The organism is Sinorhizobium fredii USDA 205, from assembly GCF_001461695.1.
GTDB lineage: Bacteria > Pseudomonadota > Alphaproteobacteria > Rhizobiales > Rhizobiaceae > Sinorhizobium > Sinorhizobium fredii.
The window spans coordinates 1-109,661 of the sequence record NZ_AUTC01000199.1 but is presented as its reverse complement, the minus strand read 5'-3'; the positions used below and the strand labels follow the sequence as shown (position 1 = coordinate 109,661).

120 protein-coding genes, 1 tRNA gene and 3 pseudogenes (1 of these 124 running past the window's edge) are annotated in these 109,661 nt (G+C 62.1%); 37 read left to right on the top strand and 87 right to left on the bottom strand.

Annotated elements, in window-relative coordinates:
* From N181_RS29345 to cysG, 5 genes are all read right to left on the bottom strand, one after another.
* A protein-coding gene (locus N181_RS29345) for a ferredoxin--NADP reductase (protein WP_037393477.1) crosses the window boundary here: on the bottom strand, positions 1 to 254 show its 5' portion. 559 nt of this gene lie to the left of the window's left edge; only the first 254 of its 813 coding nucleotides appear in the window; it begins with the start codon at positions 252 to 254; its stop codon lies off the left edge, out of view.
* Positions 255 to 401: 147 nt separating this feature from the next.
* Positions 402 to 899, bottom strand: a complete 498-nt coding sequence (locus N181_RS29340; protein ID WP_014328169.1) for a DUF934 domain-containing protein — start codon at positions 897 to 899, stop codon at positions 402 to 404.
* Positions 900 to 925: 26 nt separating this feature from the next.
* On the bottom strand, positions 926 to 2,596 hold the full coding sequence (locus N181_RS29335) for a nitrite/sulfite reductase (RefSeq protein WP_014328168.1): 1,671 nt from the start codon (positions 2,594 to 2,596) through the stop codon (positions 926 to 928).
* A 14-nt stretch (positions 2,597 to 2,610) separates the two neighbouring features.
* On the bottom strand, positions 2,611 to 2,928 hold the full coding sequence (locus tag N181_RS29330) for a DUF2849 domain-containing protein (RefSeq protein WP_014328167.1): 318 nt from the start codon (positions 2,926 to 2,928) through the stop codon (positions 2,611 to 2,613).
* Positions 2,929 to 2,938: 10 nt separating this feature from the next.
* Positions 2,939 to 4,399 (bottom strand): siroheme synthase CysG, encoded by a 1,461-nt coding sequence (gene cysG / locus N181_RS29325; RefSeq protein WP_060564113.1) that lies wholly within the window; start codon positions 4,397 to 4,399, stop codon positions 2,939 to 2,941.
* 228 nt (positions 4,400 to 4,627) lie between these two features.
* Between cysG and N181_RS29320 the strand changes: the two genes are divergently transcribed.
* On the top strand, positions 4,628 to 5,215 hold the full coding sequence (locus N181_RS29320; RefSeq protein WP_014328165.1) for a deaminase: 588 nt from the start codon (positions 4,628 to 4,630) through the stop codon (positions 5,213 to 5,215).
* 5 nt (positions 5,216 to 5,220) lie between these two features.
* Positions 5,221 to 6,054 carry a nucleoside triphosphate pyrophosphohydrolase gene (gene mazG, locus N181_RS29315; protein ID WP_014328164.1) on the top strand — a complete coding sequence of 278 codons (834 nt, stop codon included), beginning with the start codon at positions 5,221 to 5,223 and terminating at the stop codon, positions 6,052 to 6,054.
* A gap of 24 nt (positions 6,055 to 6,078) precedes the next feature.
* Here the strand turns inward: mazG and hflX are convergent, their stop codons facing one another.
* From hflX to dusB, 8 genes and pseudogenes are all read right to left on the bottom strand, one after another.
* Positions 6,079 to 7,401 (bottom strand): GTPase HflX, encoded by a 1,323-nt coding sequence (gene hflX / locus N181_RS29310; RefSeq protein ID WP_014328163.1) that lies wholly within the window; start codon positions 7,399 to 7,401, stop codon positions 6,079 to 6,081.
* A gap of 81 nt (positions 7,402 to 7,482) precedes the next feature.
* Positions 7,483 to 7,725: an RNA chaperone Hfq gene (hfq, locus tag N181_RS29305; RefSeq protein ID WP_003535434.1), complete on the bottom strand. Its 243-nt coding sequence runs from the start codon at positions 7,723 to 7,725 to the stop codon at positions 7,483 to 7,485.
* A gap of 107 nt (positions 7,726 to 7,832) precedes the next feature.
* Complete coding sequence (locus N181_RS29300) at positions 7,833 to 8,696, bottom strand: D-amino-acid transaminase (protein ID WP_014328162.1); 864 nt, start codon at positions 8,694 to 8,696, stop codon at positions 7,833 to 7,835.
* Positions 8,697 to 8,710: 14 nt separating this feature from the next.
* A complete protein-coding gene (gene ntrX, locus N181_RS29295) occupies positions 8,711 to 10,075 on the bottom strand; it encodes a two-component system response regulator NtrX (protein ID WP_014328161.1) in 1,365 nt (454 codons plus the stop codon).
* Positions 10,065 to 12,381: pseudogene (locus tag N181_RS29290) on the bottom strand (sensor histidine kinase NtrY-like). Before N181_RS29290 ends, ntrX begins: the two are co-directional and overlap by 11 nt.
* A gap of 163 nt (positions 12,382 to 12,544) precedes the next feature.
* On the bottom strand, positions 12,545 to 13,999 hold the full coding sequence (gene ntrC, locus N181_RS29285; protein ID WP_012707855.1) for a nitrogen regulation protein NR(I): 1,455 nt from the start codon (positions 13,997 to 13,999) through the stop codon (positions 12,545 to 12,547).
* Positions 13,996 to 15,150 (bottom strand): two-component system sensor histidine kinase NtrB, encoded by a 1,155-nt coding sequence (locus N181_RS29280; RefSeq protein WP_037393483.1) that lies wholly within the window; start codon positions 15,148 to 15,150, stop codon positions 13,996 to 13,998. The genes ntrC and N181_RS29280 overlap by 4 nt, the downstream gene beginning before the upstream one ends.
* Positions 15,147 to 16,175 carry a tRNA dihydrouridine synthase DusB gene (dusB, locus tag N181_RS29275; RefSeq protein ID WP_080579998.1) on the bottom strand — a complete coding sequence of 343 codons (1,029 nt, stop codon included), beginning with the start codon at positions 16,173 to 16,175 and terminating at the stop codon, positions 15,147 to 15,149. Before dusB ends, N181_RS29280 begins: the two co-directional genes overlap by 4 nt.
* A 229-nt stretch (positions 16,176 to 16,404) precedes the next feature.
* Here dusB and N181_RS29270 point away from each other — a divergent pair, with 229 nt between their 5' ends.
* Together N181_RS29270 and N181_RS29265 are read left to right on the top strand one after the other, a co-directional pair.
* A complete protein-coding gene (locus N181_RS29270) occupies positions 16,405 to 17,619 on the top strand; it encodes a bifunctional 2-C-methyl-D-erythritol 4-phosphate cytidylyltransferase/2-C-methyl-D-erythritol 2,4-cyclodiphosphate synthase (protein ID WP_037393490.1) in 1,215 nt (404 codons plus the stop codon).
* Positions 17,619 to 18,116 (top strand): CinA family protein, encoded by a 498-nt coding sequence (locus N181_RS29265; RefSeq protein WP_037393487.1) that lies wholly within the window; start codon positions 17,619 to 17,621, stop codon positions 18,114 to 18,116. The genes N181_RS29270 and N181_RS29265 overlap by 1 nt, the downstream gene beginning before the upstream one ends.
* On the opposite strand, the gene N181_RS29260 is transcribed toward N181_RS29265, so the two are convergent.
* The 18 genes from N181_RS29260 to tpiA all read right to left on the bottom strand — a co-directional run bounded on the left by N181_RS29260 (position 18,104) and on the right by tpiA (position 35,811).
* On the bottom strand, positions 18,104 to 18,553 hold the full coding sequence (locus N181_RS29260) for a type II toxin-antitoxin system RatA family toxin (protein ID WP_037393488.1): 450 nt from the start codon (positions 18,551 to 18,553) through the stop codon (positions 18,104 to 18,106). The two genes, N181_RS29265 and N181_RS29260, sit on opposite strands and share 13 nt — an antisense overlap.
* A 93-nt stretch (positions 18,554 to 18,646) precedes the next feature.
* Positions 18,647 to 19,846, bottom strand: coding sequence for an NAD-dependent formate dehydrogenase (locus N181_RS29255; protein ID WP_060564112.1), 1,200 nt, complete (start codon positions 19,844 to 19,846; stop codon positions 18,647 to 18,649).
* Between the two features lie 249 nt (positions 19,847 to 20,095).
* Positions 20,096 to 20,683, bottom strand: a complete 588-nt coding sequence (locus tag N181_RS29250) for a P-loop NTPase family protein (RefSeq protein WP_048655345.1) — start codon at positions 20,681 to 20,683, stop codon at positions 20,096 to 20,098.
* 103 nt (positions 20,684 to 20,786) lie between these two features.
* Positions 20,787 to 21,758: a lipoyl synthase gene (gene lipA / locus N181_RS29245; RefSeq protein ID WP_014328152.1), complete on the bottom strand. Its 972-nt coding sequence runs from the start codon at positions 21,756 to 21,758 to the stop codon at positions 20,787 to 20,789.
* Between the two features lie 132 nt (positions 21,759 to 21,890).
* Complete coding sequence (locus tag N181_RS29240; protein WP_014328151.1) at positions 21,891 to 22,142, bottom strand: GlsB/YeaQ/YmgE family stress response membrane protein; 252 nt, start codon at positions 22,140 to 22,142, stop codon at positions 21,891 to 21,893.
* A 75-nt stretch (positions 22,143 to 22,217) separates the two neighbouring features.
* A complete protein-coding gene (lpdA, locus tag N181_RS29235; RefSeq protein WP_014328150.1) occupies positions 22,218 to 23,663 on the bottom strand; it encodes a dihydrolipoyl dehydrogenase in 1,446 nt (481 codons plus the stop codon).
* A gap of 18 nt (positions 23,664 to 23,681) precedes the next feature.
* The gene (locus tag N181_RS29230; protein WP_037400491.1) at positions 23,682 to 24,263 is read right to left on the bottom strand and encodes a GNAT family N-acetyltransferase; all 582 of its coding nucleotides are present in this window, start codon (positions 24,261 to 24,263) and stop codon (positions 23,682 to 23,684) included.
* A 2-nt stretch (positions 24,264 to 24,265) separates the two neighbouring features.
* Entirely contained in the window at positions 24,266 to 24,907 is a 642-nt protein-coding gene (locus N181_RS29225) for an SGNH/GDSL hydrolase family protein (RefSeq protein ID WP_014328148.1), read from the bottom strand.
* Between the two features lie 57 nt (positions 24,908 to 24,964).
* On the bottom strand, positions 24,965 to 26,293 hold the full coding sequence (locus tag N181_RS29220; RefSeq protein WP_014328147.1) for a pyruvate dehydrogenase complex dihydrolipoamide acetyltransferase: 1,329 nt from the start codon (positions 26,291 to 26,293) through the stop codon (positions 24,965 to 24,967).
* Between the two features lie 14 nt (positions 26,294 to 26,307).
* Entirely contained in the window at positions 26,308 to 27,675 is a 1,368-nt protein-coding gene (locus tag N181_RS29215) for a pyruvate dehydrogenase complex E1 component subunit beta (protein WP_014328146.1), read from the bottom strand.
* Positions 27,676 to 27,692: 17 nt separating this feature from the next.
* Positions 27,693 to 28,739, bottom strand: coding sequence for a pyruvate dehydrogenase (acetyl-transferring) E1 component subunit alpha (pdhA, locus tag N181_RS29210; protein WP_014328145.1), 1,047 nt, complete (start codon positions 28,737 to 28,739; stop codon positions 27,693 to 27,695).
* 137 nt (positions 28,740 to 28,876) lie between these two features.
* Entirely contained in the window at positions 28,877 to 29,197 is a 321-nt protein-coding gene (locus N181_RS29205) for an FtsB family cell division protein (protein ID WP_014328144.1), read from the bottom strand.
* A 142-nt stretch (positions 29,198 to 29,339) separates the two neighbouring features.
* Complete coding sequence (gene eno / locus N181_RS29200) at positions 29,340 to 30,614, bottom strand: phosphopyruvate hydratase (RefSeq protein ID WP_014328143.1); 1,275 nt, start codon at positions 30,612 to 30,614, stop codon at positions 29,340 to 29,342.
* Positions 30,615 to 30,744: 130 nt separating this feature from the next.
* Positions 30,745 to 31,584: a 3-deoxy-8-phosphooctulonate synthase gene (gene kdsA, locus N181_RS29195; protein ID WP_014328142.1), complete on the bottom strand. Its 840-nt coding sequence runs from the start codon at positions 31,582 to 31,584 to the stop codon at positions 30,745 to 30,747.
* A gap of 2 nt (positions 31,585 to 31,586) precedes the next feature.
* Positions 31,587 to 32,474, bottom strand: a complete 888-nt coding sequence (locus N181_RS29190) for a VOC family protein (protein WP_060564111.1) — start codon at positions 32,472 to 32,474, stop codon at positions 31,587 to 31,589.
* A gap of 178 nt (positions 32,475 to 32,652) precedes the next feature.
* Entirely contained in the window at positions 32,653 to 34,290 is a 1,638-nt protein-coding gene (locus N181_RS29185; RefSeq protein ID WP_162267723.1) for a CTP synthase, read from the bottom strand.
* A 139-nt stretch (positions 34,291 to 34,429) separates the two neighbouring features.
* Entirely contained in the window at positions 34,430 to 34,906 is a 477-nt protein-coding gene (gene secG, locus N181_RS29180; RefSeq protein ID WP_037400469.1) for a preprotein translocase subunit SecG, read from the bottom strand.
* A 134-nt stretch (positions 34,907 to 35,040) separates the two neighbouring features.
* Positions 35,041 to 35,811, bottom strand: coding sequence for a triose-phosphate isomerase (gene tpiA, locus N181_RS29175; RefSeq protein WP_037400467.1), 771 nt, complete (start codon positions 35,809 to 35,811; stop codon positions 35,041 to 35,043).
* 241 nt (positions 35,812 to 36,052) lie between these two features.
* Between tpiA and N181_RS29170 the strand changes: the two genes are divergently transcribed.
* Both N181_RS29170 and N181_RS29165 read left to right on the top strand, forming a co-directional pair.
* Complete coding sequence (locus tag N181_RS29170) at positions 36,053 to 36,679, top strand: cytochrome b (protein ID WP_037400463.1); 627 nt, start codon at positions 36,053 to 36,055, stop codon at positions 36,677 to 36,679.
* On the top strand, positions 36,676 to 37,266 hold the full coding sequence (locus N181_RS29165; protein WP_060564106.1) for a YceI family protein: 591 nt from the start codon (positions 36,676 to 36,678) through the stop codon (positions 37,264 to 37,266). The genes N181_RS29170 and N181_RS29165 overlap by 4 nt, the downstream gene beginning before the upstream one ends.
* 6 nt (positions 37,267 to 37,272) lie before the next feature.
* Here the strand turns inward: N181_RS29165 and N181_RS29160 are convergent, their stop codons facing one another.
* Both N181_RS29160 and N181_RS29155 read right to left on the bottom strand, forming a co-directional pair.
* Positions 37,273 to 38,595, bottom strand: a complete 1,323-nt coding sequence (locus N181_RS29160) for an FAD-binding oxidoreductase (RefSeq protein ID WP_037400460.1) — start codon at positions 38,593 to 38,595, stop codon at positions 37,273 to 37,275.
* 29 nt (positions 38,596 to 38,624) lie between these two features.
* The gene (locus N181_RS29155) at positions 38,625 to 39,545 is read right to left on the bottom strand and encodes an alpha/beta hydrolase (protein WP_162267722.1); all 921 of its coding nucleotides are present in this window, start codon (positions 39,543 to 39,545) and stop codon (positions 38,625 to 38,627) included.
* A gap of 211 nt (positions 39,546 to 39,756) precedes the next feature.
* Here N181_RS29155 and parE point away from each other — a divergent pair, with 211 nt between their 5' ends.
* Complete coding sequence (gene parE, locus N181_RS29150; RefSeq protein ID WP_037400485.1) at positions 39,757 to 41,820, top strand: DNA topoisomerase IV subunit B; 2,064 nt, start codon at positions 39,757 to 39,759, stop codon at positions 41,818 to 41,820.
* A gap of 90 nt (positions 41,821 to 41,910) precedes the next feature.
* Here the strand turns inward: parE and N181_RS29145 are convergent, their stop codons facing one another.
* A complete protein-coding gene (locus N181_RS29145; protein WP_037400458.1) occupies positions 41,911 to 42,381 on the bottom strand; it encodes a GNAT family N-acetyltransferase in 471 nt (156 codons plus the stop codon).
* Positions 42,382 to 42,603: 222 nt separating this feature from the next.
* Between N181_RS29145 and N181_RS29140 the strand changes: the two genes are divergently transcribed.
* Positions 42,604 to 43,035 carry a hypothetical protein gene (locus tag N181_RS29140; protein WP_037400454.1) on the top strand — a complete coding sequence of 144 codons (432 nt, stop codon included), beginning with the start codon at positions 42,604 to 42,606 and terminating at the stop codon, positions 43,033 to 43,035.
* Positions 43,036 to 43,043: 8 nt separating this feature from the next.
* On the opposite strand, the pseudogene N181_RS29135 reads toward N181_RS29140, so the two are convergent.
* A pseudogene (locus N181_RS29135) lies at positions 43,044 to 44,164 on the bottom strand (DUF2336 domain-containing protein).
* A 72-nt stretch (positions 44,165 to 44,236) separates the two neighbouring features.
* Between N181_RS29135 and N181_RS29130 the strand changes: the two are divergent.
* Positions 44,237 to 44,950 carry an aldolase/citrate lyase family protein gene (locus tag N181_RS29130; protein ID WP_037400433.1) on the top strand — a complete coding sequence of 238 codons (714 nt, stop codon included), beginning with the start codon at positions 44,237 to 44,239 and terminating at the stop codon, positions 44,948 to 44,950.
* A gap of 14 nt (positions 44,951 to 44,964) precedes the next feature.
* On the opposite strand, the gene N181_RS29125 is transcribed toward N181_RS29130, so the two are convergent.
* Positions 44,965 to 45,567 (bottom strand): flavin reductase family protein, encoded by a 603-nt coding sequence (locus N181_RS29125; protein ID WP_014328128.1) that lies wholly within the window; start codon positions 45,565 to 45,567, stop codon positions 44,965 to 44,967.
* The gene (locus tag N181_RS29120) at positions 45,567 to 46,151 is read right to left on the bottom strand and encodes a nitroreductase family protein (RefSeq protein WP_014328127.1); all 585 of its coding nucleotides are present in this window, start codon (positions 46,149 to 46,151) and stop codon (positions 45,567 to 45,569) included. Before N181_RS29120 ends, N181_RS29125 begins: the two co-directional genes overlap by 1 nt.
* 100 nt (positions 46,152 to 46,251) lie before the next feature.
* Here N181_RS29120 and N181_RS29115 point away from each other — a divergent pair, with 100 nt between their 5' ends.
* Complete coding sequence (locus N181_RS29115) at positions 46,252 to 47,253, top strand: hypothetical protein (RefSeq protein ID WP_037400430.1); 1,002 nt, start codon at positions 46,252 to 46,254, stop codon at positions 47,251 to 47,253.
* Positions 47,254 to 47,374: 121 nt separating this feature from the next.
* On the opposite strand, the pseudogene N181_RS29110 reads toward N181_RS29115, so the two are convergent.
* From N181_RS29110 to N181_RS29085, 6 genes and pseudogenes are all read right to left on the bottom strand, one after another.
* Positions 47,375 to 49,456: pseudogene (locus N181_RS29110) on the bottom strand (bifunctional diguanylate cyclase/phosphodiesterase).
* A 238-nt stretch (positions 49,457 to 49,694) separates the two neighbouring features.
* Complete coding sequence (thrS, locus tag N181_RS29105) at positions 49,695 to 51,680, bottom strand: threonine--tRNA ligase (protein ID WP_037400427.1); 1,986 nt, start codon at positions 51,678 to 51,680, stop codon at positions 49,695 to 49,697.
* A 119-nt stretch (positions 51,681 to 51,799) separates the two neighbouring features.
* Complete coding sequence (locus N181_RS29100; RefSeq protein WP_037400423.1) at positions 51,800 to 52,339, bottom strand: DUF1697 domain-containing protein; 540 nt, start codon at positions 52,337 to 52,339, stop codon at positions 51,800 to 51,802.
* 13 nt (positions 52,340 to 52,352) lie between these two features.
* The gene (locus N181_RS29095; protein WP_174839365.1) at positions 52,353 to 52,781 is read right to left on the bottom strand and encodes a DUF2267 domain-containing protein; all 429 of its coding nucleotides are present in this window, start codon (positions 52,779 to 52,781) and stop codon (positions 52,353 to 52,355) included.
* Positions 52,778 to 53,155 (bottom strand): membrane protein insertion efficiency factor YidD, encoded by a 378-nt coding sequence (gene yidD, locus N181_RS29090; RefSeq protein WP_014328121.1) that lies wholly within the window; start codon positions 53,153 to 53,155, stop codon positions 52,778 to 52,780. Before yidD ends, N181_RS29095 begins: the two co-directional genes overlap by 4 nt.
* A 3-nt stretch (positions 53,156 to 53,158) precedes the next feature.
* Positions 53,159 to 53,605, bottom strand: coding sequence for an iron-sulfur cluster assembly scaffold protein (locus N181_RS29085; RefSeq protein WP_014328120.1), 447 nt, complete (start codon positions 53,603 to 53,605; stop codon positions 53,159 to 53,161).
* A 339-nt stretch (positions 53,606 to 53,944) separates the two neighbouring features.
* Here N181_RS29085 and folE point away from each other — a divergent pair, with 339 nt between their 5' ends.
* The 3 genes from folE (at position 53,945) to N181_RS29070 (ending at position 56,396) form a co-directional block, all read left to right on the top strand.
* On the top strand, positions 53,945 to 54,562 hold the full coding sequence (gene folE / locus N181_RS29080; protein WP_014328119.1) for a GTP cyclohydrolase I FolE: 618 nt from the start codon (positions 53,945 to 53,947) through the stop codon (positions 54,560 to 54,562).
* 112 nt (positions 54,563 to 54,674) lie between these two features.
* On the top strand, positions 54,675 to 55,127 hold the full coding sequence (gene hisI / locus N181_RS29075; protein ID WP_037400419.1) for a phosphoribosyl-AMP cyclohydrolase: 453 nt from the start codon (positions 54,675 to 54,677) through the stop codon (positions 55,125 to 55,127).
* Positions 55,128 to 55,433: 306 nt separating this feature from the next.
* On the top strand, positions 55,434 to 56,396 hold the full coding sequence (locus N181_RS29070; protein WP_014328117.1) for a patatin-like phospholipase family protein: 963 nt from the start codon (positions 55,434 to 55,436) through the stop codon (positions 56,394 to 56,396).
* 217 nt (positions 56,397 to 56,613) lie between these two features.
* On the opposite strand, the gene N181_RS29065 is transcribed toward N181_RS29070, so the two are convergent.
* Positions 56,614 to 57,042, bottom strand: a complete 429-nt coding sequence (locus tag N181_RS29065) for a CBS domain-containing protein (RefSeq protein ID WP_014328116.1) — start codon at positions 57,040 to 57,042, stop codon at positions 56,614 to 56,616.
* Positions 57,043 to 57,554: 512 nt separating this feature from the next.
* Here N181_RS29065 and N181_RS29060 point away from each other — a divergent pair.
* Positions 57,555 to 59,297, top strand: coding sequence for an adenylate/guanylate cyclase domain-containing protein (locus N181_RS29060; RefSeq protein ID WP_014328115.1), 1,743 nt, complete (start codon positions 57,555 to 57,557; stop codon positions 59,295 to 59,297).
* Between the two features lie 117 nt (positions 59,298 to 59,414).
* Here N181_RS29060 and N181_RS29055 read toward each other — a convergent pair whose 3' ends face one another.
* Entirely contained in the window at positions 59,415 to 60,140 is a 726-nt protein-coding gene (locus N181_RS29055; protein WP_014328114.1) for a rhomboid family intramembrane serine protease, read from the bottom strand.
* Positions 60,141 to 60,485: 345 nt separating this feature from the next.
* On the opposite strand from N181_RS29055, the gene N181_RS29050 reads away from it, so the two are divergent.
* From N181_RS29050 to N181_RS33530, 6 genes are all read left to right on the top strand, one after another.
* Positions 60,486 to 61,106 carry a PAS domain-containing protein gene (locus tag N181_RS29050; RefSeq protein WP_080577809.1) on the top strand — a complete coding sequence of 207 codons (621 nt, stop codon included), beginning with the start codon at positions 60,486 to 60,488 and terminating at the stop codon, positions 61,104 to 61,106.
* A 92-nt stretch (positions 61,107 to 61,198) separates the two neighbouring features.
* Positions 61,199 to 61,810 carry a PilZ domain-containing protein gene (locus N181_RS29045; RefSeq protein ID WP_037401785.1) on the top strand — a complete coding sequence of 204 codons (612 nt, stop codon included), beginning with the start codon at positions 61,199 to 61,201 and terminating at the stop codon, positions 61,808 to 61,810.
* A gap of 522 nt (positions 61,811 to 62,332) precedes the next feature.
* Complete coding sequence (locus N181_RS29040; protein ID WP_014328111.1) at positions 62,333 to 62,941, top strand: transglutaminase-like cysteine peptidase; 609 nt, start codon at positions 62,333 to 62,335, stop codon at positions 62,939 to 62,941.
* Between the two features lie 263 nt (positions 62,942 to 63,204).
* A complete protein-coding gene (locus tag N181_RS29035) occupies positions 63,205 to 63,933 on the top strand; it encodes a hypothetical protein (RefSeq protein ID WP_037401782.1) in 729 nt (242 codons plus the stop codon).
* A 179-nt stretch (positions 63,934 to 64,112) separates the two neighbouring features.
* Positions 64,113 to 65,630, top strand: coding sequence for a D-alanyl-D-alanine carboxypeptidase (locus N181_RS29030; protein ID WP_037401796.1), 1,518 nt, complete (start codon positions 64,113 to 64,115; stop codon positions 65,628 to 65,630).
* Between the two features lie 71 nt (positions 65,631 to 65,701).
* Positions 65,702 to 65,971 carry a hypothetical protein gene (locus tag N181_RS33530; protein WP_014328108.1) on the top strand — a complete coding sequence of 90 codons (270 nt, stop codon included), beginning with the start codon at positions 65,702 to 65,704 and terminating at the stop codon, positions 65,969 to 65,971.
* Positions 65,972 to 66,002: 31 nt separating this feature from the next.
* Here N181_RS33530 and N181_RS29020 read toward each other — a convergent pair whose 3' ends face one another.
* The 3 genes from N181_RS29020 to N181_RS29010 form a co-directional block, all read right to left on the bottom strand.
* Entirely contained in the window at positions 66,003 to 66,440 is a 438-nt protein-coding gene (locus tag N181_RS29020; RefSeq protein ID WP_014328107.1) for a DUF1489 family protein, read from the bottom strand.
* Positions 66,441 to 66,516: 76 nt separating this feature from the next.
* Positions 66,517 to 67,917 (bottom strand): L-serine ammonia-lyase, encoded by a 1,401-nt coding sequence (locus tag N181_RS29015; protein ID WP_014328106.1) that lies wholly within the window; start codon positions 67,915 to 67,917, stop codon positions 66,517 to 66,519.
* Between the two features lie 273 nt (positions 67,918 to 68,190).
* Positions 68,191 to 69,051, bottom strand: a complete 861-nt coding sequence (locus tag N181_RS29010) for an alpha/beta fold hydrolase (protein ID WP_014328105.1) — start codon at positions 69,049 to 69,051, stop codon at positions 68,191 to 68,193.
* A gap of 371 nt (positions 69,052 to 69,422) precedes the next feature.
* On the opposite strand from N181_RS29010, the gene N181_RS29005 reads away from it, so the two are divergent.
* The 3 genes from N181_RS29005 (at position 69,423) to N181_RS28995 (ending at position 71,752) form a co-directional block, all read left to right on the top strand.
* Positions 69,423 to 70,112 carry a DUF599 domain-containing protein gene (locus N181_RS29005; RefSeq protein WP_014328104.1) on the top strand — a complete coding sequence of 230 codons (690 nt, stop codon included), beginning with the start codon at positions 69,423 to 69,425 and terminating at the stop codon, positions 70,110 to 70,112.
* 149 nt (positions 70,113 to 70,261) lie between these two features.
* Positions 70,262 to 71,275 (top strand): heparan-alpha-glucosaminide N-acetyltransferase, encoded by a 1,014-nt coding sequence (locus N181_RS29000; protein ID WP_048655344.1) that lies wholly within the window; start codon positions 70,262 to 70,264, stop codon positions 71,273 to 71,275.
* Between the two features lie 3 nt (positions 71,276 to 71,278).
* On the top strand, positions 71,279 to 71,752 hold the full coding sequence (locus tag N181_RS28995; RefSeq protein ID WP_014328102.1) for a methyltransferase family protein: 474 nt from the start codon (positions 71,279 to 71,281) through the stop codon (positions 71,750 to 71,752).
* Between the two features lie 65 nt (positions 71,753 to 71,817).
* Here the strand turns inward: N181_RS28995 and N181_RS28990 are convergent, their stop codons facing one another.
* Positions 71,818 to 72,213, bottom strand: coding sequence for a MerR family transcriptional regulator (locus N181_RS28990; RefSeq protein WP_014328101.1), 396 nt, complete (start codon positions 72,211 to 72,213; stop codon positions 71,818 to 71,820).
* A 58-nt stretch (positions 72,214 to 72,271) separates the two neighbouring features.
* Positions 72,272 to 73,693, bottom strand: a complete 1,422-nt coding sequence (gene mgtE, locus N181_RS28985) for a magnesium transporter (protein ID WP_014328100.1) — start codon at positions 73,691 to 73,693, stop codon at positions 72,272 to 72,274.
* A 210-nt stretch (positions 73,694 to 73,903) separates the two neighbouring features.
* Here mgtE and N181_RS28980 point away from each other — a divergent pair, with 210 nt between their 5' ends.
* From N181_RS28980 to N181_RS28970, 3 genes are all read left to right on the top strand, one after another.
* Positions 73,904 to 74,395 (top strand): peptide deformylase, encoded by a 492-nt coding sequence (locus N181_RS28980; protein ID WP_014328099.1) that lies wholly within the window; start codon positions 73,904 to 73,906, stop codon positions 74,393 to 74,395.
* A gap of 129 nt (positions 74,396 to 74,524) precedes the next feature.
* Positions 74,525 to 74,782 carry a hypothetical protein gene (locus N181_RS28975; RefSeq protein WP_014328098.1) on the top strand — a complete coding sequence of 86 codons (258 nt, stop codon included), beginning with the start codon at positions 74,525 to 74,527 and terminating at the stop codon, positions 74,780 to 74,782.
* A 63-nt stretch (positions 74,783 to 74,845) separates the two neighbouring features.
* Entirely contained in the window at positions 74,846 to 75,214 is a 369-nt protein-coding gene (locus N181_RS28970) for a hypothetical protein (protein WP_014328097.1), read from the top strand.
* Between the two features lie 158 nt (positions 75,215 to 75,372).
* Here N181_RS28970 and N181_RS28965 read toward each other — a convergent pair whose 3' ends face one another.
* From N181_RS28965 to N181_RS28950, 4 genes are all read right to left on the bottom strand, one after another.
* Positions 75,373 to 76,938 carry a SpoVR family protein gene (locus N181_RS28965; protein WP_060564102.1) on the bottom strand — a complete coding sequence of 522 codons (1,566 nt, stop codon included), beginning with the start codon at positions 76,936 to 76,938 and terminating at the stop codon, positions 75,373 to 75,375.
* Positions 76,935 to 78,251 carry a YeaH/YhbH family protein gene (locus tag N181_RS28960; protein WP_014328095.1) on the bottom strand — a complete coding sequence of 439 codons (1,317 nt, stop codon included), beginning with the start codon at positions 78,249 to 78,251 and terminating at the stop codon, positions 76,935 to 76,937. Before N181_RS28960 ends, N181_RS28965 begins: the two co-directional genes overlap by 4 nt.
* Before the next feature lie 25 nt (positions 78,252 to 78,276).
* Positions 78,277 to 80,226: a PrkA family serine protein kinase gene (locus N181_RS28955; protein ID WP_014328094.1), complete on the bottom strand. Its 1,950-nt coding sequence runs from the start codon at positions 80,224 to 80,226 to the stop codon at positions 78,277 to 78,279.
* Between the two features lie 534 nt (positions 80,227 to 80,760).
* A tRNA-Leu gene (locus N181_RS28950) sits at positions 80,761 to 80,845 on the bottom strand.
* A gap of 195 nt (positions 80,846 to 81,040) precedes the next feature.
* On the opposite strand from N181_RS28950, the gene lipB reads away from it, so the two are divergent.
* Complete coding sequence (gene lipB / locus N181_RS28945) at positions 81,041 to 81,766, top strand: lipoyl(octanoyl) transferase LipB (protein WP_014328093.1); 726 nt, start codon at positions 81,041 to 81,043, stop codon at positions 81,764 to 81,766.
* 11 nt (positions 81,767 to 81,777) lie between these two features.
* On the opposite strand, the gene N181_RS28940 is transcribed toward lipB, so the two are convergent.
* The gene (locus tag N181_RS28940) at positions 81,778 to 82,665 is read right to left on the bottom strand and encodes a DMT family transporter (RefSeq protein WP_037401773.1); all 888 of its coding nucleotides are present in this window, start codon (positions 82,663 to 82,665) and stop codon (positions 81,778 to 81,780) included.
* A gap of 286 nt (positions 82,666 to 82,951) precedes the next feature.
* Here N181_RS28940 and N181_RS28935 point away from each other — a divergent pair, with 286 nt between their 5' ends.
* The 5 genes from N181_RS28935 to fghA all read left to right on the top strand — a co-directional run bounded on the left by N181_RS28935 (position 82,952) and on the right by fghA (position 86,621).
* On the top strand, positions 82,952 to 83,347 hold the full coding sequence (locus N181_RS28935; RefSeq protein ID WP_014328091.1) for a helix-turn-helix domain-containing protein: 396 nt from the start codon (positions 82,952 to 82,954) through the stop codon (positions 83,345 to 83,347).
* A gap of 94 nt (positions 83,348 to 83,441) precedes the next feature.
* Positions 83,442 to 84,569 (top strand): S-(hydroxymethyl)glutathione dehydrogenase/class III alcohol dehydrogenase, encoded by a 1,128-nt coding sequence (locus N181_RS28930; RefSeq protein ID WP_014328090.1) that lies wholly within the window; start codon positions 83,442 to 83,444, stop codon positions 84,567 to 84,569.
* Between the two features lie 71 nt (positions 84,570 to 84,640).
* A complete protein-coding gene (locus N181_RS28925; protein ID WP_037401731.1) occupies positions 84,641 to 85,081 on the top strand; it encodes a YaiI/YqxD family protein in 441 nt (146 codons plus the stop codon).
* Positions 85,082 to 85,110: 29 nt separating this feature from the next.
* A complete protein-coding gene (locus tag N181_RS28920) occupies positions 85,111 to 85,791 on the top strand; it encodes a DUF1345 domain-containing protein (protein ID WP_014328088.1) in 681 nt (226 codons plus the stop codon).
* Positions 85,788 to 86,621, top strand: a complete 834-nt coding sequence (fghA, locus tag N181_RS28915) for an S-formylglutathione hydrolase (protein ID WP_060564100.1) — start codon at positions 85,788 to 85,790, stop codon at positions 86,619 to 86,621. Before N181_RS28920 ends, fghA begins: the two co-directional genes overlap by 4 nt.
* Before the next feature lie 13 nt (positions 86,622 to 86,634).
* On the opposite strand, the gene N181_RS28910 is transcribed toward fghA, so the two are convergent.
* Complete coding sequence (locus N181_RS28910; protein ID WP_037401734.1) at positions 86,635 to 86,946, bottom strand: DUF1883 domain-containing protein; 312 nt, start codon at positions 86,944 to 86,946, stop codon at positions 86,635 to 86,637.
* A gap of 182 nt (positions 86,947 to 87,128) precedes the next feature.
* On the opposite strand from N181_RS28910, the gene N181_RS28905 reads away from it, so the two are divergent.
* Genes N181_RS28905 through N181_RS28895 form a run of 3 tightly spaced genes read left to right on the top strand, consistent with a single transcriptional unit; the run spans position 87,129 to position 89,561 of the window.
* The gene (locus N181_RS28905) at positions 87,129 to 88,121 is read left to right on the top strand and encodes an RluA family pseudouridine synthase (protein ID WP_037401737.1); all 993 of its coding nucleotides are present in this window, start codon (positions 87,129 to 87,131) and stop codon (positions 88,119 to 88,121) included.
* Positions 88,121 to 88,786 (top strand): HAD-IA family hydrolase, encoded by a 666-nt coding sequence (locus tag N181_RS28900; protein WP_037401739.1) that lies wholly within the window; start codon positions 88,121 to 88,123, stop codon positions 88,784 to 88,786. The genes N181_RS28905 and N181_RS28900 overlap by 1 nt, the downstream gene beginning before the upstream one ends.
* Entirely contained in the window at positions 88,779 to 89,561 is a 783-nt protein-coding gene (locus N181_RS28895) for an ATP12 family chaperone protein (RefSeq protein WP_037401742.1), read from the top strand. Before N181_RS28900 ends, N181_RS28895 begins: the two co-directional genes overlap by 8 nt.
* Positions 89,562 to 89,598: 37 nt before the next feature.
* Here the strand turns inward: N181_RS28895 and sugE are convergent, their stop codons facing one another.
* The 3 genes from sugE to N181_RS28880 form a co-directional block, all read right to left on the bottom strand.
* Positions 89,599 to 89,913 carry a quaternary ammonium compound efflux SMR transporter SugE gene (sugE, locus tag N181_RS28890; protein ID WP_014328083.1) on the bottom strand — a complete coding sequence of 105 codons (315 nt, stop codon included), beginning with the start codon at positions 89,911 to 89,913 and terminating at the stop codon, positions 89,599 to 89,601.
* Between the two features lie 157 nt (positions 89,914 to 90,070).
* Positions 90,071 to 91,381 carry a replication-associated recombination protein A gene (locus N181_RS28885; RefSeq protein ID WP_037401745.1) on the bottom strand — a complete coding sequence of 437 codons (1,311 nt, stop codon included), beginning with the start codon at positions 91,379 to 91,381 and terminating at the stop codon, positions 90,071 to 90,073.
* Positions 91,378 to 92,775, bottom strand: a complete 1,398-nt coding sequence (locus N181_RS28880; RefSeq protein ID WP_014328081.1) for a DegQ family serine endoprotease — start codon at positions 92,773 to 92,775, stop codon at positions 91,378 to 91,380. Before N181_RS28880 ends, N181_RS28885 begins: the two co-directional genes overlap by 4 nt.
* 275 nt (positions 92,776 to 93,050) lie before the next feature.
* Here N181_RS28880 and msrP point away from each other — a divergent pair, with 275 nt between their 5' ends.
* Both msrP and msrQ read left to right on the top strand, forming a co-directional pair.
* Positions 93,051 to 93,989, top strand: a complete 939-nt coding sequence (gene msrP, locus N181_RS28875; RefSeq protein ID WP_037401748.1) for a protein-methionine-sulfoxide reductase catalytic subunit MsrP — start codon at positions 93,051 to 93,053, stop codon at positions 93,987 to 93,989.
* A gap of 2 nt (positions 93,990 to 93,991) precedes the next feature.
* Positions 93,992 to 94,654, top strand: a complete 663-nt coding sequence (gene msrQ / locus N181_RS28870; protein WP_014328079.1) for a protein-methionine-sulfoxide reductase heme-binding subunit MsrQ — start codon at positions 93,992 to 93,994, stop codon at positions 94,652 to 94,654.
* Positions 94,655 to 94,697: 43 nt separating this feature from the next.
* Here msrQ and rplQ read toward each other — a convergent pair whose 3' ends face one another.
* The 28 genes from rplQ to N181_RS32635 form a co-directional block, all read right to left on the bottom strand.
* The gene (gene rplQ / locus N181_RS28865; protein ID WP_014328078.1) at positions 94,698 to 95,123 is read right to left on the bottom strand and encodes a 50S ribosomal protein L17; all 426 of its coding nucleotides are present in this window, start codon (positions 95,121 to 95,123) and stop codon (positions 94,698 to 94,700) included.
* Between the two features lie 44 nt (positions 95,124 to 95,167).
* The gene (locus tag N181_RS28860; RefSeq protein ID WP_012707773.1) at positions 95,168 to 96,178 is read right to left on the bottom strand and encodes a DNA-directed RNA polymerase subunit alpha; all 1,011 of its coding nucleotides are present in this window, start codon (positions 96,176 to 96,178) and stop codon (positions 95,168 to 95,170) included.
* Positions 96,179 to 96,281: 103 nt separating this feature from the next.
* Positions 96,282 to 96,671 carry a 30S ribosomal protein S11 gene (rpsK, locus tag N181_RS28855; RefSeq protein ID WP_003536496.1) on the bottom strand — a complete coding sequence of 130 codons (390 nt, stop codon included), beginning with the start codon at positions 96,669 to 96,671 and terminating at the stop codon, positions 96,282 to 96,284.
* A 226-nt stretch (positions 96,672 to 96,897) separates the two neighbouring features.
* Positions 96,898 to 97,266: a 30S ribosomal protein S13 gene (gene rpsM / locus N181_RS28850; protein WP_014328076.1), complete on the bottom strand. Its 369-nt coding sequence runs from the start codon at positions 97,264 to 97,266 to the stop codon at positions 96,898 to 96,900.
* 232 nt (positions 97,267 to 97,498) lie between these two features.
* Positions 97,499 to 98,077: an adenylate kinase gene (locus N181_RS28845; RefSeq protein WP_014328075.1), complete on the bottom strand. Its 579-nt coding sequence runs from the start codon at positions 98,075 to 98,077 to the stop codon at positions 97,499 to 97,501.
* Entirely contained in the window at positions 98,074 to 99,414 is a 1,341-nt protein-coding gene (gene secY, locus N181_RS28840; protein ID WP_014328074.1) for a preprotein translocase subunit SecY, read from the bottom strand. The genes N181_RS28845 and secY overlap by 4 nt, the downstream gene beginning before the upstream one ends.
* A gap of 237 nt (positions 99,415 to 99,651) precedes the next feature.
* Positions 99,652 to 100,125 carry a 50S ribosomal protein L15 gene (gene rplO, locus N181_RS28835; RefSeq protein WP_014328073.1) on the bottom strand — a complete coding sequence of 158 codons (474 nt, stop codon included), beginning with the start codon at positions 100,123 to 100,125 and terminating at the stop codon, positions 99,652 to 99,654.
* A 13-nt stretch (positions 100,126 to 100,138) separates the two neighbouring features.
* Complete coding sequence (gene rpmD / locus N181_RS28830; RefSeq protein ID WP_003536508.1) at positions 100,139 to 100,342, bottom strand: 50S ribosomal protein L30; 204 nt, start codon at positions 100,340 to 100,342, stop codon at positions 100,139 to 100,141.
* A 12-nt stretch (positions 100,343 to 100,354) separates the two neighbouring features.
* Complete coding sequence (rpsE, locus tag N181_RS28825; RefSeq protein ID WP_014328072.1) at positions 100,355 to 100,924, bottom strand: 30S ribosomal protein S5; 570 nt, start codon at positions 100,922 to 100,924, stop codon at positions 100,355 to 100,357.
* A gap of 127 nt (positions 100,925 to 101,051) precedes the next feature.
* Positions 101,052 to 101,414, bottom strand: a complete 363-nt coding sequence (gene rplR, locus N181_RS28820; protein WP_014328071.1) for a 50S ribosomal protein L18 — start codon at positions 101,412 to 101,414, stop codon at positions 101,052 to 101,054.
* Positions 101,415 to 101,426: 12 nt separating this feature from the next.
* The gene (gene rplF / locus N181_RS28815) at positions 101,427 to 101,960 is read right to left on the bottom strand and encodes a 50S ribosomal protein L6 (protein ID WP_012707766.1); all 534 of its coding nucleotides are present in this window, start codon (positions 101,958 to 101,960) and stop codon (positions 101,427 to 101,429) included.
* Between the two features lie 40 nt (positions 101,961 to 102,000).
* Positions 102,001 to 102,399 (bottom strand): 30S ribosomal protein S8, encoded by a 399-nt coding sequence (gene rpsH / locus N181_RS28810; protein WP_012707765.1) that lies wholly within the window; start codon positions 102,397 to 102,399, stop codon positions 102,001 to 102,003.
* Between the two features lie 12 nt (positions 102,400 to 102,411).
* Complete coding sequence (gene rpsN / locus N181_RS28805; RefSeq protein ID WP_014328070.1) at positions 102,412 to 102,717, bottom strand: 30S ribosomal protein S14; 306 nt, start codon at positions 102,715 to 102,717, stop codon at positions 102,412 to 102,414.
* A gap of 34 nt (positions 102,718 to 102,751) precedes the next feature.
* Positions 102,752 to 103,309 (bottom strand): 50S ribosomal protein L5, encoded by a 558-nt coding sequence (rplE, locus tag N181_RS28800; protein ID WP_014328069.1) that lies wholly within the window; start codon positions 103,307 to 103,309, stop codon positions 102,752 to 102,754.
* The gene (rplX, locus tag N181_RS28795; RefSeq protein WP_012707762.1) at positions 103,302 to 103,613 is read right to left on the bottom strand and encodes a 50S ribosomal protein L24; all 312 of its coding nucleotides are present in this window, start codon (positions 103,611 to 103,613) and stop codon (positions 103,302 to 103,304) included. The genes rplE and rplX overlap by 8 nt, the downstream gene beginning before the upstream one ends.
* A 14-nt stretch (positions 103,614 to 103,627) precedes the next feature.
* The gene (gene rplN, locus N181_RS28790; RefSeq protein WP_012707761.1) at positions 103,628 to 103,996 is read right to left on the bottom strand and encodes a 50S ribosomal protein L14; all 369 of its coding nucleotides are present in this window, start codon (positions 103,994 to 103,996) and stop codon (positions 103,628 to 103,630) included.
* 178 nt (positions 103,997 to 104,174) lie between these two features.
* Positions 104,175 to 104,411, bottom strand: a complete 237-nt coding sequence (gene rpsQ / locus N181_RS28785) for a 30S ribosomal protein S17 (protein ID WP_014328068.1) — start codon at positions 104,409 to 104,411, stop codon at positions 104,175 to 104,177.
* A gap of 12 nt (positions 104,412 to 104,423) precedes the next feature.
* Positions 104,424 to 104,624: a 50S ribosomal protein L29 gene (rpmC, locus tag N181_RS28780; protein ID WP_011975176.1), complete on the bottom strand. Its 201-nt coding sequence runs from the start codon at positions 104,622 to 104,624 to the stop codon at positions 104,424 to 104,426.
* A 12-nt stretch (positions 104,625 to 104,636) separates the two neighbouring features.
* The gene (rplP, locus tag N181_RS28775) at positions 104,637 to 105,050 is read right to left on the bottom strand and encodes a 50S ribosomal protein L16 (protein WP_003536531.1); all 414 of its coding nucleotides are present in this window, start codon (positions 105,048 to 105,050) and stop codon (positions 104,637 to 104,639) included.
* A 38-nt stretch (positions 105,051 to 105,088) separates the two neighbouring features.
* On the bottom strand, positions 105,089 to 105,802 hold the full coding sequence (gene rpsC, locus N181_RS28770; RefSeq protein WP_014328067.1) for a 30S ribosomal protein S3: 714 nt from the start codon (positions 105,800 to 105,802) through the stop codon (positions 105,089 to 105,091).
* Positions 105,802 to 106,191 (bottom strand): 50S ribosomal protein L22, encoded by a 390-nt coding sequence (gene rplV / locus N181_RS28765; protein WP_012707758.1) that lies wholly within the window; start codon positions 106,189 to 106,191, stop codon positions 105,802 to 105,804. Before rplV ends, rpsC begins: the two co-directional genes overlap by 1 nt.
* Positions 106,192 to 106,193: 2 nt before the next feature.
* Positions 106,194 to 106,472, bottom strand: coding sequence for a 30S ribosomal protein S19 (rpsS, locus tag N181_RS28760; protein WP_002964358.1), 279 nt, complete (start codon positions 106,470 to 106,472; stop codon positions 106,194 to 106,196).
* Between the two features lie 15 nt (positions 106,473 to 106,487).
* On the bottom strand, positions 106,488 to 107,324 hold the full coding sequence (rplB, locus tag N181_RS28755; RefSeq protein ID WP_014328066.1) for a 50S ribosomal protein L2: 837 nt from the start codon (positions 107,322 to 107,324) through the stop codon (positions 106,488 to 106,490).
* Between the two features lie 43 nt (positions 107,325 to 107,367).
* Positions 107,368 to 107,661, bottom strand: a complete 294-nt coding sequence (locus tag N181_RS28750) for a 50S ribosomal protein L23 (RefSeq protein WP_012707756.1) — start codon at positions 107,659 to 107,661, stop codon at positions 107,368 to 107,370.
* Positions 107,658 to 108,278, bottom strand: a complete 621-nt coding sequence (gene rplD / locus N181_RS28745) for a 50S ribosomal protein L4 (protein WP_014328065.1) — start codon at positions 108,276 to 108,278, stop codon at positions 107,658 to 107,660. Before rplD ends, N181_RS28750 begins: the two co-directional genes overlap by 4 nt.
* Positions 108,279 to 108,290: 12 nt before the next feature.
* On the bottom strand, positions 108,291 to 108,977 hold the full coding sequence (gene rplC, locus N181_RS28740; RefSeq protein ID WP_014328064.1) for a 50S ribosomal protein L3: 687 nt from the start codon (positions 108,975 to 108,977) through the stop codon (positions 108,291 to 108,293).
* A 123-nt stretch (positions 108,978 to 109,100) separates the two neighbouring features.
* The gene (gene rpsJ, locus N181_RS28735) at positions 109,101 to 109,409 is read right to left on the bottom strand and encodes a 30S ribosomal protein S10 (protein ID WP_003507767.1); all 309 of its coding nucleotides are present in this window, start codon (positions 109,407 to 109,409) and stop codon (positions 109,101 to 109,103) included.
* A 147-nt stretch (positions 109,410 to 109,556) separates the two neighbouring features.
* Positions 109,557 to 109,661, bottom strand: a 105-nt coding sequence (locus N181_RS32635) for an EF-Tu C-terminal domain-related protein (protein ID WP_134887923.1), incomplete at its 5' end; no start/stop codon positions are given.

Below are 109,661 nucleotides of genomic sequence, written 5' to 3'. Positions count from 1 at the left end.
ACCTTGATCGAGAAGAACTCCAGTTCCTCGTCCCAGGCGGGGCTTGCGATCGAATAGGCACGATAGACCGGCTTGTCGCCGACCATCAGGCCGATCATCGCGAACTCGCCGGAGCGGAAGCGGAACTCCTGCGGGCGCGTCATGCGAAAGCGGAAGAGCCGGTCCGTGTAGTGTTCGACGCTCGTGACCGTTTCGGCAAAGACACCCGCCGGTGCCTGTACTGCGAAATCTTCCTTTTTTGCCGGCGCATTCATCGTGGCTTCAGTCCTGTAATAGTGAGGCTTTTTATCAACTACGAGCGGATATTCCAAACCCTGGCACATTGAAAGGAATTCCCTTCCAAATATAGGCTCTTTCTGGGATTTCGGCTTGCTTCACTCTGTCGCGGGCCGCGTTTTTTTTTAAAAAACACGGCGCCAGCTGTAGGATTTGGCGTCCGTCGACGGTTTTGCCGTCGGCTGATAGTGGTTGGCGATGCCCGGCAGGCGCCCTTCCGAGAGCCTCTTGATTGCCGTCGCATTCGTCACTGCGAAACTGTCGATGCCACAACGCAGCATCAGCGGGATCTGGTCGATCAACACATCGCCTACCGCGCGGACTTCGCCTTCGAAGCCGAGCCGGCTGCGCAGGAGCGAAGCGTGGCTGAAGGCGCGCCCGTCGTTAAAGGCGGGGAAGGCCAAGGCTACCAGGGCAATGCGGTCGAGATGCGGCGCCAAGCGCGTCACGTCGTCCGCAGGGGCGATCAGGACACCAAGACCGGAAGCACCGCCTGCCGCCTGCTCCAGGAAGGCGTCGAGGCCGAGGATCGCCTTCTCGTTCGAACCGGCCTTCACCTCCTCGGTTTCGACGACCCACGGGTCATCATTCACGAAGCCGCCTTCTTTCCAGATTTTTGTCATCTTCTCAAATCCTTATGCGGCTTTGTTCACGCAGCTTCCTGGGCGCCGCCGTAGAGGGCATCCTTGAAAGGCTGCGGCCCGACCCGGCGATAGGCTTCGAGGAAGGTTTCCGACTTGTCGCGGCGCAGGCCGAGATAGGTGTCGACGATCGTCTCCACCGCATCCGTCACCTTCTCGGGCTCGAAGCCGCGGCCGATGATCTCGCCGATCGAGGTGTTCTCGTCACCGGAGCCGCCGAGCGTGATCTGATAGAGTTCCGCGCCCTTCTTCTCCACGCCCAAGAGGCCGATATGGCCGACATGGTGGTGCCCGCAAGCGTTGATGCAGCCGGAAATCTTGATCTTCAGCTCGCCGATTTCGGCCTGCCGCTCGAACGAGCCGAAGCGGTTGGAAATCTCCTGCGCAACGGGGATCGAGCGCGCATTGGCAAGCGCGCAGTAGTCGAGGCCGGGACAGGCAATGATGTCGGTGATCAGTCCGGCATTGGCGGTGGCGAGGCCTGAGGCGACCAGCGCCCGGTAGAGCGGCTCGAGGTCAGCCAGCGCCACATGCGGCAGGATCAGGTTCTGCTCGTGGCTGACGCGGATCTCGTCGAAGGCATATTCCTCGGCGATATCCGCCACGAGATCCATCTGGCTGTCGGTCGCGTCGCCCGGAATGCCGCCAATCGGCTTCAGCGAAATCGTCACCATGCCATAGTCGGGATGCTTGTGAGGCTGGACGTTCTGGTGGACCCACTGAGCGAAGCCCTCGTCGGCCTTCTTCCAGCGGGCAAGATTGCCCCAGCCTTCCGCACGGTTCGGCAGTTCCGGCGGCGCGAAATAGGATGCGATCGCCTGGATGTCGGCGTCGGGCAGCTTCAGTTCGGTATCCTTGAGGCTGGCGAATTCGACCTCGACCTGACGCGCCAGTTCCTCCGCACCGGTCTCGTGCACGAGGATCTTGATACGTGCCTTGTACTTGTTGTCGCGACGGCCATGGAGGTTGTAAACGCGCATGATCGCCGTCGTGTAGGAAAGCAGATCCTCTTCCGGCAGGAAGTCGCGGATCTTCTTGGCGATCATCGGCGTGCGGCCCTGCCCGCCGCCGACATAGACGGCAAAGCCGAGCTTGCCGCTCTCGTCCTTTTTCAGATGCAGGCCGATGTCATGCACCTGGATGGCGGCGCGGTCGCGTTCGGCACCGGTAACGGCGATCTTGAACTTGCGCGGCAGGAACGAGAATTCCGGATGGACGCTCGACCATTGCCTAAGGATTTCCGCATAGGGGCGCGGATCGGCGACCTCGTCGGCCGCGGCACCGGCGAAATGGTCGGCCGTGACGTTGCGAATGCAGTTGCCCGACGTCTGCAGCGCGTGCATCTCGACGCTCGCCAGGTCGTTCAGGATGTCCGGCGTGTCGGAAAGGGCTGGCCAGTTGTACTGGATGTTCTGGCGGGTGGTGAAATGCCCGTAGCCGCGGTCGTATTTGCGGGCGATATGGGCGAGCATGCGCATCTGGCGGCTCGACAGCGTGCCATAGGGAATGGCGACGCGGAGCATGTAGGCGTGAAGCTGCAGATAGACGCCGTTCATCAGCCGCAGCGGCTTGAAGGCATCCTCGGCCAGCTCACCAGACAGCCGCCGCTGGACCTGATCGCGGAACTGCTCGACGCGTGCGGATACGAAGGCGTGGTCGAATTCGTCGTAACGGTACATGGAAGCTCAGGTCCTCAGGCAGCAAAGTTCTTGGGGCCGGAAAGGCCGTGATAACCGGGGGCATAGGCGATCGACGGGCCTTCCGCCCGGATCCGCTCGCGCATGCGAAGCGGCCGGAGTATGCCGTCTACCTCTTCCACGTCAACGACATTGACGTCGACGACCTTGTTGTCGGCGAAGGCGGTCTTGCCGGTTGCCTCGAGGGCGGCGACAGCCTCGGCATGCCGGGCGATGAAGGCGTCCTGCAGCGACTCCACCCAATTGCCGGAAGCGTCGAGCCAGACGGAAATGCCGTCCGCCAAGCGATTCGCCGTCAAAACCTTGCTCACCATCACGTCGTCCTCAATTCAAAATCTGTTCGGCGCGTTTGGCGCCGGAAGTATCACTTGCATCGGCATTGTGACGCCGGCCGGCAGCGAGCGGCTCCGAGCGGTCGAAATTCGCGCCGGCGACCGCGTCGCCGATGATCACCATGACCGGGCCGTCGAGCTCCGTCCTGTTCTCGAGATCCGGCAGTTCACGAAGGATCCCGTGCAGCAGACGCCGCTCGGCGCGGCTGGCATTCTCGATGACGGCGACGGTCGTCTCTGCCGGCAGTCCGGCCTGCATCAGCCGGGCGGCAACCGAAGCGGCCACCGTGCGGCCCATATAGACCGCAATCGTCGCGCCGGAAACGGCAAGCCGCGCCCAATCGGGAAGCACGTCACCGGCAAGATCATGACCGGTCGTGAAGACCAGAGACGACGCAACACCGCGAAGCGTCAGCGGCAGCTCGAAATCCGCCGCCGCGGCAAAGGCCGAGGTGATGCCGGGGACGATTTCGTAGGTCACGCCGGCCTCACGAAGGGCGGCCATCTCCTCACCAGCGCGGCCGAAGATCAGCGGATCGCCGGACTTCAACCGCACGACGCGCTTGCCTTCCTTGGCGAGCTTCACCAGAAGATAGTTGATCTCGTCCTGCGATTTGGTGTGGCAGCCCTTGCGCTTGCCGACCGAAAGCCGCTCGGCATCGCGGCGGCCCATGTCGACGATCGCCTGAGGGACAAGCGCATCATAAACGATGGCATCCGCCTCCATCATCACCCGCTGCGCCCTGAGCGTCAGCAGATCCTCGGCCCCCGGACCCGCACCGACCAGCCAGACATGCCCGGAAACGCGGTCGGCCGCATCCAGGAGGCGGGAGGCTTCGCGACGGGCGGAAGCAAGATCGCCGAGGGCCACATGATCGGCCACCGGACCCGAAAAGAAGCGCCGCCAGAAGACACGGCGTGCCACGCCGCGCGGAACAAGGCGATCGACGGCTTCTCGGTAGCTTGCAGCCAAGGTCGCGACGATGCCGAGCGAGGGCGACAGCAACTGATCGATCTGCGCGCGGATCATCTGCGCCAGAACGGGCCCCGCCCCTTCCGTGCCGATCGATACGGCGACCGGGGCGCGATTGACGAGCGCCGGCGTCAGGAAATCGCAAAAGTCCGGCTGGTCGACGGCGTTTGCAGGGATCCTCCGCTCGCGTGCCGCAGCGACGATCACCCGATCGGCGGCCGCATCGCCGGTGGCGGCAAAGACCAGTACGGCGCCTTCGACCTGATAATCGGCAAAGGCTTCGCGAACCGTCTCGATTCCCCTTTCCTTCAGGAACGCCTCGAAGGCCGGCTCCGGTTGATCCGCATAAGCGAGGATGTGCGCCTCGGTGTTCAGTAGCAGCCGCACCTTGGCGTAGGCCTCGTCCCCATTGCCGAATATCGCCACGCGCTTCTGCGCGACGCGAAAGAATGCCGGAAAAACGGACAGTTGCTGCGACATATCGAGGGGGCGGCTCCTTCTACAGGCTGCGGCGAATATCCCTCATAGCCGCAGACAATTGAAGAAACAGAAATTTCTATGGCTTTCCGGCCACGTATTGTTTTGCTCGACAGCCAATCTTTTTGAGCAAATATCTCCGGACGATGATCACCAACCGCATCGGAACCGGCATTGCGCCAACCGCCGAACCTCCGTTAAATGCCGGCAGACATGTGCGGAGACTGCAGCATGAAGCAATCCGAATTGGCAGAGCGCCTGCTGGCGGTCATCGAGAACGACATACTTCCCTTGACCGAAAAGGGTGTGGCGGCCGGCAACAAGGTGTTCGGTGCCGCGATCCTGCGCAAGTCCGATCTCTCGCTGGTGCTGGCCGAGACCAACAACGAGACCGAAAATCCGCTGTGGCATGGTGAAGTCCACACGCTGAAGCGCTTCTACGAGATGGCGGAGAAGCCCGACACGCGCGACCTGGTCTTCCTGTCGACGCACGAGCCCTGCTCCATGTGCCTCTCCGCGATCACCTGGGCCGGCTTCGACAATTTCTACTACCTCTTCAGCCACGAGGATTCGCGCGACAGCTTCTCGATCCCGCACGACCTGAAGATCCTCAAGGAGGTCTTCCGGCTTGAACCCGGCGGCTATGCCCAGGAAAATACGTTCTGGAAATCGGCCTCGATTGCGGCGCTGATGCGCGATGCCGATCCGGAAACGGCGAAGCGGCTCGCGGCACAGGACACCCGCATCCGCGAACGCTACAACCGCCTGTCGGAAGCCTATCAGGCGGGCAAGGACAACAACGCCATACCGCTGAATTGAGTCCGATGGAACCTTCTCGCGACATTCAACGCCTGATCGATATCATGGTCGCCCTTCGCGACCCGAAGACCGGCTGCCCGTGGGATATCGTCCAGACCTTCGAGACGATCAAGCCCTACACGATCGAGGAAGCCTACGAGGTCGCCGACGCGATCGAGCGCCATGACATGGACGACCTTTGCGACGAGCTCGGCGATCTGCTGCTGCAGGTGGTCTATCACGCACAGATGGCGGAGGAAGCTGGCGAATTCTCCTTCGGCGACGTGGTCGAAGCCGTCACACGCAAGATGATCCGCCGCCATCCGCATGTCTTTGCCCGCTCCGATGCCGATACGCCCGAGGCGGTCAAGCTGCAATGGGACGAGATCAAGCAGGCCGAGAAGGCCGACCGGCACGCGCGCCGCCTGCGGCGAGGCTCGCCGCTCGAGGAGCATTCCGGCCATCTCGGTTCCGTGCAGCGCAGCTTTCCGGCGCTGGTCGAGGCCCTGAAGCTCCAGGAGCGCGCCGCCAAGGTCGGCTTCGACTGGTCCGAACCCGCTCCAATCCTCGACAAGGTCGAGGAGGAAATCGGCGAGCTGCGCCAGGCGCTGAAAGATGGCGACCGACGCAAGGTCGCCGACGAGCTCGGCGATCTGATCTTCGCGCTCGTCAATATCGGCCGCCATGTCGGCACCGATCCGGAAATGGCATTGCGTGGCACCAACACGAAATTCCGGCGCAGGTTCAGCCATATCGAACAGCAACTGCAGGCGGGCGGCGAGACACTCGATGCCGCATCGCTGGAGCGCATGGAAGAACTCTGGCAGGCGGCAAAGGCGATCGAAAGGCAATTGACGTAGCGGCATGCCGTTACGTGAAGTCGATCACCAATCCTCTTCGGCGGGCTTTGGCCCGTTGCCCAGCCGCCTTTCGAGCTCGGCGGCCTCGGCCGCGGTCAAGCGCAGGTCGAGGCTGATCCTTCCGTCTTCGAGATCATCGCGGCCATCGACGATCGCGTGCTCATAGATCCAGGGCAAGAGCTGCAGCTGGTCCAACCCCAACGCGACAGTGCACTCGGTCATGACGCCGGAAAGCCGCCCGCCGATCTCAGCAAGCAGATCGGCAACGCCTTCGCCGGTGATCGCGGAAACGGCGATGGTGTTTTCGGCGCTCGCCGCTTTCTTCACCAGCGCCTCGCGCACCTCCGGTTCGAGCCTGTCTATCTTGTTCCAGACCTCCACGATACGCTCTGAGCCTTCCTTCTCGTCGATGCCGAGATCGGTAAGGATGCGCAGCACGTCGCTTGCCTGCGCCTGGTTGTCCGGATCCGAAAGATCGCGGACATGCAGGATCAGATCGGCTTCGAGCACCTCCTCCAGCGTTGCGCGGAAGGCCGCGACGAGGTGGGTCGGAAGGTCGGAGATGAAACCGACCGTGTCGGACAGAATGACCATCCGGCCATGCGGCAGCTTCAGGCGCCGAAGCGTCGGATCGAGCGTCGCAAAGAGCATGTCCTCGGCCAGTACGCCTGCACCGGTCATCCGGTTGAAGAGCGTCGATTTGCCGGCATTGGTGTAGCCGACCAGCGCGACGATCGGGTGGGGCACCTTCTTGCGCTTCGAACGATGCAGCTGGCGCGTGCGCCGCACCTGCTCCAGTTCGCGCTCCAGCCGAACGATCCGCTCCTGCAGGAGACGACGGTCCGCCTCGATCTGCGTTTCACCCGGGCCGCCCATGAAGCCTGCCCCGCCGCGCTGGCGCTCGAGGTGGGTCCAGCTTCGAACCAGCCGGCCCTTCTGGTAATTGAGGTGGGCCAGATCGACTTGAAGCGTGCCCTCCTTGGTGGAGGCGCGCCGGCCGAAAATCTCGAGAATGAGCCCCGTCCGGTCGATGACCTTGGCGTTCCATTCCTTCTCGAGATTGCGCTGTTGGACCGGCGTCAGAGGGTGATCGACGATGACCAGGCCCGCATCCTTCTCGTTCAGGATGTGACCGATCTCCTCGATCTTGCCGCTGCCGAGCAATGTGCCGGGTTTCGGCTGCGCGACGGAAACGATCGTGCCGTGCACAACGTCGAGATCGATGGCGAGCGCAAGCCCGGTCGCTTCTTCAAGCCGGCTTTCGTCCGAACGGGTGTTGGCCGTCGCCACTTCGGCGGCTGGCTTGCCCGTCTTCTTCAGAACCGGCACGACAACGACCGCGCGCATGTCATCGCGGCGCTTTTCAAGCTCCGGTATGATCGACGACGGCGATTTCGAATTGCGTTTGGTAATGGTCCTCAGGTCCCGTCAGGAGGCCGCTTCCTCATTCTCGAACATCTGCAAAGGCTGGCCCGGCATGATGGTCGAGATGGCGTGCTTGTAGACGAGCTGAGAATGGCCGTCACGGCGCAACAGGACACAGAAATTGTCAAAAGATGTCACGACACCCGTCAGTTTCACGCCATTGATAAGGAAAATGGTCAATGAAATCTTTTGCTTGCGAACCGTATTAAGAAAAAGATCCTGCAAGTTTTGAGAACGTTCCGCCATCGCGCCGCTTCTTTCTTATTTGCCGGCTTTGGCGCCGGTGCATTTTGTCAAATTTGCGATCCGAAGTGTCACAGAAGCCTTCCCCCGACACCTCTTCAAGTTTGGTATCAAATCGCCGTCTTTTCCGCAACGTCGAAAAAGGCTTCACGAATATTCTGTGCTATGCTTCCCGGATGGCCGTTGCCGATCGTCTTTCCATCGATTGAAACGACCGGAAAGCAGATGCTCGTCGCAGCCGTGACGAACACCTCCCGGGCGGCGAGCATTTCCTCGACGGAAAAGGCTCTCTCCTCGATCGTCAAGCCGAGCGGCTTCGCCACGTCCATCAACGTCGTGCGCGTGATGCCGCGCAGGATGCCGTGCTCGGCCGGGCGGGTGCGCAGCATTCCCTCGCCGTCAACGATCCAGACATTCGTCGCCGCTCCTTCTTTGACCATGCCGTCCGCATCGACGAAGATCGCCTCCTGCGCGCCGAGTTCCTTCGCCTTCTGGCGGGCGAGAACATTTGGAAGGAGCCCCACCGTTTTGATATCGACCCGGTCCCAGCGGTTCTCCAATACGGTTATCGCGGCGATGCCTTCGGCATTCTTCCGAGCGATCGCGGCGGCATCCGTCCGCTTGGCCGTGACGACGATCGAGGGCGGCGTGTCCTTCGCCGGGAAAACGTGATCGCGCCGGGCGACCCCCCGCGTCACTTGAAGATAGAAGAGCCCGTTGCCGACCCGGTTGCGGCGCAGCACCTCACGGATCACATGGATGAGCGCAGCCCGGCTCATCGGCCAGCCTATCCTGAGTTCGCTGAGCGATCGATCGAGGCGATCGAGGTGGCGGTTGAGATCGACGATAACGCCGTGACGCACTTCGCAGACTTCGTAGACGCCATCGGCAAATTGGAAGCCGCGATCCTCCACATGGATTGCGGCTTCGGAATGCGGCACATAGGCGCCGTTCACATAGGCGGTTCTCGGCATGGAGCTTCGTGGCCTCAGACGCCCAACGATTTCAGCTTGCGATGAAGTGCCGAGCGCTCCATGCCGACGAATTCGGCCGTGCGCGAAATGTTTCCGCCGAAGCGATTGATCTGGGCGATCAGATAATCCCGCTCGAACATTTCGCGGGCCTCCCGCAGCGGCAGCGTCATGATGTGCTGGTCGCCCTTGGCGGAAATCTTCGGCAGCGTGTCGCCCACCTCGCTCGGCAGCATGTCGGCACTGATCGGCGTATCCGGCCCGTCGCTGCGGGCGAGGATCATCAGGCGCTCGATGTTGTTGCGCAACTGCCGGATATTGCCGGGCCAGTCATGCGCCTGGAGCACGGCGAGAGCATCCTCGCCGATCTTGCGTGGACGGATGCCGGCATGTTCGCTCACCTGTCGCATGAACATGTCGACCAGGAAGGGGATATCTTCCCGCCGCTCCGCCAGCGCCGGAACACGCACCGGGATGACGGCCAGCCGGTGATACAGATCCTCCCGGAAGAGGCTATCCGCGATCATGTTTTCGAGGTTGTAGGCGGTCGAGGAAATGATGCGGACGTCCACCTTGACACGCTTGGAGCCGCCGACACGCTCGAACTGCTGATCGACGAGCACTCGCAGGATCTTGTTCTGCGTCTCGCGCGGCATCTCGCCGACCTCATCGAGATAGAGTATGCCGCCATGGGCTTCCTCCAGCGCACCCGTGCGCCGCGGTTGACCGGACGTGCCCTCGGTGCCGAAGAGCGCGATCTCCATGCGGTCCGGCGTGATGGCGGCCGCATTCAAGGCCACGAAGGGCCCGGTCGCGCGCGTCGACTTGCGATGGATCATGCGCGCCACCAGTTCCTTGCCGGAGCCGGAGGGTCCCTGGATCATGATGCGGCTGTTGGTCGGGGCAACCTTTTCGATCGTCTGGCGCAGTTGCGAGACCGCGACCGAGGTGCCGATGAGTTCCACCGGATCGCCGGACCTCTTCTTCAACTCGGAGACCTCGCGCTTGAGCTTGGAGTTCTCCAAAGCCCGCTCGGCAATCAGGATCAGCCGGTCGGCCTTGAACGGCTTCTCGATGAAGTCGTAAGCGCCGCGCTTGATCGCCGAAACGGCCGTCTCGATGTTGCCGTGGCCGGAGATCATCACCACCGGCAGGTCCGGATGACGGCCCTTGATCTCGTCGAGCAGCGCCAGCCCGTCCAGCCGGCTGCCCTGCATCCAGATGTCCAGGAAGACGAGCCGCGGCACGCGGTCGTTTATCGCCGCGAGCGCGCTGTCGCTATCGAAAGCCGTCCGTGTCTCATGGCCCTCGTCCGAGAGGATGCCCGAGACGATCTCGCGGATATCTTCCTCATCATCCACAACCAGAATGTCAGCCGCCATTGGTATTACCCTTATCCTTCACAGTCTCATCGCCCCCGGTTTCGCCGGCGAGCGGCAGGATCACGCGGATCATCGCCCCGACGCCGCCGTCGAAATCCGCCGGTGCATCGTGCAATTCCAATTGTCCGCCATGGTCCTCGATGATCTTCTTGACGATCGCGAGACCGAGCCCCGTGCCTTTCTCGCGCATCGTCATGTACGGCTCGAGAATCCGGTGCCGGTTCTCGGTCGGCAGCCCCTTGCCGTTGTCGATGACATCGACCACGAAGCGGCCCGTGGCATCGTCGCGACGGGAGCGCACCAAAATCCTGGGCGCGCCGCGCGCCGCCTCGGCCGGGACAGCATCGATCGCCTCCACCGCATTCTTGACGATATTGCCGAAGGCCTGGCCGAGCATGCGGCCGTCGAACTGGCCCTCGAGCGCCTCATCGCCGAAATCGCGAATGAAGGTGATGTGGCTGTTGCCCATCTCGCGCAGGAAGACGGCATCCTTGAGGATTGCGCGCAGGTCGGACATTTCCTTCGTCGGTTTCGGCATGCGCGCGAAGGCCGAGAACTCGTCGACCATCCGGCCGATGTCTTCCACCTGGCGCACGATCGTATCGGTGCACTGGTCGAAGACGGCCCTGTCCTCCTGGTCGATCTGCTTGCCATAGCGCCGTTTCAGGCGCTCGGCCGAAAGCTGGATCGGCGTCAGCGGGTTCTTGATCTCATGCGCGATGCGCCGGGCCACGTCCGCCCAGGCCGTCGACCGCTGGGCAATGACCAGGTCGGTGATGTCGTCGATGGTGATGACGTAGGAGCCGAGCGACCCCTCGCCCTCCTCACGCGTCACCTGAACGTTCAGCGTGCGCTCGGTTCCGCCGCGCATGATGTTGATCTGTTTGCGGTAGTCGTTGCGATAGCGGCTTTCCGCCTCGACCAGCACTTCCTCGATCTCCGGCGCCACCTCGCGCAGGCTCGCGCCGAGCAGTCCCGGAGCCGATTTTCGCAGGAATTCCTCCGACGAGGGATTGGCGATCGTGATGCGCCGGTCCCGGCCGACACCGATCACGGCCGCCGTGACGCCGGAAAGCACCGCTTCGATGAAGCGGCGGCGCTGATCGACCTCGTCCTTGGCGACAAGGATCTGGTCCTGCTGCGTCCGGATCTCGCTGACCATCTTGTTGAAAGTGCGCGACAGGTTGCCGACGTCGCCGTCGACGGCGCGCACCGGCACGACGACGTCGAGATTGCCGGAGGCGACGCTGTCCGCCGCGCCGATCAGCTGCCGGATCGGACGAACGATGCGGTCGGCAACGGCAATGGCGTCCAGATTGCCGCCAAGAGCACGATCAGCGCAAAGCCGATATAAAGAACGCCAAAGGCGATCTGCAACGAGGTGCGCCCCGCCTCGAGCGCCTTGTACTCGGCGGTGTTCTCCTCCATCAGCCGCATGGAGCGCATGACTTCGGGATCGACGTTTCGAAGCGTGTAGAGGTAGATCCCGGGGAAATTCTCGAGCGGAACGACCGCGCCCACCAGATTCGTCACCCCCGGGGGGATGAGCGTCGGCTGGCCGGCGACCGTGCTTTTCAACGCGTCCTGCGGGATGGCGGGCAAGGGCCGCTCGGTGGAGATATTGGCCTGGAGGATGGCACTGCCGTCGGCGCGAACGAGGAATGCCCCGAGCATGCCGCGTCCCCTCGCCTGCCGCGTCATCAGTTCGGTGAAGCCGGTGCGGTCGAGGGCGTAGAGCTGCCGGTTGCGCTCGAGGTCATTGGCCATCGAAACCGTCTGCCCCTGGAGATAGCTGGCATTCTCGAGAACATAGGCCTGGGCGACGTTCAGCGAGGAGCGCACGATCGCCTGGGTGCGCAGCGAGAACCAGCGGTCGAGGCCGACGTCGAGGGTGATGCTGGCAAAGATCGCGACGAGGATCGCCGGTGTTATCGCGACGATCGAGAATAGGGCGACGATGCGCACATGCAGCCGCGCCGCGGCCCTGCCCTTGCTGCGGGCGCGAAGCAGCCTGATGATTTCGCGAGCGATGAGATAGATCAGTCCGACGACGAAGACGCCGTTGACGCCGGCGCAGGCGATGACGATGTTTCGTTCCGGCCGGACCGGGGTGAGGCCGAGGAGGACGAGCAGCGACAGGGTGGCGCAGACCAGCGCACCGGTGGCCAGCATCAGGCCCGGGAACGCGAAGGAGGCTCGCCGATCCTGGGCAGCCGCAACACCCTCCTCCGTGCCCAATGGCAAGGCCATTCCATCCACCATGAAAAAAGCTTCCCCCAAAACCGGCGCCCCGAAGACACCGGCACCCGCCTGCAATTCCGGACCAAGATCTTGAACGTGCCGGCCGGACGGACGCCGGCATTCACCGCGTCACGCGAGCCGCCTTGCCCAGGTGCAGATCGAATCGACCGCCCTATGAGCCCTTCAAGCAACGCATTGTGGCGAAAATGCAACGGTGTTGCAAAGCAGTCAAGCGGTGCGTGAGCTCCGATAGACCGAGACGCCCAACTCCCGGATCTTCTTGCGGAGCGTATTGCGGTTGAGCCCGAGGAGATCGGCAGCCTTGATCTGGTTGCCGCGCGTCGCCGTCAGCGCCGCGAGAATCAACGGATACTCCATTTCCGCAAGCACGCGGTCATAGAGGCCCGTCGGCGGCAGCGCTTCGCCGAAGCTTGCGAAATACTGCCGCATGTTCTCTTCGACCGCCTGGGAAATCGACATCGAGCCTGGACGCGCCGCGGCCTTGTCGATCGGGCTGTCCGGCACCTCCGAACGCAGTTCGTTCTCGATGATCTCGCGGGTGATCACATCCTGTGGATAAAGTGCGGTCAGGCGGCGTACGAGGTTCTCGAGTTCGCGAACATTTCCGGGCCAGGGATGGGCCTTCATCAGTTCCAGCGCCTCCTGGTCGAAGCGCTTGACGTCGAGCCCCTCCTTTTCGGCCTGCTGGACGAAATGCCGAACGAGATCGGGAATATCCTCGGCACGGTCGCGGAGCGGCGGCAGGCGCAGCGGCACGACGTTCAGGCGATAGTAAAGGTCCTCGCGGAAAAGACCCTGGTTGATCGACTGTTTCAGGTCCTTGTTCGTCGCCGCGACGATGCGCACGTCAGAGCGGATCGGCGTGCGGCCGCCGACAGTCGTATATTCGCCCTGCTGCAGGACGCGCAGGAGGCGCGTCTGTGCATCCATCGGCATATCGCCGATTTCGTCGAGAAAGAGCGTTCCGCCCTCGGCCTGCTCAAAGCGGCCGGTGGAGCGCGTCTGGGCGCCGGTGAACGCCCCCTTCTCATGACCGAACAACTCCGATTCGATGAGGTCGCGGGGGATCGCCGCCATGTTGATAGCGACGAATGGACCGTTTCGGCGTTTGCCGTAGTCATGCAGGGCGCGGGCGACCAGTTCCTTGCCGGTTCCCGATTCGCCGGTGATCATCAGCGTCAGGTCGGTCTGCATCAGCCGGGCCAGCACGCGGTAGATTTCCTGCATGGCGGCGGAGCGGCCGACCAGCGGCATGCCGTCCTGCGAATCGTCGTCCAGCTTGGAGGGCCGGCGTTTCGGCTCGGCGAGCGCCCGTCCGATGATGCCGATCAGCTCGGTCAGGTCGAAGGGCTTCGGCAGGTAATCGTAGGCGCCCTTCTCCGAAGCCTTGATGGCGGTCATGAAGGTGTTCTGCGCGCTCATCACCAGGACCGGCAGGTCTGGTCGGGCCTTCTTGATCCGCGGCAGGAGATCGAAGGCATTCTCGTCCGGCATTACGACATCGGTCACGACCAGGTCGCCGTCGCCGGCAGCGATCCAGCGCCAGAGAGTCGCGGCATTCGATGTGATGCGCACATCGTATCCGGCACGACTCAGGGCCTGGTTGAGCACGGTGCGAATGGCTGCGTCGTCATCCGCGACAAGGATCGTGGCGCCGGTCATGCATTGGTTCCTTTTGTCATCGGAGTTACGTCGTCTGCCGCCCGTCCCTTGGAGGCCGGCATCAGAACGCGAAAGGTCGTGCGGCTGTGCTGGCTGTCGCACTCGACGATGCCGCCATGGCCACCAATGATCTTGGCCACCAGCGCCAGCCCAAGGCCCGAGCCATTCGTTTTCGTCGTGATGAACGGGTCGAAGAGATGCGGCAGCAGGTCGGAGGGCACGCCCGGCCCGTTGTCGTGGACGCAGAATTCCAGCGGAAGCGAGATCTTTTCGCGCGTTCCCGCCACCGAGAGCCGGATGCCCGGGCGGTAGGCGGTCGTCAGCATGATCTCGCCTTCGGGCCGATCGCCGATCGCCTCGGCGGCGTTCTTGACCAGGTTGAGGAATACCTGGACGAGCTGGTCGCGGTTGGCGTAGACCGACGGAAGCGAGGGGTCATAGTTTTCGGAGATCTTGATGTTGCGGGCAAAGCCCGCCTTGGCGACCGCCTTCACGTGGTCGAGGACGGAATGGATGTTGAGCGGCACGCGGTCAACCGGCCGCTCGTCCGAAAACACCTCCATGCGATCGACGAGTGAGACGATGCGGTCGGTCTCGTCGCAGATCAGCCGCGTCAGCGCCCGATCCTCGTCATTGGCCGAGGTTTCGAGCAGCTGCGCCGCGCCCCTTATGCCGGATAGCGGGTTCTTGATCTCGTGGGCGAGCATCGAGGCGAGCCCCGTCACCGAGCGCGCGGCGGCGCGATGGGTGAGCTGCCGGTCGATCTTGTCGGCCATCGAGCGTTCCTGAAAGACGATCACCACGGATCCCGGCTGCGACAGCACCGGCGCCACGTAGAGGTCGACAAGCTTGTCGGCGCCAAGGCGCGGCGAGCTCAGATCGACCCGGTATTCGTTGACCGGCGCGCGCCGCTCGCGCACCTGTTCGATGAGCGTCAGGAGCGGGCTGCCGAAGGGAATGAAGGCGCTGATATCGTGACGGGCCAGATGGTTGGCGCTCGCCCCGAAGAACGACTCCGCCTCCCAATTCGCGAAGGCCACATGGCCGTTCTCGTCGACGAGAATGACCGGGTTCTGTATGGCGTTCAGTACAGCCATCGACAGGTCGTTTGCGGCTTCCGCCGATTCCGGGGCCATTGCCTTTTCGGTCATGCCGCTATCTCCCCCCTCATCGGCTCCACGCCGGAGCAAGCAATCGCGGCCGCGACCCGATCGCTCACAAGTTCCATGTCCTTTGACATCAGGATCTCTGCCTTTTGCGCGGCGGGCAGGCCCGGCGCGAAGCGCTCGAGATACCAGCCGACATGCTTGCGGGCATGGCGAAGACCGATCTCCGAGCCGTAGAAGTCGAGCATCATCGCGTAGTGTTCGACGAATATGGCTGCGATTTCCGCTGCATCCGGTCCATCTGCGGCACCGGCCAGCACGCCCGCATGCCACGGCCGACCCTGGCACGAGCGGCCCACCATGACGGCGTCGGCACCCGAGCGACGCAGGATTTCCACGGCATCGGTTATCGTGTCGACGTCGCCGTTGGCGATCAGTGGAATGGAAATCACGTCGCGAACCGCGCGGATCGCATCCCAATCCGCCTTTCCCGTATAGAATTGCATACGGGTTCGGCCGTGAATGGTGATCGCCTGCACACCCGCTTCCTCGGCCCGGCGCGCGATCAGCGGCGCATTGATGGAATTCTCGTCCCAGCCCAACCGCATCTTCAGCGTCACCGGGACGCGGACGGCCTTGACCGTCGCCTCGATCAGCGAGAGAGCATGATCCGGGTCGCGCATCAGCGCCGAGCCGGAATAGCCGCCGGTGACCTTCTTTGCCGGGCAGCCCATGTTGATGTCGACGATGTCGGCGCCATTGGCCTCGACGATTTTCGCCGCCTCCGCCATCCAGTGGGCCTCTCGCCCAGCAAGCTGCACGATGTGGGGATCGATCCCGGAATTCCTTAGCCGCGCCCAGGATTCGGCGGCATTGCCGACCAGTTCGCGACTGGCGACCATTTCCGTCACGACAAATCCGGCGCCGAAGCGCCAGGCGAGCATGCGGAAAGGCAAATCGGTCACACCGGACATCGGCGCGAGCGCCACCCGATTGCGGATTTTAATATTCCCGATCCGGAGAGACGATGACAGGGCCGATGGTGGCAAATGCATATCTTTCAGGCACATAATTATGATGCACTATTTTTAGACATTGTTGTTCGGCTTGCCAAGCGATTTCCGCGCGCCGGACAAAATTCCTTGAAGCGCGTCGGCACGCTTCAAATCCTTTCCATGCAGGTCGATCGCCCCCTACCGTTGCAGGCTTTTGGGCGATATGCACAGATGGCTGGCAATGACGGAACCTTCGCGGTACATGACGGCGGAGATTGGCGAATTGCGGGACCCCATACAGAAAATGCAACCGAAAGAACAGTTCTCCTGTGGCGTCGTCGTCGTCGCGGCCGGCCGCGGCGAGCGCGCCGGCCAATCGGCAGAAGGCCCGAAGCAGTACCGCACGATCGGCGATCGCCCCGTTATCGCCCATACACTTGACGTTTTCGCGACATGGCCGAGCATCGGACCGGTCGTCGTCGTCATCCATCCGGACGATGAGGCGCTTCTCGCCGCGGCGATCGGGCGGATGTCCTGCCCGATCGCGGTGTCGGTGGTTCACGGCGGTGCGACGCGGCAGCTCTCGGTTCTTGCCGGTCTTGAAGCGCTCGCCAATACCGGCGCGCGGCACGCGATGATCCAGGACGCCGTGCGCCCGTTCATCGACCATGCCCTGCTCGACCGTTGCCGCACGGCGCTCGAAGGCGGGGCCGAGGCGGTGCTGCCGGCAATCGCCGTCGCCGACACGCTGAAACGGGCGGCAGACGGCCGCCTCGTCGAGGAGACGGTGCCCAGGACCGGCCTCTATGCCGCCCAGACGCCGCAATGTTTCCGCCTCGAGTCAATCCTTTCCGCCCATCGGGCAGCAAGTGCCAGCGGCCGGAGCGACTTTACCGACGACGCATCCATCGCCGAATGGGCGGGCATCCCGGTCGTGCTCGTCGAAGGGTCGCCGGACAACGTCAAGCTCACCCTTCAGAGAGACATATCGATGGCCGATGAAAGGCTGACCCACCACGCAATCCCGGATGTGCGCACCGGCAACGGCTATGACGTGCACCAGCTCGTCGAGGGCGACGGCGTCACGCTTTGCGGCGTTTTCATACCGCATGACCGCAAGCTCTCCGGCCATTCCGACGCGGACGTCGCCTTGCATGCCTTGACCGACGCGCTGCTCGCCACCTGCGGCGCCGGCGACATCGGCGACCATTTCCCGCCTTCCGATCCGCAATGGAAGGGCGCACCCTCGCGCATCTTCCTGGAGCATGCCGCACGAATCGTGCGCGAGCACGGCGGCATCATCACCAACGCGGACATTTCGCTGATCGCGGAAGCGCCTAAGGTCGGCCCGCATCGCCAGCAGATGCGCGAGAGCCTCGCCGCCATGCTCGACATTGCGCTCGACCGCTGCTCGGTCAAGGCGACGACCAACGAGACGCTCGGCTTCGTCGGGCGCAGGGAAGGCATCGCGGCAATCGCCACGGCAACGGTCGTCTATGGGCCGGGGACCAAGGCCTGATGTGGCCGGCCGACATCGAAGCGACGGCGCGCGCCATCATTGCCGACTTCACCGCGCGCGGGCTGAAAATCGCTACGGCCGAATCCTGCACCGGCGGCTTGATCGCCGCTGCGCTGACCGAAATTGCCGGCTCGTCCTCCGTCGTCGACCGCGGCTTCGTCACCTATTCCAACGAGGCGAAAATCGAGATGCTCGGCGTTGACGCCGCGACGCTCGCGGCCCACGGCGCGGTCTCCCGCGAAACGGCCGCGGAAATGGCGCGGGGCGCCATCTCCCGCTCCGGTGCCGATCTCGCGGTCGCGGTGACGGGCATTGCGGGGCCAAGCGGCGGCTCGGCCGAGAAGCCGGTCGGGCTTGTCCACCTCGCTGCGGCGGGGCGGTCGGGCAATCTTCTTCTCCGCGAGATGCGCTATGGCGATATCGGTCGCGATGCGGTGCGCCTGGCAACGGTGACAACGGCGCTCAATCTCCTCAGGGAGATCGCTCAGGCACCGTAGATCACGTCAGCGCGTTTCTCGAAGGCCTCTGAAAACATGCGGAAAGCGCGATCGAACATGGAGCCCATCAGGGCGCCCAGAATGCGGCTCTTGAACTCGTAGTCGATGTAGAAATGGACAATCGACTGGTTCTCGCTAACCGGCTCGAACCGCCAGACGTTATCGAGATACTTGAACGGCCCCTCGATGTAATTGACGTCGATCATCCGCTCGGCCGGCTTTAGCAGCACCTGCGTCGTAAACGTCTCGCGGATCGCCTTGTAGCCGACCGTCATGTCAGCAAGCAGCAAGACCTTGCCGTCGCGTTCCTTGCGCGAGCGCACGCTCAGCGCCTCGCAAAGCGGCAAGAACTCCGGATAGCGCTCGACATCGGCGACGAGGTTGAACATCTCTTCGGCCGAGTGCTTGACGACGTGGTTGGTTTCGAAATGCGGCATGATTTCGAGTTAAGGCCGCGACGCGAGAAGATCAAGAAGCAGGTGCATTTGTGCCTTCATAATTGCAACCACCCGAAGCGACAGTGCCACCGCTTAGGTCTTGAAACGGGCCGCCTCCTCAGACCCGCGGGTCGCATCCCCCGCGCTATAAGAATGCGCACCGGCGCCGGCGAGCTTGCCGCCTGCGACGATCAGATATTCCTCGCGGATCGGCCGGCCTTCGAACCAGCATTCCAGAATCTCTCGCGTGCCGGCCGCATAGCGCGCTTGGGCGGATAGCGACGAACCCGAAATATGCGGGGTCATGCCGTGATGGGGCATCGACCTCCACGGATGGTCCTTGGGCGGCGGCTGCGGGAACCATACGTCGCCGGCATAGCCGGCGAGTTGACCGCTCTCGAGCGCCCGCGCAACGGCATCGCGATTGCAGATCTTGCCGCGCGCCGTGTTCACCAGATAGGCGCCGCGTTTCATTTTGGCAATCACCGCATTGTCAAAGAGGTTTTCGGTCTCCGGATGGAGCGGCGCGTTGATCGTGACGACATCGCAGACGGGCACCATGTCTGCCGCAGTTTTGTGGAACGTAACGGCGAGCTCCTGCTCGACTGCCTCAGGGAGGCGGTGGCGATCGGTGTAGTGCAGCTTGACGTCGAACGGCTTCAGCCGGCGCAGCACCGCGCTGCCGATCCGCCCGGCGCCAACCGTGCCGATCGCCATGCCCTCGATGTCGTAGGAGCGTGCGACGCAGTCGGCGATGTTCCAGCCGCCTTTCACGACCCACTGGTAGGAGGGGATATAATTCCGCGCCAGGCTGAGGATCATCATGACCACATGTTCGGACACGCTGATCGAGTTGCAGTAGGTCACCTCGGCGACCGTCATGCCGCGGTCTATCGCGGCCTGAAGATCGACATGGTCCGAGCCGATGCCGGCGGTGATCGCGAGTTTCAGCTTGCTCGCCTTGGCGATCCGCTCGGCGGTCAGGTAGGCCGGCCAGAAAGGTTGCGATATCACGATGTCGGCGTCGACGAGCTCACGTTCGAAGACGCTGTCTGGACCATCCTTGTCCGACGTCACCACCAGGCTATGCCCCTGGCCTTCGAGGAACGTCCTCAAGCCGAGCTCGCCGGAGACGCTGCCGAGGAGCGTACCCGGCTGAAAATCAATAGCCTTCGGTGTGGGAAGCGTCTGGCCGCCGGGGAAGCTCTCAAGCTTCGGCAGCCCATCCCGCGCATAGGCGTTGGGAAACCCCTCGACCGGATCGTCATAGAGGACGCAAACGACCTTTGCCATTTCCATCTCCCTTCAGTGGAAGCGAAGAGGAAGGCAGGTGACTCCTTCAAAGCCGGTCAATGCGGACGAACAGCAGGGCGATATGCTCTGTTGAATTATCTGTGGCCAGCAGGGTCGCTCCTGGCGCTCCCACCTTCTTAAATTCGTACCACTCCCAAGAAGGTGGAGAAGCCGGACACGGTTTCAAGTAGCGCCAAATGTCGCATGGGACAGAAACTCCGGACAGGGCTCGACATCGAGCTCGACCATCTATTCGGCCGAATGTTTGACGACGTGGTTGGTTGCAAAATCCGAGTTAGGACTGCGGCCGAGAAAATCGAGGAGAAGTCGCATTTGTGCCCGGCTTCTTATCTGCAAGACGGGAACGCAGTGCTCCTTGAGGCCCGCGACAATTATCGGCGCGTACCTGCGTTCGAATGTCCATATGTAGCGCACAAACTCCCAGTTCACTCGTTCGGGGCAGCCGTCGGCCATTTCCGGCCGCGCTTGTCCGCGCCATTGCAGCCAACGGCGTAAGGCTCCCGATAGGCAAAGCAGACGCGGCATCCGGACCCAAATGACAATCTCTGTGCGCGGCAGTCTCAGGTCGAAGCTCGATGAATTGGTTCCGTCCATGATCCATTCCGGCTCGTCGATCCTGGCCGTGATCATTGCCCTTTGTTCTGCACGCGGCCTCGAAACCCAACCGGGTAGCCAGAAAAACTCTCGGTCCATCGAGACGAAAGGCAGCGCGAATCGTGTGGAGAGCCACCGCGCCAATGTGGTCTTGCCGCCGCCCGAGCAGCCGATGACCAGAATCCGTCTCGCCCGCACGAGAAGAGAGACCGCCTGCGTCATGTCGGTCAGATCGTTCACCGGTCCCACCTCGACAAACCACGACGTCAAAAAACCGCGACGTTCAGATGCCGCGGCTGCTTTTCCTTCAGCGATGGCCGGCGGACTAATCCGCTGCGGCCAGCAGCTTCTTCTCCCGCGCCGCCTTCAGCCGCGCGAAATCGTCGCCGGCGTGATGCGACGAACGGGTCAGCGGGCTCGACGCGACCATCAGGAAGCCCTTGGTGTAGGCGACCGTCTCGTAGGACTTGAACTCATCGGGCGTCACGAAGTTCTCGACCTTGTGGTGCTTGCGGGTCGGCTGCAGGTACTGGCCGATCGTCAGGAAGTCGACGTCGGCGGTGCGAAGATCGTCCATCAGCTGCAAGACCTCGTTCCGCTCCTCGCCGAGGCCGACCATGATGCCGGACTTGGTGAACATCGTCGGATCGAGTTCCTTCACCCGCTGCAGCAGGCGGATCGAATGGAAATAGCGCGCCCCCGGGCGCACCGTCAGATAGTTCGACGGAACGGTTTCGAGATTGTGGTTGAAGACGTCCGGCTTGGCGGCGACGACCCGCTCGAGCGCGCCGGGCTTTCTCAAGAAGTCCGGCGTCAGGATCTCGATCGTCGTCATGGGCGAGGCCTCGCGGATCGCGAAGATCACCTTCTCGAAGTGCTCCGCGCCGCCGTCCTCGAGGTCGTCGCGGTCGACCGAGGTGATGACGACGTGGCTCAATCCCATCTGCTTGACCGCCTTGGCGACGTTCTCGGGCTCTTCGAGATCGAGCGCGTTCGGCTTGCCGGTCGAGACATTGCAGAAGGCGCAGGCACGCGTGCAGATCTCGCCCATGATCATGAAGGTGGCGTGCTTCTTGTCCCAACATTCGCCGATGTTCGGGCAGCCGGCCTCCTCGCAGACGGTGACGAGCTTGTTGCTCTTCACGATCGAGCGCGTCTCCTGATAGCCCTTCGAGGTCGGCGCCTTCACCCGGATCCAGTCCGGCTTGCGCAGCACTTCCGTGTCCGGCCTGTGTGCCTTTTCCGGGTGGCGGACGCGTTGAGCCCGATCCGAGACCGCGTCGAAAACCGTTACCATCTGTCTTCCTTCATCGCATCGAGCAAGCGGCCGAGGGCCGTTGGTTTTTCGATCTATATAAACAGCCGGACATGAAAAGTCAGGCCACCATTTGCATGGCAGCCTGACCGCTATTGGATGGCGGGTGTATCCCTATCCGCGGACGGCGCGCCCTGCGGCGATCAGCAGGCAGGCGCCAATGAAGCCGACGACCAGATAGGCGATCCAGCCGGTATAGGCCATGCCGAAGGCCGCCAGGATGAAGTTCAAGACGACCGCGCCGATGATGCCGAGAATGATGTTCATGAACAGGCCCATTTGGCTGTTCATGAATTTCTCCGCCAGCCAGCCGGCCAGTCCACCGATGATGATCGCTGCCAAAATACCCACGCCGTTCATGCTCATGATGACCTCCGCGCGCTGAAGATGCTACGCAATCACTGCGTGAGTATACCGCAAGTTCCGGACGGCCGCACGTCATCAGGCGTTCAGCACTTTTCCGTAGGCGTCGAGCACGCTTTCCTTCATCATTTCCGAGAGTGTCGGATGCGGGAAGATCGTGTGCATCAGCTCTTCCTCGGTGGTCTCCAGGTTCATGGCGACGACGAAACCCTGGATGAGTTCGGTCACCTCGGCGCCGACCATATGAGCGCCGAGCAGTTCGCCGGTCTTCTTGTCGAAGATCGTCTTGATCAGGCCCTGGTCTTCGCCGAGCGCGATCGCCTTGCCGTTGGCGCCGAAGCTGTAGCGGCCGACGCGGATGTCGCGGCCGAGCTCCTTGGCTTTTGCCTCGGTAAGGCCGACGGAGGCCACCTGCGGGTCGCAGTAGGTGCAGCCCGGGACCTTGCCCTTGTCGAGCGCATGGACGCCCGGGACGCCGGCGATCTTCTCGACGCAGATCACGCCCTCGTGTTCGGCCTTGTGCGCCAGCATCGGCGGGCCGGCGACATCGCCGATCGCATAGACGCCGGCGACGTTGGTCTTGCCATAACCGTCGGTGACGATGCAGCCGCGGTCGGTCTTGATGCCGAGCGCCTCGAGCCCGAGGTTCTCGATATTGCCCTGAACACCGACGGCCGAGATCAGGCGGTCTGCCTTGATCGGCGTTGTCTTGCCGTCCTTCGTCTCGACATGCGCCGTGACGTCGTTAGCGCCCTTTTCGACCTTGGTGACCTTGGCGTCCGTGAAGATCTTCATGCCGCGCTTCTCGAGCAGCTTGCGGGCAAGGGCGGAAATCTCGGCATCCTCGACCGGCATTACCTGCGGCAGGAGCTCGACGACGGTGACATCGACGCCCATCGAGAGGTAGAAGCTTGCGAATTCGATGCCGATCGCGCCGGAGCCCATGACGACCATCGACTTCGGCAGTTCCTCGGGCTTCATCGCCTCGAAATAGGTCCAGATCAGCTTGCCGTCCGGTTCGATGCCGGGCAGCGCGCGCGGCCGTGCGCCGGTCGCAATGATGATGTGCTTGGCCGTGTAGGCGCCCTCGCCCTTCACGCCCTTCGGAACCGGATTCTGCGGCTGGACGGCCGGCTTCGACGGCGCACCGACGACGATCTCGCCGGGCTTGGTCAGCTTCGCCTCGCCCCAGATCACGTCGATCTTGTTCTTTTTCATGAGGAAGGCGACGCCGCCGTTCAGCCGTGCCGAAACGCCGCGCGAGCGGGCGACGACATCCTTGACATTGGCGGTCATCTTGCCTTCGAGCGTCAGGCCGTAATTCTTGGCATGGTTGGCATGGTCGAGGATCTCGGCGGAGCGCAGCAGCGCCTTGGTCGGGATGCAGCCCCAGTTCAGGCAGATGCCGCCCAGATGCTCGCGCTCGACGATCGCCGTCTTCAAGCCCAGTTGCGCCGAGCGGATGGCGGTGACATAGCCGCCCGGGCCCGAACCGATAACGATGACGTCGTAATTCTCAGCCATGTGTTTCCTACCTTTGTTTCAAGCGACCTTGCGGGTGAAGAGCACCCAATCATGTTTCCTGCTGTCTTCGAAGAGCGGCACGGCCTCGGCGCGCGTCACCTCTTCGAAGCCGTTCCTCTTATAGAGCGCCTGTGCCTTTTCGTTGTGGCTCTCGGTGATCAGGCTCACCAGCGCCCCGCCGGCGCGGACAAATTCATTTTCGAGCAGCGCCAGGCCAATCCCCTTGCCGCGATGCGCCGTGTAGACGCCGAGGCTGTCGATGAACCAGTGGCCGACAATCTCTCTCTGAAGGGCAAGCAGCGGTCCGAGCACCGGGTGCTTCGGCTCGATCTCCGTCACCGACGCATCGATCCCGTAGGACACCGAAACGCCGACGACTTCCTCTTCGAGGACGGCGACCACCGCGTCGCGCCACGTCCCCAAGCCGCTATCCTGGCGCAGCCTGTTGCGGCCGTGCTCGAAAGCGGTTTCCGCCGATCCGCTCAAGACGCCGCCGTACCACAGCCAAGAGGCAAAGCCGTGCGAGGCGATATCGACGAGGACCGCCAGTTCCGCCGCCTCGCTTCGTCGTGCGGGCCTCAAGGTTGCGACAGCCGCCATCATCAAAGCCCGAGCATCATCCGGACGACCGGCTCCACGCCGCGACCGATCGCGCGGGTATTCTCGGCGTCGAGATGTACCCCATCGAGCGGCGTCGTCCGGGCGACCGACCCGGCGTCGAAGAAACCGCAGTCGACTTCGTCGGCGAGATCGCGATAGAGCGACGCCAGCATTGCCGACTGCTCGACGCCGCCGGCAAACATGGCGGCAAAGGCGCCGTTGGCGGTTTCGCAAAGCGGCGGCGGCGAGACGACGAGGATATCCGGCCCCTCCTCCGTCTCTACGGGCCAATCATGCCGGCGGACCAGACGAACGAGACGCTCGATGCCCTTGACCGCGCCGAAGGCCGTGCCGTGGATTATCGGCTTCATGTCGTTCGAGCCGAGCATGAAGATGATGAGATCGAGCGGCGCGTGGCTGTGCAGCACGGTCGGAAGGACACGCGCGCCGTTGCGGTCGCAATCGGCGAGGTGATCGTCATAGGCCGTGGTGCGGCCGTTCAGCCCCTCGGCGATGACGTTGACGCCGACGCCGAGCGCTTTCTGAAGCAAGGTCGGCCAGCGATCTTCCAGGGCATGGCGACCCGCGTTGCTCGCGTCATAGCCCCAGGTCAGACTGTCACCGTAGCAAAGGACTGTCTTCATCTGCCCACTCGCATGTCAGGGAGAGGACGGACCGGCGTGATGCCGGTCCGGTTCGCATCAGACGAGCATGCCCATCGGGTTTTCGATGTAGCGCTTGAAGGCCCCGAGCAGTTCGGCGCCGAGCGCACCATCGACGCAGCGATGGTCGGTCGAGAGCGTGACGGTCATCATGTTGGCGACGACCATCTCCTTGTTCTTGACGATGACCCGTTCCTCGCCGGCACCGACCGCGAGGATCGTCGCATGCGGCGGGTTGACGACGGCCGCGAAGTTCTTGACGCCCATCATCCCCATATTGGAAACCGCCGTGGTACCGCCCTGGTATTCCTCGGGCTTCAGCTTGCGCTCCTTGGCGCGCTTGCCGTAGTCCTTCATCTCGTTGGAGATGGCCGAAAGGCTCTTCAACTCCGCCTGGCGGATGATCGGCGTGATCAGCCCGCCCGGGATCGACACAGCAACGCCGACATCGGCGTGCTTGTGCTTGACCATGTTCGTGTCGGTCCAGGAGACGTTCGCATCCGGAACGTCACGCAGCGCCAGCGCCAGCGCCTTGATCACCATGTCATTGACCGAGAGCTTGTAAACCGGCTTGCCGTCCTTTTCGGGGGCAGCCGCATTGAGCTGGGCACGCAGCGCCAGCAGCGCATCGAGCTGGCAATCGAGAGAGACGTAGAAGTGCGGGATCGTCTGCTTCGATTCCTGCAGGCGCTTGGCAATCGTCTTGCGCATGCCGTCATGCGGGACGAGCTCGTAGGAGCCCGGCTCGAAGAGCTTCAGGACGGCATCCTCGGACATGCCCTTGGCGAGCGGTGCCGCGGCCGGTGCCTGAGCGGCAGCCGGTGCTGCGGCCGGTTTGGCCGTGCCGCCGGAGACCGCAGATTCCACATCCTTCTTGACGACGCGGCCGTAAGGGCCGGAACCGGCAATTGCGGAGAGGTCGATGCCCGCTTCCTTGGCAAGACGACGGGCCAGGGGCGAGGAGAAGACGCGTTTGCCCTCACCCGCAGCCTGTGCCGGAGCAGCGGGGGCTGCGGCCGGTGCAGGTGACGCGGCGGGCGCTGCAGGAGCAGCTGCTTCCGCCTTGGCGGCGGACGCCGGCGCGGCAGCGCCATTGCCGCCCTTGGCCGCGGTTGCGACGTCCTCGCCGTCCGCGGCCAGAACCGCGATCAAGGCATTGACCTTGACGCCTTCGGTGCCGGCCGGAACGACGATCTTGGCGACGGTGCCCTCATCGACGGCTTCGACTTCCATCGTCGCCTTGTCAGTTTCGATCTCGGCGATGACGTCGCCGGACTTGACCTTGTCGCCTTCCTTGACCAGCCACTTGGCGAGATTGCCTTCTTCCATGGTCGGCGAGAGGGCAGGCATTGTGATGTTGATTGGCATCGAACGTCCCTCTCTTATTTGTAGCAGACGGCTTTCACCGCCTCGACGACTTCGGCGACGTTCGGCAAAGCGAGCTTTTCAAGGTTGGCCGCATAGGGCATCGGCACATCCTTGCCGGCGACCGTCAGGATCGGCGCATCGAGATAGTCGAAGGCCTGCTGCATGACGCGGGTGGCGATCTCGGTGCCGACGGAGGACTGCGGGTAGCCTTCCTCGACTGTGACGAGGCGGCCGGTCTTCTTGACTGATTCGATGACGGTCGGCAGGTCCATCGGACGGATGGTGCGAAGGTCGATGATTTCGACATCGATGCCCTGCGCCTCGAGCTCGGCGGCAGCCTTGACCGCATAGGTCATGCCGATGCCGAAGGAGACGATCGTCGCGTCCTTGCCGACGCGGTGGATCCGCGCCTTGCCGATCGGCAGGACGAAATCGTCAAGCTTCGGCACTTCGAAGGACTGGCCGTAGAGGATTTCGTTTTCGAGGAAGATCACCGGGTTCGGGTCGCGGATGGCGGCCTTCAGCAGGCCCTTCGCATCCGCGGCCGTGTAAGGCATGACGACCTTCAGGCCCGGAATGTGGCTGTACCAGGCGGCATAGCACTGCGAGTGCTGGGCGGCGACGCGGGCCGCTGCCCCGCTCGGTCCGCGGAAGACGATCGGCGCACCCATCTGGCCGCCGGACATGTAGAGCGTCTTGGCGGCCGAGTTGATGATATGGTCGATCGCCTGCATGGCGAAGTTGAAGGTCATGAACTCGACGATCGGCCGCAAGCCGGTCATCGCCGCACCGACGCCGATACCGGCAAAGCCATGCTCGGTGATCGGCGTGTCGACAACCCGACGCGGGCCGAATTCCTGCAACAGGCCCTGGGTGATTTTGTAGGCGCCCTGGTATTCGGCGACCTCCTCACCCATGACGAAGACGTCGTCATCGGCGCGCATTTCTTCGGCCATCGCGTCGCGCAGCGCTTCGCGGACGGTGATCGTCACCATTTCCGTCCCGGCCGGGATCGCCGGATCGGACGGGATTTCCGCTTTCGGCTGGGCGGCGACGGGGGCCGCAGCCGGTGCCGGAGCTTCTGCCGCTGCCGGCTTCGGCGCTTCCGTCTTGGCACTCGCGATGTCGCCGGCGGCCTCGCCGTCCTGGAGCAGCACGGCGATCGGCGTGTTGACCTTGACGCCTTCGGTGCCGGCGGCGATCAGCAGCTTGCCGATCGTGCCTTCATCGACGGCTTCGACCTCCATCGTCGCCTTGTCGGTCTCGATCTCTGCGATGACGTCGCCCGAGGCCACCTTGTCACCCTCGTTCTTCAGCCACTTGGAGAGCGTGCCTTCCTCCATCGTCGGGGAAAGGGCAGGCATGAGAATTTCTACTGGCATATTGGTCCCTCCCCGGATCAAAGCAGGATGTCGGTATAGAGCTCGGCTACATCCGGCTCCGGATCAGACTGGGCAAAATCGGCGCTGTCCGCCACGATGTCGCGAACCTCCTTGTCGACCTGCTTCAGTTCGTCCTCGCTCGCCCAGCCCTTTTCGACAAGGCGGGCCTTCACCTGCTCGATCGGATCATGCTCCGAGCGCATCTTCTGCACTTCATCCTTCGAGCGATATTTCGCCGGGTCGGACATCGAGTGGCCGCGGTAGCGGTAGGTCAGCATCTCGAGGATGATCGGCCCCTTGCCGGAGCGGCAATGTTCGACGGCCTCGTCGGCCGCAGCCTTGACGGCGCGCACGTCCATGCCATCGACCTGATAGCCCGGAATGCCAAAGGAAGCGCCGCGCTGCGAAAAATCGGTCTGTGCCGAAGCGCGCGACACGGAGGTACCCATCGCGTAACGGTTGTTCTCGACGATGTAGATCACCGGCAGCTTCCAGAGCGCCGCCATGTTGAAGCTCTCGTAGACCTGGCCCTGGTTGGCGGCGCCGTCACCGAAATAGGCGAGGCTGACATTGTCGTTGCCGCGATACCTGTTGGCGAAGGCAAGGCCTGTGCCGAGCGATACCTGCGCGCCGACGATGCCGTGGCCGCCGTAAAAATGCTTTTCCTTGGAGAACATGTGCATCGAGCCGCCCTTCCCCTTGGAAAGGCCGCCGCGGCGACCGGTGAGTTCGGCCATCACGCCGCGGGCGCTCATGCCGCAGGCCAGCATATGGCCGTGATCGCGGTAACCGGTGATGACCTGGTCGCCCTCTTTCAGCGCCAGCTGCATGCCGACGACGACAGCTTCCTGACCGATATAAAGGTGACAGAAGCCGCCGATGAAACCCATGCCGTAAAGCTGGCCGGCCTTCTCCTCGAAACGCCGGATCAGCAGCATTTCGCGGTAGGCCTTCAGTTCAGCTTCTTTGGAAAATTCGGCGATCGTGCCGCCGGCGAAGTCCTTCTTGGCCGGCTTGGCAGCGGCCTTGCGGCTGGAGACGGACGCGGTTTTTCGCGGTGCCATTCATTCCTCCCAATGGTTAGCCTTTGGTGGGCTACCATAGGGAAAGAAGAGCGCCTCAGCAATGCCATATTTGCATGGCTATCATTCCGCTTAATACGCTGATTTTAAAGCGTTATTTTTAATTAACTGAATTTCAGTTAATTCGCCGGCCGATGAAAAATGACGATCTCATCGCTGCGCGACATGTTGAGCGCGAGGCGAGCCTTCTCATCCAGCATGTCTCTTTCCAACGAACCGTCACTCATCAGCTCGACCTCCTTTTCCAGGATTTGCCGCTTCTGAGTGAGCTCGTCGAGCCGTGCCTGCCGCTCGGCGATCTGGCGGTCAAACTCCTCCGTCGCCGTCAAGCCGTAACCGCCATGGATCGAATGATAGCCGAAGTAAGACAGAAAGGCGACCGCGATCACCGGCACTACCAGCCGCCCCAGTCTCCGCTTCTTGTGATGCCGTGTCCACATCGTCAATGCCCTGCTACGCAATACCAAGGCAGACTAGCGGCGATTGATTAACCGACCGTTGACCATGAAGGGCAAGGAAAAGGAAACCCGCCTGCCGTGAGGCAGGCGGGTCGAAAGTTGGCGCTGATGCTAGTGGCAGCGATCAACCGCGCAGGATGGAGCGGCCGGCGTATTGCGCCTGCAGGCCGAGCTGCTCCTCGATGCGGATCAGCTGATTGTACTTGGCGAGCCGGTCGGAACGTGCCAGCGAACCGGTCTTGATCTGACCGCAATTGGTGGCAACCGCGAGGTCGGCAATCGTCGAGTCTTCGGTCTCGCCCGAACGGTGCGACATGACGGCGGTGTAGCGGGCCTTGTGCGCCGTTTCGACCGCATCGAGCGTTTCGGAAAGCGAGCCGATCTGGTTGACCTTGACGAGGATCGAATTGGCGACGCCCATCTTGATGCCGTCGCGCAGGCGCGCCGAGTTGGTGACGAACAGGTCGTCACCGACGAGCTGGCACTTGTTGCCGATGAGGTCGGTGAGCGCCTTCCAGCCGTCCCAGTCGTCTTCGGCCATGCCGTCTTCGATCGAGATGATCGGGTACTTGGCGGCAAGCTCGGCGAGGTACTCGGCCATAGCGCCCGGCTCGAGCGTACGGCCCTCGCCTTCGAGCACGTATTTGCCGTCCTTGAAGAATTCCGTCGAAGCGCAATCAAGCGCGACATACATGTCTTCGCCCGGCTTGTAGCCGGCTTTCTCGATCGACTTCATGATGAAGTCGAGCGCCGCCGGTGCAGAGGCGAGACCCGGCGCGAAACCGCCCTCGTCGCCGACATTGGTGTTGTGGCCCTCGGCGGCAAGCTGCTTTTTCAGCGTGTGGAAGACTTCCGAGCCCATGCGGACAGCGTCCTTCAGGGTCTCGGCGCCGACCGGCATGATCATGAATTCCTGGAAGTCGATCGGGTTGTCGGCATGCGCGCCGCCATTGATGATGTTCATCATCGGGACCGGCAGGAGATGGGCGTTCGGGCCGCCGACATAGCGGTAGAGAGGCAGGCCGGCAGCTTCCGCGGCGGCCTTGGCGACGGCGAGCGACACGCCGAGAATGGCATTGGCGCCGAGGCGCGCCTTGTTCGACGTGCCGTCGAGCTCGATCATCGTCTTGTCGATCTGGATCTGGTTCTCGGCGTCGAGACCGCCGATCGCTTCGAAGATCTCGCCGTTGACCGCGTCGACGGCACGCTCGACGCCCTTGCCGAGATAGCGGGTACCGCCGTCACGCAGTTCGACTGCTTCATGCGCGCCGGTCGAAGCGCCCGAGGGAACGGCGGCGCGGCCGAAACTGCCGTCTTCGAGATGGACATCGACCTCGACGGTCGGGTTGCCGCGGCTGTCGAGAATCTCGCGGCCGATGATGTCGATGATTGCAGTCATGATCTCTTCCCTGCTTGTGGACGATAATGATGATGGGCCTGTCTTAATTCATGGCCTCGAAATTACAATGGCGCGCAGGTGGCAATGTCCCGAGCGTCATCGCAGTTCATGAAAATTTCATGCGCCGGCCTCAAGCCTTGGCGATCGCGTCGAAGGCGAGCAGCTTTTCGAGGAGACGCGGCATGTCCTTGAGCGGCACCATGTTCGGGCCGTCGGAGGGGGCATTGTCCGGATCCTCATGCGTCTCGATGAAGACGCCCGCAACGCCGACAGCGACAGCCGCACGCGCCAAAGTCTCGACGAACTCACGCTGGCCGCCCGAGGAACCGCCCTGGCCGCCCGGCTGTTGCACCGAATGAGTCGCGTCGAAGACCACCGGCGCACCGAGCGCCGCCATGATCGGCAAAGAGCGCATGTCGGAAACGAGCGTGTTGTAGCCGAAGGACGCGCCGCGCTCGCACAGGAGCACGTTCGGGTTGCCGCTCATCGTGAACTTGGCGAGCACGTTCTTCATGTCCCAGGGCGCCAGGAACTGGCCCTTCTTGACGTTGATGACGCGCCCGGTCTTCGCCGCGGCGACGAGAAGGTCGGTCTGGCGCGACAGGAAGGCCGGGATCTGCAGGATGTCGACGGTCTCGGCGACCAAAGCGCACTGTTCTTCCGTGTGGATGTCGGTCAGCACAGGAAAGCCGAATTCGCGCTTCAGATCGGCAAAGATCTCCATCGCATTATCAAGGCCGATGCCGCGCTTGCCGGAGATTGAGGTGCGGTTCGCCTTGTCGAAGGAAGACTTATAGACGAGGCCGAGACCGAGCGAGTTGCAGAGCTCGGCGAGCTTGCCGGCCACCATGAAGGCGTGCTCGCGGCTCTCCATCTGGCAGGGGCCGGCGATCAGCGTCAGCCGCTCCTTCTGCGAGAACACCACTTGGCCGGCACCCTCGCCGACGACGACCCTTGCATTGGTTTCCATCGTCACACTCCAAACGCGAAAATCACCCCCTGCCCCGGTGCTTCCGGGACAATGAGGCGTCCGCCCATTTCTGCAAATTCGATATCGTTCTGCGCAAATAGCGCGCGCGTCGCTTCCAGGTCGGTGACGCGGAACACCACCGCACGGCCGCGCAAGCCGCGTTCGGTCGCGCTGACGGAGCGCCCATAGAAGGCCTCCATCCCGGCGGGGTTCATGACCGAGAGCTTGGCGCTGCCGGCCTGGATGTCCATGCCAAAGGAATGGGCCGAGACCTCGCGCTCGTCGACGGCTTCCTGCAACAGATACTGGAAATCCGTCGGATTGGGCTCCGAAAGAACGACTTCGGCGATGCCGACCACACCATTCTCGTGGTTGTGCAGCGCGCTGTCGACCGGCAGGGCGCGGATACGCTGGCAACTGAACAGGAAGAAGTCCGGCGCGCGCAGATCCGCGGCGAAGGCCAGCCTGAATGAGCCGAGCCCTTCGCGTCCGTCCGGCAGTCGCATAGGCCGCGAAAATTCCAGCATCTCGCCGCCGGAGATGCCGCAGGACCGGTAACGGATGTGATCAGCGGCGGCATCGGGCGTTCCGAGCACGATTGCCGATAAGCCTTCGGGACCCTGACGAAAGCGGAACGCGTGGTCGCGCGCGATAAAGGCATTTCCGGCAAGCGCGGCAGCCTCGCATTCCTCGCGGGAGGCGACGGCGAGCGGTTCCAGATACGTGTTATCCGAAAGGAAGACGCAGGCGTTTTCAGTACCGAAGGGATGGCGCGCGTCTTCGGCGACTGTAAAGCCGAGATCGGCTAGGCGCCGCCTTGCCCGACCGAGTTCCGCCACCGGCAGCACGAGATGATCGAGCGGGCGGGCGGTGTGCGTGGGCAGGTTCATGGCGGTTTCCCTGATGACCGGTTTGCCGCTGTTTGCAACTTTTGACGGCCGATTGCAAGCGGCAGCCGGACAGGTGTCAAACTGCATCCCTCGGCCAACAGGCGGCACGAGTCAAATGCGGCCGGTCCCCTGGGGAACCGGCCGCGAGAACAATCGGCACCGTCAAAAAGGCGCGAGCCTACACGAGCCGCGACTGTTCGAGCGCCGCTTCGATGAAGCTCGCGAACAAGGGGTGCGGCTCCAACGGGCGCGACTTCAGTTCCGGATGGTACTGCACGCCGATGAACCACGGATGGTCGTTATATTCCACCGTCTCCGGCAACACGCCGTCCGGCGACATGCCGGAGAAGACCAGGCCACAGGACTCCAGGCGATTCTTGTAGTCGACATTGACCTCGTAGCGGTGGCGATGGCGTTCGGAGATGTCGGTCGATCCGTAGATCTCGGCAATCTTCGTATTCTGCTTGAGGGCCGCACGATAGGCGCCGAGGCGCATGGTTCCGCCCAGATCGCCGGAGGCCGAGCGCTTCTCGAGTTCGTTGCCCTTCACCCACTCGGTCATCAGGCCGACGACTGGCTCCTTGGTGGGGCCGAATTCTGTCGAGGTTGCCTTCTCGATGCCGGCCAGATTGCGGGCGGCTTCGACCACCGCCATCTGCATGCCGAAGCAGATGCCGAAATAGGGCACCTTGCGTTCGCGGGCAAAGCGCGCCGCGTTGATCTTGCCTTCCGAACCGCGCTCGCCGAAGCCACCGGGAACGAGAATGCCGTGGACCTTCTCGAGATAGGGCGCCGGATCCTCCTTCTCGAAGATCTCCGACTCGATCCATTCGAGCTTGACCTTTACACGATTGGCGATGCCGCCGTGATAGAGTGCCTCGATCAGCGACTTATAGGCGTCCTTGAGGCCGGTATACTTGCCGACAATCGCGATCGTGACTTCGCCCTCCGGCGTGCGGATCCGGTGAGCGACGTTCTCCCAGGCTTCCATACGCGGCTTAGGTGCTGGCTCGATGCCGAAGGCGGCGAGCACTTCGTTGTCCAGCCCCTCCTTGTGGTAGGCGATCGGCACGTCGTAGATCGACGCCACGTCAAGCGCCTGGATCACGGCCGATTGCCGCACATTGCAGAAGAGCGACAGCTTGCGGCGCTCCGCTTCCGGAATCTCGCGATCGGCGCGAACCAGCAGAATGTCGGGATGGATGCCGAGCGCCTGCAGTTCCTTGACCGAATGCTGGGTCGGCTTGGTCTTCAATTCGCCCGCCGCCGGGATGTAGGGCATCAGCGTCAGGTGGACATAGACGGCCGCGCCGCGCGGCAGGTCGTTTCCGAGCTGGCGGATCGCCTCCATGAAGGGCATTGCCTCGATGTCGCCGACGGTGCCGCCGATCTCGCAGATGACGAAATCATAATCGTCATTGCCTTCGGTGACGAAGTTCTTGATCTCGTTGGTGACGTGCGGGATCACCTGGACCGTTGCGCCGAGATAGTCGCCACGGCGTTCCTTGTCGATGATGTTCTTGTAGATCCGGCCCGTGGTGATGTTGTCGGTCTTCGTCGCCGAACGGCCGGTGAAGCGTTCGTAGTGGCCGAGATCGAGGTCGGTTTCCGCCCCGTCGTCGGTGACAAACACCTCGCCATGCTGGGTCGGGCTCATGGTGCCCGGATCGACGTTGAGATAGGGGTCGAGCTTGCGCAGCCTCACGCGGTAGCCACGCGCCTGCAGCAGCGCTCCGAGAGCGGCCGCAGCGATGCCTTTTCCGAGGGAGGAGACCACGCCGCCAGTGATGAATACATATCGCGCCATGGGAGTCACCGGATACCTTTTCACAAACGATTCCGCCACCGAAAAAATTCGTCTTCCCGAATTTTTCCGTTTTTCGTCGCGGCAGATTTCACACAAAACAAAACCGGCGGATGAAACATCCGCCGGCGGGTTCTTCTGACTTCGACCGTTACTGGCCGCTCGGAACTTGCGATCCGGTATTGCCGTTGGCGCCGGCGGCCGGAGCCGGGGCGGCCGGCTGAGCAGCCGGAGCTTGCGCCGGCGCAGCCGCGCCGTCAGCCGGAACCGTGCTGTTGGCGCCATTGCCGGTCGCCGGGGGGGGCGTGTTGCCACCGGCCGGCGCCGTCTGGCCGCCGCCGAGCGAATCCAGCACGCCGCCGCTCGAGCTCGTGCCCGGAATACGCTCGAGGATGTCGGTCGCCTGCGGCTCGTAGCGCGCCAGGATACCCATCGCAAGCGCCAGGCCGAAGAACAGCACTGCGAGAACCGCCGTCGTGCGGGTGAGCGCATTGGCCGTGCCACGGGCGGACATGAAGCCCGAACCGCCGCCAATACCGAGACCGCCACCTTCGGAACGCTGAATGAGGACGACGCCGATCAGGGCGACGACGACCATGAGATAGATGACGAGGAGTACGGTCTGCATCAGCTTCCAGTCCTGCCCTCTGCGGGGCATTCGAATCGAACGATCGCGGCCACGTAACGGGCCGCGTCCAAATTTCGCGCCTCTTTATACCAAGCAGCCGGCTATTCCAAGCCCCTGCCAGCCCCACGCGGCGGTCACGCAGTCAATTCTTCATAGGCCCGGTAGATGGCGAGGAAGTCTTCCGCTTTCAAGCTGGCGCCGCCGATCAGCGCACCGTCCACATTGGCGACGCCCATCAGTTCCCTGGCATTCGACGGCTTGACGGAGCCGCCGTACAGGATCCGCATCTTGCCGCCTTCCGCACCGAAGCGGGAGACCAGTTCACGCCGCATGAAGGCGTGCGCCTCCTCTACATCTCCCACAGTCGGCGTCAGGCCGGTGCCGATCGCCCAGACCGGCTCGTAGGCGATCACGGTGCTCTCAGCCGTCGCGCCATCCGGCAGGCTTTCGGCGAGCTGGCGCTTCAGGACGTCGAGCGTCTTGCCACCCCTGCGTTCTTCTTCGGTCTCGCCGATGCAGACGATGGCGACGAGGTCGGCGGCGTGCGCGGCTTCCGTCTTCGCCCTGACCAGCGCATCGGTCTCGGCGTGATCGGTGCGGCGTTCGGAGTGGCCGACGATGACATGGGTGCCGAAGCAATCGGCGATCATCTCGGCGGAAATCTCGCCGGTGTGGGCGCCCGACTGCTTCTGGTGGCAGTTCTGGGCGCCGATCATCAGCGGACTGTCGTCGCAAAGTGCGGTTGCAACATAGAGCAGCGTCGCCGGCGGGCAGATCAGCGTCTCCACCTTGGCGGAAAGTGCGCCCTTGACGCCCTCGGCCATCGCCTTGATCTGGTCCAGCGATCCACGCGTACCATTCATCTTCCAGTTGCCGGCAACCAGCGGGCGGATATCGGGCGTCATGAAATTCCTCCGGGATCAGGGCCTCTCGGGCAAGCGGCCTAGCAAATCGGTCGGGCAAATGAAAGCACTTGCGCGCAGATTCCGGGCCGACCAACGGCCATCCGATACAGGTGACGCGCGCCAATGATGCCGATGCCGGCCGAATTTGGGCAGCAACGCTCCGAATAAAACCGAGGCTTTGGGCGTCTCATCTCAGCGAAACAGCTCGCCGGCACTCCAGCCGAAATGGTTAAGTCATTCGATGCTGCGCAACAGCGATCATGGTTTCGGAACCGTCACGATCGTCCTCCACTGGACGATCGCGCTGCTGATCCTCGGTCTGATGTTGATTGGTTTCGTCATGCGGCGCACCGAAATCGATCCCGCCCTGCAGTTTTCGCTCTACCAATGGCACAAGTCGTTCGGCTTCACCGCTCTGGGCGCAGCGCTCGTGAGGGCGATCTGGTGGCTGGTAGAACGAAGCCCGCGGCCGGTGCCAGGACTCCGCCCGCTTGAACATGTCGCGGCGCGCGAAACGCACAGGATACTGATCACCCTCGGCTTTCTGACGCCGCTGGCCGGCTGGGCTGTCGCTTCTGCCTCGACGTTGAACATCCCGAGCTTCTACTTCAACATCATCGTCATTCCGCATCTGTCCCTGCCGCAATCTGATAGCTCCGAAGCGTTCTGGGCCTTTACCCACGCATTGCTCGCCTACGCCATGCTCGCCCTGGTGGTCATCCACGCTGCGGCAGCGCTCTACCACCAGTTCATCCGAGGCGACGCGGTGCTGATGCGCATGCTACGCGCCGGCTCTCGGCCGAGCCACGCAGAAGCGGCCGATCTTCGGGAAGCAATGAAGCCGTTGCCGGGAGGAAATGATCCATGATCGCTCCGCGCACTCTCTCGCTGAAAGCAGCCCTGCCATTGGTCTTGCTCGCTGTCGCTCTACCGGCCGACGCAAAGACCCCGTCGCTCGCGGACGCGGCCGGCAGCTACAGCATCGCCAGTTCCTCGCGCATCCAATTCAATGTAGGGCAGACCGGCGGCGGCGGTATTGCCGGCAACTTCGCGAAGTTCTCCGGCAAGTTCCGGATAGACGGCGGCAATGTCTCGCGATCATCGGTCGAATTCACGCTCTATCCGGAGAGCGTGAGGGCGAGAGAGCGCCGAATCGAGGATTTCCTGCGTTCCAGCGCGGTCTTCGACGCGGCCAACTATCAAACGGTGACCTTCCGCTCCACGAGCGTCACACAGACCGGACCCGACAGGGCAACCGTCGAGGGTGCGCTGACGGCACGCGGCAAGACACGCAAGGAACGCTTCGCCGTCACGCTGACCGATTGGAACAAGGGCTCGATCTCCTTCACCATCCGCGGCAGCATCCGCCGTGCGCCCTACGGCATGGACGTCGGCACGCCCATCTACTCGAACGTGGTCGAGTTCGACATGGACATAAAGGGAATGAGGCGCTGACCGTCCTCATCTGTTGAGCGCGAGCGCGGTGCGTCTCCAGAAATCCGAGACCAAGGCCGGATCGCGCCATGCTTCGAGCTTTCGCCACGAAGGGAAAGACGCCTCGAAAACGTCGGGGCTCATGCGGAGGTCCTTGCTTGGATTCACCGCGCCGCCGACCTCGACGACAATCCGGTCGAGATCATCGAGCAATTTGACGGTCGCTTCCCCTTGATTGGCGAAGTCCAAGGTCAGCGAGAAACCCGGCCGAGGATAGGAGAGTAAGCCTCGCCCTGCGGTGTCTCCGAAACGGTGCATGGTCGTCAGGAAGGAGGCGTGGCCGTGTTTGCGGGCAGTCTCCATGAGCCGAACTGTGGTCTGCTTGGCATTCTCTACCGGATAGACACTTTGGTGCTGGCAAGGACCCTGGCGTCCGTAAAGCCGATGCCAGGCACCGAGCCGGTCGAACGGATGGAAGTAGGACGTCCACTGTATCGTCGAAACCGTTTCCCCCCGCACCTCTCTGCGAAAGCGGTATTCGTTGAGTGCCTTCAGCGCCGGGGAATTCAGCGGATTGAACGGCAGAGAAAGGGGCAATGAGAGCTTCAGTCCCTTGGGGAGATCCGGGAATTCGCAGGACGCATCCGCATGGTCCGCAGCCCAGAGCACACCCCTTCCCGTCCGTCGGCCCCTCGCGAGCTGATCAATCCAGGCGACGGAATATTCGTGCTCTTCACCGACACGATCGACGAGCGCGAAATACTCATCGAGGTTTTCGAAGCGAATCGCATGCTGCTGGACATGCGGCGACGGCACTTTCATCAGCCGCAGCTCGACGTCGAGGATCAGGCCAGTCAGGCCCAGGCCGCCGATCGTGGCGGCGAAGAGCTCGGCATTCTCCTCGGCGGAGCAGGTCAGGCGCTCGCCATCCGAGCGCAGCAGCGTCAGGCGCCGAATATGATTGCCGAAGGAGCCGCGGGCATGATGGTTTCTGCCGTGAACGTCGTTGGCGACGGCGCCGCCGACGGTAACAAAACCCGTGCCCGGCGTCACGGGCAGGAAGAAGCGATGCGGTATCGCCTGGACGAGAATGTCGCGCAGCGTGGCGCCGGCCTCGCAGGTCATCATCCCGGTTCCCGGATCGAAGGCCAGGATGCGGCCGTGCCTCGCAATGTCGATCAGCGTGCCGCGATCATTGCGGCAGACGTCGCCATAGCTCAGCCCGTTGCCGAAGGGCAGATAGGCCATGGGGGCGACCGCGCCGAGCCGGTCCTCGTAGTCGTCCGGCGAGATGGCGCCTTGGGGCCGCTTGTCGAGCCGCCCCCAGCTTTCAAATTTTTCCATGCTCACTTTTCCAAAAATGCGGCCCGAGCGCTCGGCTAACGATCAAGAATCCAGTTCAACACATTCCGCCAGTCGGTCATGCGCACCGGCGTCCCATGCGAACCGGTCTCGAACAGCACGAACCGAATGGGATAGTCCTTGTTCTTCAGGGAGCGATAGAGTGCAAGCTGTGCCTCGGCCGGATAGACGCTGTCGTTGCTCCCATGGCTGAAGAGCATCGGCAGTCTTGCCTTGTAAGCGGCGCTCTCTTCAAACGCGGGATCGGCGACGCCGCCCATCACCATCATGCCGCTCAGCGCCGCCGTGGCCTTTTGATCGCGCGAGATGCCCCAGCAGATGAAGCTGCCCATAGAGGCGCAGGACAACACTACGGGCCGGCCGTCGGATTGCTCGGCGGCAAAGCGGATCAGCGCCGCGATATCGGCCACGCCGGCCGCGTCGAAGGAGCGTACGCTCGGCGCATAGTAAGTACCGCCATTGCCAACCGCCAGATTTTTGAGGCGGTTGAAGTTTCCGCCGAAAGAGAAATCGTTGGCGCCGAGGCGCCGGTCACCGCCGCGCCCATGGATGAAGATCACCGTGAAGGCCGCGCCGCGGTCCGGACCGACGCGCGTCACGTCGAGAGATCGACCACCGAGATCAAGCGTCTCGTTCACCTGCGAACTCTTCACGCCAAGCGACACATAGGCCCGCTTGACACGGCGCTCCGGAATCTGGTCGCGCCCGTTGATGTCTCTGAGCTCCTGATAATCGACAACGCGGAAATCGCCGCCGTCGTCCTCCCGCAGGATTGCGGGATAGCCGAACAATGCATCCTTGTAGGGCTGCAGCGGCTTGGCTGCGGCGGAGGTGGCGACGCTTGAAACAAACACCGCGGCGACCAGCAATCGGACGGAGAAAACAGTTGTGGACATAGACACCCGACGGGCTCCCTCGTTCGGCCAATGCCTTGCCATCGGGACATTCGCCACGCAACACTGAAGCGAGCAATTCGTCGCGTTCCCGGGCCATTTCGCCTTCTGACACATCGGAAATTCGCCTTTTGTTCGCGCTTTGGGCAAGACTCTGGCAGAATTCCGGTGATTCGCGCGGCAAGAGATGGCGGCAGCGCTCAGCTCTTGCTATGGCCTTGCCGACACAGACGACAGGAATGATCTGAACCACTCCATGGACGACAGCAGCGACCTCTTCTCCGCCATGCCCTTGCAGCCCAAGCCTGCCGACGCCGGCGCGCCGCGCAAACCGACGACGCCTGCCGCCGGCAGTGACGCGCCGCGACCCGCGCCGAAGGGGAGCGACGGCAGCGACTACGACGCTTCTGCCATCGAGGTCCTCGAGGGGCTGGAGCCGGTGCGCCGCCGGCCGGGCATGTATATAGGCGGAACGGACGAGAAGGCCCTGCACCACCTTTTTGCGGAGGTGATCGACAACTCGATGGACGAGGCCGTCGCCGGCCACGCCAACTTCATCGACGTATACCTCGACGCCGACGGCTTCCTGACGGTGATCGACAACGGTCGCGGCATTCCCGTCGAAAATCACCCGAAGTTCCCCAACAAGTCGACGCTCGAAGTGGTGATGACGGTGCTGCATGCCGGCGGCAAGTTCGACGGCAAGGCCTATGAGACCTCGGGCGGCCTGCATGGCGTCGGCGTATCCGTCGTCAACGCGCTGTCGGATTCGCTCGAGGTCGAGGTGGCGCGCAACCGCAAGCTCTATCGCCAGCGCTTCTCCCGCGGCATTCCGCAGGGCGGGCTCGAGGAGCTCGGCGAAGTGCACAATCGCCGTGGCACGAAGGTCCGCTTCCATCCAGACCCGCAGATCTTCGGCCCGCATGCCCGCTTCGAACCGGCGCGGCTCTTCCGCATGGCCCGCTCCAAGGCCTATCTGTTCGGCGGCGTCGAGATCCGCTGGTCCTGCGACCCGTCGCTGTTGCCGGAAGGTTCGGAGACTCCGGAAAAGGCAGTGTTCCATTTCCCCGGCGGCCTCAAGGACTATCTGGCCGCGACACTCGGCAAGGAGTTCACCGTCACGCGCGAGATCTTCGCCGGCAAGTCGGAAAAATCCGGCGGCCACGGCTCGCTCGAATGGGCGGTCACCTGGTATGGCGGCGACCAGCAGATCCACTCCTACTGTAATACGATCCCGACGCCGGAAGGCGGCACGCACGAGGCGGGCCTGCGCATCGCGCTGACCAAGGGCCTGAAGAACTACGCCGAGCTCACCCAGAACAAGCGAGCCGCGATCGTCACCACCGACGACGTGATGATCTCGGCGGCAGGCATGCTCTCGGTCTTCATCCGCGAGCCGGAATTCGTCGGCCAGACGAAGGACAAGCTCGCCACCGTCGAGGCGCAGCGCATCGTCGAGAACGCCCTGCGCGACCCGTTCGACCACTATCTCGCCGACAACCCGGCCGAAGCCGCGAAGCTTCTCGACTGGGTCATCGAGCGCGCCGAAGAGCGCGTCCGCCGGCGCAAGGAAAAGGAAGTCAACCGCAAGACCGCGGTGCGCAAGCTGCGCCTGCCCGGCAAGCTTGCCGACTGCGCGCAGAACACCGCGGAAGGCGCTGAACTCTTCATCGTCGAGGGGGACTCGGCAGGCGGCTCGGCCAAGCAGGCGCGCAACCGCGCCAACCAGGCGATCCTGCCCCTGCGCGGCAAGATCCTCAATGTCGCCAGCGCCGGCCGCGAGAAGCTCGGTGCCAACCAGCAGATCGCCGATCTCGTCCAGGCGCTCGGCTGCGGCACGCGGTCGAAGTACCGCGAGGAAGATCTCCGCTACGAGCGCGTCGTCATCATGACCGACGCGGACGTCGACGGTGCCCATATCGCCTCCCTGCTGATCACCTTCTTCTATCAGGAGATGCCGGAACTCATTCGCGGCGGTCACCTCTACCTCGCCGTGCCGCCGCTCTATCGGTTGAGCCAGGGTTCCAAGACGCTCTATGCGCGCGACGACGCGCATCGCGAAGAACTGATGCGCACCGAATTCAACGGCCGCGGCAAGGTCGAGATCGGCCGGTTCAAGGGTTTGGGCGAGATGCTGCCGGCTCAGCTCAAGGAAACGACCATGGATCCGGCCAACCGGACCCTGCTCAAGGTCGAGATCGACGACGTCGATTTCGAGGGCACGCGCGAGGCGGTCGACAACCTGATGGGAACGAAGGCCGACGCCCGCTTCCGCTTCATCCAGGAGCGCGCCGTGTTTGCCGACAATCTGGATATTTGAGAGTGGCGGAGGTCATTGCCGCCACTCATCGACGCGCTCGCGGGGAGAAGGTGGCCGGCAGGCCGGATGAGGGGCAAAATTAGAATTGCTTCAAGTCGCCGCTCCCACCCGTTTTTCCATGAACAGGCTCAGCGGATCAGCCAGATAGCTGCCGAAGGGCGGCCGCTCCACATAACCGGACGACTTGTAGAGGCCGATCGCCTCCGGCTGGTGGATGCCGGTTTCGAGGCGGATCGCGGTCAGGCCGCGCCTTTCCGCCTTGGCTTCCATCGCGGCAAGAAGCCGTCTGCCGACTTTCAGTCCCCTCGCCTCAGGATCGACGAACATCCGCTTGATCTCCGCCGTGCCATCGCCGGCTTCCACCAGCGCGCAGCAGCCGACGATCTCGCCGTCCGATCGCGCGACGAAGAAGATCACCGTCGGCTTTTCCAGAGCCGAGACATCGACCATATGGTTGCTTTCGGCCGGATAAAGCGATGCCGCATAGGCATCGGAAAGTTCGAGCAGGCGGAGGACAGGCGGCTGGCGCGGCGGCTCCTCGGCAATAGTGATGGCGGTCATTCCAAAACCTCAACGCAAATCTGTCGCCTATGCGGGCGACCAGGACGAAAACTATCCTCGATGGCGAACGGCGCCAATACGTCAAACAGCGCAGGAAGACTTGCAATCAATCCGAGTGACGAACAGAAACAATTTGTTTTGTGGGGCGGCTACTTTGCCGTACTTCGGAAACAATCGAAGCTCCATAAGATAAGAGCAAGAGACTTCTAACGGACCCAAGACATGAAAGCCGCCCTGATCGTCATGACAATCCTCGGTTGCGATGACAATGTCACGCAATGCCACTACATCTCGACCGTGAACGGCACCTGGCCGTCGATCGCCCAATGCGACACGGAATCGCAAAAGGAACTGCCGAAATTCTCCAACAGGAACTATCCGGTCGTCGTTGCCGTATGCGAAACGTCGGGGACGGACCTGGCGTCCGCCGACCAGGATCAGACGCCCACGGCCACCCCGGAGGTCAACGCAGCGCCGCAGCAAGCGGCAACGCCTCCGGCAAAGCAGGAGGAAAAACCCGGCCTGCCGAAGCGCGCCCTGACATGGCTCAGCGGCGCGGTGCCGGACCGCGAGAAGTTGCAAGCGATCGTCAGTGCCCCGGCGCACTATGTGGAAGACGGCTATTCCTGGGTGGCGCGTCGGTTCGGCGACTGAGGTTCCGATCAGGCTGCCTGGCGCGAAGCAAGTAGGGCGTAGTCCCGGGCGACTTGCCGCTGTTCGGCAAAGCCCAGTCGTTCCACGAGTTCTGCGACGGAGGCCGACGTTGAGGACGGGTTCCGACGAAGGCGCTCGAGGAGAGCGGCGAGCGAAGCGGGCTCGCCCTCGCCCGCCTGAGCCTGCCAATACAGAACGGCATCAGCGAAGGCTTGGCTGATATCGCGCGCCAGGCCGGCGCTCTGAAAGAGTGCGCGGATCGAGTGGACGCGTCCCCCGGACAGGATCGAGCGCACACGCTTTTCCGCCAGACCGGAAAGATCGGCCACCGCCAGGGTAAAGAATTCCGTGGCGCCACTGCAGAGCGCGCTCATCAGAAAAGCAGGCGTCAAGCGCCCTGTCTCGCGTAAATGGGCGACCAACTGGGACAAGTCATTCGGCGACGCGACTGCCGTCATTGCCAGTGCCGTGGCGTCGCATGCCTCCCTCGTGACCCGTGCCACGCGTGCCGAGCCGATGACCGCCTGGACGAGCCCGGAAGCCGAGAGCGCCGCACCGATCTTCTCGGCAAGCGCATGCCGCGCGTCGCTCGGCAGGTCGGCGCGAGCCAGCAGCCGGTCACGCACCGATGCAGCATGCCCGAGGCGGTAGACGATCCTTCTGAGAGAACCCTGCAAGAGCACGGCGCCGGTATTCTCGAGGAGAATCGAAACCTCCTCCTCGTCGCCGATCTCGGCGATCGCAGCGGCGACGGAACAAGACACGGCGCCCCGAGCCGCGATCAGCGCACGCGTCTCCGCAGTGCCGCGCGCCGCGAGGTCGACGAGATCCGCATCGGTAAGCACTGGCGAACGGGCGATTGCCGCGAAAGCGATTTCGGGCTGATCCTCTGCCAGCGCCCTGACGACCGCTCGCGGTGCCGTCGGACAATCGGCCAGGGCTTCGACCAGCGCCAGGCGCACCCTTGGCGAAGGATCGTCCAGAAGGAAGGTCATCGCCATTTCGGCCGCATGCCGATCCAGGCCGTTCATCTCGGCCCGGGCATAGGCTCGCCCAAGCGCATTGGCCGCGCGTGCGCGATCGCCGGTTCTCGCCGTTTCCACCCAGCAAGAAATGCTTGTATGATCACCTATGCCCCACTAGACACCCGACAGCCCCAATGTCCGAATATTAGCGGTCAAAGGTTTAAGATTGGTTCACCATGTCCGTTAACCGCGCACAAACCATGAAGCCTCTTCTGTATCTCGCGGCAGGCGAACAGCTTCCCGCCGAGAAGGTGCTGCAGGCCGTTCAAGCGATCGTTGTCGATGCGACGACGCTTCAAAGCCGGCCACGCCTGCGACACCCCGGCAACGGGCAGTCGGCCTGCCTTTTTCTCGCGCGGATCGGGCCGGCGGACGCCACCGATGTCGAGGGTCTTTCAGCGCTCCTCGCCGATATCGACGGCGTCGTGCTGACCGCGTGCCGGGGACCGGCCGATATCCAGAAGCTCGATGTGATGCTGAAAGTCGCCGAGGCGGGCGCGGGCATGCCCCAGGGCCGAACGGCGCTGCTGGCGGAATATGCCACGGTTGCTGAAAGCGTGCTCTCGCCTCACGCGATGGCAGGCGTTTCCCCGCGCCTCTCGGCACTGATATTCGACGCCTCCGCTCTCGCGGAAGCGTGCGGTTGCCAGCGCGTCACCGGGACAGGCGATGTGCCGGCTGTCGTCCGGGCCGGGCGCGCCGCGGTGGTGCTCCGGGCCCGGGAGGCCGACGTCGCGGCCTACGACATGCTGCCGGCCGACCCCGTCGACGAGGCGTCGGTGCGACGGCTATGGACAAACAGCCTCGAAAACGGCTTCTCGGCCGTGGCTTCCCGCTCACCGTTGCAGATCGATCTTCTCGCCGAAGCGCGGGCGCTGCGGGAAACCTAAGTCTTGGGCCAAATTTAGCGGGTTGGACGCGTCATCTGGAAGACATCGCCGCCATCGCAATAGTCCATGTAGCCGAGGCGCGCGAGCGGCTTCACCGCCGTCACATCGAACCGGCCGTCGCGGATCGCCTCGTCGCGGATGTGGATGCCGACGACCGCGCCGATGACGACATAGCTGTCTGACGCCGCGCCATCGAGGCCTTTCGGCTGGAACATCTCCGTCATTCGGCATTCGAGCGCGGCGAACGCCTCGCCGACGAACGGCGCCTTGACGAGCGTTCCCCCGACCGGCGTCAATCCGGCGATCTCGAACTCGCTGTCGCCATGCGGCGCCGCCATCGAGGTCATGTTGACCGCCTCGCTCAGGTTGCGGCTGGCGAAGCTCGCGGTGAACTCACCGGTCGCTTCGATGTTGCGCACCGAATCCTTGTAGCCGCTCGATGAAAACATCACGAGCTTCGGCCGGTCGCTGATCGCATTGAAGAAGGAATAGGGAGCGAGGTTCAACGCACCGTCCGTGGCACGCGTGCCAATCCAGCCGATCGGCCGCGGCGACACGATCGCCTTGAAGGGGTCGTGCGGCAAGCCGTGCTGATTGGAAGCCGTTTCGTAGAACATCAGGCGTCTTCCCCGACCCAGGTGACGATCTCGGCCAGTTCCGGCCGCGGCCGCTCGGTCGGCGGCACCATCGCCGTGCCTATGTGAATGAAGCCAGCGATCCTTTCGCCCGGCGCCACGCCCAGCAGCGGATAGGCTTTCTCGTCGAAGGCGTACCATTCGGTCAGCCAGTTGGAAGCATAGCCGAGCGCGTTTGCTGCCATCAACAGATTGAGGCACACGGCGCCGGCCGACATCATCTGTTCCCATTCCGGAATCTTGAAATGCGGCGCAGCCTTGCTGACGACGGCGACGACGACCGGCGCGCGCGTCAGCCGCGTCTCCTCTACTTTGATCAGTTCCTCCGAGAGATCCGGCCTGGCGGCAAGCGCCATCTTCTTCAACTCGCCGCTGATCCGCGCCCTCTCCTCGCCGCGATAGACGATGAAGCGCCAGGGCGCCAATTTGCCATGATCCGGCACGCGGGTGGCGAGCCTCAGCATTTCCTCTACCTCGGCCCTGCCCGGCCCCGGCGATCCCATCTGGAAGGCCGGGATAGACCTGCGGGAAGCGAGATAGTCGACGAGCTTAATTTCGGTTTTCATATCGAGCGAATTCCACTAACTTGCCGCCGGATCGACAGCCACGAAAATGCCATACCGGCGTCTCAAGTGGAGTCATCAAGTCAGGAAGTCAACTGTCCTCATGCGCATCCGCACTCGTATTCTGCTGAGAACCGCCTTGGCGATCACCCTCGCCGGTTTCGGTGCGGAGCGAGCGCTAGCCGAAGACGCGACCGACGCCTTCAAGAGCTTTCCGTCGATCTCCGGCAGCCGAAAGATGCCAAAGCTTACGAGCTTCAACCCGCTCGTCAGCGATCCCACGCAGAACGGCGAATTGAAGGACGTGAAACTCGAGGCCCTTCTGACGAAAGACGGCCAGGCGCTCGAGTCGGGCCTGACCTGGCGGGTCTTCAGCCCCATCCCCGGTGGCGACGGGAAACTGCCGCTGCTGGCCACCTCGGAAGGCGGCTCCACGGCCTTCAATCTCGTGCCCGGCGAGTATTTCGTCAACGTCGCCTTCGGTCGCGCGGCGGCCACCCGCAAAATTCGCGTGCCCGAGCAAGGCGCCTTGGACAAACAGGTCCTGGTGCTGGATGCCGGCGGTGTCATGCTGAACGCCGTCTCCGGCAGCGATGTGCGTATTCCACCGACCGAGCTCAGCTTTTCGATCTTCTCCTCCGATGAGAAGGAAGACGGCGAGCGCGCCCTGATCGTCGCCGACGTGAAGCCCAGCACGGTGGTCCGGCTCGGCGCCGGCACCTATCACGTCGTCTCCGACTACGGCTCGGTCAATGCGGTGATCCGCGCCGATATTCAGGTGGAGGCTGGCAAGCTGACCGAAGCGACGATCCAGCATCGCGCCGCGAAGCTGACACTGAAGCTCGTCTCGGAAGCGGGCGGCGAGGCGATCGCCGACACCGCCTGGTCGATCCTGACCTCGTCGGGCGACGTCGTCAGCGAAAGCGTCGGCGCCTTTCCGACCCTTGTGCTTGCGGAAGGCAGCTACACGGCCGTGGCGCGCAACAAGGACAAGATCTACCAGCGCGACTTTGCCGTGAAGGCCGGCGTCAATACCGATGTGGAAGTCCTGCTGAACGGCAATGTCGCGCCCGACGAGACCGCGAACGCCAGCGCCCAGGATTGACGACATCTGCAGCCTGGCTTGACGGCAACGAGCTCACTCGGCGTCAATGCATTCACGTTGCGGGAAGGTAGGGGTAGTTCGAATCCGCCCCGTTGGCGGCACTTATTTAGGCGCAGCAGGTTCAAGCCGCCGAAGCCTCATGAAGCAATCTGATAGAAATGTCGCGGGCCGACATGGGCTTGCCGACCAGGTACCCCTGCAATTAGTCGCAGCCGGTCTCCCGAAGTATCGCCGCTTGACGAGCGTTCTCGATCCCCTCGGCCGTGACGGGGATATCGAGGGCCGTCGCCAAGGAGATTGTTGCACGAAGCACCTCTATGCCGTTGACGGCATTCTCCACGCCGGACACGAGCGAGCGGTCGATCTTCATGCGATCGAAGCCGAACTGCCGCAAGGCACCGATACTCGCATAACCGCAACCGAAGTCGTCGAGAGCGAACTTGATGCCGGAGCACTTCAGATGATCGATCGACCGGCGCGCCTGATCGGGGCTCGTCATCAGTACGCTCTCGGTTATTTCCAGCGTCAGGCGGCTCGGATCGAAGTCGAACTCCTTGAGGACGGCAATCACCTGGGCGGCGAAGTCGGGATTGCAGAGCTGAATCGGCGAGACGTTGACCGAAAGTGCCAGGCCAGACCAGTCCTTGGCATGCCGAACCGACGTGCGCAGCATATGCACTCCGAGCGCGTCGATGAGGCCGGACTTCTCGGCGAGCGGGATGAATATTTCAGGGCTGATGTTTCCGGCCGGGCTCGGCCAGCGCGCCAATGCTTCCACACCGATGATCTCTCCCGTCGCCGCAGAGACGAGCGGCTGAAAGGCGGGCTCGATGAGCCCAGTGCTTATGGCGCTCCTTAACTTTCCTTCGAGTTCCGCAATATGCTGGCGTTCCCGGTCCAGTTCCAAGTCGTATTGCACCGCCTGGCCCTTGCCGTTTTCCTTGGCGCGGTAGAGAGCCATATCGGCCCGGCGGAGCAGTTCCAACGAGGCGATATCGTCCGTCCTGACGGCTGTCCCGATACTCGCACCGACTTCGATCGTGCGGTCGTCTATCTTGAAAGGCTCGACCAGAAGCGCAAGTATCGCGCGCTCGATTTCACCATGCGGCGCGGGTCCGACCTGTACCATGGCGAACTCGTCGCCACCCAGTCTCGCCGCGGCGACGATCTCCGGATGGCAGGCCGGCAGCGCCTTCGCGAAGAGGCGGATCAGGGCATCGCCCACCGCATGACCCCAGGCGTCGTTGACGGCCTTGAAGCCATCCAGATCAATCAGATAGAGCGATAGCATCGAAGAAGCCGAAGGCTCCGATCGTTCCAGGAAGTCCAGAAGTCCGTGCCTGTTGAGCAATCCGCTCAGGCTGTCGTGGTTCGCTTGAAACCGAGCTGTTTCCGCCAAGCGATGGAGGCGCCGCGCTTCGGATGCGCCGACAAAGAGGACGCCCCCCAGAAACACGACCAGAATGGCGGCGGCAGAGGCCACATAGGGATAGACCTCGTTGAAGACAACGCTTCCCGGGGCGGCGCTTGGCCAGGCAAGGCCCGGTGGCGGTCCATCCTGGAGGCGCAGCCCGTCAAGCCCGTGTTCGCTGGACAGTGTGGCGATAACTTCGGGCGTCAATAGCTTGTAAAAGGTCAGGACACTGAACCGGGAAACACTCGCGCTCGTCTGATAGGGTTGGACCGCTTCCGACCCGACCAGCGCGACGCCGTCTTCAGTCTTGAAAAAGCTGAGCAATGGAGACTGGCCGGGTTTTCCCGCGGTTTGGATCTGGCGATTGAAGGCTTCGCCGAAATAGGCGCGCGGCTCGAACGGCTCGCCCTTCCTGTAGGCAGAAACAATCGTACCGGTGGGCCCGGTGAGAATGGCGCCATCGTAAAGCGCATAGTCTTTCGAGGTTGATCCCCAATTGTCATAGGCCCAGTCTTCCGCAGCCACCGAGCCGACCGCCTCATAGGCTTCGTCCCAGACGGCATTGTCCGTGACGGTCGCGCTCAGGCGGCTGGCAAAAGCCGCAAGCGCTATCTGTGCAGCGTGACCGGCCCTTGCGTCATCGATCTTATTTGCGGAGCGCGTCATCGTCACGACAACATGGGCCATGAGACCCGTCAGCAACAAAGCGATCACAACGAAACAGATCGTCACGGTGACGATGACGGACGTCTGGGCCTGCGTGCGCCGGTCGGCGGAATTAGACGACATGATGAGTCTGCGGACGAGAATTGAAGGGCCATGCCTGTCGGACTGCAGGAGACATCATGTCCGCGCAATGCGCTGCGCCTCCTTCTTTAGCGTCCGATCATGTAAGGCCGATTAAGAGCCATGGTTAACGGCGGGAACGCCCGTGGAAACCCGGGCCGACCGACTCTTTCGCGTTCCGACAAGATGACGCACGTCCGTTCCGGCGTGCGCCATCACACTTCAAAACCACCGCCGGCCCTCAGGCCGCCCGGGCATTCCGTTCCGCCCTGCGCTTGAGATCAGGCGCCAGCGCTTCGCTCGAGAGCGCAGCGACCGCCTCCTCCAGCGACATCGCCGTCTGCGCCTGGGAGCCGAGCCGCCGGATATTCACAGAACGCTCCTCCGCCTCACGCTTGCCGCAGACGACGATCACCGGAACCTTCGTCACCGAATGCTCGCGGACCTTGTAGTTGATCTTCTCGTTGCGGAAGTCGGTCTCGACGGTAAGCCCGGCCTCACGCAGACGTGCCGCGACCTCGCGGCCGTAGTCGTCCGCGTCCGAGGTGATCGTTGCGACCACCACCTGCAGAGGCGAGATCCAGAGCGGCATATGGCCGGCATAGTTCTCCAGCAGGATACCGAGGAACCGCTCCATCGAACCGCAGATGGCGCGATGGATCATCACCGGCTGACGCTTCTCCGAATCCTTGTCGATGTAGAAGGCACCGAACCGCTCCGGCAGGTTGAAATCGACCTGGGTCGTTCCGCACTGCCATTCGCGGCCGATCGCGTCCTTCAGAGTGTATTCGAACTTGGGTCCGTAGAAGGCACCCTCGCCCGGCAGAATGCCGGTCTTGATGCGGCCCTCGGATTGCGCCTCGATGGTGTTCAGCACGTCCGTCATCACCGCTTCGGCACGATCCCAGAGCGCGTCGGAGCCGACGCGCTTGTCGGGCCGCGTCGAAAGCTTGACGACGATCTCCTTGAATCCGAAGTCCTCATAGACGGAGAGGATCAGATCGTTGATCTTCAGGCATTCGGCGGCCATCTGCTCGTCGGTGCAGAAGATGTGCGCGTCATCCTGGGTAAAGCCCCGGACACGCATCAGGCCGTGCAGCGCACCGGACGGCTCGTAACGATGTACGGCCCCGAATTCAGCCATCCGGACAGGCAGTTCGCGGTAAGACTTCAGGCCATGCTTGAAGATCTGGATGTGCCCGGGGCAATTCATCGGCTTCAGCGCGAAGACCCGGTCGTCGTCCGTCTCGTCGCCGGCAACCGTCACCTTGAACATGTTGTCGCGGTACCAGCCCCAATGGCCCGAGGTCTCCCAGAGCGACTTGTCGAGGACCTGGGGCGCGTTGACCTCCTGGTAGTCGACCTCAAGCCTCCGGCGCATATAGGCGACGAGGCTCTGGAACACGCGCCAGCCCTTGCCGTGCCAGAAGACGACGCCCGGGCCCTCTTCCTGGAAATGGAAGAGATCCATCTCGCGCCCAAGACGGCGATGGTCGCGCTTCTCAGCTTCGGCGAGCACGTGCAGATACTGGTCGAGCTCTTCCTGCGTATGCCACGCAGTACCGTAGATGCGGGTCAGCATCGGATTGTTGCTGTCGCCGCGCCAATAGGCACCGGCCACCTTCATCAGCTTGAAGGCCGTACCGATCTGGCCGGTCGAGGCCATGTGCGGGCCGCGGCAGAGGTCGAACCAGTCGCCCTGGTAGTAGATCTTCAGGTCCTGCCCTTCGGGGATCGCGTCGACGAGTTCTACCTTGTAGCTCTCACCCTTGGCGGCAAAGACCTCCTTCGCCTTGTCGCGCGACCAAACCTCCTTGGTGAAAGGGTTATTGCGCGCGATGATCTCCTTCATCTTCTTCTCGATGACGGGCAGGTCATCGGGCGTGAAGGGCTCGTTCTTGGCGAAATCGTAGTAGAAGCCGTTGTCGATGACGGGACCGATGGTCACCTGCGTTCCCGGCCACAATTCCTGCACGGCCTCGGCCATCACATGGGCCGCGTCGTGGCGGATAAGCTCCAGCGCGCGCTTGTCTTCGCGCGTGACGATCTCGATCTTGCCGTCAGCTATAGGATCGGAAAGGTCGCGCAGTTCGCCGTCGAGTGCGATCGCGACAGCCTTCTTGGCCAGCGACTTCGAGATCGACTCGGCCACGTCGCGGCCGGTCGTGCCGGCGACGAACTCGCGGACGGAGCCATCAGGGAATGTAAGGGAAACGGAATGCGACATCATGATCTCCTATCCAGTCCCGCCAACGAATGCGGGTGGTATGGTTTGCCGGACGGGCCGGTGAATTGACGCGGGCCTGATAAAGGTTTTTGACTGGTGAGTAAAGGCGCGGCGGCCTCTCAACCGTCAAGCATGGCGCGCAAACCCCTGACCGTGTTCCAGTTGCGCCACGTCCCGATGCCCAGCCGTTTCGGCGTTGAGGCGCCGAGCAGTTTCGACTCGCTCGCCTTCCCGCCGAAATCGACCCAGAGATCGCCGCCGACGACCACGAGGCGTTCGCCTCTCGTACAATAGCTGCGGAGTCCATCGGCCACATCCGGCCGAAGCGGCGAACGCATCACCCGAATGTGGACGCGAGCCGGATCCTCCTCGCTTGCAGCGACGAACGGGTTGTCGGCGGCGAGCTTCAGCCAGTCATCGGCCCTGCGCACGATGATGTCCACATGCCGGCCGAATGTCTCCAGGAACGCCTTTTCGAGCGCCGATTCGATCTCTGCCAGCGGCCGTTCCGGCGCCCCGAAAATGAGATTGCCGGTGGCGACAAGCGTGCGCGGAGAGCGATAGCCGAGCCGCTCCGCCATCTGGCGAAGATCCGCCATCACGACGCGCCGCCCCTCGCCCAGTATGATGCTATAGAGCAGCGCCACGTAGCTCGCCATTCGCCCCTCGAAATCACGCCCGCCAGAAATCGACGGCGCCCTGCGGAAGCCGCACAAGTACGCGGTCCAGCTTTGCTTCGTCAATGTTTCGCCGAAGGGCCGCCGCGACGTCCGCGATGGCCGAATCCGGCGACACATTGTGGTTGCCGCGAAACGCCTGGACCTCGCGCGTCATCGCGACACGGCCGGAAAAAGGCACCGTCGGCTCCTCAAGATCCCAATCGGCGACGAAGATCGCCCGCAGCACCGGCGGCAGTGCGTTGGCGAAAATCAGCGCTTCGGAAATCTCAAGACGGCGTCGAAAGGTCTGCAGCACCGCCTGCACCATCGTATAGGCCTGATTGGTCGTCTGCAGACCGGCTGTGTCGCGCGCATCGAGGATGAAGCGGTCAAAATCGGCGGACGCCTGCCGATATTCCATCGGGATCGTCATGACGCTCACGCATCCTTTCGCCGACGCCGCCAAAAGCGCCATGGCGCATACCAGCGCTGGCGCGGCGCAAGCATCTCCGGCACCGGATCGAATCCATGCGTCCCACCGGGTCCGCAGCGCACGACGCGGAACAGCGTCAGCCACCCCCCGGTCCAGAGACCGTGCCGGCCTATCGCCTCATAGCCATATTCCGAACAGGTCGGCATATGCCGGCAGGAATTGCCGATGAAACTCGACAGCGTCAATTGGTAAGCGCGGATAGCCGCCATGCCGAAGAGCCGGCCGGGTGTCTTGCGAAACGGCCCGGACCAATTGCGGCCGCTACCGGCGATACCGGTCCGGCTGCGTCCGGGAGCCTGGTCGGACTGCGGCTTTCCGCACATCGTTCACACTGCCGTTGCGAGGCGCTTTGCTTCGATCTGGCCGATCGCATCGACGACCGCGTCGAAGGTCAGCATCGTCGAGGCATGGCGCGCCTTGTAATCCCGTACGGGCATCAGGAAGCGCATGTCCTCGAAGCGGCCGATGGGGCCCTCTCCGTCCGCCTTCAGCATGGCCAGCATGTCCTCACGTGCCTTGCGGATTTCCGCCGCATGCGCGCCGACGACGTGGCGGGCCATGATCGAGGACGAGGCCTGGCCAAGTGCACAGGCCTTCACATCGTGGGCAAAGTCGGTGACGACGTCCCCATCCATCTTCAGCCAGATCCGAACTTTCGAGCCGCAGAGCTTCGAATGCGCCGCAGCTTCCGCATCAGCCTCGGCGAGCATGCCGACGCGGGGAATATTCCCGGCGAACTCGAGAATCCTGCTATTATAAATGTCATCCATCATTTGACGCGATCCGGCTGATTTTTCGCGGTTTTGAGTGATCGGCGCATGATTTTCTCCGCTAGAGGGGAAAAAAGCACGGCGTGCTACGTTGGGCCTCTTTCATCCATGTGGCACCATACTATATGCTATGTCGTGTTGGGGCGACAGTTCCGCAAGGGGATAAGTGTCGCCTGTTGTTTGGGAAACCGTGCTGGACGGTCCAGTGCACTGCTAAGCCAGGACCGGAAAGCCCCGGAGCCCGCCAACGGAACCCAAGCCTGCAGGGATAGGCGAATGGCCAATGGCGAGTTGTCCGAAAGATAAAACGTCAGCAATCTCGCATTGCTTAAAAGAGGCCATATGGACGCCATAGTAAAGAATTTCCCTCTGCTCGACGACACCAGCGGTCGGCCGACGCAGAAAGAAGCCGAGGAAGCTGTTCGCGTACTGCTGCGCTGGGCAGGCGAAGACCCAACCCGAGAGGGCCTGAAGGATACGCCGACGCGCGTCGTCAAATCCTATCGGGAAATTTTCGGCGGCTATGACCTGATCGCCGAGGACGTGCTAGGCCGGACCTTCGAAGAAGTCTCCGGCTACGACGACATCGTCCTCGAGAAAGACATTCCGTTCTATTCGCATTGCGAACACCACATGGTTCCGATCATCGGCAAGGCTCATGTCGCCTATCTGCCGAACGGACGCGTCCTGGGCCTGTCCAAGATCGCCCGTGTCGTCGATATCTATGCGCGGCGCCTGCAGACGCAGGAGTCGATGACGGCGCAAATCGCCAGGGCCATCGACGAGACGCTCGATCCGCGCGGTGTTGCGGTGATGATCGAGGCCGAGCATCTGTGCATGGCGATGCGCGGCATCAAGAAACAGGGCGCGACCACACTGACGACCACCTTCACCGGGGCCTTCAAGACCGAGCCGACCGAGCAGGCCCGATTCATGACGATGTTGAGGGGCTTCAAGTAAGACCCGCTTCTGCATGTTTTCCTCAAAGGGTGAAATCATGCAGCAGTTCAAAGTGCTGCAGCGAGCATTGCGCGCCTGAAAAGGCGCGCGGCGCTGTAGTGGAGCTTTCGCGATGGCGCTCACTTTTGTTGCTCCCTCAAAAGACAAGGCCGAACTGGAAACAGGCACGGCCTTTACCCCCCGCTTCGACGAGAAGGGATTGGTCACGGCCGTCGTGACAGACGCTCGCGATGGCGAATTGCTGATGGTCGCGCATATGAACGCCGAGGCATTGGCACTGACGATCGAAACCGGCATCGCCCACTATTACAGCCGCTCACGCAACAGCCTTTGGAAGAAGGGCGAAAGCTCCGGCAACGTGCAGACCGTCCAGGAAATCAGGACCGATTGCGACCAGGACGCCGTCTGGCTGAAGGTTAGCGTGGCCGGCCATGACGCCACCTGCCATACGGGACGCCGTTCCTGCTTCTATCGCGCCGTTGGGGTCGAGAACGGTAAGGCGCGAGTGACAATCACGGACGAGCACAGACATTTCGATCCGGCACAGATCTACGCCGAAAAATAGGGCTAGCCCGAAGCAACTGGATTTTCTTGGGGCATCCCCGTGTTATATTCATTCTTTAGAAACTAAACGGGCGCTTAATCATTAATTGTGAAGTCGGTTCCTGCGGTAACTGCAGCGTGCCGAGATGTGTTGCAACTTGTATCCAATGTTTACTGGGCCAGCCGCATTGGCGACAGGTTCGGTGCTAATCTCAATCCTGGTGCCAGTCTTTCAGCTATGAATGTACAAGGCCGGCACCACCGCCGGCTTGGCAGGGTCTCCTACAAGACGCGCGAGTAGTCGGTTCGGCGGTGTTGGAGGTGCCGGATGTTAAACTGGACGTTTACGCGCAACAACCAGATCGCCGACCTGTCCGGCCCCAATGGCACATCGCTGACGACCACCCCCCCTGAGCCGGTCCCGCTCCCCGCGAAACCGAAAATCGCCATAGCGCTCGGCGGCGGCGCAGCGCGCGGCTGGGCGCATATCGGCGTGTTGAGGGCGCTCGATGAAGAGGGTATCGAGGTCGGCATGATAGCCGGCACGTCGATCGGTGCGCTCGTCGGCGGCTGCTATCTCGCCGGCAAGCTCGACGAGTTGGAGGCCTTCGCCCGTTCTCTCACCGTCCGCCGCATTGCCAGCCTGCTCGATTTCGCGATCGGCGGCGGCGGCCTGTTTGGCGGCCTGCGGCTCACCAAACGCATGCAGGAGCACCTCGAACATACTAGCATCGAGGATCTCGACCGCCCCTTCATCGCGGTCGCCACGGAAGTTCACAGCGGCCACGAGGTCTGGCTGGAGAAAGGCTCGCTGATCACCTCTATCCGCGCGTCATACGCGCTGCCGGGGATTTTCGAGCCGATCCATGCAAATGGCCGCACGCTCATCGACGGCGCGCTCGTCAATCCCGTTCCCGTCTCGGTTTGCCGGGCCTACGAGCAGCAGCTCGTCGTTGCCGTCAACCTCAACTACGACCTCTATGGCCGTTCAGCCGTCGTCAAGCACAGCGCCGGCATGGAAACCCCCGATGCTCCCGTCAAGACAGGCAGTGCCTATTCGGCCCGCCTCGGCATGACGAGCGTCATGGTGCAGGCCTTCAACATCATCCAGGACCGTATTTCGCGCGCGCGCCTGGCTGGCGACCCGCCGGATCTCGCACTCCACCCCAGGCTCAACGACATCGGACTATCAGAGTTTCACCGTGCTGGCGAAGCGATCGAGCGTGGCTACTTGGAGGCAAAGGGCAAGCTCGCCGAGATCAAGCGAATGCAGGAAGCGCTTGCCCGCTAGCGCATGTCGCCCAGAAGTGCGTAGCGGTCTTGGGACAACGACATGCGCAAAAACAAAGATCTAAAGCGCATGAATACGATTGAATGCGACGTGCTTTGACGGCGGGCTGCCGCCGTTCGGTGATGACGTTTAATGTGACGAAGACTTGATCCCAGCAACGGAATTTCGAGTTGCTCGGCCCGTGCGATGGAGGGCGGCGTTGCACCGCCCTCGCCTTTCACCCGGCAATATAGGCTTTGATTTCCTCGGTCTCCCGTTCAATCGCGCGAATATGGTACTTGACCACGTCGCCGATCGATACAATGCCGGCGAGGCGCCCCTCCCGCTCGACGGGCAGGTGGCGCGCGCGCAACTTGCTCATCATCTCCATCAGGGTTTGAACGGACATTTCCTCGCGGCAGCAATAAACGTTCTGCCACATCACGGACGATACCGGCTTGTCGAGACAGGCAGCGCCATACTTGGCGATCGACGCGACGACATCTCGCTCCGTCATGATTCCGACGATGCTGTCATCCGTATCGAGGACAACGACGGCGCCAATATGATTGTCATGCAGAAAGGTCACCACTTGCTGCACCGTCACTTGCGGGGTGACAGTTACAACGTTGTAGCCTTTCTCATTGAGGATCGCTTTCACTGACATACGCACATCTCCCGTTTCGACAATTCCGGGGCTCGCGGGAAAGAGGTTCTCGCCGTATCAGCTGCTGCACTCGCATCCAGACGCTTGTGGGCGATGCCCTTCGCACAGTCGGCCGCAGGAACCTGACCCGATTATAGCGTTCGTGCCTCCACACGAAACCGCATCGATACCCGGTCTTTCAGCGGCCGCTTCACGTTGGCGATCGGCGACCGTAGTGAATGGTGCGTCAGTACTCCAATGAAATCAAGCCTTCGCGCAGCGTCCTTCGGTCTCTTCCGCGGAACAGAGGATCACGATGGGTCTGATATTGAAACAATCCATCATCGCGACCCGTGACCGGATGGGAGGTTGGCCCTCGGCGATCGCGCATCTCGGACGTCGCACTGTACCGCACCAACCAGCGGACAGCCGACGATCTTGCGGAACACGTCAAGCAGCTTGTCGTCCGTTCCACTTCTACCCGAGGCGCAAATAGCATAGGCGCAATTCCGCTTCCCGGGTACAATGGCCATATGGCCGAAGAACGCGTCCGGCGCCGTCTTGCAGCAATCGTCGTCGCGGACGTCGTTGGCTACTCGCGATTGATGGAGGAGGACGAAGTTACGACGCTGGCGGTGCTGAAGGAGCGCCGGGCGACAATTCTCCAGCCAGTCGTGCGAGCACATGGCGGCCGCATCGTCAAAGTGATGGGAGACGGGGTTCTCCTGGAGTTCGCAAGCGCGGTCAACGCCCTGTCCGGAGCGATCGACTTACAGCGGAAGATGGCGGATAAAAACGCGGCCCTCCCGGATGCGCGCCGTATCGTCTTGCGCATCGGAATCAATCTCGGTGATGTCGTCATAGATGGCGGTGACGTCTACGGTGACGGCGTCAACATCGCCGCAAGGATACAAAGCCTCGCCGAGCCGGGTGCCATCTACGTGTCGGCGGGCATCCGCGATCAAGTAAAGCGGAAGCTCGCGCTTGGCTTTGACGATCTTGGACCGAAGTCCCTGAAAAACATCGCCGAACCGGTTCATGTCTATCGCGTGCTCTATGAAGCCGCCGCCTCGATGGGTCACGAAGGACAAGCGGCGCTGCCGCTGCCTGACAAGCCATCCATTGCCGTGTTGCCATTCACCAACTTGAGCGGGGAAGCCGAATACGACGTTTTCGCAGACGGATTGACCGAAGACCTTATTACAGACCTTTCAAGAAATGCCGGCCTGTTTGTCATCGCGCGCCATTCAACCTTCGCCTACAAGGGGAAGTCGGTCGACGTTCGATTGATCGCGCGCGAGTTGGGCGTCCGCTACATCGTGGAGGGCAGTGCACGCCGCGCCGCCGGTCGCGTGCGCGTCAACGTTCAGCTCATCGACGCCGTTGGCGGAGATCATCTCTGGGCCGAACGCTTCGACCGAAATCTCGAAGACATATTCGGCGTACAGGACGAAGTCACAGATAAGATCGTCGAGGCCCTCGTTGGACGTTTGGCGCAATCACCGTCACGCAACCGTCCGAAGAGCCTGGAAGCTTATGACCTTTGTGTGCGCGGGCGAAGTCTGGTCTCAGCGTTGAACAGTTCCCCAGAAGCGCTTCGCGAGGCCGAGATACTCTTGAACCAGGCAGTCTCCATCGATTCCGAATATGCGGAGGCATTTCGCTGGCTGGCTTTTGTTTACTGGCAATTGTGGGCGCAGAGCATCGAATCCACGACAGAAAACCGATCACGAGCCCTTGAACTGGCCCGCAAGGCAGTAGCATTGGACGAGAACGACGCTGCCGGTCATTGGTTTATCGGATATTTGTTGGCCAATGAAAAACGCTGGCCCGAGTCCGATGAAGAGTTCGCAGCCGCCTTCACGCTGGAACCAAACAATGCGGATGCCCTGGCCATCTGTTCGGAGCTTGCGGCGTTCGCAGGTCGCCCATCGGAAGCGATTGAACTGATCCAAAGGGCGCTCCGACTGAATCCGCACCCGGCCGGGTGGTATTATTGGCAGCTTGGACTCGCGCATTACGCGGCCTGCCAATATGAAGAAGCCGTCAAGATATTGCGCATGGAGGCGATCTACCGCAGCCCCTCGCGCCGCATTCTGGCGGCTAGCCTGGCCCAACTCGGACGCAGAGACGAGGCGATGCGTGAGGCTGCTCTTTTCATGGCGATGACCCCAAAATTCACGATTACCCACTGGGCCGCAGCACAACCCGCCCGCGATCCGGAGACAGTCCAGCGCTTCGTCGAAGGCTATCGCATGGCCGGATTGCCGGAATAAACGGGAAGAGCCTCAATTGTCGATATTGCCGAGGGTGCCCTTGAAGGCGCAACGCTCCCAAACCGCTGCTCAACATTGAGCGGTGCCTGTTTTTTGGCGCTCCCTCCACAAACTCGTCTAGTCGCGAGGATCAAACCACCCGAACAGGAAGAAGCCGAAGAGGAAACCGCCGATATGCGCCTCCCAGGCGACGCTTCCCGCGCCGCCCATCGAGAAGAGGCCGAGTCCGATGAGAAAGTTGGTCAGGAACCAAATCCCCGTGAAGACCAGCACGGAGCGGTTTGTCAGCGTCTCAGCCAGCGAGAGCCGCCGATTGAGATGGGCGAACTGGCGGCTGATGCGGCCGCTCGGCGAAAAGACGAAGCGCGCCGCGGCGCCCATCAAGCCGGAGACGACACCGGAGGCGCCGACGACCACGGCCATCTCTCCCCAGTGGAAAACGACGTGCAGTGCGACCGCCGCTGCCGCCGATAGACACCAGAAGACGGCAAGCCGCGCAACGCCGATCCGCCGCACGACCGGCGCGCCAAACGCGACCATCCAGAAGATGTTGAAGATCAGATGCTCCCAACTGCCGTGGAGAAAGGAATAGGTCACGGGCGTCCAGAGCCAGACGAGACCTTGCTCACCAAGCGGGATCGTGTAGCGCGCCGGCAGGAACGCAAAGTTCAGGATGACTTCCTGATCCAGCGTCTCCGGCAGAACGTAGGTTCTGATCGCGTGGATCGCGACGAGGAACAGGAGGACGAAGGTCAGGCCCTGCGGAAGATTGAAGGCCGGTTCCCGGCTGCGGGTTACCGTGCCTTCGCCATCGACCGGCGTCGCCGGCTGATCCTGTTCCATCACTCTCTTCCTGCTCACGCGCCGTTGGCGGTCGTGTCTCTGCCGCCTCGACCGATGCAGGCGACGGCGCGCAAAGGGATAAGCAAACAAAAAAAGGCCGTCCAGCAAAAACTGAACGGCCGTCGAGCCCAGTGCGGTGCTCCAGTCGATGTGCCGAAGGCAACCCTTCGTGAAGTGATAGCGACGGAATGCCAGCCGGCAGCCTCGCGAGCAAGCGAAACCGATCATTAACCTTAATTTCGACGTGGCACGGAATTCGCTCCGTCTTTTCCAGGATCGAGCGAGAAAGCGCCGCCTGTATCACTCCGGCACAGCCGGCACGTAGCAAGGAAGTGAACCGCCCTGATGCACAGCAGAACGACAATGGAACTGTTCCAATATTGGAATGCAGTCCGAGGCGAGCGCGACCTTCCCCGCCGGGATGAAATCGATCCGGCGCATATCCGTTCGCTGCTGCCGGATTTGTTCATTCTTCAAAGGAGGGCAAGCGGCGACATTTGCTTCCGTCTTGCAGGCACGCGACTCTGTGCGCTGTTCGGTCGTGAATTGCGCGAACAGCACTTCTGCGACCTCTGGCTAGGCTCGGAAGCGGACGGGATCACCCGAACTACAAACCAGGTGATGACGCAATGCACCCCCATGCTGCTATATGCCCGCGGCGCCACGGAAGCCGGTGACGAGCTCGACCTCGAACTGCTGCTTGCACCACTTGCATCGTCCGACGGCGCGAACGACCGGCTGCTCGGCGCCCTCTCCGCCCTGGCCCGCCCGGCATGGCTGCACATGACGCCGCTCGCGCATCTTGTCGCGACCGGGCTCAGCGTTCCCGATATTGCCCGCAACCTGCCGGCCGAGCGGTCCTATGGGAAAGCCGCAGACACAAAAGTCAGCGTTGCAGGATCGGGCGGACGCAACAATCGGAAGCTGTTTCATTTACGCATTCTCGACGGTGGCAAAGGTGGCTGAAGAGGGGATCGATCCAGACTTCCGGCGAACCTTCTATTAACCGGCGACACCTATACTTCCGCGTGCAAGCATACGTCGATCGCAGAGTGACCATGTTCTCGTTTCAGCACGCCCAAAACAGCGGCCCGAGGCCACACCAGGAGAACGCCTTTCAGCGCGTCTCGGTTAATCTCTCTGGACGGCTGATGCTTGCCAATCGCGACGAATATGAATGCACCGCGGTCGACATGTCGCCGGGCGACGTCCTTTTTGCGACGGCCGCCCGCCCGCGCGCCGGCGAGCGCATCATCGCCTATATCGACCATGTCGGCCGGCTCGAAGGCACCGTCTCCAGGCTCGGCGAGGACGCGTTCGTCATCCAGCTGAACGCAACAGAGCGCAAACGCGAAAAGCTCGCCGCGCAGCTCACCTGGATCGCCAACAAGCACGAACTGGGGCTGCCGGAGGATCGGCGCCACGACCGACTGGCGCCGCGCAAGACGGTCACCGAGCTCACCGTCGACACCGGCGAGAAATATATCTGCCGCATCATCGACCTTTCGCTCTCGGGTGCGGCGGTCGATATCGACGTTCGCCCGGCGATCGGCACGGCGGTCAGACTCGGCAACGGCATGAAGGGCAGGATCGTCCGCCATTTCCAGGAAGGCGTTGCGATCGAGTTTTCCGGCATCCAGGCGCGCGAGGCGCTGACCGAGTTCCTCTAAAGCGGAACGAAACGACACACGTCGACCGCTGAAGCGACGCTGGCCCTAGCACTTAGTGTGTGGGCGTGGGCGTGGAGGCATGATCCTCGTCCGTGGCTTGCACTCGCAAGTCGCCCCTCCGGCGCTATCTCGGCATCGCTTCATATTGCGCCGACGCATCCGCGCTTGAAGCGGAAATATTCTTTGGTAAATCAACGGTTACCACAAGATCGCCGCTGATTAACTTTATCTCCACCATTTAAACCAGTTCTCGCTCAGGCCGCTGCGGTGACGCCGTTGCGCCACGCCTCCCGATCGAGGCAATAGACGTCAAAAGCTTCGCGTTTTCAAAGCCATACCCGCAGGCTCCATTCGCAGCCGATTTCATTCTCTAAAATTTGAATCGAATTTTATTCTTATTCGTCTTAAATTCTATTCTAGTTTTATTCTTATGCTATTCTCATTTGTACTTGTTTTTACCTCGCATCTTCGCCGGCGATAAAAATCTCTGTGCCATTGTCGAACCATAACGGGGAGACAAACATGCACAAGACAATCGCCAAGACGGTCGCCGCCGTGGCTTTGATTACGGGCTTTCTGGCCGGTCCTGCCCTCGCCCTTCCGGCAAACATGACCGTGGGCGGCTCGACCAACCCACCGGTCGGTCACTATGAATTCTGCAAGAGCCATTCGTCCGAATGTTCGCTGACAGGTCCCGATCGCGGCCCGGCCGTGCTGACGCGCGAGGGATGGAAGACAATTCTCGAGGTCAACCACGAGGTCAACCAGGCCATCACGCCGATGACCGACATGGAAATCCACGGCGTGGAAGAGAAATGGTCCTATCCGGACGTTGTCGGTGATTGCGAGGACTATGTTCTCCTGAAGCGCCGCAAGTTGATCGAGAGCGGCTTCGCCCCCACCGATCTCCCGATCACCGTCGTCCTGCAGCCGAACGGCGACGGCCATGCCGTCCTGACGGTGCGCACCGATCGCGGCGATTTCATCCTCGACAATATGCGCAGCAAGGTTCTGCTGTGGTCCGAGACCGAATACACCTTCCTGAAGCGTCAATCGTCGGAAAATGCCGGACGGTGGGTGAAACTGCAGGATGGCCGCGCCGTTGCCGTCGGCACGGTCCGCACCGAGTAAGGCGACCGCAGAGCCGCGACGATCCTATAGTCTTCGGGCTTCGGTCAGTCTGTCCCCGTCCAGACCAAGCCCTTGGGCCGGTTCCGTTTGTCCCCGGAACCGGCCCTATTTCATTATGAGAGACGCGGCGCCGCGCTTCATCGAAAATTAACCATGCTGAGCGAGCGTCAGGTAACGACCTCCGCCGGAATCGTTCACCAGTGCTGTGCGGATGAACGTGCCAATTACAGTCTGCCACGCCATCGCCACGGACGGCGCCTTTCGTGAAGAAGCCCCTTATTCCCGAACCGGATCTTGCCCCGCTTCTTTCGCCACGCTTCACCTACAGGCTCATTGCGGTCTTGGGGCTGTTGGCGATACTGGTGATGACCGTCTCCCTGTCCAGTCAGTGGCTCGGCGAGAACCTGGCGCGCGCCGGACACACCTCGAGCCGCGAGAGCGTCGATGTCTTCATCGGCCAGGATCACCTGCGCCTGCCGGCCAACGTCATTCGCTTCGAAAGCCAGCGCGTCACGGGTGTCGTCGAGCGCGTCGATCTCTACCTGACCTGGCCGGCACTCGAAGGCTATAGCGACGAGACCCGCCATGTGTTCAACGATGTCGATCAACCGGAAAAGCTGATCTTCGTCCAAATTGCACAAAGCACCATGTCACGCGACATGTCGGGGAGGCTCGAGCCGATCTATCGCCACGTCCTGGAGCCCAACCCGCAACCCGGTCCGGCGGGGCTGACCAGATACGACGCCAAGCCGAGTTCCAGCTATGCCGGCGAGGTCTTCTTCACCGCTCCTCGGCCTGACGGTCCTTCCTTCGCGCTGCGCTGCCTCCTGCCCGAGAGCCCTGCGGCGTCGACAAGCGCCGATTGCCAGCGGGACTTTCATGCCGGCAAGGATCTCAGCATCCTCTACCGTTTCTCGGCGAAGTTGCTGCCAGAATGGCAGGCAATCGATGCCTCGATGGAAAGATTCGTTCGAGACCGACTCGTGCCGTGAATTTGTCAAAGTGTCGTGGTGGAGGCTGCCTGCTCGTCGATGCGGCCAGCGGGTGTCATACCCGAACAGACAACCTGACCCGGAAACCAATCATTCATCATAAACCGATTGGTAACGCTATCCCGATACTGTCTCGGGAACGGTCGTATCCGGGACTTTGTCCGGACGACACCCACGACATAAGAATGAAGAGCAACGCAGTGTCTCGATCCGTTTTTTTTGATCTCGCGAAACGTCCGCTTGGCGGCATTGCAAAGGCGGTGGGACGCGTTGTCCTGGCGGGCGTTGTCGCCGGCCTGGTCTTCTCGGCGCCGGCATTGGCCAATTCGAAATATGCCGGCATCGTCGTCGATGCGAAAACCGGCAAGGTGCTTTACGGCGAGGATGCGGACCAACTGCGCTATCCGGCCTCGCTTACCAAGATGATGACGCTGTATCTGACCTTCGAGGCGCTCGAGGCCGGCCGGATCAGCAAGTCCACACCGGTTCCCTTCTCCAAGAAGGCAGCAGCGGAGCCCCCTTCGAAGCTCGGCGTCCGAGCCGGCAAGTCGATCACCGTCGAACAGGCGGTTCTTTCGCTCGTCACGCGCTCGGCCAACGATGCGGCGACGGCTCTTGGTGAATTGCTCGGAGGGTCCGAACAGCGCTTCGCCCGCATGATGACGAACAAGGCGCGTGCCCTCGGCATGACGCGCACGACCTATCGCAACGCCAATGGCCTGCCGAATACCGAGCAGAAGACGACAGCGCGCGATCAGGCCCGGCTCGGCCTGGCCCTGCGTCAGCATTTCCCGCAATATTACGATTATTTCTCGACCCGCAGCTTCCGGTTCGGCAAGCAGACGATCGGCAACCACAACCGCCTCCTCGGCAATGTACGCGGCGTCGACGGCATCAAGACCGGCTATACACGCGCTTCCGGCTTCAACCTGGTGACCTCCGCGCAGCTCGAGGGCCGCAGCATCGTCGCCGTCGTGATGGGCGGGACGTCCGGCGGTTCCCGCGATGCGCAGATGCGCAAGCTGGTCGCCAAGTACATGCCAGCCGCCTCTCGCCGCGGCAACGGCAACCTGATCGCCGAAGCGCCGGCAGCACCGGTCGAAACCGTCACGGAAACGGCAGTCGCCGCGGCCGAAGCGCAAGCCGTCGCGGCAGCAGCACCTGTCGCCTCGCCGGCTTCGGACCTGCCGAATACCGGTCCGGTACCGGATTTCCGCTACAGCGGCGAAAGCGTGACGAACGTCGAGATGGCCTATGCCGCCGCGAAACCCGCCTCGGACAACCCGGTCCTCGCCGCCAAGGCGGCGCCGAACACGCTCGATGCCCAAGGCGCCACGCTCGCCCGGCAGGCGGCCGTCTCCGCCGACGTCGATACGCAGATCACCAATTCGGTCGCCAAGGCAGAGGCTTCGGCCGGCGCGGCGGCGCGGCAGTCGGCAGACGTACAGCCACAGGGCTGGGTCATACAGATCGGTGCTACGTCCGACAAGGCGCAGGCCATGACGCTCCTCGGCAATGCCAAGGAAAAGGGCGGCAAGGTACTCCGCGATGCGACGCCATTCACGGTGGCTTTCGGTGACGGTACGGCCCAGGTCTATCGTGCGCGCTTCGGCGGCTTCGACGATCAGAATAAGGCCGTCAACGCCTGCAAGGTTTTGAAGAAAAAGGGATTCGCCTGCTGGGCCAGCCAGCAGTGACAGACACGACACGGCCGGACGCTTTTTTCGGCCGTCCTCCTCGGAATTTGTATAGCGTAACGAGGTTTGTCATGGCAGTGAACGAGAATATCCCCGGTATCGCAGAGATACCGGGAAAAAGGGGAAAGCCTTCGCGCATCGGGTTACATCCGCTCCATGAAGCGGCCATGCGCATAGCCGATGCCGGCCTCAACCGCTCCAAAGGAAAGACGCGCGATCTGGTGGCCATGCTGCTCACGCATGGCGCGCGCGCCTGGCGCTCGACCCAGCCGCGTGCAGGGATACATCTGCACGTCACCGCAGCAGGGCGTCGGCATCCCTTGCGAATCCGGCTCGGCTGAAACTCAGGCCTAGCAATTGATGGCTGCGATTTTAGAGAAGACCGAGTTCGGCAAGCTCACGCCGCAATTCGAGCGGCATTTCGCCGCCATCGGAGGACAGCGATGCAAGATCGCGCGGCGCCTCCTTTGCTTCGAGATACCGCCAGCCTTGGAAGGCGCGGCGCGGCTGGAGTTCCGTTTCCACCACTTGCGGCCCGAGGATAAGATTGCACCGGCCGATCCCCTCGCCGTCGGTGAAGGTCTCGATGCCGATCAGCGGCTGGCGCGCCTGTACATAACCCTTGATCACCCAGTAGAGCGATCCGCCCCCCAGAAGGTCGTCCGTGCGTTTCGGCACCATCCGGGTCGTATGGAAGGAGTGCGGCTCCAGTCCGGCCGCGATCGCCGCCAGGGCCTTGCGCGAAACCCATTCGCGCAAGTCTTCGACGGAATCCGCGCCGACGCAGAGCTTTATGAGATGCAAGGCCATGGCAATGCTTGAACACCCGTCCACCGGTCGCGGTCAAGCGGATTAAGCAGCCTCGTCCACAAAAGCCGCTTCGGCTTCAGCACTCGACGACATTGACAGCAAGTCCGCCGGTTGAGGTTTCCTTGTACTTCTCGTTCATGTCGACGCCGGTCTGCCGCATCGTCTCGATGCAGGCATCGAGCGGCACGAAATGCTTGCCGTCGCCCTTGAGCGCAAGCGACGCGGCGGTAACCGCTTTGACGGCACCGAGCGCATTGCGTTCGATGCAAGGCACTTGAACGAGGCCGGCGACCGGATCGCAGGTCATGCCGAGATGATGCTCCAGCGCAATCTCGGCCGCATTCTCGACCTGCTCGGGCGTGCCGCCCATCACGGCTGCGAGGCCCGCCGCCGCCATCGCGGAGGCCGACCCCACCTCGCCCTGACAGCCGACTTCCGCGCCGGAGATCGAGGCGTTGTGCTTGATGATGCCGCCGACCGCGGCGGCCGTCAGGAGATAGTCGCGAATGCCTTCCTGATCGGCATCCTCATGGAAATGCAGGTAGTACCGGACGGTCGCCGGCACGACGCCGGCCGCACCATTCGTCGGCGAGGTGACCACCCGGCCGCCGGCGGCGTTTTCCTCGTTGACGGCCATTGCATAGACGCTCAGCCAATCGTTGGCGAGCAACGGATTGGTCTTGTTGGAGCGCCACTCCTCCTGCAATTTGTCATGAATTGCGCGGGCCCGCCGGCGGACCTTCAAACCGCCCGGCATGATGCCGTCCTGGCTGAGGCCGCGATCGATGCAGGCGGTCATCGCCGACCAGATGCGATCGAGGCCGCCGTCGAGTTCCTCCCTCGACATCGAACATTCCTCGTTCGCCCGTTTCATCTGGGCAATCGTCAGTCCGGAGCGCGCCGCCATATCGAGCATCTGCTGGGCGGTGGCGAAGGGATACGGGATTTTCACGCCAGCCGGCTTGTCCTTCGACGCCCGCATCGCCTCGAGCTGCGTGTCGGTGACTACGAAACCGCCGCCGATGGAATAGTAGATCCGCTTCAGCAGCAGCCGGCCGTCGCGGTCGAAGGCGGAAAAGGACATGCCGTTGGCGTGGCCCGGCAGCGGCACCTTCTTGTCGAAGACGAGATCGGTCTTCGGCTGGAACGCATAGGAGGGATGCCCGGGAGGCGTGACACGACCGGTTCGTTCGACCTCGTCGATGACGGCGTCCATACGGTCCGGATCGACAAGGTCAGGCCGCTCGCCCATCAGCCCCAAGATCACCGCCCTGCCCGACCCGTGGCCGATGCCCGTATGGGCCAGGGAACCGTGCAGGCTCACCCTGATGGCCGCAACGGCGGCGTGCGACGGCCGCGGCCACTCGTCCGACAGGATGAGATCGAGGAACCGGTTCGCTGCCGACATGGGCCCCATCGTGTGCGAGCTCGAAGGGCCGATGCCGATCTTGAAAACGTCGAAGACGGAAAGAAACATGAATTGCCTGCCCCAGCGCCTGACAGAGCACCCCGCCGGAGCGGATCAAAGCCCTGTCGATAGATCGGACACCTGCCACCCGAATCCTTCCGACGGCGGTCCGATCGTCCTTATATAGGGTGAAACCCTATGCGATCCTATGCCGATCGATCAGGCGATTGACCGACATTCGGTTTTGTCCGTGCGACATTCCATCCGACGATGGTCTCGTCGGCATCAGCCGGGGAAAAACAAACAGCATGCGTGTCGCTGCGCGTCGTACATCACGCGATCTTACTCTGGCGCCTCAATAAAGGCTCTAATCGCTGCGGTGTAGCCTTGTGGGTCCTGGAACATGGCGAAGTGACTGACCTTCTCGAGGATCACCAGCTTCGCGCCGGGCACGGTCTGGGCGATGTATGCCGTATGTCCGCGATCGATTGCTTCGTCGTGATCTCCAATCACGATCGCCGTCGGCACCGTTATGGTCTTCAGCTCGTCGTCCGACCAATTCGGCTGGCTCGTCCACATGGCGTTCATCTCAGTCAAAAAGGCGTCATATTCGTCGCGCGTCGGTGAAATTCGTTTGTAGACGTCTTTGCAATGTTCGACATAGGCAAGCCAGGTCATGGTCTTGTCAAATCCATGCTTGAAGCCGTCAGTCTTGGTGTTGGCCGCGTGCGCGAAGAGCTTCGTCAACCGTTCCGGGTGCTTCATCGCGATGTCGAGGCCGATGATGCCGCCGTCGCTCCAGCCCACGAGCGCTACCTGGCCGACCTTCAAATAGTTCAACAGAGCGACGTAGTCGGAGGCCATGAGATCGTAAGCATAGGGCGCGGATGTCCGCGTGGATCGTCCGTGCCCTCGACTATCTGCGACGATAACAGTGTGCTCACGGGACAGGTCTGCAACCTGGTTGGCCCATATATCAGCATAACCAAGCCCGCCATGAATCAGCAGGATCGGTGTTCCGGCTGCAGAGCCATAAATGGCATAGTACATCTCAATCCCGTTTACAGGGGCAGTGCCACTCCTGACCGCCATCGGCATGGCCGGTGGCTGTGGAAATTCTGTCCAGCGATCGGCCGCCAACGGCCGCGAGAAGTTACAGATAAACGCCAAGCAGAAACTAACTACTATTCCAAAATTGTTCATCTCAATCCCCTCTGTGCGAAAAATTCCGTTGAGGCTTCAAGCTCAAGCAATTCTGTTTTGATATCGAGAATGCATCGATTTCTACTTAGTCGATTATGCGCTTTTGTCCGTTGGCTCCCCCTTCAAGCTCGAATGCGTCCTCCAGACTCTTTAGGAAGCTGCTCCTCCGATTGCCGACAAGGGGCTCAAGGCCAAACTATTTTGCCCGGTATTCAAGCAGGCGCGCAGCAAGAGATCCGAGCCATTCCCACGGCGCAGCAAACCGAACGTACCAGACGCTATCACAATCTCGCCTCATGGTTGAGGCCCCAATGTGAAGGCGCGTGCCGCGGCGATCTTGCATTTTCGAACGGCCATGCCAAAAGACGTGCATGACAATCGACGACTACATCGCGCTCTGCATCTTCATCCTGCTGTGGGGCAGCTTCAACTGGGCGACCGATGCCCGGCGCAATTTCAAGCGAGTCAACCTGACCCGTTTGATGAACGAATACAGGGCACGGTGGATTCGCAACTCCCTCAACCGCGACCTGAAGATGATCGACACCCAGATCATCGCGGGCCTGCAGGCCGGCACCGCGTTTTTTGCCTCGACGACCATATTCGCGCTCGGCGGCTGCTTTGCGCTGCTTGGCGCGACCGAGCAAGTGCAGATGATCTTCAACGACCTGCCGCAGGTTTTTCGCGGCGGACGGGCGGGTTTTGAATTGAAGGTCGGCGGACTTACCTGCCTTTTCGGTTATTCCTTCTTCAAGTTCGGCTGGTCCTATCGGCTGTTCAACTACTGTTCCATCCTGATGGGCGGCATTCCAATGACGGCCGACATGTCGCGCGATCGCCAGGCCGCAGAACGCGCCGCAGAACGCGCGATCAGAATGAACATCCTTGCCGCCAAGCATTTCAATGCCGGGCTGAGGGCAATCTTCCTGTCGATCGGCTATCTCGGCTGGTTCATCAGCCCCTATGTCTTCATCGTGCTGACGGGCTTTGTGATTTTCGTGCTGCTGCGCAGACAATTCTTTTCCGAAGCACGCGACGCGCTGATGGCAGACCCGCAATAGGTTGCACTGCTCTCGGTGGACTGCTTATCACCCGCATGGAGGCGCTTGGTGCTGGACAAAGCCGTGCATCTGCCTTCTTTTCTGCATAGTCGCGACGCGACTGCGATATGCCGAACGCACTCCTTTCCTCCCAACAGAACCGCAACGCCATGCCTGAGACTTCTGTGACGATCGACGAAACGCCGGCTCCCCAGCCGGGTGTGACGCGGCAGGGCCGAATTGATCTCCTCGACGCGCTGCGCGGGCTCGCCCTTGTCGCCATGGCGATCTACCACTTCACCTGGGATCTCGAATTCTTCGGCTATGTGGCGGCGGGCACGGCTGGCACGGGCGGCTGGAGGCTCTTCGCCAGGCTGATCGCCAGCAGCTTCCTGTTTCTCGCCGGCTACAGCCTCGTGCTCGGCCATGGTCCGAAGTTCCGCGCGCGCCCATTCCTGTGGCGTTTCGCGAAAATCGCCGGGGCGGCAGCGCTCATCAGCATTGGCACCTGGTTTGCCTTTCCCGAGTCCTTCATCTTTTTCGGCATTCTCCATGCGATCGCGGCGGCAAGCCTCGTCGGCCTCCTCTTCCTGCTGCTCCCGGCGCCGGTCTCCTTCCTCGCCGCCGCCGCTGCCTTCGCCGCGCCGCTCTACCTGCGCTCGGCCGTCTTCGACACTCCGGCGCTCTGGTGGGTCGGGCTCTCCGAAACGATCCCCCGCTCCAACGATTACGTGCCGCTGCTGCCGTGGCTGGCACCGTTTCTCCTGGGCCTCGGCACGGCGAAACTGCTCCACCCGATGCTCTCGGCCCGGTGGCGTTCCGCGCAAGGCGACGCGGGGCATCGCAAGCTGTGGATCAATCCGCTCGCCTTTGGCGGGCGCCACAGTCTGGCGATATACCTCATACACCAGCCGCTGCTCATCGGACTCGTCTACGCCTTTTCTCTCGTCGTCCCCGCCCCTGTTCCCGACCCGGCGCAGACCTATCGCCTGAGTTGCGAGCAGGCCTGCAACCGTAACGAATCAGGCATCTCTTGTGCCGCCTTTTGCGGCTGCACGCTCGACCAGCTGAAAGAGCAGAATCTGTTCGAGGACCTAAACCAGGGGAAGATCGACTTGAGAACGGATGAACGCATTGCGCGAATCGCCACTCAGTGCACAATGGAAGCACAGTCGGGGGACTAGGACATGAATGCCTATCGTGCCAAGCCGCTGAGTTTTCCATGGCCTCCGCTGATTTACGGCGTGGCGGCGCTGGCCGCGTTGGCGCTGGACCGCGTTTTTCCCATCCCCGTCGCCCACGGCCATGGCTGGGCCCCGTGGCTGGCGGGCTGCGCGCTGATCCTTCTGGCGGCTTTGCTTGATCTCTGGGCCGTCAAGACGCTCCTCGATCGTCACACGGCCGTACTCCCCCACCGTTGTGCGACCTGCCTTGTCACCGGCGGCCCCTTCCGCTTCACCCGAAATCCGATCTATCTCGGCTATACCTTCGTGATGGTCGGTCTCGGCCTGATCACCCTCAATCCCTGGTTCTTCGTCATGGGAATCTTCGCCGTCGCGCTGACGACGCTGATCGCCGTCCGCAACGAGGAGCGTCAGCTTCTGTCGCGTTTCGGCTTCGAATTCGAACGTTATTGCCGCCACACGACGCGGTGGATTTGAAAGGCGGACAGAAAAAAAGGCGGCGCGCGGCCACCTTTCCGACGAACCGCAGATTTTACTGCGTGTTATGTCCCGACGCCGATTTCGGCAAGGCGCGTCAGGCAGGCTTCCTCGACATTGTCGAGCTCGGCAAGCGTATCGTCGATGTCCTTGCGCTTCTGCCGCAGGTCCTCGCGCTTCTCCTCGACGCGCTTCATCAGAAGCTGCAATTGGCCCATTTCGCCCGGAGGGTCCTTGTAGACCGCAATAATCTCGCGGATTTCCGCGATGGTGAAACCGATGCGCCGGCCGCGCAGGATTTCCTTGATCAGATGCCGATCGGCTGGCCGAAACAGGCGCGTGCGTCCGCGGCGCTCCGGATGGATGAGACCTTCATCCTCGTAGAAGCGCAGTGTTCGGGTGGAGATACCGAATTCCCGCGTCAGTTCCGTGATGCTATAATATTTGTTCACGCCCGCCATTCCATCAAATCACAGGCTCACTATCATTGACTTTGACGTAAAAGTCAAACACGGACGATCATGTGACCTGGAACCACCAGGTGGCAATGCCGAGGAAGCTGAAGAAGCCGGTGACATCCGTAATGGCTGTCACGAAGACCGCGGAGGAAACGGCCGGGTCGGCGCCGGACTTATCCAGGAGAAGCGGGATCAGGATGCCGGCGAGTGCCGCCGCCATCATGTTGATCAGCATGGCCGTTGCGATGATACCGCCGATGTCCGGGTCCTGAAACCAGAGGCCCGCCACAAGACCGATGAGGCTGCCGAAGATCATGCCGTTCAGGAGGCCGACGCCCGCCTCGCGACGGATGATCCGCGGTGCGTTGTGGATATCGAGGCCGCGCGTCGCGAGCGCCCGCACCGTCACCGTCATTGTCTGAGAGCCGGCATTGCCGCCCATGCCGGCGACGATCGGCATGAGGATGGCAAGCGCGACGATCTGCTGGATCGTGGCATCGAAGAGGCCAATGACGGAGGCGGAAATGCAGGCTGTCATCGAATTGACGAACAGCCAGGGAACGCGCGAGCGGGACGCCTCGGCGACGGAGTCCGACAGTTCTTCGTCGCCGACACCGCTGAGGCGCAGCAGGTCCTCCTCGGCCTCCTCCTGGATGACGTCGACGACGTCGTCGATCGTCAGAACCCCGACCAGCCGTCCGTTGTCGTCGACGACGGCCGCCGACAGGAGGTCGTACTGCTCGAACAGCTGAGCCGCCTCCTCCTGGTCCATCTCGGCCGGGACGGAGTGACTGGTATCGCGCATGATCGCATCGATCTTCACGGATCGCTTGGTGCGCAGCACACGATCCAGGTCGACGGTGCCGAGCAGTTTGAAGGTAGGGTCGATCACGAAGATCTGCGTGAAGCTGTCCGGGAGATCCTCGTCCTCGCGCATGTAGTCGATCGTCTGGCCAACCGTCCAGAAGGGCGGCACGGCCACGAACTCGGTCTGCATGCGCCGGCCGGCGGTGCTTTCCGGATAGTCGAGCGAACGGCGCAAGCGAACGCGCTCGGTGAAGGGCAGCTTGGCGAGGATCTCCTCCTGATCCTCCTGATCGAGATCCTCGAGAATGTAGACGGCATCGTCGGAATCCATCTCGCCGATCGCCTCGGCAATCTGCTCGTTCGGCAGATGCTCGACGATATCGAGGCGGATCGCCTCGTCGACCTCGGTCAGTGCCGCAAGGTCGAACTCTTTTCCAAGCAGCGAGACAAGCGCCAGGCGCTGTTCCGGTTGGATCGCCTCGAGAAGATCGCCCAATTCGGACGCGTGGAGACCGGCGACGTGCTTGCGCAGATAAATCGTGTCGCGATCGGCGATCGCGGCACCCACATGCATCAGGAAATCCGAGCGCACCGACCCGTCGTCGGCATAGATGTCCGAAGCTTCAATGGCAGCGATCTCTTCGAAGCCGCGGTCGTTGTCGCCTGTATCGCTCATGGACCCGCCCTCCAAAAGTATACGCCGCCCGAACTTGCACCATGACAGTGCCCTGCTAGCGCAAAGCTCCGTCAAGGTCCACACATCGGTAACGGGCCGTGGACCTTTTCTCCAAGCTGTTGCAAATGCACATGAAAAAAGTGAAACGAGTAAGGCCTGCCGGCACCGTTCCGGAGCGACAGGTCGGTCATCCACGCATAAGAGGTCCGCATGGCACTTCGACCCATCATCCGCTTCCCCAACCCGACGCTCAGCATGAGCACCGAAATGGTCACCCAATTCGACAGCAGCCTTCACAGTCTCGTCGATGACCTCACGGATACGATGCGTGCGGCGCCCGGAATCGGCATCACCGCACCGCATATCGGCGTGCTGCAGCGGGTGACCGTAATCGAGCTGGACCGCCAGACAGGTCCGCGGACCTTCGTCAATCCGCAGATCGTCTGGTGCTCTGTGGAGACGGCACGCCACAGCGAGGGCAGCGTATCGATGCCGGGCATTTCCGAAGAGGTGGAGCGTCCGAGCAGCATTCGTGTCCGGTATCAGACGATCTCGGGCGAGGCGCTCGAGGAAGAGGCACGTGGACTGATGGCCGTGTGCCTCCAGCACGAGATCGACCAACTCGACGGCATCTTCTGGATCCGTCGACTGTCGAGGCTGAAGCGTGAGCGGGCGGTGAAACGGTTTGAAAAGCTGAGCTGACGCCTGATCGGCGTGCCAAGGTTGCACGACAGCGTCCAGTTCAATAGGGTCGCGACATTTCCGGAAGCGGTCTCGAATCGGACGCAGAACCGCCCGCAGCAGTGCCGGAATGAAGCCGAAGGACATGTGATGAAATTTGTGCGCCTCACCCTCCTCTGCGCCCTGGTCCTCACGGGATGCACGGCCACGCCAGACCTCGAGCCGCTTCCCGGAAGCCTCACCTATGGGGAAACGGCCACCTCCCGAAAAACCCAGGCCGCGCCGGGCACGAAGATACAGAACCGTTTCCTGCATGGGGGCAGAACTATCTACGAGACCTACGAGGTTCAGCCCGATCACACCTACAAGCTCATTCGCCGCAGCACGGTCGATTCCCTGGGCGACTGACACTCCCGGGAACATTGCAATGCCAGGCCCGTTCTCCAAGGTGAAACCTAAGGAGACGATGCGATGGCCAAATATCTCGATGAACGCGGCGATCCGGCAAACGCGACGCACGACGCCGGCAGACAGAGTTTCTCGGCCGAGGAGGCGAAGCAGGGCCGCAGTGGCACGGCCATACTGGCCGTACTCCTCGGCGGACTGCTTCTGGCCTTCGTCGCTTGGGGCGGGGTCGCAATTTGGGGCGAAAGCACGGACAGCGACCGAACGGCGGAAACCGAGCAGATGCAGCCCGGCCCGTCGACTGAACAAACCGGCAGTGTCAATCAAGATCAAGCCGCTCCGGCGGTACCCGCGCCAACGGACCGGGATCCGACCGCCCAAACCGGAACCGGCGGAGAAGCGCAGCAGGTTACGCCCGACGGTACGGAGAAGTGATCTACAGCGCCGCGCGCTTATCAGACGCGTGTGGCACTTTGAATTGCTGCAGAGCAGCCGACGTCGTGTCGGGTCGGCCTCAACCGCAGCGACTTTATCCCTGAGATGGTACAGCGAATGTCTGCAATGGCCCGCGTCGCTGAATGCGGGCCACGCTTCTATTCCTCTATATCCGCCGTCGAGCACTCGTAGAGCGTCTCGCCCGTTTCGGCCTCGACACCGGCGAGGCTGACCTCATAGCCCCATAGATGGCGGACATGTCGGAGCGTGGCGTCGCGGCTGGTCTCCTCGAGGAGAACGCCATTCTTGATATTGTGCTGCAGCCGCAGGTGGCGATCGCCCAGGAGGTCGACATCCATGACCTGAATGTCCGGCTGGTTCGCGCCGATATCATAGCTGCGTGCGAGGGCCGCGCGGATGGCCTCATAGCCGCGCTCGTTGTGGATCGAGGCGACCTCGCAGTATTTCTCGTCCGCCTCATCCGACAACAGGAACAGCCGGAACTTGCGTATCAGCGACGGGCTCAAATACTGCAGGATGAAGGACTCGTCGCGGTGGTTCGCCCAGGCGTCCAGCAACGTCTCACGCCAATTGCCGCTGCCGGCGATTTCGGGAAACCAGTCCCGGTCTTCGGGCGTCGGATCGACGCAGATCCGCTCGATGTCCTGCATCATGGCGAAACCGAGCGCATAAGGGTTGATCCCCGGAAAGCGCGGATCGTCGAACGACGGCTGAAAGACGACGTTGGTATGGCTCTGGAGAATCTCCAGCATAGCCCCTTCGGTTATTCTCCCCTGATCGAAGAGAGTGTTCATGATGGTGTAGTGAACGAAGGTCGCGCATCCCTCGTTCATCACCTTGGTCTGCCGCTGCGGATAGAAGTACTGGGCGATGACGCGGACGATCCTGAGGATTTCCCGTTGCCAGGGCTCAAGGATCAGGCTGGTCTTCTCCAGGAAATAGAGAAGATTTTCGTCCGGCAGGTTAAGGGCCTTCTTGCGCTCCATCACATCGCGTTCGACCGCGTCCGGGTCGCTGCTCTCGCTCGCCGTTGGAAGCGTCCGCCACAGGTCGCTAAAGGTCTGCTCCTCGTATTCGAGCCTCTCGCGCATCCGCTCCCGTTCCTTTTCCGACGACAGCCTCGGGGGTCGGCGGTAGCGGAAGACGCCCTGATCCATGAGGGCATGGGCGGAATCGAGAATGGCCTCCACGGCCGTGGTCCCGTAGCGTTCTTCGCATTTAATGATGTATTTCTTGGCGAACTCCATGTAGCTCAGGATGGCGCTGGCATCTGTCCATTGGCGGAACAGGTAATTGTTCTTGAAGAAATGATTGTGGCCAAAGGCCGCGTGCGCCGTCACCAGGGCCTGCATGGCCATGGTGTTCTCCTCCATCAGGTAGGTGATGCAGGGATTGGAGTTGATCACAAGCTCGTAGGCGAGTCCGCGCCTGCCCTTGCGATAAAGATTGTCCTCGAAGACGAAGCGCTTGCCGAAAGACCAGTGCTGATACATCAGCGGCATGCCGACGGAGGAATAAGCGTCGAGCATCTGTTCGGAAGAGATGATCTCGAGCTGGTTGGGATAGACGTCGAGCCCGAGGTTGTCGAGCGCGACCGTCTCGATCGCATCATAGGCGCGCGAGAGCGTTTCGAAATTCCAGTCAGAACCCTGGAACAGGAGGTTTGAGCCGCACCCTTTTTTGGCATTCCGGTCGCCTCTCACTTACGCACTTGTACAGCCGGCTGTTTGCCGAAGAGTTTCCGGAAGACGGGGTAGATGTCGGCCGGTTTGGCGATACGGGTCATCTGGAAGTTCGGCCACTCGCCGTCGACCGTCCGATAGGCGCGCCAGAGCGAGGTCCCGTTGTCGGTGGTGCCGAAAATCTCCGTTTCGCGCTCATCGATGATCTCGACATAGGCGTAGTATTGGCAAAGCCGCATCAAGTCGTCGTGCAAAAGCGACGCGCAACGCTCCGAGTCGCCGGAGATGTTCTCGCCATCCGAGGCCTGGGCAGCATAGATGTTCCATTCGCGGGCAGGATAGCGCTCCCGAATGACGCGGAGCATCTCCTCCAGCGCCGTCGAGACGATCGTGCCGCCGCTCTGCTTGCTGTAGAAGAAGGTATTCTCATCCACCTCGCCGGCCTCGTCCGTGTGGCGAATGAAGACGATGTCGATCCTATCGTATCGCCGCTTCAGAAAGAGGTGCAGCAGCACGAAGAAGCGCTTCGCAAGGTCCTTCTCGCGTTCGCCCATGGAAGCGGAAACATCCATCAGGCAGAACATCACGGCGCTGGCATTCGGCAGCGGCTGCTGCTCGAAGCGGTTGAAGCGGATGTCGACCGGATCGACGTAAGGAATGCGGCGGCGCCGCCGTTCCAGCTTTTCCAGCTTCTGACGCAGTTCCTCGAGATACTGCAGGTGTTTTGCGCCCGCCTTCGGCTCCGCCTCCAGCCTGGCGATCTCCTCGGCGATCGCCTCCATTTCCTTTCGCCCCGGCCGGTGCAGGGCGATGCGGCGGCCGAAGCTGTTGCGCATCGTGCGGCCGACATTGATGTTCGTGGGCGAGCCTGTTGCGGCAAAGCCGGCGCGGCGCCGTTTGAAGGCAACGGACTCCTTCATGTTGAGCTTCACCATATCGGGAAGTTCCAGGTCCTCGAAGAAGAGATCGAGTACCTCCTCGCGCGAAAGGACGAATTGAAATTCGTCCTCGCTCCGTCCGGTACCGGCACCTGCGCCCGTGGCGCCTGCGCCGGAAGACCTCTTCGGAAGACGATCCCCGGCAGCGAACTCGCGATTGCCGGGCAGGACATACTGCCTTTCGCCGGAGTCGCCGGCCGGCTGGAACGTCGGCTCACTGACGCCGCGCGCGGGCATCGACACGTTGTGCTCGGCGTCGACGTCGGCGATTTTGCCCGACTTGACCTGTTCCTTGATCGCCCGCTTCAGTTCCTCGCGAGCGCGCTTCAGGAAGCGCTGCCTGTTACCGAGACTCTTGTCCTTCGGGTTAAGGCGGCGGTCGATAAAGTTCGGCATGTGCTGCCCCCTGGAAACCGCACCCTTAACCTGCCTTGTTCACGCGCATGTACCAGTCGACCAGTCGACGTACCTGCCGTTCGGTGTAGCCACGCTCCGCCATGCGCTGGACGAATTCGGCATGTTGCTTCTCGGTCGCGCTGTCCTTCTTGGAACCGAAGCTGATAACCGGCAGCAGATCCTCGACCTGTCCGAACATGCGTTTCTCGATGACTTCCCTGAGCTTCTCGTAGCTCGTCCAGGACGGGTTGCGGCCGTGGTTCCTGGCACGGGCCCGCAGCGTGAACTTGACGACCTCGTTGCGGAAGTCCTTCGGGTTGGCGATGCCGGCCGGCTTCTCGATCTGCGACAGTTCGCTGTCGAGGATCTTGCGGTTAAGGATCTGGCCCGTATCGGGATCCTTGAAGTCCTGATCCTCGAGCCAGGCGTCGGCATAGGCGATGTAGCGGTCGAAGAGGTTCTGGCCGTATTCGCTGTAGGATTCCAGATAGGCTTTCTGGATTTCATGGCCGATGAATTCGGCATAGCGGCTGGCAAGCTCCGACTTGATGAAGTCGAGATAGGCCGCTTCGGTTTCCTTCGCGAACTGCTCGCGCTTGATCGCCTGTTCCATGATGTACATCAGGTGAACGGGATCGGCGGCGACCTCCTTCGTATCGTAATTGAAGGTCTCCGACAGAACCTTGAAGGCGAAGCGCGTGCTGACGCCGGTCATGCCTTCGTCGACGCCCGCGGCGTCGCGATACTCCTGGACCGAGCGCGCCTTCGGATCGACATCCTTGAGGTTCTCGCCGTCATAGACGCGCATCTTCGTGTAAAGCGACGAGTTCTCATGCGGCACCAGCCGCGTGGAGACGGTAAAGCGGCTCAGGATCTCCAGTACCTCCGGGGCGCAGCGATTGTTGAACAACTCGCTCTCGCGAAGAAGCTTCTCGTAGATCATCTTCTCTTCGGTGACGCGCAGGCAATAGGGAACCTTGACCACCAGGATGCGGTCGAGGAACGCCTCGTTGTTGCGATTGTTCTTGAACTGGAGCCATTCCGATTCGTTCGAGTGCGCCAGGATCGTGCCCTGATAGGGGAAGGCACCGAAGTTCTCCGTCCCGTTGTAGCTGCCCTCCTGGGTCGCCGTCAGAAGCGGGTGCAGCACCTTGATCGGGGCCTTGAACATCTCGACGAACTCGAGCAGCCCTTGCGAGGTGCGGTTCAGGCCGCCGCTATAGGAATAGGCATCCGGATCCGCCTGGCTGTAATTTTCCAATTGGCGGATATCGACCTTGCCGACCAGCGAGGAGACATCCTGGTTGTTTTCGTCCCCGGGCTCTGTCTTGGCAATGGCGATCTGACGCAGGCGCGACGGCGTAAGCTTGACGACACTGAATTTTGAGATGTCGCCGCCGACCTCGTCGAGCCGCTTCGCCGCCCAGGGGGAAATCAGGCCGGTGAGCCTTCGTCTTGCGATGCCGTATTTGTCCTCGAGGAGGTCGGCCATGCGCTCGGGATGAAACAGGCCCAACGGAGACTCGAAGACCGGGCTAATCTTGCCGTCGACCATCAGCGTATAGATCGGCCGCTGCTCCATAAGCTTCTTCAACCGCTCGGCAAGCGACGACTTGCCGCCGCCGACGGGACCGAGAAGGTAGAGGATCTGCTTGCGCTCTTCGAGGCCCTGCGCGGCATAGCGGAAATAGCCGACGATCCGTTCGATCGTGTCTTCCATGCCGAAGAAATCGGAGAAGGCCGGATAAATCTTGATGGTTCGGTTTGAGAAGATTCGGCCGAGACGCTCATCAGCGCTGGTATCGACGAGGATCGGTTCGCCGATGGCATCCACCATCCGCTCCTGCGCGGTGGCGTACATAGTCTTGTCGTCGCGACATGCGAGGAGATATTCCTGTAGACTTATCTCTTCTTGCGCTGCACTCGAATAGATCTCCGAAAAGAGGTCGAAGACGTCAGATTCACTCCTTTGCATCGTGCTCTCCCGCGGCAAGCCGCTTGGTTGAACCGGGATCGCTGCCAGTCGGCTATTGCCTCAAGTGAACGGTTTCCTGACTTCAAAGTTCCTTCTTAACCGGCACTGCAAGCGGATGCCGAAGCAGCAGCTCACGACGACATCCGCACATCAGTTCGGGACCGATCGATCGGCGCCTCATCAAAGGATTGAGAACGCCATTCCGCAAGACTCGTCGCTCTGTCACCCCGTCATGTCGGCGCTTCTCGCGAATCCGTCATGACAATATGAGCATAACCAAAACCCGGCCTTTCGCCGACTTTTTTTTTACGATTTCACGAATTTAGCGGTAAACAATGTTGTGTAGGGACGGTGACATCGTGAGTAGCCTAGCCGGGCACTCTCTAACGAGTCCGGGAGGGAAGCGACGCCCGTATGTACGAGAGCGAGCCGTTGCGGCCTGCCGGGCCGAGGTTATCGAAAAGTCGACGCGCCGACGCCAGATAAATAAAAACCCCGTTCAACCATCAGGTTACGGGGTCCTTTTAATCTTGATGGTGCGGTCGAGAAGACTCGAACTTCCACGGGTTGCCCCACAGCGACCTCAACGCTGCGCGTCTACCAATTCCGCCACGACCGCATCGTGGTAGGTGCCGATTGCGTCGGCGGGGCTGCATGTAGCAAAAGGATTCGGGGTGCACAAGGGTATGACGACAGAAATTTGACGGGAAACGGAACTATTTCCACGGCCCCTCCGCGAGGTGCTGGAAACGCTGGACTCTTGCCGCGCGCGGCCCCATGTACAGGCCGGAAAAATCAGCAATGCAGGCTTTCCATGCAGCGTGAAACCCTCAGCCAGACCATGTTTGCGGCGCCGGAGTCGCCGCCGGTGCGCTGGCGCATCGCCCCTTCCCTCGTCGATTATCCACAGGCGGTGGAGACGATGGAGCGGGAGGCCGCCGCCATTGCGGACGGCACCGCGGACGAGCTGGTCTGGCTGGTCGAGCACCCGCCCCTCTACACGGCCGGGACGAGCGCAAACGAGACCGATCTGGTGATGCCCGGACGTTTTCCGGTGTTTGCCACTGGCCGCGGCGGCGAATACACCTATCACGGACCCGGACAGCGGGTCGTCTATGTCATGCTCGACCTGAAGCGCCGCCGTCAGGACGTTCGCGGCTTCGTCGCCGCCCTCGAAAGCGTCGTCATCGCAACGCTCGATTCGATGAACATCAAGGGCGAGCGCCGCGAGGACCGGGTCGGCGTCTGGGTGCGCCGCCCGGAAAAGCCGCCGCTCATCGATGGGTCGATGGCCGAGGACAAGGTCGCCGCCATCGGCATCCGGCTGCGCAGATGGGTCAGCTTCCACGGCTTCTCGCTGAATGTCGATCCGGATCTCGATCATTTCGAGGGCATCGTTCCCTGCGGCATCCGGGACTATGGCGTGACCAGCCTCGTCGATCTGGGCCTGCCGGTGATGATGTCCGACGTGGATATCCTCATCAGGGACGCGTTCGAGACGGTTTTCGGGCCGACGCGCAGCGAAAATCTGCGGGAATAACCGGAACCGTGTTAATCCGGCCTTCGCTTTCCTCTTTCGCGCCAGATGATGAACAATCCGGAGCCGACGATGACGGCAATGCCGAGCCATCTGGAGGGTGTCGGAAAGTCGCCGAACACCAGGTAGCCGAGCGCCGTCGCCGAGACGATCTCGAAGTAATGGAACGGCGCCAGCAGTGACAAGGGCGCCAGGCGGAAGGCCTTGACGACGAGGAGATGGCCGTAGCCTGAAATCGCCCCCAGGGCGATCACGAGGATCCAGCCCAACGGCGATCGCGGCAACGACGGCTCGAAATCGACCGCACCGAATCCATTGCCGATCGCGATGACGCCCACCATGAAGAGCGTGCCGCCAATTCCGGCGATCGTCTGCATGGCGAGCGGCGAATCGACGCTGCCCACCGCACGGTTGAGGAAGAGATAGCAGGCGAATAGGAAAGCGCAGGCCATCGGCAGCAGCGCCGTCAAGCCGAATATGGCGAAGCTCGGCTGAATGACGATCATTGCACCGCCAAATCCCACGGCAATGGCGGTCCACCGGCGCCAGCCGACCTTTTCACGCAGGATCAGTGCCGAAAGGCATGTCAGGATGAAGGGCTCGACGAAATAGATCGCGAATGCGTCGGCGAGCGGCATGTATTTCACGGAAACGAAGAACAACAAAGCGGCCGCGGCGAGCAGCACGCCGCGCAGCAGGTTCGGCCAAAGCCGCTTCGGATAGATCGCCCGCAATCCGCCCGCCGTCAGCAGCAGCGGAACGATCGAGACGAGCTGAAAGAAGAAGCGGTAGAAGGTCACCTGGCCGGGCGACATGCCCTCGTGGACCGCCATGTATTTCGCGATGGCATCCATGCAGGGCAGGATGATCATGGCGAACAGCATGATCGTCACGCCCTGCATCACTGCGCTACGCTGGACGGCAGCCGTCTGTGCTATTCCGTTCACGGTCATTCCCAATTCGATGCTGGAGTTCGGTCCTGAACCTAACCTGTTTCATCGCGGTTTCAACGCCGGGCCGAGCACAATCGTCAAAGAAGCGAACGAGCCGCATTTGGCTGTGTTTATGACGCTTCGGAGTGCTCCGCCTGAAAGCGAATGCCGATAAGCTCGGCTCACCTTCGCCCCGCAAGGGCATTCCGGCGCCGTGCGGGCTATCGAAGATGTCAGGTGAAGAGGAGAGCGAGCCATGCGCTTATCCACCGAAACCGTGATCGCGCGCCTGCGTCAGACGGGAGACGGCGACACGCTGGGCGGCCGTATCTGGAGAGCGCGCGACGCAGCAAAACTATCGATCAAGGAACTGGCGGTCAGCGTCGGCGTGCGCGGCGAGACCATATCCGCCTGGGAGCGCGACCGTGCCGAGCCTCGCACGAACAGGCTCTTCATGCTCGCCAGCGTGCTCGGTGTCACGCCAGCCTGGCTGATTGCCGGAATCGGCCGTGCCCCGGACGAAGGGCCGTCCCATTCGCATGCCGCGCTTCGCGAGCAGCTCGAACTCGTCAAGAGGCTCCACGAACAAACCGGAGAAGCGATCGCGGCGCTTGAGAGCGAGTTGGAGCGGATCGAGGGAAATATCCGATAAGTCATGTATTTTCAGCTTACGCGCGCCGCATGTCGTTGTATTGACGATTGCAGTGCGATCGCCGAACAGTTGCGATTTTCGAGGGAGAAGAACAATGGACGTACGTGCCGCCGTGGCCGTTCAGGCCGGCAAGCCGCTGGAAGTGATGACGGTCAAGCTCGAGGGCCCGCGGGCCGGCGAGGTGCTGGTCGAGGTCAAGGCGACCGGCATCTGCCACACCGACGATTTCACCCTGTCCGGTGCCGACCCGGAAGGGCTGTTCCCGGCCATCCTCGGCCACGAGGGGGCCGGCATCATCGTCGATGTCGGTCCGGGCGTCACCTCGGTCAGGAAGGGCGATCACGTCATTCCGCTCTATACGCCGGAATGCCGCGCCTGCCCCTCCTGCCTCAGCCGCAAGACCAATCTCTGCACCGCCATCCGCGCCACCCAAGGGCAAGGCGTCATGCCGGACGGCACGAGCCGCTTTTCGATCGGCAAGGACAAGATCCACCACTATATGGGCTGCTCGACCTTCGCCAATTACACCGTGCTGCCGGAGATCGCCGTCGCCAAGGTCAACCCGGACGCACCGTTCGACAAGATCTGCTACATCGGCTGCGGCGTCACCACCGGCATCGGCGCGGTGATCAACACCGCCAAGGTCGAGATGGGCGCCACCGCGGTGGTCTTCGGGCTCGGCGGCATCGGCTTGAACGTCATCCAGGGGCTGCGGCTCGCCGGTGCCGACATGATCATCGGCGTCGACCTCAACAACGACAAGAAGGTCTGGGGCGAGAAGTTCGGCATGACCCATTTCGTCAACCCGACCGAGGTCGGCGACGACATCGTCGCCCATCTCGTCAACATGACGAAGCGCGGCGCCGACCAGATCGGCGGCGCCGACTACACCTTCGACTGCACCGGCAACACCAAGGTGATGCGCCAGGCGCTCGAGGCCTCGCATCGCGGCTGGGGCAAGTCGGTGGTGATCGGCGTGGCCGGCGCCGGCCAGGAGATCTCCACAAGACCGTTCCAGCTGGTCACCGGCCGCAGCTGGATGGGCACCGCCTTTGGCGGCGCCCGCGGCCGCACCGACGTGCCGAAGATCGTCGACTGGTACATGGAGGGCAAGATCGAGATCGACCCGATGATCACCCACACCATGCCGCTCGACGACATCAACAAGGGCTTCGAACTGATGCATTCGGGCGAAAGCATCCGCTCGGTGGTGATCTACTGAAATCTCAACGAAAATATCGGGGCGCCGGATCGGTTCCGGCGCTTTCCGTTCTGCCGGGAAGTCGATTGCCGATGATCTATGTCGATGCCGATGCCTGCCCGGTGAAGGCGGAAATCCTCAAGGTGGCCGAACGCCACGGCTTCGAAGTCACCTTCGTCGCCAATTCGGGGCTGCGGCCGTCGCGTGACCCGATGGTGCACAATGTCATCGTATCGGCGGGTTTCGACGCAGCGGACAATTGGATCGCCGAGCATGCAGGCGAAGGCGATGTCGTCGTCACCGCCGATGTGCCGCTTGCCGGGCGCTGCGTCGCCGCCGGTGCACTCGTCACCGGGCCCACCGGCCGGGTCTTCGACAAGGCGAATATCGGGCTCGCTTCGGCGATGCGAGACCTCGGGGCGCACTTGCGGGAGACGGGCGAAAGCAAGGGCTACAACGCCTCCTTTACCGGGCGAGACCGCTCCGCCTTTCTCGAAACGCTTGACCGGCTCTGCCGTCAGGTCAAAAGGTGACGCGCGGGAAACAACGGCGCGGAGCGGCGATGACATCGAAGACCCGGCTGAGACATTGGCCATTTTACCTGGCGCTTGCCGGCGCCCTTGTCAGTGCGCCACTCGGGCATGTGCTGTTTCGCGATGAGGCGATAGAGATCGCCGCCATCGTCTTCTTCTGCATCTACCTGACAATCACGGCCTTCCGGCTGACGAAACTCACCGGGAGCTATCTCGAGGCAAATGCGCGCGATACAGGCGAACCGGAGCCGATCATCTTCCTAGTGACGATTTTGGCGGCCGCAGTATCGCTGGTGGCGCTGTTCGTCGCGCTCAATCGTGCCGGCGACGGCAGTGCGGTCGAATTGATCCTCGCCTTCGCCTCGGTCACCCTCGGATGGGCAACCGTCCATACGATGGCGGCGCTGCACTATGCCCATCTCTACTGGCTCGCAAACCGCCGCGCCGATGGCAGCGATCCCGCCTCGCGTGGGCTGGCCTTTCCGGAGACAGAGGCGCCCGGCGGCTATGATTTTCTCTATTTCGCCTTCGTCATCGGCATGACCGCCCAGACCTCCGACGTTGCCATCACCACGACGGCGATGCGACGCGTCAACCTGATGCATGCGGTCGTCTCGTTCTTCTTCAACACGGTGCTCGTCGCAGCCGCGGTCAACGCCGCGGTCCAGCTTGCCGGCGGCGCTCCATCACTTCCAGGGAGCATTCAATGAAAGTCATCTCGCAGAACACCGCTTATGGCGGCATGCAGGGCGTCTTCGCCCATGACTCCAAGGCCTGCAAGGGCGAAATGACTTTCGCCGTCTACGTGCCGCCACAGGCGACCCGCGAACCGCGCCCGGTGCTCTGGTATCTCTCCGGCCTCACCTGCACCCACGCCAACGTCATGGAAAAGGGCGAATACCGCCGCATGGCCGCCGAGCTCGGCCTGATCGTCGTCTGCCCGGATACCAGTCCGCGCGGGGCGGACGTGGCGGATGAACTGACGAACTGGCAGATGGGCAAGGGCGCCGGCTTCTACCTCGATGCGACGGAGGAGCCGTGGGCGGAACACTATCGGATGTACAGCTACGTCACCGAGGAACTGCCGGCCCTTGTCCGCGAGCATTTCCGCGCCGACATGGACCGGCAGGGTATCTTCGGCCATTCGATGGGCGGCCATGGCGCCATGACCATCGCGCTCAAGAACCCCGAGCGCTTCAGGAGCTGCTCGGCCTTTGCGCCGATCGTCGCACCGTCTTCTGCCGACTGGTCCATCGGAGCCTTCGAGAAATATCTCGGCGCTGATAAAGCTGCCTGGCGAAAATACGATGCCTGTGCGCTGGTCGAGGATGGGGCGCGCTTCCCGGAATTCCTGGTCGACCAGGGCAAGGCGGATGGTTTCCTCGAGAACGGATTGCGGCCGTGGCTCTTCGAAGAGGCGGTGAAGGGCACCGGCATCAGCCTGACGCTTCGCATGCACGAGCGCTACGACCATTCCTACTATTTCATCTCGACCTTCATGGACGATCACCTGAAGTGGCACGCCGAGAGGCTCGGCTGAGCGGGCCTTCCCGTCAGGAGGCCGGCTGGAAACGCGGCTGGCCGGCAGACTCGATCACGCGCACGCTCGATTCCGCAAGGCCGTGATGGCCTTCGGTGTCGATCACCAGATGCCAGTGCGCAGTCTCGGGGATCGTCATCCGCAGCGGCGACTTCCGCGCCACGCCGCCGAAGAACTGATGCTTCAGCGTTTCCGTGTAGCGCGTGAAGTTGACATCGGTCATCAGGCGAACATTGGCAACGGCCGATAGCGTGATCTCGATCCGTGTGCCGGCCTTCTGGCCCTTCAGATCGTAATGCGTGTAGTTCAGAGCTTGCTTCGCCATCGCGCCGACCGGACATATATGAGACATCGCTACGACAGTAGCGGCGGGCGCTTAACGAATGGTGTCGTGGCTCCTCCACGGCGCCGTCGTTCTTTTGGCGCATGCTGTGTTCGCCGGACTGGTCCTGCTGCCCGCAATGGTCTAAAGCCACCCCTTGTAGAATTGGAAGCGGATCGCGGCAGATGGCAGGCATAGAACACAGGCAGGTGGACGGTGACGAGGCGGGCATGCGCCTCGACCGCTGGTTCAAGGTGCATTATCCGGGCTTGGGGTTCGGCCCGCTGCAGAAGCTGTTGCGTTCCGGCCAGATCCGCGTCGACGGGGCACGGGCGAAATCCGACACGCGCATACAGCCCGGCCAGACGATCCGCGTTCCGCCGCTTGGTGTCGACGCGAAGGAGACGAAATCCGGTCCGATCGGCGGGCGGGATCTCCGCCATTCCTCCGATGGTGAACTGCTGTCGCGCATGGTGCTGCACGAGGATGCCAAGGTCATCGTGCTCAACAAGCCGGCCGGCCTCGCCGTGCAGGGCGGCTCCGGCGTCAGCCGACACATCGACAAGATGCTCGAGGCCTGGACGAGCCAGAAGGGCGAGAAGCCGCGCCTCGTCCATCGGCTGGACCGCGATACATCCGGCGTGCTCGTCATCGCCCGGACGCGCGGCGCGGCTCAGCAACTGACGGCCGCCTTTCGCGAACGCGACACCCGGAAGATTTACTGGTCGCTGGTCAAGGGCGTTCCGCGCAAGCGCGAGGACCGTATCTCCACCTGGCTGGTCAAGGAGCAGACGCCGGACGGCGACCGGATGCGGATCGCCAAGCACGGCGACGACGGCGCCGACCACGCCATTTCCTATTATCGGATCGTCGAGCAGGCCGGCCAGAACCTCGCCTGGCTGGAAATGGAGCCCTATACCGGCCGCACCCATCAGTTGCGCGTCCACGCCGCCCATATCGGCCATCCGATCATCGGCGACCCGAAATATTTCGAGGCGGACGTCAACTGGACCTTCCCCGGCGGCATGCAGAACCGGCTGCACCTGCACGCCCGCTGTATCGATATTCCGCATCCGAACGGCGGCCGTCTGAAGATTACGGCCCCCCTGCCGCCGCATATGGTGCAGAGCTGGAACCTGCTCGGCTTGGACGAGAACGCCGCCGGCGAGGACGATTGATGAAGCTGGTGCTCTTCGATTGCGACGGAACGCTGGTCGACAGCGCCGGCCTCATCCATGAGGTGATGAGCCGCACCTTCGATGCTTTCGAGCTTCGCCGGCCCGAGGCCGGGGCTACGAAATCGATCATCGGGCTGACGCTCGACATCGCGATTGCCCGGTTGCTCGGCCAGCTTCACGTCGACGACCGCGCCACCGCGATGACGACACATTACAAGGCCATCTTCAGCTCGGTACGCAGCGAACGGATCTTCCAGGAAGCGCTGTTTCCGGGCATTGCCAAGATGATGCAAGTCCTGGCCGCCCGCGACGAAGTGTTGATCGGCGCGGTGACCGGAAAGTCGAGGCAGGGCCTCCGGCACATTGCCGCGACCCACGGCTTCGACAAGCTGTTCTTCGTCTCGCGGACTGCAGACGACTGTCCCTCGAAGCCGCACCCGGCCATGGTGATGGAGTGCTGCGTCGAGGCGGGCGTCGACCCGAGGGACACCATTGTCATCGGCGACGCGATTTACGATATGCAGATGGCAAAGGCGGCTGGCGCCGGCGCCCTCGGGGTCGCCTGGGGTTATGCCAGCGTTCCGGACCTGGTCGAGGCCGGCGCCGATCACATTGCCCGGGTGCCGGCAGACATTATCGAATGGATGGAAGCGAACCATGCCTGATATTCGCGACGACTTGAGCAGCCTCAGCCACGAAGATCCGGTGCGCCGCGCGCAGATCCAGATGCAGAAGCCGCTGGCAAAACGTTTCTATAAGACTGTCGGTGTCGCCCAGGCGGAAGGCGGCGGCCACGCCATCCTCCTCGACGGACGGTCGGTCCGCACGCCGGCAAGGCGGCCGCTCGCCGTCCCGACTGTCAAGCTCGCAGAACTGCTGGCCGCCGAGTGGGACGCACAGGCCGATATCATCGACCCTTCGGCCATGCCGCTGACCCGCATCGTCAACACGGCCATTGACGGCGTGGCGCTCGACCAGCGCGCGGTCTTCGACGACATCCTGCGGTTTGCCGGCAGCGATCTTCTCTGCTATCGCGCCGATAGCCCCGCCGGGCTGGTGGAACGGCAGAATGCCATCTGGAACCCGGTTCTCGATTGGGCTGCCCAATCGCTCGGCGCCCGCTTCATCCTCGCCGAGGGGGTCATCCACCAGGAACAGCCGCGCGAGGCGATTACCGCCTATGCCGAGGGCCTGCGCGCCTTTGCAACGCCGCTCGGTCTCGCCTGCCTGCACACGATCACCACACTGACCGGGTCGGCGCTGCTCGCGCTCGCCTTCGGCATGGGCCAGCTCTCAGCGGAAAATGCCTGGTCGGCCGCCCATGTGGATGAGGACTGGCAGATCGAGCATTGGGGCACCGACGAGGAAGCCTTCCACCGGCGCGAGAAGCGCTGGCAGGAAATGCAGGCGGCCACCGCCGTACTCGACGCGCTGAGGTAGGAGGCGCCTGCCGTTGCGGCAGAGGCCTTACTATGCGTTAGGCTGCGAGCTTGAGACCGGCAATACCGGCGACGATCAGGCCGATGCAGCCGAGGCGCGCGGCCGTGACTGGCTCTGCAAAAAGAATGATGCCGAGGATCACGGTGCCGACGGTACCTATGCCGGTCCAAACGGCATAGGCCGTACCGAGCGGCAGCGAACGCACCGCGATGCCGAGCAGAACGACGCTTAGGACCATGGACCCGACCGTCAGTACCGTCGGCGTGAACCGCGTAAACCCATCCGTGTATTTGAGACCGATCGCCCAACCGATTTCGAGAATTCCGGCGAGCAGCAGCGTGAACCAGGCCATTATCAAACTCCTTCATCTGGAGCGAGGCCGTCCCCGCGGGTGTTCGGATCTGTAGATCCGTGCAGCCGTCTGCGATCGTGGCTCTCCTATGCCACAAGCGCGTATGGGCAGCAAGAGGTTGGGCGGCAAACCAGCCTTGCACCGCCGGCACGGCTGGTCAGGAATTCCGCTCGCGGCGCAGTTTCGCCCACCACTCGAGCCGCTTGCGGATGTCCCGCTCGAAGCCGCGCTCCGGAGGATCATAGAAGGTCTTCCGGCCCATCTTCTCGGGGAAATAATCCTGGCCGGAAAATGCATCCGGTTCGTCATGATCGTAGCGGTAGCCGTCGCCGTAGCCCTCGCCCTTCATGAGCTTGGTCGGGGCATTGAGAATATGCTTCGGCGGCAGCAACGAGCCGTTTTCCTTGGCCGCGCGCATAGCCCCTTTATAGGCTGTATAGAGCGCGTTCGATTTCGGCGCCGTGGCGACATAGACGCAGGCCTGTGCCAGCGCCAGTTCCCCTTCCGGCGAACCGAGGTAGTCATAGGCATCCTTGGCGGCGTTGCAGATCACCAGCGCCTGCGGATCGGCAAGGCCGATATCCTCGACGGCCATGCGCACCAGCCGCCTGCCGATATACAAGGGATCCTCGCCTGCATCGAACATCCGGCAGAGATAGTAGAGCGCCGCATCCGGGTCGGATCCGCGAACGGACTTATGCAGCGCCGAGATCAGATTGTAGTGACCGTCCTGGCCCTTGTCGTAGACCGGCGCACGGCGCTGGACGATTTCCCGCAGCGCTTCGGTGTCGAAAACCTCGTCCTGGCGCGCCGCTCGCCAAACCTCCTCGGCTAGCGTCAGCACCGCCCGGCCATCGCCATCCGCCATGCGGATCAGGCTGCCGCGGGCGTCCGCGTCGAGCGGCAGCGGCTTGCCCTCGGCCTGCTCGGCGCGTGTCAGGAGTTCCTCCAGGCTCGTCTCATCATGCGGCTTGAATGTCAGCACCCGCGCCCGCGAGAGCAGCGCGGCGTTGAGCTCGAATGACGGATTCTCGGTCGTGGCCCCGACCAGGATCACCGTACCGTCTTCCATAACGGGCAGGAAACTGTCCTGCTGGGCGCGATTGAAGCGATGAATCTCGTCGACGAAGAGCAATGTCTGGCGTCCCGACATGCGCCGGGCACGAGCGGACTCGAAAACCTTCTTGAGGTCGGCGACGCCGGAGAAGATCGCCGAGATCTGCTCGAAGGCGAGGCCGGCCTCCCCGGAAAGCAGGCGGGCGACTGTGGTCTTGCCGGTACCTGGCGGTCCCCAGAAGATCATCGAGCCGAGCGATCCCGACGCGATCATCCGCGTCAGCGCGCCATCCGCACCGGTCAGATGTTCCTGCCCGGTCACCTCGGCGAGCGTGCGCGGCCGCAGCCGATCGGCAAGCGGTCTTGCCGAGGCCATCTCAGGCGGTTCAACGGGGGAGAAGAGATCGCTCATCGGAAGAACTGTCGGATAAGCTGGCCGTCGCGCTCGATCTCGACACGCCAGAACGAGGCGTCTTCGGCAACGACGCTTTCCAGCGTCTTCGAATTGTCGATCGGCGTTCCATTGACGGAGCGTACGATATCTTTCGGCTCAAGGCCAATGCGCGCCGCCGGCGAGCCGCGATTGACCTCGGTGACGACGACCCCCTGCAGCGATGTCGGCATGCGCAGTTCATCCGCGAGGCGCGGCGAAAGATTGGCGACGACTGCACCGGCAAAGGGGTTCCTCCCCTCGATCAGCCGTTCGTCGCGCGGCGCGGTTTCCGGTGCCCGCTCCAGCTTCAGGGTGATGTCGTGGGCCTCGCCGTGTTCGGCAACCGTCACCCGTGCTTCATGGCCGATGCCGACGGTCGTCAGCCGGTAGCCGAGGGCATCCGGGTGCTCCACCGATATGCCGTTGACGGCCGTGACCACCTGCCCCGGCTTCATGCCGGCATTCGCCGCCGGTCCGCCCGGCTGAACGGCCGTCACCAGCGCACCACGGGCGCGATCGAGGCCGAGCGCTTCGGCGACATCGGAGGTAACCGGCTCGAAGGTCGCGCCGACGAAGGGACGGATGAAGGAGCCGCCACCGCCCTCCGCCGACGCCACGAAGACCTTGACCAGATTTGCCGGGATCGCGAAGCCGACGCCGTTCGAGCCGCCGCCCCGCGAGAAGATCGCGGTGTTGATGCCGATCAGTTCACCCTTCATGTTGATCAGCCCGCCACCGGAATTGCCCGGATTGATCGCCGCGTCGGTCTGGATGAAGAAACCGAAATCGCCGGAAGAAACCTGGTTGCGGGCGAGCGCCGAGACGATGCCGCTGGTCACCGTCTGCCCGACCCCGAACGGGTTGCCCATCGCCAGGACCAGGTCGCCGACCTCGACCGCATCCGAATCGCCGATCGGGATGATGTCGAACGGACCATCCGATTCGATCTTCATCACCGCGAGGTCGAGGCGATCGTCCTTGAGGATGATCTTGCAGGGATACTCTCGCCCGTCGGCAAGCGCCACCTTGATGTCGTCCGCCCCCTCGATGACGTGGTTGTTGGTGACGACGATGCCATCGCGGCGGACGACCACGCCCGAACCAAGCGACGACTGCTTTTCCGTGCGGTTCGGCATCCGCTGGCCGAAGAACTCCTCGAAGAAAGGATCGCCGGCAAAGACCGATCGCCGCTCGACCACCCGCTCCGCATAGACATTCACCACGGCATTTGCCGTCTGTTTGACCAGCGGCGCGAAGGAGAGCTGCATTTCGGTGTGGGATTGCGGGACGGTCTTGTTATCCTGCGCTGCGGCTGGGCTCGACAAGGCAATCGCAAGAACAAGAGCCGGCAAGGCTCGGCGGCCAAAAATCATGAAGCGTTCTCCCTTTCGTTGCCGGTACGTTCAGATAGGATTTCGCAAGAAAAAAGGCAAACGCAAGGCTGCCGCTCCGAGATGCAATGCGCTGGAGATTCCTGCGCCTTTTCAGGCTTTTGAGGCGATTCGTCGAGGATCAGTGGCGGCTGTACGGCAATGCGGCCCCGCTCACGCGCCGCGCACGAAAACGTGGTCTCCTCCATCTTTCACAGTGATCGAATCTCTGGTCATCTTGGCCCAATGCAGCTTTCAATCTTTCTCGAGGAAGCACCATGCCCGCCTACCGCCCACCGGAGATCCCCGCATCCGAAATCACGCCGGAGCGTTTTTTCCTCGATCGTCGCAGCTTTCTCGCCGCCGCAGGCGGCCTCGCTCTCGGCGGGACGAGCGTGGCCCATGCGGCCGCGCTCAAGGTCACGAGCAGCCCTTACAAGGTCAATGAGACCCTGACGCCCGAGAAAGACGTCACAAGCTACAATAATTTCTACGAGTTCGGCACCGGAAAGGCCGATCCGGCCGCCAATTCGGGAAGCTTCAAGCCGACCCCCTGGACCGTGAAGGTGGACGGCCTCGTCGGCAAGCCGCGTGAGTTCGGCCTCGATGAGCTGCTCGCCTTCCCGCTCGAAGAGCGGATCTACCGGATGCGCTGCGTCGAGGCCTGGTCGATGGTGATCCCGTGGGACGGCTTTCCGCTGTCGACCCTTCTCGACAAGGTCGAGCCGCTTGGCAGCGCCAAATATGTCGCCTTCGAAACCGTGGTGCGACCTGAGGAAATGCCCGGCCAATCCGGCTACTTCCAACCGCTGCCCTGGCCGTATCAGGAGGGCTTGCGGCTCGATGAAGCGCGCCATCCCCTGACGATCCTTGCCGTCGGCCTCTATGGCAAGACGTTGCCGAACCAGAACGGCGCACCCATGCGCTTGGTCGTCCCGTGGAAATATGGATTCAAGGGGATCAAGTCGATCGTGCGCATCTCGCTCACCGAAACCGCCCCGCCCTGCACCTGGAACCTCGCCGCACCGGACGAGTACGGCTTCTATGCCAATGTGAACCCGGCCGTCGATCACCCGCGCTGGAGCCAGGCAACCGAAAACCGCATCGGTGAAGGCGGCTTCTTCGGCTCCAATCGCCGCGACACGCTTGCCTTCAATGGTTACGCCGACGACGTCGCGGGGCTTTATGCCGGCATGGACCTCAGGGTAAACTTCTGACCATGGCCCTCGTACCCGCTTTACCGAAACGCTTTCACGGTCCCTCGGTCTGGGCGCTCTACGCCCTCGGCTTCATCCCTGCGGCATGGGCGTTCTATCTCGGCGCAACCGGCCAATTGCCGGGCAATGCGGTCAAGGAATTCGAGCACCTGCTTGGCCTCTGGGCGCTGCGTTTCCTGGTGGCGACGCTGACGATCACGCCGCTTCGCGATCTCGTCGGCCTCAACTGGCTGCGATACCGTCGCGCTTTGGGCCTACTCGCCTTCTACTACGTGCTGATGCACTTCCTCGCCTACATGCTCTTGGACCAGATGCTGCGCATCCCGACGATCCTCGCCGACATCGCCCGCCGCCCCTTCATAACCATCGGCATGGCCGCACTCGTCATGCTGATCCCGCTGGCGCTCACCTCGAACAATTGGTCGATCCGCAAGCTTGGCCAGCGGTGGAACAAGCTGCACCGGCTTGCCTATGTGATCGCCGCCGCCGGGGCGCTGCATTTTGCCATGGCGGTGAAGGTCGTAGGCCTCGAGCAGATGCTCTACATCTTCCTCGTTTCGCTGCTACTTGCCTGGCGCGCGGTTCGGACGCCGTTCCTGCGCTGGAAGCGGCAGCGGACGGCCGTCGTGCGATCCAGTCCCGCAACACAAAAAGCGGCCGGGTGAAACTCACCCGGCCGCTTCAAATCGATTGCGAAGTCGGCTCTGATCAGGCTGCTTCGGCTGCTTCCGCTTCAGCGGAGACGCGAGCGCGATCCTTGGCGCCCTTGGCATCGACATCGCGGTCAACGAATTCGATGACGGCGAGCGGGGCATTGTCGCCCTGGCGGAAGCCCGCCTTCATGATGCGCAGGTAGCCGCCGTTGCGGGTGGCGTAGCGCGATGCGATCGCGTCGAACAGCTTCGAGACGACAGCAACGTCGCGGATCTGCGAGATCGCCTGACGGCGGGCATGCAGGTCGCCGCGCTTGCCGAGCGTGACGAGCTTCTCGACGATCGGACGGATTTCCTTGGCCTTCGGCAGGGTCGTGACGATCTGCTCGTGCTCGATCAGCGAAGCTGCCATGTTGGCAAACATCGCCTTGCGGTGGCTGGCGGTTCTATTCAGCTTGCGGCCGGCTTTACCGTGGCGCATGGCTAGTCTCCTTTACTTGCAGGCATTCGCCTGCAGTTTAACGGTTAGTATTGGTCTTCGTAACGCTTGGCGAGATCTTCGATGTTCTCCGGCGGCCAGGACGGCACTTCCATGCCGAGGTGCAGGCCCATGGAAGCGAGAACTTCCTTGATCTCGTTGAGCGACTTGCGACCAAAGTTCGGCGTCCGGAGCATTTCCGCTTCCGTCTTCTGAATGAGGTCGCCGATATAGACGATGTTGTCGTTCTTCAGGCAGTTGGCCGAACGGACGGAAAGCTCCAGTTCGTCGACCTTCTTGAGAAGCGCCGGGTTGAAGGCGAGTTCGGTGACTGCTTCTTCCTCGGCTTCCTTCTGCGGCTCGTCGAAGTTGACGAAGACCGACAGCTGGTCCTGAAGGATGCGGGCCGCGAAAGCGATTGCATCTTCACCGGTGACAGAGCCATCCGTTTCGATGGACATCGTCAGCTTGTCATAGTCGAGAACCTGGCCTTCACGGGTGTTTTCCACCTTGTAGGACACCTTCTTGACCGGAGAGTACAGGCTGTCGACCGGGATCAGGCCAATCGGCGCATCTTCCGAACGATTGCGCTCAGCCGGCACGTAGCCCTTGCCGTTGTTGACGGTGAACTCCATGCGGATCTCCGCGCCCTCGTCGAGCGTGCAGATCACGTGGTTCGGGTTGAGGATCTCGATATCGCCAACCGTCTGGATGTCACCGGCCGTCACAACGCCCGGGCCCTGCTTGCGCACGACCATGCGCTTGGAATCGTCGCCATCCATCTTGATGGCGATTTCCTTGATGTTGAGCACGATGTCCGTCACATCTTCCCGCACACCCGGGATCGAGGAGAACTCGTGCAATACGCCGTCGATCTGCACCGCGGTGACGGCAGCACCACGGAGCGACGACAGCAGCACGCGACGAAGCGCGTTGCCGAGGGTCAGACCAAAGCCGCGCTCAAGCGGTTCCGCCACCAGCGTTGCCTTGGTGCGGCCGGAGGAGGTGAAATCCACCTTGTTCGGCTTGATCAGTTCCTGCCAATTTTTCTGGATCATGTTTTCTGCCTTCCGTTCGTTGCCACCATCCAATCGTGGCAACCGAGCCCCGAAGTCCGGGAGAACGCGCCCGCGCTCTCACCGGAATCTTGAATACAAATGATCAGACGCGGCGCTTCTTGCGCGGGCGGCAGCCGTTGTGCGGGATCGGCGTCACGTCGCGGATCGACGTGATCATGAAGCCCGCGGCCTGCAGCGCGCGAAGTGCGGATTCACGGCCGGAACCCGGTCCGCAAACTTCCACTTCCAGCGACTTCATGCCGTGTTCCTGAGCCTTCTTGGCGCAGTCCTCGGCGGCGATCTGAGCGGCGAACGGGGTCGACTTGCGCGAACCCTTGAAGCCCTTTGCACCGGCAGACGACCAGGCAATTGCATTGCCCTGTGCGTCGGTGATGGTGATCATCGTGTTGTTGAACGACGAATTGACGTGCGCGACGCCAGACGTGATGTTCTTGCGCTCGCGGCGGCGAACGCGGGTGGCTTCCTTGGCCATAGGATCCCTTTCTTAGATCTCTGCACCGCCGTAATTCCAGCGGCTCCACCGGGAAAAGGATTGGTCGTCCCCTGCCCTGCATCTTCTTTCACGAAACCGGCACGCCGGCCCCGCTTTTATTTTGCTGAACCGCTAGCGGTCAGACACAGGTCGGGCACTGGCCCTTCCCAAACTGCAAAAGGAGGCCGGCGCGGACGCCAGCCTCCCGCTTTCCCTTTTCGGGAAATTACTTCTTCTTGCCGGCGATCGCCTTTGCCGGACCCTTGCGGGTGCGGGCATTGGTGTGGGTACGCTGACCGCGCACCGGCAGGCCGCGACGATGACGCAGGCCACGGTAGCAGCCGAGGTCCATCAGGCGCTTGATGTTCATCGACGTTTCGCGGCGCAGGTCGCCCTCGACCTGATAATCGCGGTCGATCGTTTCGCGAATCTGAAGGACTTCGGCGTCCGTCAGCTGGTGCACGCGACGGTCAGCCGGAATGCCGACCTTCTCGATGATTTCCTGGGCGAATTTCGTGCCAATCCCGTGAATGTAGGTCAGCGCGATGACGACGCGCTTTGCCGTCGGGATGTTGACGCCAGCGATACGTGCCACGTCTATTCTCCTTGCGTTCCAGTTGCCATCCGGCAATAGGTGCTTCGTTACGCGACCTCGAAGAGCCGCACGTTGATTGAGGTTCGAGACACGTCAAAAACGACCGTACCCGGACTTCTTTGTTTTGAAGACCGCGCCGATCGCTTCTCATGTCGCGAGTTGACGCTGTCTTTGGAGGAATCACCCGGAAAAGTCAACTCCCCGGCGCTTCCATTTTGGCAAAGACGACAGCCTATGCCAGAATCTTGTCGATCTCGGCGGTGACCGCTTCCACGTCCGCCATCCCGTCCACGGTCTTCAACTGACCGGTTTCGGCATAATGCTCCGAAAGCGGAGCAGTCTTTTCCCTGTATTCCGTCAAGCGACGCTTGAAGGCCTCGGGATTGTCGTCGGAGCGCACCGTACCGCCCGTAGCGATGGTTTCCGCTACGCGATTCTCCATGCGCCGGACAAGGGCGGCCTCATCGACCTTCAACTCGATGACCGCATCCAGTTTCAGGCCCTTGCTCTCGAGCATCCGGTCGAGCGCAATAGCCTGCGGCACGGTGCGCGGATAGCCGTCGAGAATGAAGCCCTTCGCACAGTCCGGCGCGTCGATGCGGTCGGAAACGATTTCATTGACGATTTCGTCGGAGACCAGCTGGCCGGCATCCATCACCGCTTTGGCGCGCTTGCCGACCTCGGTCGCCTGGGCAACGGCGGCCCGAAGCATGTCCCCCGTGGAAAGCTGCGGAATGCCGTATCTCTCCGTCAGAAGCTTGGCCTGCGTACCCTTGCCAGCGCCCGGCGGTCCCAAAAAAATAAGTCTCATCGTCCCCTCTTTCCTCCGCGCAGCTTCGACTTCTTGATCAGCCCCTCATATTGCTGAGCAATGAGGTGACCCTGGATCTGTGCTACCGTATCAAGGGTGACGCTGACAACAATCAAAAGCGACGTACCACCAAGGTAGAACGGCACGCCTGTCTGAGAGATGAGAATTTCCGGCAGGATGCAGACGAAAATCAGGTAGATGGCACCGATGACGGTGATGCGGGTCAGCACGTAGTCGATGTATTCGGCGGTGCGCTCACCCGGGCGAATCCCCGGAATGAAGCCGCCGTGCTTCTTCAAATTGTCGGCCGTATCCTTCGGATTGAAGACGATCGCCGTGTAGAAGAAGGCGAAGAAGGCGATCATCCCGCCGTAAAAGATCATGTACAAAGGCTGGCCATGCGCGAGCGCCCCAACGATCGTCGTCGCCCAGCCGGGCAGCGTCGCCGCATTGGCGAAACCGGCAAGCGTCGCGGGCAGCAACAGCAGCGACGAAGCGAAGATCGCCGGGATCACGCCGGACGTGTTGAGCTTCAGCGGCAGATGCGACGTATCGCCCTGGAACATGCGGTTGCCGACCTGGCGCTTCGGATACTGGATCAGCAGGCGGCGCTGAGCGCGCTCGACGAAGACGATCAGCGCGATGACCGCGACCACCATGACGATGATCGCCAGGATGAGCGGCGTCGACAGAGCTCCGGTACGGCCGAGCTCCAGGGTTCCCGCAAGCGCGCCCGGCAGAGCCGCGACGATGCCGGCAAAGATGATCAGCGAAATGCCGTTGCCGATACCCCGCGAGGTGATCTGCTCGCCGAGCCACATCAGGAACATGGTACCGCCGAGCAGCGAGATGACCGTCGAAATCCGGAAGAACCAACCCGGATCGTTGACGAGACCGCTGCCGCTCTCAAGCCCGACCGCGATGCCATAGGCCTGCATAGCGCCGAGGAGTACCGTGCCGTAGCGGGTATACTGGTTGATGACCTTGCGGCCCTGCTCGCCTTCCTTCTTCAATTGCTCGAGCGCCGGGACGACCGAGGTCATCAGCTGCACGATGATCGAAGCGGAAATATAGGGCATGATGCCGAGCGCGAAGATCGCCATGCGCTCCACTGCACCGCCCGAAAACATGTTGAACAGGCCGAGGATGCCGCCGGCTTGGCCCTGGAAAGCCTGGGCGAACGCGGCCGGATTGAGACCGGGCAGCGGGATATAGGTGCCAAGACGGTAAACCAGAAGCGCACCGAGGGTGAACCAGAGCCTTTTCTTCAGATCTTCCGCTTTGGCGAAAGTCGAAAAATTCAGGTTCGAGGCGAGCTGTTCCGCTGCAGAAGCCATGCAATTCTCCGCGTACCATGTCTCGGAAACAGCGGGAGAAACCCGGTCAGTTCCGGCAAGAGTAAGTCTTCGTCGTTGAAAACCGGGCGCGAGGCGATTGTCGCTGCAATCGGATGCCTCACCGTGGTTTCCGTTGTGTCCCGTCGCGGCAAGTGATTCGCCGCCCTCGGACGTGAGGCTCACATATGGGAGCAAAACCGCCCGGCGTGAAGCACCCCGGGCGGTTCATCAGTCATATTATTCCGCAGCGGCGGCGGCGAGCAGCTTTATCGAACCGCCGGCCTTTTCGATCTTCTCGACGGCCGGCTTGGAAGCGCCGGCGACTTCGAGCGAAATCTTCGCCTTCAGTTCGCCATCGGCGAGAACGCGGACGCCGTCCTTCTCGCGACGGATGACGCCGGCGGCCTTCAGGGCAGCCGCATCGACGGTCTTCGAAGCGTCGAGCTTCTTGGCATCGATTGCCGTCTGGATACGGCCGAGCGAGACGACAACGAACTCCGAAGCGAAGATGTTGTTGAAGCCGCGCTTCGGCAGACGGCGGTAGATGGGCATCTGGCCGCCTTCGAAGCCGTTGATCGCAACGCCCGAACGGGCCTTCTGACCCTTCACGCCGCGACCGGCGGTCTTGCCGGAGCCGGAGCCGATACCACGGCCAAGGCGCTTGCGGTTCTTGGTCGCGCCTTCATTGTCCTTGATTTCATTCAGTTTCATATCTGGATCCCCCTCACTTCTCGTCGACGACGCGAACGAGGTGCTGGACGGCCCGGATCATGCCGCGAACGGCCGGAGTGTCTTCCAGCGTGCGAACCCGGTGCATCTTGTTGAGGCCCAGACCGACAAGCGTCTGACGCTGTACGGCCGGACGGCGGATGGGGCTACCAATCTGCTCGACGGTAACCGTCTTCTTGGCAACTTCTTTCTTAGCCATCTGTCAGCTCCCTTATTCTTCGGAAGCAGCGCCGGCGGCAACGCGACGGGACTGGAGCGTGGCGTATTTCATGCCGCGCTGTGCCGCGATGTCCTTCGGGTGCATCTGGTTCTTGAGCGCGTCGAAGGTGGCACGAACCATGTTGTAGGGGTTCGACGAACCGGTCGACTTCGCAACGACGTCGTGAACGCCGAGCGTCTCAAAGACGGCGCGCATCGGACCACCGGCGATAATACCGGTACCGGCCTTGGCCGAGCGCAGCAGCACCTTGCCGGCGCCGTGACGACCGTTGACGTCGTGATGCAGCGTGCGACCGCCGCGCAGCGGTACGAAGATCAGGTCGCGCTTGGCGGCTTCCGTTGCCTTGCGGATGGCTTCCGGCACTTCGCGTGCCTTGCCATGGCCGAAGCCAACACGGCCCTTCTGGTCCCCGACGACGACGAGAGCGGCGAAACCGAAACGACGACCGCCCTTCACCACCTTGGCGACGCGGTTGATTGCGACGAGCTTATCGACAAATTCGCTGTCGCGCTCTTCGCGGTTCTGGCGATCTTCGCGAGAACCTCTTCTTTCTTGTGCCATTGTCCTCTTCCTTTTTCTTTTCCGGGTGCAATCGGCAGATTGACGAAAGTCGCCTCGTACGAGCCGAAGCGACCGGGGGTAATGCGAGGCAGAATCCGCCCAGGCATCTCTGCCCGGGCGGTGAACATTAGAAGTTCAGGCCGCCTTCGCGGGCTGCCTCGGCCAGCGCCTTGACGCGGCCGTGGTAGATGAAGGCGCCGCGATCAAAGACGACGTCCTTGACGCCTGCCTTGGAAGCGCGCTCGGCGAGGAGCTTGCCGACGGCTGCGGCTGCTGCCGTGTCGGCGCCGGTCTTCAGCGCAGACTTGAGATCTGCCTCGAGGGTCGAGGCAGCGGCAATCGTCTTGCCGGCAACGTCATCGATGATCTGCGCATAGATGTTCTTCGACGAGCGATGAACCGACAGGCGCGGGCGGCCATTGGCGACCGCCTTGATTTGACGGCGCACGCGGCTGGCGCGACGCACAAGAGTATCTTTCCTGCTAGCCATTTCGCGTGATCCTTACTTCTTCTTGCCTTCTTTGCGGACAATCCGCTCTCCGGCATACTTGACGCCCTTGCCCTTGTAGGGCTCGGGGCCGCGGTATTCGCGGATTTCCGCGGCAACCTGGCCGACCTGCTGTTTGTTGATGCCGGAAACGACGATTTCCGTCGGCTTCGGCACAGCGATCGTGATGCCTTCCGGCGTCTGGTAGACGACGTCATGGCTGAAACCGAGCGCCAGCTGCAGGTTCTTGCCCTGCATCGAAGCACGGTAGCCGACGCCGTTGATCTCGAGCTTGCGCTCGTAGCCGTCCTTGACGCCCTTGAAGATGTTCTCGACCATCGTGCGGGACATGCCCCACTTAGCACGAGCATCCTTGCTTTCATTGAGCGGCTGAACCACAACCGCATTGTTTTCGAGCTTTACCGAAACTTCGTCGTTTGCGACGAAGAACAGTTCGCCCTTCGGACCCTTCGCCGTTACCTTCTGGCCATCAACGCTAGCCGTGACGCCTGCCGGAACCTGAACGGGTTTCTTACCGATACGAGACATTTTTATACCTGTCTGTTCGTCATGGAGATCCTGCCCGGTCTTAGAAGACCGAGCAAAGAAGCTCGCCACCAACATTCTGTTCGCGTGCCTGGTGATCGGCCATCACGCCCTTCGGGGTCGAAAGGATGGTGATGCCGAGGCCGTTCGCGACCTGCGGAATGGACTTGACCGAGACATAGACCCGGCGGCCCGGCTTGGAGACGCGCGCGATCTCACGGATCACGGAAGCGCCTTCGTAGTATTTCAGTTCGATGTTCAGCTCGGCCTTGCCGTTGCCGAATTCGACTTCAGAGTATCCGCGGATATAGCCTTCGGCCTGAAGGACATCCAGAACGCGTGCGCGCAGCTTGGAAGCCGGCGTCGAAACGCTGGACTTGCGGCGAGCAGCACCGTTGCGGATACGGGTGAGCATATCGCCCAAAGGATCAGTCATTGCCATGTACCCGTCTCCTTACCAGCTCGACTTGACGATGCCCGGCACCTTGCCGAGATTGCCGAGTTCGCGAAGCGCGATACGCGACATGCGAAGCTTGCGATAGTAGGCGCGCGGACGGCCGGTGACTTCGCAACGGTTGCGGATGCGGGTCTTCGAACCATCGCGCGGCAGTTCTGCCAGCTTGAGGGTGGCCTTGAACCGCTCTTCGATCGGCAAAGACTGGTTCATGATGATTGCCTTGAGGGCCGCACGCTTAGCGGCTTGTCCGGCAACCAGTTTGCGGCGGCGCTTGTTCTTTTCAACTGCGCTCGTTTTCGCCATAACAGTTATCCTTCTTTACGCTTGTCGTTACGGATTACTGACGGAACGGGAAGTTGAACTCTGCAAGCAGAGCGCGCGCTTCGTCGTCGTTAGATGCCGTCGTGCAAACGATGATGTCCATGCCCCACATCTGATCAACCTTGTCGTAGTTGATCTCAGGGAACACAATGTGCTCCTTGATGCCCATGGCGAAGTTGCCACGACCATCGAAGGACTTCGGGTTGAGGCCGCGGAAGTCGCGAACACGCGGCAAAGCGATGTTCACGAGACGATCCAGGAACTCATACATCCGAACGCCGCGCAGGGTAACCTTGGCACCAATCGGCATGCCTTCGCGAAGCTTGAAGCCAGCGATGGAGTTGCGAGCGCGGGTGATCACCGGCTTCTGGCCGGCAATCGCTGCGAGGTCGGCAGCAGCAACGGACGGCTTCTTGGAATCGCCGGTCGCTTCGCCAACACCCATGTTGATGACGATCTTGTCGAGGCGCGGGATCTGCATTTCGTTGGCGTAGGAGAACTTCTCCTGCATCGCCTTGCGGATGCGCTCTACATATTCCTTCTTGAGCCGCGGCTCATAAGCGGTCTTAGCCATCGATCACTTCTCCCGAACGCTTGGCCACGCGGACCTTCTTTTCACCGTCGATCTTGAAGCCAACGCGGGTCGGCTTGCCGTCCTTCGGATCGGCGATCGCGATGTTCGAAAGGTGGATCGGGGCTTCCTTGCTGATAATGCCGGCTTCCTGGTTCTGGGTCTGGCGCTGGTGGCGCTTCACCACGTTGACGCCGCGCACCACGGCCCGGTCTTCCTTCGGCATGACCTGGATGACCTCGCCGGTGCGGCCCTTGTCCTTACCGGTGAGTACGACGACCTTGTCGCCCTTGCGAATCTTCTGCATCTCTCAACGCTCCCTTAGAGGACTTCCGGAGCCAGCGAGATGATCTTCATGTGGTTCTTGGCGCGCAGTTCGCGCGGAACCGGTCCGAAGATACGGGTGCCGATCGGCTCTTTCTTGTTGTCGATAAGTACGGCTGCGTTGGTGTCGAAACGGATGACGCTGCCATCCGGACGGCGGATGTCCTTCGCGGTGCGAACGACAACGGCCTTCATGACATCACCCTTCTTCACGCGGCCGCGCGGAATGGCTTCCTTGATCGAAACGACAATGATGTCGCCGATCGACGCGTACTTGCGCTTGGAGCCGCCCAGCACCTTGATGCACATGACACGACGTGCGCCGGAATTATCCGCCACGTCGAGGTTTGTTTGCATCTGAATCATGTCAGGTCGCCTTCTTGTTGTTACCAGGCCGGTTGGGTCGAGACCCCCTCGCCCGGCTTATTGTGCTCATCTCAAAGCAAAAGAACGCCCGGACTCGAGCGTTCCTCAGCTTTAATTGCGTGCTTCATACAGATATTTGCCCAAGACGCAAGGGTCCGGCGGGCAAAACCTGCACAAATCAAGCCTGGGCGGCAACCACCGTCCAGCGCTTGTCCTTGGAGATCGGTGCGCATTCCTCGATGGAAACGACATCACCGACCTTGAACTGGTTGTTCTCGTCGTGAGCCTTGTACTTCTTGGAACGACGCACGGTCTTCTGGAGGATCGGGTGCGCAAAGCGGCGCTCGACCTTGACGACGACGGTCTTGTCGTTCTTGTCGCTGACGACGGTGCCCTGCAGAATGCGTTTCGGCATTTATTCTGGTCCTTAGGCCTTGGCTTCTGCCGCCTTCTGGCGGGCAATGGTTTTGATGCGTGCGATGTCCTTGCGGACTTCGTCGATACGCGAAGACTTTTCGAGCTGGCCGGTAGCCTTCTGGAAGCGCAGGTTGAACTGCTCCTTCTTCAGCTTGGCGAGCTCTTCCTTGAGTTGGTCGGCGCTCAGAGCGCGAACATCTGCGGCTTTCATGAGCTTCACTCCTTACTCTGCGATACGCTGCACGAAGCGCGTCTTGACAGAGAGCTTGGCAGCGCCAAGACGAAGTGCCTCACGAGCAAGTTCTTCGTTGACACCATCGATCTCGAACATCATACGGCCGGGCTTGACCTTGCATGCCCAGTATTCGACCGAGCCCTTACCCTTACCCATGCGGACTTCGGTGGGCTTGGCTGTGACCGGAACGTCCGGGAACACGCGGATCCAGACGCGGCCGGCGCGCTTCATGTGCCGGGTGATCGCACGGCGAGCCGCCTCGATCTCGCGCGCATTGACGCGGTTCGGTTCCTGAGCCTTCAGGCCGAATTCGCCGAAGGCGAGATCAGAACCGCCCTTGGCAACGCCCTTGATGCGGCCCTTGAATTGCTTGCGATACTTCGTACGCTTTGGCTGCAACATTTTTTTACTTCTCCGATATTGGCTGCCACGCGCGTATGTTACGCGTTGTCACGACGACGGTCGCGACCGCCACCGCCCTGGTTATCACTCTCGGTCGCGCGGCGCTCGGAAGCCATCGGATCGTGCTCGAGGATTTCACCCTTGAAGATCCAGACCTTGACGCCGCAGATGCCGAAGGCGGTTTCAGCTTCGGCCGTGCCGTAGTCGATGTCCGCCCGCAGCGTGTGCAGCGGAACGCGGCCTTCGCGGTACCATTCGGTACGGGCGATTTCCGCGCCACCGAGGCGGCCGGCGCAGGTGATCTTGATGCCTTCGGCGCCAAGACGCATCGCCGACTGAACAGCGCGCTTCATCGCACGGCGGAAAGCCACGCGGCGCTCGAGCTGCTGGGCGATCGACTGGGCAACGAGCGTTGCGTCGACTTCGGGCTTGCGCACTTCAACGATGTTGAGGTGCGTTTCCGAGTTGGTCATTTCGGAAAGCTTCTTGCGGAGCTTTTCGATGTCGGCGCCCTTCTTGCCGATGATCAGACCCGGACGGGCCGAGTGGATCGTCACCCGGCACTTCTTGTGCGGACGCTCGATCACGACCTTGGCGATACCGGCAGCCTTCAGCTCTTCCATCAGGTAGGCGCGGATCTTCAGGTCTTCGTGCAGCAGCTGGCCGTATTCGGCGTTGTCCGCGAACCAACGGCTGTCCCAGGTCCGGTTGATGCCGAGACGGAAACCGATCGGATTAATCTTCTGGCCCATTATGCGGCCTCCCCTTTGGCTTCCACTTCACGAACAACGATCGTCAAGTGCGAGAACGGCTTTTCGACGCGCGATGCACGGCCGCGACCACGGGCGTGGAAGCGCTTCATGACGATCGACTTGCCAACGTAAGCTTCCGCGACGATGAGCGAATCAACGTCGAGATCGTGGTTGTTCTCGGCATTTGCGATCGCAGATTCAAGCGTCTTCTTGACGGTGCCTGCAATGCGCTTGCGGGAGAACTCGAGTTCGGCCAGAGCGCGGTCGACCTTCTTGCCGCGGATCAGCGCAGCAACGAGGTTGAGCTTCTGGGGGCTGACGCGGATCGTGCGCGCAATGGCCTGCGCCTCATTATCCTTCAGCCGGCGTTCGGCTTTTGCCTTGCCCATTGTTACTTCCTCTTCGCCTTCTTGTCCGCGCCATGACCATAATAGGTCCGGGTCGGAGCGAATTCACCGAACTTGTGACCGACCATTTCCTCGGACACGGAGACGGGAACATGCTTGTTGCCGTTGTAGACGCCGAAGGTCAGACCAACGAATTGCGGAAGGATCGTGGAGCGGCGGCTCCACATCTTGATCACTTCGTTGCGACCGCCTTCGCGGACCTTCTCAGCCTTCTTGAGAAGATAGCCGTCAACAAACGGACCTTTCCAAACTGAACGAGCCACTTGAGACTTCCTCTCTTACTTCTTGCGCTGATGGCGCGAGCGCATGATGAACTTGTCGGTCGACTTGTTGGAGCGCGTGCGCTTGCCCTTCGTCGGCTTGCCCCACGGGGTTACCGGGTGGCGGCCACCGGAGGTGCGGCCTTCACCACCGCCGTGCGGATGGTCAACCGGGTTCATGACGACGCCGCGTACGTGCGGACGCTTGCCGCGCCAACGCGAACGGCCAGCCTTACCGTCATTGATGTTGCCGTGATCGGGGTTCGATACAGCACCGATCGATGCAAGGCAAGAGCCGTGCACGAGGCGCTGCTCGCCCGAGTTCAGGCGAAGGATCGCCATGCCCTGGTCGCGACCGACGAGCTGCGCATAGGTCCCGGCGGAGCGAGCGATCTGGCCGCCCTTGCCCGGCTTCATTTCCACGTTGTGGATGATGGAGCCGACCGGGATGAACTGCAGCGGCATGGTGTTGCCGGGCTTGACGTCGACAGCCTTGTCCGAAGCGATGACCTTGTCGCCGGCGGCAAGACGCTGCGGCGCCAGGATATAGGCCTGTTCGCCGTCGGCGTAGCTGACGAGCGCGATGAAGGCGGTGCGGTTCGGGTCATATTCCAGACGCTCGACCGTGCCCTCGACGTCGAACTTGCGACGCTTGAAGTCGACCAGACGGTAGGTCCGCTTGTGACCACCGCCCTGGAAGCGAACGGTGATGCGGCCCAGGTTGTTGCGACCGCCCTTGGAGGACAGGCCCTCGGTCAGCGTCTTGACCGGCTTGCCCTTGTAGAGGCCGGCCCGGTCCACGATGACCAGCTGGCGCTGGCTCGGCGTCGTCGGATTGAAACTTTTCAATGCCATTTTCTTGTTCCCTTTTGGGTTTTTACCCTAATGGGCCTATCCGTTAGAGACCGGTCGAGACGTCGATGGACTGACCTTCGGCGAGCGTGATGATCGCCTTCTTGACGTCCTTCTGCTTTCCGGCGAAGCCGCGGAAGCGCTTCAGCTTACCCTTGCGGACGAGCGTGTTCACGGCCGTGACCTTGACGCCGAACAGGGCTTCGACTGCAGCCTTGATCTCAGGCTTCGAAGCGCCCTTGGCGACGTTGAAGACGACCTGGTTCTGTTCGGAAACCAGCGTCGACTTTTCGGTGATCGAGGGAGACACGATCACGTCGTAGTGGCGAAGATCCGTCATTTGAACCGCTCCTCCAGAGCTTCCACGGCTGCCTTGGAAAGCACGAGCTTGCCACGGCGCAGAATGTCGTAAACGTTGATGCCCTGAACCGGCAGAACGTCCACGTTCGGGATGTTCTGGGCTGCGAGCTTGAAGTTGCTCTCGATTTCGGCGCCGCCGATGATCAGAGCGTTGGTGAGGCCGAGCGAGGCGAATGCGCCGGCGAGCGCCTTCGTCTTTGCTTCATTGGCGACGAGATCGTCGAGGACGATGATCTCTTCAGCCTTCAGCTTGGCCGACAGCGCGTGGCGCAGACCGAGCGCGCGGATCTTCTTCGGAAGATCGTGCGCATGGCTGCGGACGACCGGACCATGGGCCTTGCCACCGCCGCGGAACTGCGGAGCACGAGCGGAGTGGTGGCGGGCGCGGCCCGTACCCTTCTGCTTGTACATCTTGGCGCCGGTGCGGGCGACTTCAGCGCGGCCCTTGGCCTTGTGCGTGCCCTGCTGGCGCTTGGCGAGCTGCCAGCGGATGACGCGGGCGATGATGTCTTCACGGGGTTCGAGGCCGAAAATGGCGTCAGAAAGGGAAACCTTTCCCGCGTCCTTGCCCTCGAGGGTTTTGACGGTGAGATCCATTATTCGGCTCCCTTACTTCGATTCTGCGGCGCGCACAGCGGCCGGGCGCGGTGCGCCTTCCGGAGTGCCCGACTTGATTGCGTCGCGGACGACGATCCATGCGCCCTTGGAGCCGGGAACGGCGCCCTTGACCAGGATCAGACCGCGATCTTCGTCGGTCGATACGACTTCGAGGTTCTGCGTGGTGACGCGGGTCTGGCCCATGTGACCAGCCATGCGCTTGCCCTTCCAGACGCGGCCCGGATCCTGGTTGGAACCGGTCGAACCATGCGAGCGGTGCGATACCGATACACCGTGCGTGGCGCGCAGACCGCCGAAGTTATGGCGCTTGATGGCGCCGGCAAAACCCTTACCGATCGTCGTGCCGGTGACGTCAACCAGCTGGCCGGCGACGAAATGGCTGGCCGTCAGTTCGGCGCCAATGTCGATCAGGTTGTCAGCGGTAACGCGGAACTCGACGAGCTTCGCCTTCGGCTCGACGCTCGCAGCGGCGAAATGGCCGCGCAGAGCCTTCGTCGTGTTCTTCACCTTGGAACGGCCGGCACCCAGCTGAACTGCGGTGTAGCCATTCTTTTCTTCCGTGCGCTGGGCCACTACCTGGCAGTTCTCCAGCCGCAAAACTGTTACCGGGATATGCTCACCGGCGTCGTTGTAGACGCGGGTCATTCCCACTTTCTGTGCAATCACACCTGAACGCATCGGTTCACGCCTCTTGTTAAGGGTTCCCGTCCGGTGCATCCGCACCTTCCGGTTTCCTGTTCCTGGAAGCCGTTGGAGAAACTCCACGTACCTTCCTTGTTATTTCGGCTTGCGCCGGGATTCTTAGAGCTTGATCTCGACGTCGACGCCGGCGGCCAGATCGAGCTTCATCAGCGCATCAACCGTCTGCGGGGTCGGATCAACGATATCGAGAAGGCGCTTGTGGGTGCGCATCTCGAACTGTTCGCGGCTCTTCTTGTCGACGTGCGGCGACCGGTTGACCGTGAATTTTTCAATCCGGGTCGGAAGCGGCACGGGCCCGCGCACACTCGCACCGGTGCGCTTGGCCGTCGACACGATTTCGCGCGTGGAGGCATCGAGGATCCGGTGATCAAACGCCTTGAGGCGGATGCGGATATTCTGGCCGTTCATTCGACTTGTCCTTGCTCGTGTTTCCCGTGTGCCTTTCGACGGCACACACTCAAACTTCTGAATTCGTTTCGCTTAGCCGCTTCTTTCAAAAATCGCAGGGACATGGGCGACCATGTCCCTGCCGAAACGGCTCAAGCCGTTTTGTTGTTACTCGACGATCGAGGCGACGATGCCGGCGCCGACGGTGCGGCCGCCTTCACGGATAGCGAAGCGCAGCTTCTCTTCCATGGCGATCGGCACGATCAGTTCGAC

Bases quoted from the DNA above. Each gene is read 5' to 3' on its own strand.
- secY (WP_014328074.1), bottom strand. From the start codon at position 99,414: ATGGCTTCTGCAGCGGAACAGCTCGCCTCGAACCTGAATTTTTCGACT.
- N181_RS29010 (WP_014328105.1), bottom strand. From the start codon at position 69,051: ATGAACAATTTTGGAATAGTAGTTAGTTTCTGCTTGGCGTTTATCTGT.
- rpsH (WP_012707765.1), bottom strand. From the start codon at position 102,399: ATGGCAATGACTGATCCTTTGGGCGATATGCTCACCCGTATCCGCAAC.
- N181_RS29045 (WP_037401785.1), top strand. From the start codon at position 61,199: ATGTTCTCGTTTCAGCACGCCCAAAACAGCGGCCCGAGGCCACACCAG.
- N181_RS29340 (WP_014328169.1), bottom strand. From the start codon at position 899: ATGACAAAAATCTGGAAAGAAGGCGGCTTCGTGAATGATGACCCGTGG.
- N181_RS28750 (WP_012707756.1), bottom strand. From the start codon at position 107,661: ATGACGGATCTTCGCCACTACGACGTGATCGTGTCTCCCTCGATCACC.
- N181_RS28860 (WP_012707773.1), bottom strand. From the start codon at position 96,178: ATGATCCAGAAAAATTGGCAGGAACTGATCAAGCCGAACAAGGTGGAT.
- N181_RS29050 (WP_080577809.1), top strand. From the start codon at position 60,486: ATGCACAGCAGAACGACAATGGAACTGTTCCAATATTGGAATGCAGTC.
- N181_RS29015 (WP_014328106.1), bottom strand. From the start codon at position 67,917: ATGTTTCTTTCCGTCTTCGACGTTTTCAAGATCGGCATCGGCCCTTCG.
- rplC (WP_014328064.1), bottom strand. From the start codon at position 108,977: ATGCGTTCAGGTGTGATTGCACAGAAAGTGGGAATGACCCGCGTCTAC.
- N181_RS29000 (WP_048655344.1), top strand. From the start codon at position 70,262: ATGCCTGAGACTTCTGTGACGATCGACGAAACGCCGGCTCCCCAGCCG.
- N181_RS28885 (WP_037401745.1), bottom strand. From the start codon at position 91,381: ATGAGCGATCTCTTCTCCCCCGTTGAACCGCCTGAGATGGCCTCGGCA.
- N181_RS29155 (WP_162267722.1), bottom strand. From the start codon at position 39,545: ATGGCAAGGCATTGGCCGAACGAGGGAGCCCGTCGGGTGTCTATGTCC.
- N181_RS29085 (WP_014328120.1), bottom strand. From the start codon at position 53,605: ATGATGGATGACATTTATAATAGCAGGATTCTCGAGTTCGCCGGGAAT.
- N181_RS28990 (WP_014328101.1), bottom strand. From the start codon at position 72,213: ATGGCGGGCGTGAACAAATATTATAGCATCACGGAACTGACGCGGGAA.
- N181_RS33530 (WP_014328108.1), top strand. From the start codon at position 65,702: ATGGCAGTGAACGAGAATATCCCCGGTATCGCAGAGATACCGGGAAAA.
- rplN (WP_012707761.1), bottom strand. From the start codon at position 103,996: ATGATTCAGATGCAAACAAACCTCGACGTGGCGGATAATTCCGGCGCA.
- N181_RS28905 (WP_037401737.1), top strand. From the start codon at position 87,129: ATGGCAGGCATAGAACACAGGCAGGTGGACGGTGACGAGGCGGGCATG.
- dusB (WP_080579998.1), bottom strand. From the start codon at position 16,175: ATGTGCCTGAAAGATATGCATTTGCCACCATCGGCCCTGTCATCGTCT.
- N181_RS29125 (WP_014328128.1), bottom strand. From the start codon at position 45,567: ATGTTCTACGAAACGGCTTCCAATCAGCACGGCTTGCCGCACGACCCC.
- rpsN (WP_014328070.1), bottom strand. From the start codon at position 102,717: ATGGCGAAAACGAGCGCAGTTGAAAAGAACAAGCGCCGCCGCAAACTG.
- fghA (WP_060564100.1), top strand. From the start codon at position 85,788: ATGAAAGTCATCTCGCAGAACACCGCTTATGGCGGCATGCAGGGCGTC.
- rplO (WP_014328073.1), bottom strand. From the start codon at position 100,125: ATGAAACTGAATGAAATCAAGGACAATGAAGGCGCGACCAAGAACCGC.
- N181_RS28925 (WP_037401731.1), top strand. From the start codon at position 84,641: ATGATCTATGTCGATGCCGATGCCTGCCCGGTGAAGGCGGAAATCCTC.
- N181_RS29215 (WP_014328146.1), bottom strand. From the start codon at position 27,675: ATGCCAGTAGAAATTCTCATGCCTGCCCTTTCCCCGACGATGGAGGAA.
- N181_RS29220 (WP_014328147.1), bottom strand. From the start codon at position 26,293: ATGCCAATCAACATCACAATGCCTGCCCTCTCGCCGACCATGGAAGAA.
- rplP (WP_003536531.1), bottom strand. From the start codon at position 105,050: ATGTTGCAGCCAAAGCGTACGAAGTATCGCAAGCAATTCAAGGGCCGC.
- N181_RS29140 (WP_037400454.1), top strand. From the start codon at position 42,604: ATGAAAGCCGCCCTGATCGTCATGACAATCCTCGGTTGCGATGACAAT.
- N181_RS28995 (WP_014328102.1), top strand. From the start codon at position 71,279: ATGAATGCCTATCGTGCCAAGCCGCTGAGTTTTCCATGGCCTCCGCTG.
- N181_RS29055 (WP_014328114.1), bottom strand. From the start codon at position 60,140: ATGGAACAGGATCAGCCGGCGACGCCGGTCGATGGCGAAGGCACGGTA.
- N181_RS28970 (WP_014328097.1), top strand. From the start codon at position 74,846: ATGGCCAAATATCTCGATGAACGCGGCGATCCGGCAAACGCGACGCAC.
- N181_RS29165 (WP_060564106.1), top strand. From the start codon at position 36,676: ATGATCGCTCCGCGCACTCTCTCGCTGAAAGCAGCCCTGCCATTGGTC.
- N181_RS29205 (WP_014328144.1), bottom strand. From the start codon at position 29,197: ATGTGGACACGGCATCACAAGAAGCGGAGACTGGGGCGGCTGGTAGTG.
- tpiA (WP_037400467.1), bottom strand. From the start codon at position 35,811: ATGACGCCCGATATCCGCCCGCTGGTTGCCGGCAACTGGAAGATGAAT.
- N181_RS29230 (WP_037400491.1), bottom strand. From the start codon at position 24,263: ATGGCGGCTGTCGCAACCTTGAGGCCCGCACGACGAAGCGAGGCGGCG.
- parE (WP_037400485.1), top strand. From the start codon at position 39,757: ATGGACGACAGCAGCGACCTCTTCTCCGCCATGCCCTTGCAGCCCAAG.
- cysG (WP_060564113.1), bottom strand. From the start codon at position 4,399: ATGTCGCAGCAACTGTCCGTTTTTCCGGCATTCTTTCGCGTCGCGCAG.
- N181_RS29040 (WP_014328111.1), top strand. From the start codon at position 62,333: ATGCACAAGACAATCGCCAAGACGGTCGCCGCCGTGGCTTTGATTACG.
- N181_RS28935 (WP_014328091.1), top strand. From the start codon at position 82,952: ATGCGCTTATCCACCGAAACCGTGATCGCGCGCCTGCGTCAGACGGGA.
- ntrX (WP_014328161.1), bottom strand. From the start codon at position 10,075: ATGGCGGCTGACATTCTGGTTGTGGATGATGAGGAAGATATCCGCGAG.
- rpsK (WP_003536496.1), bottom strand. From the start codon at position 96,671: ATGGCCAAGGAAGCCACCCGCGTTCGCCGCCGCGAGCGCAAGAACATC.
- N181_RS29020 (WP_014328107.1), bottom strand. From the start codon at position 66,440: ATGGCCTTGCATCTCATAAAGCTCTGCGTCGGCGCGGATTCCGTCGAA.
- ntrC (WP_012707855.1), bottom strand. From the start codon at position 13,999: ATGACCGGCGCCACGATCCTTGTCGCGGATGACGACGCAGCCATTCGC.
- N181_RS29190 (WP_060564111.1), bottom strand. From the start codon at position 32,474: ATGAACCTGCCCACGCACACCGCCCGCCCGCTCGATCATCTCGTGCTG.
- mgtE (WP_014328100.1), bottom strand. From the start codon at position 73,693: ATGAGCGATACAGGCGACAACGACCGCGGCTTCGAAGAGATCGCTGCC.
- rpmD (WP_003536508.1), bottom strand. From the start codon at position 100,342: ATGGCTAAGAAAGAAGTTGCCAAGAAGACGGTTACCGTCGAGCAGATT.
- mazG (WP_014328164.1), top strand. From the start codon at position 5,221: ATGGAACCTTCTCGCGACATTCAACGCCTGATCGATATCATGGTCGCC.
- rplB (WP_014328066.1), bottom strand. From the start codon at position 107,324: ATGGCATTGAAAAGTTTCAATCCGACGACGCCGAGCCAGCGCCAGCTG.
- N181_RS29300 (WP_014328162.1), bottom strand. From the start codon at position 8,696: ATGCCGAGAACCGCCTATGTGAACGGCGCCTATGTGCCGCATTCCGAA.
- N181_RS28960 (WP_014328095.1), bottom strand. From the start codon at position 78,251: ATGCCGAACTTTATCGACCGCCGCCTTAACCCGAAGGACAAGAGTCTC.
- rpmC (WP_011975176.1), bottom strand. From the start codon at position 104,624: ATGAAAGCCGCAGATGTTCGCGCTCTGAGCGCCGACCAACTCAAGGAA.
- N181_RS29130 (WP_037400433.1), top strand. From the start codon at position 44,237: ATGTCCGTTAACCGCGCACAAACCATGAAGCCTCTTCTGTATCTCGCG.
- msrQ (WP_014328079.1), top strand. From the start codon at position 93,992: ATGGCCCTCGTACCCGCTTTACCGAAACGCTTTCACGGTCCCTCGGTC.
- hflX (WP_014328163.1), bottom strand. From the start codon at position 7,401: ATGCGCGCGGTCGTTGTCGTGCCGGTTCTGAAGAAGACGGGCAAGCCA.
- N181_RS29170 (WP_037400463.1), top strand. From the start codon at position 36,053: ATGCTGCGCAACAGCGATCATGGTTTCGGAACCGTCACGATCGTCCTC.
- N181_RS29335 (WP_014328168.1), bottom strand. From the start codon at position 2,596: ATGTACCGTTACGACGAATTCGACCACGCCTTCGTATCCGCACGCGTC.
- kdsA (WP_014328142.1), bottom strand. From the start codon at position 31,584: ATGGAAACCAATGCAAGGGTCGTCGTCGGCGAGGGTGCCGGCCAAGTG.
- thrS (WP_037400427.1), bottom strand. From the start codon at position 51,680: ATGTCGCATTCCGTTTCCCTTACATTCCCTGATGGCTCCGTCCGCGAG.
- yidD (WP_014328121.1), bottom strand. From the start codon at position 53,155: ATGTGCGGAAAGCCGCAGTCCGACCAGGCTCCCGGACGCAGCCGGACC.
- N181_RS29250 (WP_048655345.1), bottom strand. From the start codon at position 20,683: ATGACGCAGGCGGTCTCTCTTCTCGTGCGGGCGAGACGGATTCTGGTC.
- N181_RS29225 (WP_014328148.1), bottom strand. From the start codon at position 24,907: ATGAAGACAGTCCTTTGCTACGGTGACAGTCTGACCTGGGGCTATGAC.
- N181_RS29255 (WP_060564112.1), bottom strand. From the start codon at position 19,846: ATGGCAAAGGTCGTTTGCGTCCTCTATGACGATCCGGTCGAGGGGTTT.
- N181_RS28930 (WP_014328090.1), top strand. From the start codon at position 83,442: ATGGACGTACGTGCCGCCGTGGCCGTTCAGGCCGGCAAGCCGCTGGAA.
- N181_RS28895 (WP_037401742.1), top strand. From the start codon at position 88,779: ATGCCTGATATTCGCGACGACTTGAGCAGCCTCAGCCACGAAGATCCG.
- N181_RS28845 (WP_014328075.1), bottom strand. From the start codon at position 98,077: ATGAGACTTATTTTTTTGGGACCGCCGGGCGCTGGCAAGGGTACGCAG.
- rplE (WP_014328069.1), bottom strand. From the start codon at position 103,309: ATGGCTAAGACCGCTTATGAGCCGCGGCTCAAGAAGGAATATGTAGAG.
- N181_RS28955 (WP_014328094.1), bottom strand. From the start codon at position 80,226: ATGCAAAGGAGTGAATCTGACGTCTTCGACCTCTTTTCGGAGATCTAT.
- N181_RS29145 (WP_037400458.1), bottom strand. From the start codon at position 42,381: ATGACCGCCATCACTATTGCCGAGGAGCCGCCGCGCCAGCCGCCTGTC.
- msrP (WP_037401748.1), top strand. From the start codon at position 93,051: ATGCCCGCCTACCGCCCACCGGAGATCCCCGCATCCGAAATCACGCCG.
- rplV (WP_012707758.1), bottom strand. From the start codon at position 106,191: ATGGGCAAGGCAAAAGCCGAACGCCGGCTGAAGGATAATGAGGCGCAG.
- N181_RS29120 (WP_014328127.1), bottom strand. From the start codon at position 46,151: ATGAAAACCGAAATTAAGCTCGTCGACTATCTCGCTTCCCGCAGGTCT.
- rplF (WP_012707766.1), bottom strand. From the start codon at position 101,960: ATGTCTCGTATCGGTAAGAAACCCGTTCAGGTTCCGGCAGGCGTCACG.
- hfq (WP_003535434.1), bottom strand. From the start codon at position 7,725: ATGGCGGAACGTTCTCAAAACTTGCAGGATCTTTTTCTTAATACGGTT.
- N181_RS29240 (WP_014328151.1), bottom strand. From the start codon at position 22,142: ATGAGCATGAACGGCGTGGGTATTTTGGCAGCGATCATCATCGGTGGA.
- N181_RS28940 (WP_037401773.1), bottom strand. From the start codon at position 82,665: ATGCAGGGCGTGACGATCATGCTGTTCGCCATGATCATCCTGCCCTGC.
- lpdA (WP_014328150.1), bottom strand. From the start codon at position 23,663: ATGGCTGAGAATTACGACGTCATCGTTATCGGTTCGGGCCCGGGCGGC.
- N181_RS29280 (WP_037393483.1), bottom strand. From the start codon at position 15,150: ATGACCGAAAAGGCAATGGCCCCGGAATCGGCGGAAGCCGCAAACGAC.
- N181_RS28980 (WP_014328099.1), top strand. From the start codon at position 73,904: ATGGCACTTCGACCCATCATCCGCTTCCCCAACCCGACGCTCAGCATG.
- N181_RS29265 (WP_037393487.1), top strand. From the start codon at position 17,619: ATGTGGCCGGCCGACATCGAAGCGACGGCGCGCGCCATCATTGCCGAC.
- rplQ (WP_014328078.1), bottom strand. From the start codon at position 95,123: ATGCGCCACGGTAAAGCCGGCCGCAAGCTGAATAGAACCGCCAGCCAC.
- eno (WP_014328143.1), bottom strand. From the start codon at position 30,614: ATGACTGCAATCATCGACATCATCGGCCGCGAGATTCTCGACAGCCGC.
- N181_RS29115 (WP_037400430.1), top strand. From the start codon at position 46,252: ATGCGCATCCGCACTCGTATTCTGCTGAGAACCGCCTTGGCGATCACC.
- N181_RS28975 (WP_014328098.1), top strand. From the start codon at position 74,525: ATGAAATTTGTGCGCCTCACCCTCCTCTGCGCCCTGGTCCTCACGGGA.
- N181_RS29330 (WP_014328167.1), bottom strand. From the start codon at position 2,928: ATGGTGAGCAAGGTTTTGACGGCGAATCGCTTGGCGGACGGCATTTCC.
- N181_RS28880 (WP_014328081.1), bottom strand. From the start codon at position 92,775: ATGATTTTTGGCCGCCGAGCCTTGCCGGCTCTTGTTCTTGCGATTGCC.
- N181_RS29005 (WP_014328104.1), top strand. From the start codon at position 69,423: ATGACAATCGACGACTACATCGCGCTCTGCATCTTCATCCTGCTGTGG.
- N181_RS28910 (WP_037401734.1), bottom strand. From the start codon at position 86,946: ATGGCGAAGCAAGCTCTGAACTACACGCATTACGATCTGAAGGGCCAG.
- rpsE (WP_014328072.1), bottom strand. From the start codon at position 100,924: ATGGCACAAGAAAGAAGAGGTTCTCGCGAAGATCGCCAGAACCGCGAA.
- N181_RS28920 (WP_014328088.1), top strand. From the start codon at position 85,111: ATGACATCGAAGACCCGGCTGAGACATTGGCCATTTTACCTGGCGCTT.
- pdhA (WP_014328145.1), bottom strand. From the start codon at position 28,739: ATGGCACCGCGAAAAACCGCGTCCGTCTCCAGCCGCAAGGCCGCTGCC.
- sugE (WP_014328083.1), bottom strand. From the start codon at position 89,913: ATGGCCTGGTTCACGCTGCTGCTCGCCGGAATTCTCGAAATCGGTTGG.
- N181_RS28900 (WP_037401739.1), top strand. From the start codon at position 88,121: ATGAAGCTGGTGCTCTTCGATTGCGACGGAACGCTGGTCGACAGCGCC.
- secG (WP_037400469.1), bottom strand. From the start codon at position 34,906: ATGCAGACCGTACTCCTCGTCATCTATCTCATGGTCGTCGTCGCCCTG.
- rplX (WP_012707762.1), bottom strand. From the start codon at position 103,613: ATGCAGAAGATTCGCAAGGGCGACAAGGTCGTCGTACTCACCGGTAAG.
- N181_RS29060 (WP_014328115.1), top strand. From the start codon at position 57,555: ATGGCCGAAGAACGCGTCCGGCGCCGTCTTGCAGCAATCGTCGTCGCG.
- rpsJ (WP_003507767.1), bottom strand. From the start codon at position 109,409: ATGAACGGCCAGAATATCCGCATCCGCCTCAAGGCGTTTGATCACCGG.
- lipB (WP_014328093.1), top strand. From the start codon at position 81,041: ATGCAGCGTGAAACCCTCAGCCAGACCATGTTTGCGGCGCCGGAGTCG.
- N181_RS29270 (WP_037393490.1), top strand. From the start codon at position 16,405: ATGCAACCGAAAGAACAGTTCTCCTGTGGCGTCGTCGTCGTCGCGGCC.
- N181_RS29070 (WP_014328117.1), top strand. From the start codon at position 55,434: ATGTTAAACTGGACGTTTACGCGCAACAACCAGATCGCCGACCTGTCC.
- rpsC (WP_014328067.1), bottom strand. From the start codon at position 105,802: ATGGGCCAGAAGATTAATCCGATCGGTTTCCGTCTCGGCATCAACCGG.
- rpsQ (WP_014328068.1), bottom strand. From the start codon at position 104,411: ATGCCGAAACGCATTCTGCAGGGCACCGTCGTCAGCGACAAGAACGAC.
- rplR (WP_014328071.1), bottom strand. From the start codon at position 101,414: ATGGCTAGCAGGAAAGATACTCTTGTGCGTCGCGCCAGCCGCGTGCGC.
- lipA (WP_014328152.1), bottom strand. From the start codon at position 21,758: ATGGTAACGGTTTTCGACGCGGTCTCGGATCGGGCTCAACGCGTCCGC.
- folE (WP_014328119.1), top strand. From the start codon at position 53,945: ATGGACGCCATAGTAAAGAATTTCCCTCTGCTCGACGACACCAGCGGT.
- rplD (WP_014328065.1), bottom strand. From the start codon at position 108,278: ATGGATCTCACCGTCAAAACCCTCGAGGGCAAGGACGCGGGAAAGGTT.
- N181_RS29065 (WP_014328116.1), bottom strand. From the start codon at position 57,042: ATGTCAGTGAAAGCGATCCTCAATGAGAAAGGCTACAACGTTGTAACT.
- hisI (WP_037400419.1), top strand. From the start codon at position 54,675: ATGGCGCTCACTTTTGTTGCTCCCTCAAAAGACAAGGCCGAACTGGAA.
- N181_RS29260 (WP_037393488.1), bottom strand. From the start codon at position 18,553: ATGCCGCATTTCGAAACCAACCACGTCGTCAAGCACTCGGCCGAAGAG.
- N181_RS29320 (WP_014328165.1), top strand. From the start codon at position 4,628: ATGAAGCAATCCGAATTGGCAGAGCGCCTGCTGGCGGTCATCGAGAAC.
- N181_RS29100 (WP_037400423.1), bottom strand. From the start codon at position 52,339: ATGGCGAGCTACGTGGCGCTGCTCTATAGCATCATACTGGGCGAGGGG.